Below are 115,343 nucleotides of genomic sequence, written 5' to 3' on the forward strand. Positions count from 1 at the left end.
TCTGCTTCGTACCTCCATGAACGGTGGCTGGCGCAGGATAGTGCAAGCACTTTGGTTGCCACGGGGGCGCTACTGCCTAGCTCGCGCTAATAAAGTGCTTGCTGCTTATTTGGGCTGAGTAGGCCGCATTTGCAGCTCCGAAATCATAACCGTTTGGGGTGCTTCCAGGGCATGCACAATAGCAGCGGCAATGTCTTCGGGTTGCATCTTGTGCGGGTCGGGCTCCTGGCCGGGGGTAGCCCCGTTGAAGTTCGTTTCTACCGAGCCGGGCATTACGCAGGTCACTCGCACACCATCGGGGCGCACTTCCTTAAATAAGGCATCCGAGAAGCCACGCACCGCATATTTGGTAGCGCAGTAGCCGGCCAGGTTGGCACTGCCGGCCGTGCCGGCCAGAGAAGCTACGTTGATGATATGGCCCTGCTTCTGCTTTTTCATTTGCGGTAGTACCGCCTTGGTGCAGTAAAAAACACCGTGCACATTGGTGTCGAACATGGCGTGCCAGTCTTCGGAAGAAAAGCCATCTACCGGCCCAAAGTTGCCGATGCCGGCATTATTGACCAAGATGTGCACTTCGGCGCCGAGTTCCCGCTGGGTATTCATGAAGGCTTCCTGCACGGCAATTTCGTCACGAATGTCACAGTCGAAGAACTGAAACCGCTCATGCGTAAGTCCTTCGGGAGCAGTGCGGCCCCACCCTGCTACTGTGGCTCCGCGAGCTAGCAAGGCCTCCGCCGTGGCATACCCAATTCCTTTGCTGACGCCTGTGATAATGGCTACCTTGCCGCTTAGATCCATAGCTGTCGTGATGTCTAGGTTTGAAATATGGGTGCAAGGTAACGCCCTCCCGCGGCTTTTGTGCGTCGGAATTACGAGTGTGGCAGCCATGCTGTGGCTATCGGCTTGCCAGCAAGACAGCGAAGCGGGATGCTTTACCAGTACGGGGCGCGTGGTGACGGAGCGCCGGGAAGTACTGCCCTTTCGCACTCTTACGGCGTACGACAACGTACGGGTATCCATTGTGCAAGACACGACTACTTACGCAGAGGTAGAAGCTGGTAGAAACTTGCAGGCCGATATTCGGTTGGCTGTGGAAGGAAATGAGCTTACCATTCGCAACACAAGCAGTTGCAACTGGGTGCGCCGCTACGATACACCGCGCGAAGTAACCATCCACACGCCTACCCTTACCGACGTGTTCCTGCGCGGCCAAGCAGACGTCCGTACCATAGGAACATTCCGCGCCGACACCCTATTCGCTCACCTCATTGGGTCCGGCGACTTTCACTTGAATCTGGCTAGCCGCTACTTAAATATGGATCAGTATGAGCTAGGTGATTTGCATCTGGAAGGCGAGACGGATGTCCTCGTGCTGACTATTGGGGGCAATGGTAGTACGTATGCGGCTGGCCTGCCAGCCAACCATATCTACCTCCACACCAACTTCGACAGCAATGGAAATGCGCACTTCACGCCCAAGCAGTTTTTGGGAGGTACGCACGCCGGCACGGGCACCGTACGCTACAGTGGTACCCCAAGCAATGGCCTAAGCTTGCAAATTACCGGCAAGGGCAAAGTAGCACAGGAGTAGGGTATCCCCTACTCCTGCACGTGGGGGGCCTAGGTTGGACCTGCTCTTATAAATCACCTAATTGGGGACGGATAAGCAACTCCTCAACTACTGCATGGGGGGAAAGGCTGAAAGTGCTGAAAATGGCTTCGGCTACGTCTTCGGCTTTCACAAAGCGTTCAGCGGGCAGGTCGGTGCCGGCCCAACTAGCGGTTAGTGTTGCGCCTGGCAGCACCGCCGTTACCCGGATGTTGTGCTCCTTCAATTCCTCGCGCAAGTTTTTGGTCAGGCCCAACAATGCAAACTTAGCAATACCGTATGAGCCCCCGTTAGGGTACGGCATAATGCTGGCGGTGGAGCAAATGGTGAAGATGTGGCCGCCGCGCCGCCCAATGAGGCCCGGCAGCAACGCCAGCGTTACATCATATGCACTGAGCAAGTTTACCGCTAGCATCTGACGCAGTTGGGAGCCATCCTGAGGCTCGTCTTGCAACCGGCCAGGAATAAACGAACCCGTATTATTAATTACTACCTCCACCTCTCCTAGGCCAAGCACAAAGTCGGTGAAACCTCTGGTTTCGGAGGCTTGGCTGAGGTCGGCGGGAAAGGTGTGCAACACGGCACCAGGGTACGTGGCTTGTAAATCGGTGGCTAAGTCGTGCAAATCCTGAGTTGAGCGGGCACACGTAACCACCGGAAACCCAGCCGCCCCAAATCGAAAGACGAGGGCCCGGCCAATTCCCTTGGTACCGCCGGTAATCACTACGAGTTTTTTTTCCATTCCTTTGATTGCTGAATAGGTTTTTACGTACGTCAAATGCATAAGCCCGGCGGTAAAGCCACGACCACCAATTCGGGCACAAGTTTCCGCTTTTCCTTTCCTTGTTTCGCTTTTTATGGTCAAATCCTTCGGCGAATTTCTACTCTTCATTCAAAGCATGCTCTTCCGGAAGGAACGCTTCGGCGTGCTGTGGAAACGCATAGTAGATGAGTGCGTCATCATTGGCGTCGATTCCATTTTCATTGTCGCCATCGTTTCAGCCTTCATTGGTGCTGTTACGTGCGTGCAGATTGCCTACAACCTTACCAACCCGCTCATCCCCAAAAGTACCATCGGCTATATGGTGCGCGAGATGACCATTCTGGAGCTGGCACCTACTATTACGAGTATTGTACTGGCGGGCAAAGTAGGCTCTAGCATTGCGGGGGGCTTGGGCACTATGCGCATTACAGAGCAAGTATCGGCCCTGGAAGTAATGGGCATCAACTCGGCCTCGTACCTAGTGCTGCCTCGCATTATAGCGGCCATGTTTATGTTTCCCCTTCTCGTGATTCTGGCCATGGCGCTGTCCATCATTGGGGGCTACCTAGCCGGTTCACTCACGGGCGCTATTTCGGCGCAGGAATATATTGAAGGCATCCGTACCGACTTTATTCCTTACAACATCCTGTTTGCCCTGATTAAGTCGGTGGTGTTTGCGTTTCTAGTGTCAGCCATTTCTTCGTTTAAAGGGTTTTTCACCCAAGGCGGTGCACTGGAGGTTGGTGCAGCCAGCACCACGGCCGTAAACAATTCCATCATTGCCATTCTGGTAGCTGACTTCGCCTTGGCCGCCATACTGCTGTAAGCAAAACAAGCATCTGCCAGTTACTATCAAGGAAGCCGACTTCACGTAGGTCTTGGCGCATCCAATAACGCTGACAGCAGACACAAGACTTTAAAAGATGATTGAAGTTCATAACGTTCAGAAGTCGTTCGATGGGAACCAAGTGCTGAAAGGCATCAACTGCACCTTCGAAACCGGCAAATGTAACCTACTGCTGGGGGGCTCCGGCACCGGTAAGTCGGTGCTATTGCAGTGCATTGTGGGGCTAATGAAGCCCGACATTGGCAGTATTACGTTTGATGGCACGGTGTTCACTAATAATAAGGTGGACATCAAGCAGGACATCCGGCGTAAGATTGGGATGCTCTTCCAGGGCTCTGCCTTGTTTGACTCCATGACGGTGTACGAAAATGTGGAATTCCCCTTGAAGATGCTCACGTCGGACATGAGCAAGGAGGAGCGCCGCGACCGAGTGGAGTTTTGCCTGAAGCGGGTGGGCCTGGAAAACGCGGGCGCCAAAATGCCCTCCGAAATTTCGGGTGGTATGAAAAAGCGAGTAGGTATTGCCCGGGCTATTGCGCCCAACTGTACCTATCTATTCTGCGACGAGCCTAACTCAGGCCTAGACCCGCTTACCAGCATCAAAATCGACGAGCTCATTCACGAGATTACGCACGAGTATAACATCACCACCGTGGTAGTAACCCACGACATGAACTCCGTAATCGAGATTGGGGACCACATCATTTTCCTCTACAAAGGCCTGAAATTGTGGGATGGCAACAAGGATGAAATCTTGAATGCTCAGGTCCCCGAGCTCAAGGAGTTTATCTTCAGCAGCAGTCTAGTCCGGGCAGCTAAGAAGGTAGATGATGAAACCGAAGGTGGCTTAGCCGCGGCCACAACAGATGAGGCTATTAATATTTAAGCACCTGAGCGCTCCTCTCCTTCTAAAACACATAATGGCCGGCCCTATGTAGGACCGGCCATTATGTGTTTTAGTGCAGCCGTGAGGCGCTTACCACTGCTCGCGCTGACGTAATTCTGTAATGTGCGCTACATGATGCCGACCATGCCAGGCATAGAGTGCAAGGGCCTGGTCGAGAGTGAAGGTACGCTTGCTGCCAGGATGGTAGAAAGTTCGGGCCCACTGCTCGTCAGTCAGATTGCGCAGCAGAATTGTCCAGCGGATGTGCAAAGCTTCCAGCAGAGCCAACGAAACGGCCGTGGGAGTGGCTCCTACATCTGGTAACGCTGCCCATGCTTCCTCATCGTAGGGGCTGATGGTAGGATTGTCTTCCGTTAGGGCCAGCCGGAAGCGGCTGTAGCTGTTAAGGTGTGAGTCGGGCAGATGGTGAATTACCTGGCGCACTGTCCAGCCATCGGGTCGATACGGAGTGTCCAGTTGCGTAGGGGTGAGGCCAGTTACAGCGGCCCGCAGTTGGTCAGGGAGCAGTGAAATTTGCGCGATATACGCCGTGCGGCTCCCCCGTTCCAACGGTTGTTCGGGTAAGGCCGGCCGCCCGATGGGGTAGCGCAAATCTTGTTTAAGGGTTGTTTCCATAGAAGAGCAATCAGAGCAATCAGAGCAATTTACGCCAGCAAAAGTACAACAGGGAAGATATTCTACTACTGAAGCTTCCAATAAGTGCCCGTACGAAGCGTGGGAAGGCAATATGAAAAGCGGCCTCCCCGAAAAGAAAGGCCGCTTTAGTAGGTGTTGATAGAAAGGAACAGCTTATCCGTTGCGTTTGTTTAACTCGTCCCGGATTTTGGCTGCCTTCTCGTAGTCCTCGTTAGCCAAGGCTTGGCTCAACATTTTATTTAGTTCTTCCATTGACACCTGCCCACTTGGCTCGCGGGGCATGGGCTCCGGAGTAGTAGGCCCATCGTTGGTGTCGTCATCATCCTCATCTTCGTCGTCCGAATCCTCTTCAGAGTTTTCATCGAGGTCAGATAAGATAATTCCGGCTTCGCTAAGTACGCTTTCTACGGTGAAGATAGGAACGCCGAAACGCAGTCCGATGGCAATGGCATCGGAAGGGCGCGAGTCTAGCTCGAAGGTAGTGGCTCCATCAGAGCACACAATCTTGGAGTAAAACACGCCTTCTTTCAAATCGGAAATCAGAACTTCCAGCACGGCCACATGTAGTTGCTCCGCAAACGACTTAAACAAGTCGTGCGTGAGCGGCCGATTTGGGTTAATCTTCTCTATCTGGATGGCAATACTTTGTGCCTCAAACATACCGATGATGATCGGCAAACGCCGGTTGCCGGTTTTCTCACCCAGGATAAGGGCGAAAGAACCGGACTGCGACTGGCTGGACGAGAGGCCCAGAATTTCGAGGGGTATCTTCTTCAAGGGAAATCGAAAGTGTTAATGAGAGGGAGGTGAAAAATGTGGCTGCGAATGAGAGCAAGCCTGCTCCCAGCCACAGCCACACATTAATCACATTAACCTAATTCCTTTACTGCTTGGGTTAGTTTAGGCAGTACGTCAAATACGTCGCCTACGATGCCATAATCGGCAGCCTTAAAGAACGGAGCCTCGGGGTCTTTGTTGATTACCACAATTACCTTAGAGGAGTTTACGCCCGCCAAGTGCTGAATTGCGCCGGAAATACCACAAGCAATGTACAGGTTAGGCGATACGGTAATGCCGGTTTGGCCTACGTGTTCGTGGTGAGGGCGCCAATCGACGTCGGACACTGGCTTAGAGCAGGCCGTGGCAGCCCCCAAGGCTTTAGCAAGGTCCTCAATTAGGTTCCAGTTCTCGGGGCCTTTCATGCCGCGGCCACCCGACACAACTTTATCGGCTTCGGGCAGCAGCACGCCGCCGGCCTGGTCCTGCATTACGACCTGCTTAGGAGCATCCGCAAAGTCGGCATCAGTTAATTGCGCCGAGAATGACTCTACTTGAGCCGTCTTGCCAGCCTCGTGTAGGGCCTCAATAGAGTTTTTCTTAACGGCAATGATTTTCCGGTCGCCCGACAGCTTTACATCGGCCAGGGCCTTACCCGAGAAGGCACCGCGCTTCACCGTGAAGGCACCACCATCTACCTTAGGCAGTTCTACTACGTTCGTAGCCAGGCTAGCCTGCAAGCGCACCGAGAGGCGCGAGCCCACGGCAGCACCAATGTTGGAGTTGGCTAGTACCAGCACTTTGGCGTCTTCCTGCTGGGCCGCCGCCGCAATCAGCTTGGTGTACGCACCGTTTACAAAATCCTTCAGACGGGGCTCAGCATCGTAGAGCACTTTCGTAATACCCTGCTCGCCTAGGGCGGCTAAGCTCGCTTCGGTCGCTTCGCCTACGGCCACAGCCGTAGCTGTGGTACCGAGCAGTTGGGCTACCTGGCTTCCGTACGAAGCTACTTCCAGCGAGGACTTCTTTACCTCGCCGCCATCACATTCAACTACAACTAAAACAGACATTTATTTAGACATGAGGAGTGGGAAAAGAGAAGCGCAGTTTGGTGGAGCAGCAACAAATGAAACGCGTGGGGTGCGCTTGTCCTGGGTTTGCTACTGCTCCCGCTTCTTCCTTTAGATAACTTTAGCTTCGTTACGCAGCAGCTTGATCAACTCCCCCGCGCTTTCGGCTGGGATGAGTTTCACGCCTTGCTTCTTGGGAGGCAAGGCATACTCAGCTACTTCCGTACGGGCCGCGTCGCTGGTAGGCTGTACTACTTTCAGGGGCTTGGTGCGGGCCGTCATGATGCCGCGCATGTTGGGGATGCGGGGCTCGCACATGGGCTGCTGGCAGCTGGCAACGAAGGGCGTGTTTACTTCCACAATTTCTTTACCTCCCTCAATTTCGCGCTCCAACGTGGCAGTAGTGCCGCTCATGTCCAGCTTCATGGCTGGCGCTACCGTAGGGATACCGAGCATCTCACCTACCATACCGTGCACCTGGAAGCCGTTGTAGTCGATGCTTTCCTTACCCATCAGAATAACATCGTAGCCGCCTTCCTTGGCAACGCTAGCAATCTGCTGAGCTACGAAGAAGGCATCCGTAGGGGCCGCGTTGACGCGAATCGCGTCGTCGGCACCAATGGCGAGGGCCTTGCGAATGTTGGGCTCGGTGTCAGCCTCTCCTACGTTGAGCACGGTAACGGTGCCACCGCCTTGGGCTTCTTTCAGCTCAATGGCGCGGGTGAGGGCGTATTCATCCCACGGATTGATGACGAACTGCACGCCGGCCTTGTTGAACTCCTTATTATCGGGCGTGAAGGTAATTTTGGTGGTCGTGTCGGGAACGTTGCTGATGCAAACGAGAAACTTCATCTACGGCTGCTTGTAGTGGAGGAGAAACTAAGGGAAAGTCCCAAATTTGGGGCGAAGATACTGAAAACTCCCGCCCAATGGATATGACGCCGAGCCGCCTGCAACAACTCCTGGCCTTCTACGAAGAGGACCCCACCGACCCATTTATCATTTACGCGCTAGCCACGGAATACCGAACTACGGAGCCAGGGCGGGCGATGGAGTATTACCAAAAATTGCTCGAGGAGCACCCGGAGTATGTGGGTACGTACTACCACGCTGGGAAGATGCTTCAGGAATTAGGAAAGCCTGAAGAAGCCGAAAAAGTTTACCGCACGGGCCTCACCGTAGCGCGGCGAGCAGGCCAGATGCACGCAGCCAGCGAAATTCAACAAGCCTTAAACCAACTGCTGGGCTTAGATTACGAGGATGAAGATTAGCAGGCCGTAACCCGCTGTGATTTGGCAACGCTATATTCTCCTCAAACTTTCTCGGTCCCGTAACTGGTCCTGCTACGTTTGCCTTACCGTCTGCATGCTGTGAAAATACTACTAGTTGAGGATGAGCCAAAGGTTTCCGCCTTTATTCGGCGGGGTTTAGAGGAAGAGGGCTTTGAGGTGGAAGTTGCTTACGACGGACGCTTTGGGCGCCAACTAGCCCTCTCCCATTCGTACGACCTCATCATTCTGGATGTGATATTGCCGTACGCCAGTGGCTTGGAGGTGCTCCAAACCCTACGCACCCAGGACCAGCAAACCCCGGTGCTCATGCTCACGGCCCTAGGCACCACCCAAGACAAACTAGATGGCTTCAACGGCGGGGCCGACGACTACTTGCTCAAGCCTTTTGATTTTCCTGAGTTGGTAGCCCGGGTGCATGCTCTTACCCGCCGCCGGGGGCAACAAATCAAGAGTGCGGTGCTTTCTCTCGCCGACCTTACCTTGGATACTGCCGCCAAGACGGTGACTCGTGCCGGGCAGCCTATCAAGCTCACCGCCCGCGAGTTTGGCTTGCTTGAATTGTTCATGCGCCATCCGGGCCGCGTGTTGAGCCGCGCTGAAATAGCCGGCGACGTATGGGAAGAGTCGTTTGACGCGGGTTCGAACGTGGTAGATGTGTACGTAAACTACCTGCGCAATAAAGTGGATAAAGGCTTCTCCCAAAAGCTATTGCATACGGTGGTAGGTATGGGCTACGTATTGCGCGTGGAGAGTTAGGGCATCACCAGCAGGTAGCTGCGTGGCTGTACTCTAACTCTCCGACTCGCATCCTTTACGCATCTTACACCGGCTAATCCTACCTCACATTCTGCTTTGCTTGTCCTATGACCATCCGTAACCGGCTGACGTGGTTATTTCTGGGGCTGGTGGCCGTAATTCTGCTGGCCGTTATGTCGGTGGTGTACATTCTGCAGGCTGATTACACGCACGAAGAATTTCATGTGCGCCTGCGGGACCGGGCCGAAGTAACAGGGTATGTTTTCTTGGAGCAAGACGAGCTGCGGGCCGATGCTTTTCGAGAATTTCAGCGCCGCTACCTCCGCACGCTTACTAACGAGGTGCTGCAGATCTACGACGCGCAGTTGCAGCCCCGCTTTATTGAGCAGGACCGGCGCATCATGATTTCCGAACACCTGCTGGCGCGTATCCTTGCAGAGAAGGAAGTATACTTTCAATTGGGGAGCCGCCAGGCGGTAGGGCTGTTTTACCAAGACAACCAAGGAGAATACATCATTGTGGCGGCCGCCGAGAATCACTCGGGGCGGGCCCGTTTGGAGCATCTGGCTACCATGCTGGCGGGTATCTTCGTCAGCAGCATAGTGGTTATTTATATAGCTGGGCGGGTATTTGCGGGCAAGGCCCTGGCTCCTATTGCCGCCGTTAATGACCAAGTAGACCGCATCACCACCCAAGATTTACACCTACGCGTGAATGAGGGCATTAGCAATGAGCAGGACGAGATAACGCGCCTAGCCCGCACCTTCAACCGCATGCTGGAACGGCTGGAAGATGGCTTCGAAACCCAGCGCACGTTCGTCAGCAATGCCTCGCATGAGCTACGTACGCCGCTTACGGCCACTATTGGGGAGTTGCAGGTGCTCTTGAACCGGGAACGGGAGCCAGCCGCGTACCGCGAGGGCCTTGCCTCGGTGTTGTACGAGCTGCAACAACTCAAACTATTGATTAACAATTTACTGGACCTAACCCAAACTAACTCCGGCAACACTGAAGAAATCAGGCTGGATGAATTGCTGTGGGAGGTACGGGAGGCGCTGGCGCCCGATCAGCGCCTTCGCGTGCACATCACGCTGGGTGAGTTGCCCGAGGAAGCCGACCAGCTGGAAATCAAGGGCAACCGCCAGTTGCTGAGCCGGGCGCTGGTGAACCTGCTCGACAACGCGCTCAAATATTCGCCCGAAAACCAACCGGTGGAGGTGCAGTTCAATTACCGCCACGGGCAGCGGCAAATTCGGGTGCAGGACCACGGCATTGGTATTGGAGAGAAAGAGCTACCCCAGATTTTTCAACCGTTTTTCCGGGCCGATAATGCCCGTGCTGTTACGGGGCACGGCGTAGGGCTGCCGCTGGCCCGCAAGATTGTGCAGCTGCACGGCGGCGAGTTGCGTATCAGCTCCCAGCTAGGCGCGGGCACCTTGGCTGAGGTGGTCTTTTAGCAGGTGTTAAGTGGGATTTGCAGGCAGAAATTCATAGAAACTTCATTTTCTAATCGGTTTCTAATCTACCTCTAACCCGTGGCTAATACCGGGGGCGTAAGCTTGCAACTTACAAGCTACGCCCATGAACCGCCTATTCCATTTCTCCTCTCTCCTGCTGCTGCCTACCAGCTTATGCCTGAGCAGCTGCACCGAAGAAACCACCTACCCCCTACCCCGCCCCGATACCCAGCGGCTACCCGCCGCCACCGTGGCCGCTCTGCAAACTGATAGTGTGCAGCTGGCTCCCATCCAAACGGAATTGCGCCTAGAAGGCCGCATAACGCCCAACGCCGACCGCCTAACGCCCGTGTACGCCTTAGCCGGCGGGGTAGTAGAGCAGGCCCCCGTGGCCCTCGGCGACGTGGTAACGGCGGGGCAGCCGCTAGCCGTGCTTCGCAGCGCCCATATTGCCGGCCTAGCCCAGGAGCGTACCGAGGCCACCGTGAACCTGGGCACGGCCCGCGTGCAGTTGGAAGCCGTGAGTGAGATGCACGCCGACGGTATGGCCTCCGACCAGGACCTGAGTTTGGCCCGCGCCGCCCTGCAAAAAGCCCAGGCCGAGCTAACCCGCCTGCGCAAGCAAACCGACGTGTACGGCACCGCCCCCGACCACTACACCCTGCGCGCCCCCCAGGCGGGCACCGTCGTTGAAAAGCACCTAACGGAGGGGCAACAGTTCGAGCCCGGCCAAGTAGGCAGCCTGTTTACAGTGGCCAACCTCGATGAAGTGTGGGTGCTGGCCGATGTATTTCAGTCGGATATTGAGAAGGTGCAGGCGGGTTTGCCGGTGGAAGTACACACCCTAAGCTACCCCGACCGGCAGTTTGCGGGCCGTGTAGACAAGGTGTTCAACGTGCTGGACCCCGAACGTAAAACGCTCCAGGTCCGGGTGCGGCTCGCCAACCCCGACCACCTGCTAAAGCCCGGCATGTTTGCGCGCATCCACCTCACCCAAACCAGCACCACCCGCCTGCCGGCAGTGCCTTCGACCAGCCTAGTTTTTGCCAACGGCCGCCGCTATGCGTTGGTAGTAAAAAACAATACCGTGGAAACCCGCCCCGTAGCCGTGCAGCACGCCGGCCATGGTGTAAGCTACGTGAGCAGCGGCCTAGCGCCCGGTGAGCAGGTGGTAATCAGCAATGCGTTGCTCTATTACAAAGAACTCAATGACTAGCCCGCACGCCTCCCGGCACTGGGTCCGGCATGCCATGAACACGGCGGAGCGGGAACTACTGGAGCCGTCCTCGGCAGCAATTTCTTTGCCTGCTAACAGCGTCAGAAAGGCGCTTTCGGTAGAAAGGACCACCTTTCTGAAAAAAATATTTCGCTCTAATCCGTTTCTAATTTACCTCTAATTCGCCCCTAATATGGGGGGCGTACTCTTGCATATCTCAACACCGAATTCGGATATGCAACGCCTCCTTTTCCTGCTGCCGCTGACCCTGCTGCTGCACTTCAGCCTCCCTGCTACTGCCGCGCCGCTTGCCGGCGACACCCTGACGCTCACGCTGCCCCAGGCCGAGCAGCAGTTCGTACAAAACAACTTGCTGCTGCTCGCCCAGCGCTACAACGTGTCGGCGGCGGAAGCGCAGATACTACAGGCTCGCCTCTGGGACAACCCTACCATTTCCATCGAGCAGAACACCTATAATCCGCAGACGCGCAAGGTGCTCGACGTAACCAAAACTGGCAACTCCATTGTGCAGGTGCAGCAGCTGTTTGCCATTGCCGGCCGCCGCAAAGCCGCCGCCAACGTGGCCCAGCAGAACGCCCTAGTTGAGCAGTTCACCTTCCAGGACCTTTTGCGCACCCTGCGCTACCAGCTCCGCAGCACCTTCTACGACCTGTATTATAAGCAACAGAGCGTGAGCGTGTACGACCAGGAAGTGGCCAGTTTTCAGCGCACCGTGAGCTTATATCAGGGCCAGTACGAGAAGGGAAATATTGCCCTGAAAGAGGTGATTCGGCTGAAAGCCTTTCTGTTTCAGCTGCGCAACGAGCGGCAGACCTTGCTCAACGACATTGCCGCCGAGCAAGCCGACCTCCGCACGTTGATGCGCGACACCAGCGGCGCCTACTACATGCCCCAGGCCGACGGCAACCGCCTGAAAGCCCTCAGCCTGACCGACCGCACCGAGGCTCAGCTCATTGACTCGGCCCAGGTGAACCGCGCCGACCTGAAAGCCCGCCAGGCCGCCGTGCAGCAGCAAACCCAGAACCTGCGCCTGCAACGCGCCCTGGCCACCCCCGACCTGGCCGTGGGCTACGTGTACGACCGGGCCGGCAACTACATCCAGAACTACAACGCCCTCACGCTAGGCGTGGCCGTGCCCATATTCAACCGCAACCAGGGCAACATCCGCACCGCGCAAAACCAGATTGAAGTCAGCAAGGCGCAGCTCAGCCAGCAGCAGCTTCAAGTGCAGAACGACGTGCAGGAAGCCTGGCGCCTGGCCCGCCAAAACGACCAGCTCTACCAAGGCACCGACCGGGAAACCTCCGACTTCAACCGCCTAATGCGTGGCATTGATGAGAGCTATGCCAAGCGCAACCTCACCATTGTGGAGTTCCTGGATTTCTACGAGAGCTACAAGAACAACCTCGTGCAGCTCAACAACCTACGCGCCAACCGGGTGCGCGCCTTCGAACAACTCAACTACGCCGTGGGCCGCCCGGTGTTCAACGCCGAATAATCATGCTGCCGACTTCAAAATCCTTCGCCACTTCCCTCAAACGCCCTCTTTCCATGCCCCGCTTTGCCACTCTGGCCACCTCGTTGGCCCTCCCGCTTGCCCTGGGACTGGCGAGCTGCTCGAAATCCGAAGAAGCCGACGCACCACAGAAAGCGGAAGCGGGCTTCACCATGTCCAACCAGATGCTGCGCGAGTTGAAGATTGACACGGTGCGCCGGGAGCCGGTGCGCGACGAACTGAGCCTATCGGGCCAGATTGCCACCGACGGCGACAAAACCGTGAAAGTGTACCCACTGGTGGGCGGCGTGGTGGAGCAGCTGAGCGTGGAGTTAGGCGACCATGTAACCAAGGGCCAGGTACTAGCCGTGATTAAGAGCGGCGAAATTGCCGACCTCCAGAACCAAAGCAGCACCGCCGGCACCGACCTCGACATTGCCCGCAAAAACCTCTCGGTGCTGGAAGACCAGTACAAAGCCGGCCTGGCCTCGGAGCGCGACGTAAGCCTGGCCCGCCAGGAGCTGCGCAAAGCCCAAAGCAACGTGGGCAAAAGCCGCAAGCAGCTCGGCGTGTACGGCGTGTCGGCCGATGGCACTTACACGTTGCGGGCGCCTATATCGGGCTTTATTACCGAGAAGAACGTGACCGACCACATGCAGTTCAACGCCGACAACGTGGGCAACCTGTTTACAGTCAGTAACCTCGACGATGTGTGGATTATGGCCAACGTGTTTGAGTCGGACATCAGCAAGGTGCAAGAAGGCTATCAGGCCGACGTCACAACCCTCTCCTACCCCGACAAGCACTTCACCGGCCGCATCGACAAGGTATTCAACGTACTCGACCCCGAAAGTAAGGTGATGAAGGTACGGGTGAAGCTTAACAACCCCGGCTACCTGCTCAAGCCCGAGATGTACGCCCAAATCAAGGTGCTCAATACCGAAAACCAGCAAATGCTGGCCGTGCCCGCCCAGTGCGTGGTGTTTGATAAGGACCGCAACTTCGTGATGGTGTTCAAGGACCGGCACCACGTGGAAACCCGCGAAGTTCAACTCTTTAAAACCGTCGGCGACGTGAGCTACGTGCAAACTGGCCTCAAAGACGGGGAGCACATCATCGCCCAAAACCAGCTGCTAGTCTACGACGAGCTGAACGACTAAAGCTAGAAAGCTAGCTCCCCTCCTCAGATGAGCAGGGGTTGGGGGTGGTTGACCGGAGCGTCAGCCCATCTACTAATACTAGTTCTAGGAACTACCCAAACGACTATCAACCACCCCCAATCCTTCCTCACCTGAGGAGGGGAGCTAGGCTAGCCTTGCCATTTTCTAGCTCTAGTTATTGCCCTCTAGCTTCTTGAAAAGCCATGAATAAATTCATCCAAGGCATTATTGCCTTTTCGCTCAAAAACCGGGGTTTCGTGTTTCTGATGACGTTTGTAGTCATTGTGGCCGGGGTGATGAGCTACCGGAATACACCGATTGAGGCCTTTCCGGACGTTACGAACACCGAAATTACCATCATCACGCAGTGGCCCGGCCGCTCGGCCGAGGAGATTGAGAAGTTCGTGACGGCGCCTATCGAAATTGCGCTGAATCCGGTGCAGAAGAAAACCAGCATCCGGAGCACCACCCTGTTTGGGCTGTCGGTGGTGAAGGTGATTTTCGATGATGGCGTGGACGATGCCTTTGCCCGCGTACAGGTCAACAACCTGCTCAGCCAGGCCGACCTGCCCGAAGGTGCCGACCCCGACGTGCAGCCGCCTTACGGCCCCACCGGCGAAATTTTCCGCTACACGCTGCAAAGCAAGGAAAAGACCACCCGCGAACTGAAAACTTTGCAAGATTGGGTGGTGGAGCGCAACCTGAAAGCCGTGCCCGGCGTGGCCGACGTGAACAGCTTCGGCGGCGAGGTGAAGGACTACGAAATCAGTGTGAACCCCGGCAAGCTCCAGGACCTGGGCCTCACGCCCCTCGACCTCTACAACGCCATCCAGCGCAGCAACATCAACGTGGGCGGCGACGTGATAAACGAGGGCCAGCAGAACTACGTGGTACGCGGCATCGGCCTGCTCAACAACATCGGCGACATCAACAACACGGTTATCAAGAACGTGAACGGCGCCCCGATTCTGGTGAAGGACGTGGCCATCGTGCACGAGTCGGCGCTGCCGCGGCTGGGTCGGGTGGGCCGCGGCCTGAACGACGACGTGCTGGAAGGCATTGTGGTGATGCGCAAGGGCGAAAACCCCTCCGAAGTCATTGCCCGCCTCAAAGACAAAGTAGCCGACCTTAACGACAAGATTCTGCCTTCCGACGTGAAGATCAAAACCTTCTACGACCGGCAGCAGCTCATCGACTTCAGCACCGAAACCGTGATTCACAACTTGCTGGAAGGCATTGTGCTGGTTACGGTGATTGTATTCGTGTTCATGGCCGACTGGCGTACCACGGTGGTCGTGAGCGTGATTATCCCGCTGGCCTTGCTGTTTGCCTTCATCTGTTTGCGGCTCAAGGGCATGTCGGCTAACCTGCTGAGTATGGGCGCCATCGACTTCGGGATTATTATTGATGGGGCCGTGGTGATGGTGGAAGGGCTCTTTGTGGCCCTCGACCACAAGGCGCACAAAATGGGGATGGAACGGTTCAACAAGGTGGCCAAACTGGGCCTTATCAAGAAAACCGGCCGCGACATGGGCAAGGCGATTTTCTTCTCCAAAGCCATCATTATCACGGCGTTGCTACCTATCTTTTCCTTCGAGAAAGTGGAAGGCAAGGTGTTCAGCCCACTGGCCTGGACGCTGGGTTTTGCTTTGCTGGGTGCCCTGATTTTCACCCTCACGCTGGTACCGGTTCTCACCTCCATCCTGCTAAAAAAGAACGTAGTGGAGAAAGACAACTTCTTTGTACGCGGCATCAACCGGGGTGCGCAGCGGTTCTTCTCCTTCACCTACGCCCGCAAAACAGCCAGCTTGCTGGTAGCCACCGTGGCCGTGGTGCTAGGCATGGGCGCCTTCCACTTCCTGGGTTCCGAGTTCTTGCCCGAGCTGAACGAAGGCTCCATCTATGTGCGGGCCCAACTGCCACTGAGCATCAGCCTCGATGAATCGAACAAGCTCTGCAACGAGATGCGCCGGGTGTTTCTGAGCTTCCCCGAAGTAGGCGACGTAGTGAGCCAGACCGGCCGCCCCAACGACGGCACCGACCCCACTGGCTTCTACAACAACGAGTTTCTGGTGCAGCTCAAGCACACCCCCGAGGTGGAAGCCGAAATGAAGCACAAAGACAAGCGCGAGGCCCTGATTGAGCACATGAAGGAAAAGCTGAACCGTTTCCCCGGCGTGGATTTCAACTTCTCCCAGCCCATTACCGACAACGTGGAGGAAGCTGCCTCGGGCGTGAAAGGCTCCATTGCCGTGAAAATCTACGGCCAGGACCTCAAGCTGATGGAGGAAAAAGGCCGTCAGGTCTACGGCATCCTCAAGAACATCAAAGGCATCGACGACCTGGGCGTGCTGCGCAACATCGGCCAACCCGAACTGCACGTGGACCTCGATGAGCAGCGCATGGCCCAGTATGGCGTAAGCAAGGCCGACGCCAACGCAGTGCTGGAAATGGCCGTGGGCGGCAAGCAAGCCTCCCAGATGTACGAAGGCGAGCGGAAATTCCCTATCCGGGTACGCTACCAGGAACAGTTTCGCCAGACGCCTCAAGAAATTGCGGCCCTCATGGTACCCACCCAGAACGGCACCACCATCCCCCTCTCCGAAATTGCCACCATCGGCGACGTGAATGGCCCCTCGCTCATCTACCGCGACGATAACCAGCGTTTTGCTGCTGTGAAGTTCAGCATCCGGGGCCGCGACATGGGCAGCACCATCGAGGAAGCCCAGAAGAAGGTAAACGCTGTGGTGAGCCTGCCCAAAGGCTACACCATGAAGTGGACCGGCGACTTTGAGAACCAGCGCCGCGCCACCCAGCGCCTCATGCAGGTAGTACCGGTATCGTTGGGTCTGATTTTCTTTATCCTGTTCATCTTGTTCGGCAACTTGAAAGATGCCGGCCTAGTGCTCCTGAACGTGCCGTTCGCCATCATCGGCGGCATTGCGGCGCTGCTCATCACCCACACCAACTTCAGCATTTCGGCCGGTATCGGGTTCATTGCTTTGTTCGGTATCTGCATCCAAAACGGGGTGATTCTGATATCGGTATTCAAGCAGAACATGGTGCGCAAAATGAGCCTCGACCGTAGCATCCACGACGGCGTGACCAGCCGGGTGCGCCCCGTAGTTATGACGGCCCTCATGGCTACCATCGGCCTGATGCCCGCCGCCATCAGCACTGGTATTGGTAGTGAAACCTCTAAGCCACTGGCTATTGTAGTTATTGGCGGCCTCATCACCGGCACCATTCTCACCTTGTTCATCTTCCCCTTGATTTTCGAGAAAGCCTACCGAGCCGAGCATACTCACTACGGCGATGATCTTACGCTCCGCCCCGAGCGGCACCAGCTTGGAGTACTGGTGCATTAGGGGTACCTGTTTGGTGAATTAAACAACAGTCGGCTTTTGGCCGGCTGTTGTTTTTTAAAGCCATAGTCTTCTTGCTTGGCGGGTAGCAGCCCTGACAAACAACCATAGCTTTATCTGGCGCATCTGTGCGGAAAAGTTTGCAACTAGCAGTCCTAATTCTTGCTCTTTCATTCATGACAAAAGCTTTCCTGCTGAGCCTCGGCTTATTGGCGGCCGCCCCGGCTTTGGCCCAATCCTCGGCATCCCGCCCCGACTCTGCTGCTACACTCTCCTACCGTGAAACACCCCGCAAAGTCAACGCCCTGGTGCACACCAAGTTGGATGTACACTTCGACTATACTAAGCGCCAACTACTGGGCCGCGAATGGGTAACGCTTCAGCCCGTAGCATACGCCACTGACTCGTTGCGGCTGGATGCGAAGGGTATGGATATTAAGTCGGTGACTATGGTGAATGGCAACGACACCAAGACCCTGCGCTTCGACTACAACCAGGAGCAAATGTTGGTACACCTGGATAAGCTGTACACGCCCGGCCAGCAGTACACGGTATACATCGAGTACGTAGCGAAGCCAGAGGAGCTGAAAGCCAAGGGTAGTGCCGCCATTACCGATGCCAAGGGTCTCTATTTTATAAACCCTGATAGCACTGAGGCGGGCAAGCCCCGGCAGATCTGGACCCAGGGCGAGACGGAAAGCTCTTCGGCCTGGTTTCCCACCATCGACAAGCCCAACCAGAAAACAACGGCGGAAATTAGCATGACGGTGCCCGCCCGCTACGTCACGCTCAGCAACGGCCGCCTGGATTCGCAGAAGCAAAACACCGACGGCACTCGTACTGACACCTGGAAGCAGGAGTTGCCGCACTCGCCCTACCTATTTATGATGGCGGTAGGTGATTTCAAAATTACCAAGGACACGTGGCGCGGCAAGGAAGTAAACTATTATCTGGAGCCGAAGTACGCTCCCTTTGCCAAGCAGATTTTCGGCAACACGCCCGAAATGCTAGAGTTTTTCTCGCGCCGGCTAGGGGTAGACTACGCCTGGAATAAGTACTCCCAGATTGTAGTGCGCGATTACGTGAGCGGGGCCATGGAAAACACCTCGGCCACCCTGCACGGGGAGTTTCTACAGAAGGATGCGCGTGAAATGCTGGACGCCGAGTATGCCAACGGCGAATCGGTAATTGCCCACGAGCTTTTCCACCAGTGGTTTGGCGACCTAGTAACGGCCGAAAGCTGGAGCAACCTAACGGTAAACGAATCTTTCGCCGACTTCTCCGAGGCCTTATGGGCTGAGTACAAGTATGGCCAGGACGCTGGTGACGCCCACGCTTACATGAACATGCGCAACTACCTGCGCAGCCCCCAGGATGCGCAAAAACACCTTGTGCGCTTCCACTACGCCGATAAGGAGGACATGTTTGATTTGGTAAGCTATCAGAAAGGCGGCCAAATCCTTAACATGCTGCGCAACTACCTCACGGACGACGTATTCTTTGCGGGCCTGAAAAAATACCTGACTGATAATAAGTTTGGCAATGGCGAGGCGCACCAGTTGCGTTTGGCTATGGAAGCCGTATCGGGCCAGGACTTGAACTGGTTTTTCAACCAATGGTACTTTGGTGCCGGCCACCCAGTAGTCACCATTGACTACGGCTACGACGCCGGGCGTAAGGAACAGACCGTAACTATCAAGCAAACCCAGCCGGGCAAGGTATTTCAGCTCCCGCTAGCTGTGGATGTATACGTGAACGGTAAGCCGCAGCGCCACCAGGTAGTGCTACGCCAAGCCACCGAAACCTTACGTTTTCCGGCCGCCAGCAAGCCTAACCTCGTGAATGTGGATGCCGATAAGGTGTTGCTGTGGCAAAAAACCGACAACAAGCCATTTGGTGAGTACGCCTATCAGTACAAAAATGCCCCACGTTTCGTGGACCGCCGCGAGGCTGTAGCGGCCGCCGCTCAGTTGCCCCCTACCGATGTGGCAGCCCGCCAGCTTCTCTTCTCTGCCCTGAGCGATAAGTACGCTGGCCTCCGCTTGGCGGCTCTTGCTGGCCTCAAACTAGACAACAAGGCTGTGCAAAAAGCAGCCGCGCCGGTCATCCGTCGTCAGCTGGCTCAGGAGAAGAACACAAACAACCAAGCAGCCCTGCTACTAGCGCTGGGAGAGTTTAAAGACAAGAAAGACCAGAAAGCATTTACCCAGGGCCTCAACAGCCAGTCGTACGCTGTGCAAGGTGCGGCGCTGCAAGGCCTCGCCGCCGTGCAGCCGAAGCAGGCGCTGACGCAAGCTCAGTCTTTACAGAAAAATGCCAATGGCACCCTGGCGGCCTCCGTAGCGGCCGTGTATGCCGAGTACAGCGATGCTAGCACCTGGGCCTACGTGCGCGACCAGTTTGATGCGGCTGGCCCACAAGGCAAGTTTAGTATGCTGGAAAGCATTGTGGGTTTTATGACTCGCCTGAATGATGCCAAGGTACTTGCTGAAGGCGTAGAACGCCTGCAGAAGATGGCTGTGCAATACAAGAAATACGGCCTCGACGAACCCATTTTGGGCATGCTCGACAAAGTGCAGAAAGACAAACCGGCTGACCAAAAAGCAACCGTGCAAGCCGCCATGCAAGCCATTAAGCAAGCTCCTTAGCACTAAAAAATCTTGCTTTTTTATCAAGAGGCCCGCACAATGCGGGCCTCTTTTATTAGGCGTAACCCTATCAGGAACTGTGTTTTTGCATCATATTTAACCATGCCTACGGCTAACGACAAACAGGCGCTTGGGTTACACTGCCTCCATAAAATCGAACTTTTACCGCAGGGGCCTTGTCGCACTACCATGCGAAAGACCACTCTGCTGACCGTTGGCGCCCTGCTACTTGCTGGCCCGGCCCGCACCCTGGCCCAGACCACTGACCCACGGATTGACAACGAAGAATCGCCCTTCGTACGCCTCATTCGCCCCGACCGGCCGGGTCAAACCATCACCACCAACATGCTTTATCCTGGTCAGTTTCAACTAGAAACTGGCCTCACTCGGTATGATGCGAGTAGCAGTGTGGGCTACGCAGGGCGCTCGGCCTGGGGTAGCACCCTACGGGTAGGCTTCTTCAACCACATCGAACTGCGAGCTACCCAAAATTATCTGCTTGCCTCTACGGCCCGCTCTCTTGCCACTGAAGGCGAGGCAGCACCCTACACGGGGCCAGTTGGTTTTGCCCCGCTTAATGTGGGAGCTAAGTTCTTGGCCTCTAGTACCCAAAACGCCCGCTCGCAGGTAGTGGTGCTGCTGGATATGAACCTACGTAATGGTGATGCCACCTTTACCAACAAGCAACTGGAGCCCGGTGCGCGGTTGCTTATTTCCCAACAGCTTGGCCAACGCTTTGGCCTAGAGGGTAACCTTGGTTTTCGGCAACGCGCTTTCACCGCCGAAGGAACCAAGTACGGCCAGTACCTAACCACTCTAGCCCTGAATGGCCCTTTGGGTCCCACTACTCACTTTGGTTTTTTCGCCGAAACGTATGCCACTTGGCAACGCCAGCAAGGGTGGCTACCCGGTTTTACCTCGGGCCTCTATTGGCGTCCTATACCCGGTATGCGCTTTGACGTGACGGGCGGTCACGGGCTGACAAGTCAAGCCGGTGGCCTTACCGTAGGCGGCGGCGTAAGTGTACGCCTAGGCCGATAGTGCCCTACCGGGATTGATGACCCTAAATCTTCGTACTGCCAATACAAACACAAGGCCCTGGCGCTCTAGCGCCAGGGCCTTGTGTTTGTATTGGCAGTACAGCTTGGTATGCCGCATGGCCGAGGGCCCGCTACTTGTTTACCGATTCGGGAGCAATGCGCGTAGGCGTTTGTTGTCCACTCACAATACCCGTGGCGCTTTGCCCGATGGCAGAAATAACTGCTGTCATATTTAGCAAGTCCATGCTTTCTACCTCGTCATTCACAGAGTGGTAGAGCTTATCAGTTGGAATCTGGTCGGTGCTGATGGTATGGGCAGGCACGCCCAAACGGGCTAATGTCGCATTATCAGAACGGTAAAATAGATTCTGCTCTAAATAAGGATCCGGCTCAAAGCGGAACGGAGTGCTTTTGAGATTGGCTTGCAGTAGCGTTCCAAAATCAGACTTATCGAAGCCCGTGATGAATGCGGTATTTGGTCCGAACTTGGCCTGCTTGCCTATCATTTCAATGTTGAACATAGCCACAATCTTAGCGGAGTCTAACTGTTTAGAGAAGTATTGCGAACCGAAGCCCCCTATTTCCTCGGCCGTAAACGCCACAAACACGAGCGTCCGGGCGTTGTCGTTCTTCTTTTTGAAGTACTCGGCCAGTGCTACTACCGCTGTCGTGCCGCTGGCGTCATCGTCGGCACCGTTCGCAATGGAGTCGCCATCAACCGCAGAAATTACTCCTAAGTGGTCGTAATGGCCCGAAAATACTACTTGCTCTGCTGCACGAGCAGGGTCTTTGCCGGGCAATACGCCTACTACATTGCGCAACTCTAGGGTCCGTAAGGTGGTATTGCCTGCTACTCTAAATGTTACCTTGCCAGTTGCGGGCGCTGGCGTAAGGACTACGACACTGGAAAAAGTATTTCCCACCTTATCAAGCCGCATACCTCCGTGGTTGGCGTACCCCTTCACCCGCTCAAATACCGCGGCGTGCACTGGGTCAATAAGAACAACGAGGTTCTCGCGCGGACGGATAATGTCACGCATGTACTGCTGAGGATTGTCGCCGGGGCCCACAACGAGTACTCGGGTAGCAGGCTCATCTTCGTCCGTCCAGTTCAGATGAGGCTGGGTAGATAGTAGTATAGCTTTTTCCTTGGGTATGGAAACGTTGTTTACCGTCACAAACAGCGCTGCCACTTGCGACTCATAGGCGGGGAATACCTGCTCGTAGCTAGTGAGGCCAGGTAATGTGCTCAGTTGGATACGCCGGAACTCGGCCGCTAAGAATTGGGCTGCTTTCAGGCCGCCAGGCTGGCCAGAAGCCCGGCCCATCATATCATCGGCAGCCAAGGTTTTCAATACTCGCTCTACAGTAGCTGGTGCTACACCAGACGTTTTTGGTACTGCTACGCGCTTTTTCTGAGCGAGCGAAAGGTGAGAAAACAGAGCTAAAGACAGAACGAAAGGTAGGAGTTTACGCATAGCGCAAAATAACCTTTTTGTTCTGTTGTATGTGCACCTTCACTGGCGCTGGCTAGTCAAAGTGGTACTATAGAATCCGGCTGCTTTGTTCTTATTCTTAGACAAGCACACCGCTACCCATTAATCCAGAGAGGGCGGTACACTAAACCTAAAGAAAAGATTACCCCACCTGTATGGAGCAAAAATGCTTCACCATACAGGTGGGGGTACAGAAAAAGCTTCGTGGATTATTTCTTATCTACAACAGCCAGCACAGCAGCCCATTCCTTATCTGATTTGGCGGCGGATGCTCCAGAAGCGGCTTTTAGATTGCCGGCTAACTCAGGCGCAGCTGCTTGTAAGGCCTTCATAGTCAGCTTTACAGGCACTACTGTTGCGTCTGGGCGGCGCAAATAATAGGTGGTCTTATCTTCCACAATATCAGAACGCTCGCCACTGCTGTAGGCACCCTGATAGTTCGCTTTCTTTAGTACTTTCTCGTAGCGCTTCAGCAATACGTAGTTTCCCTCATGGATTACCTCTACAAAGTCGGAGCGCAGTTCTGGAGAGGGAGCTTCCGAAAAGCGACGAAAAGTTCGCTGCCGAGCAGGTCCTGCAATACCTGCTGGTTCCTCCAAATCGAAACCAGCTACCAACCGATCATTGAGTTGCAAGGAATCGTTCGGACGATTCACGGGCAACATCAAAAGCCGTCGGTTCAGTACATCGTATTTCAACGGCACAGGCGCCAGCGGGACTTTGTTTGTCATATGCAAGCGTGCTGGTAGCCACCGGTTATCGACGTAGGGTGACCCTACCATTCCATAGGATTCTCCACGTGGCAGCACAGCCGCCGAGCCAGCCGCCAGCGAGTTTAAATTTGTTTGGGCATCAGCTCCGCTTCCAGTATTAGCTTGCTGAGCATAAACTCCTTCTGCCGACAACAGCAATGCGAACAGTATGCAATAACGAATGACCATAATATGTCGGGCTAAGTCTTGGGGTGACTTCAATTTAACTCTTTTGATCCTCTAAGCCAACGTCAGTATCAGGTCGTCGGCGTTTACCAAGGTGCCTTCGGGTAGATTGACGACCTGCACGATGCTGTCGTCGGGGGCAGTGATGGTGGTTTCCATCTTCATGGCTTCAATGATGAAAAGGGGCGCGTTTTTCCGAACTTCTTGTCCATCCTCTACCAGTACCTTTGAAAGCAAGCCTTGTAGAGGAGCACCTACTTGCTTGGTATTCGCCTTGTCCGCCTTAGGGTTCAGCACCCGTTTCACTTCCACCGAATTGTCGCGCACTTCCACGTTACGCGCCTGACCGTTCAAGTTGAAGAAAATGGTTCGGCAACCGTCTTCGTTAACCGGACCTATGCTTTGTAAGCCGACGATGATGCTCTTGCCACGGGCAATTTCGATAATGGTTTCGTCGCCGGGCTGCAGGCCGTAGAAGAAGGCACGGGTAGGCACCACCGACACATCACCGAACTCTTGCACGTGGGCCCAATACTGCTCGAATACCTTGGGGTACAGCAACCACGATAAGACGTCGGTGAACTTGCCGCGCTGCCCAAATTTCTTCTCGAATTTCTGCCATTCCTGGTCAAAATCAATTGGGGCGAGGTGGTCATTGGGCCGGTCGGTAAAGGCGGGTTCCCCCTTCAGAATCACCTGCTGCACCTCTTTCGGCCAGCCGCCTTCCGGCTGGCCAATGTCACCTCGAAACAGTTCTCGTACTGACTCAGGAAAATTCAACCCCGCGCCTTTTTCCAAGACGTCAGCCGTAGTAAGGTTGTTGGAAACAAGGAACAAAGCCATGTCGCCAACTACTTTCGATGAGGGCGTTACTTTGATGATATCACCAAAGAGCAAGTTCACATCGGCGAAGGTGTGCTTGATAGTCTCAAACTTATCGAGGAGGCCAAGTGCCGCGGCCTGAGGCCGCAGGTTAGAGTACTGCCCGCCCGGAATCTCGTGCTGGAATACCTCCGACGTACCCGCTTTCAAGCCCGACTCGAAGGGGTAATACTGCTCGCGTACCGTATCCCAGTAGTTGGAGAAGCTGTTCAGCGACTCTTGGTTGAACTCACGGTGACGCTCCTGGCCCCGCAGCATTTCAACAATAGAGTTGAAATTGGGCTGCGAGGTAAGACCCGACAAGGAACCCAAGGCCACGTCAATCACATCCACGCCGGCTTCTACTGCTTTCAGGTAGGTAGCGGCCTGCAAGCTGCTGGTATCGTGGGTGTGCAGGTGAATGGGAATCTGCACGGTATCGCGCAGTGCTGTAATAAGTTCTTGGGCCGCGTAGGGCTTCAGCAGCCCAGCCATGTCTTTGATGCAGAGGATATGAGCTCCGGCTTCCTCAATCTGCCGCGCCAAGCGCAGATAGTAGTCGAGGGAGTATTTCTGGTTACGCCGCTGGTCGAGTATGTCGCCCGTATAGCAGATGCTGGCCTCGGCCAACCGGTCCGTCTTATTGCGTACAAACCCGATGCAGGCTTCCATACCAGGCATCCAGTTCAGGGAGTCGAAGATGCGGAACACATCGATGCCCGTTTCGGCGGCCTGCTGCACAAAGCGTTCCGTGAGGTTATCAGGGTAAGCTTTGTAGCCTACCCCGTTAGCACCCCGAATCAGCATTTGCAGCAGAATATTGGGTACTGCGCGGCGCAAGCGGGCGAGTCGCTCCCAGGGGTCTTCGTGCAGGAAGCGGAGGGCCACATCAAAGGTGGCCCCACCCCAGCACTCGAGCGAGAAGGTCTGGGGATGCTCGTGGGCGTAGCGCTCAGCTACTTTGAGCATGTCGTAGGTGCGCATGCGCGTAGCCAGTAGGCTCTGGTGGGCGTCGCGCAGAGTAGTATCAGTGTAGTGAACCTGCTTTTCGGCGCGCAGCCACTTGGCAAATTCCTTGGGGCCTAGCTCCGTCAGCTTGTCCTTGGTGCCGGCGGCGGGGGGCCGGGTGGGGTCATATTCGGGTAGCAGGGGTTTACGCAGGTCGCGCGAAATATCCACGTGGCCTTTCACGTCGGGGTTGCCATTCACAATCACCTTGCCCAGGAAGCTGAGCACCTTGGTGGCGCGGTCTTGGCGGGTCTTGAATTTGAATAGTTCCGGGTGGTTTTTGATGAAGTCCACATTCGCCTCGCCCGCCATGAAGATGGGGTGCGCAATGATGTTCTGCAGAAACTGAATGTTAGTGCTTACACCCCGGACCCGGAATTCATCAAGAGTGCGGGCCAACTTGGTTGCGGCTCCTTCCAGAGTAGGCGCCTGCGCCGATACTTTAACCAAAAGCGAGTCGAAGAAGGGCGACACTTTCACGCCTGTATACACGGAACCTTGGTCGAGACGGATGCCGAAGCCCCCGGCAGAGCGGTAGGCAGTAATGGTGCCGTAGTCGGGCTTGAAGTCTTGCTCGGGGTCCTCGGTAGTAATGCGGCACTGAATGGCTACCCCAATTTTGGGTGGCATCTTGTCCTCACTCAATCCAATTTCCGGGTCGCTGAGGCGGCGGCCATCGGCAATGTGGAGCTGGGTCTTGATTAGATCCACGCCCGTAATCATTTCCGTGACAGTGTGCTCTACCTGAATTCGTGGGTTTACCTCAATAAAGTAAATGCGGTCTTGCTCGGGGTTGACCAGAAATTCTACGGTGCCTACGTTGTTGTATTGTACTGCTCGCCCGAGGCGCAGGGCATACTCGTACAAGAGGTGGCGCAAATGGTCCGGCAGGTTCAAGGAAGGCGCTACTTCCACCACTTTCTGGTAGCGCCGCTGCACTGAACAGTCGCGCTCGTACAGGTGCACTAGGTTGCCGTGGTTATCGGCTACTAGTTGTACTTCAATGTGCTTGGGCTGCTCCACAAACTTCTCCAGGAACACCGTGTCGTCGCCGAAGGCCTTCAACGCTTCGTTACGCGCCTCGAAGAAGCCTTTCTCCAACTGCTCGTCGTCCCGAATTACGCGCATACCACGCCCTCCCCCACCAGACGCTGCTTTCAGCATTACGGGGTACCCAATGCGCGCGGCTTCCTCCTTGGCAACGGCAAAGTCGGTGAGGTCCTGCACACTGCTCTCAATAATGGGCACCTGACATTCTACGGCTACTCGCTTGGCGGCTACTTTATCGCCAAGGGCTTCCATTACTTCGGGACGGGGCCCAACGAAGATGATACCTTCCTCGCGGCAGCGGCGGGCTAGCTCGGCGTTTTCGCTCAAGAAACCATACCCCGGATGAATTGCATCCACTCCGTTTTCCTTCGCCACCCGCAACAAGCCTTCAATGTCCAGGTATGGCTTTAGCGGCTCATCGTCGCGCCCAATCTGGTAGGCTTCGTCGGCCTTGTAGCGGTGCAAGGAGTAGCGGTCCTCGTAGGTGTAAATGGCTACCGTGGTAATCCCGAGCTCGGTAGCAGCGCGCATAACGCGAATGGCAATTTCACCTCGGTTGGCAACCAGCAGTTTGCGGATGTTCATCAGGAAATGCGATATATAGTAGCGGAGAAATGCGTGCCCCAAGCTACAGAGAGCCCACAGAAGTTCCAGCGAAAATTCGCTAGAAGTTTTCACAGGCTTCTCTTCAGCTCCGCTAATATATCCGCAGCCGCCGAGTAACTGCGCAGCAAACCATAAAATACAGTACTTTTTTAAGGTTTTTGTGTAAGCGCAAGCCCAGACCGCGTACATCAGGCGCTACATCTGCCTCATAACCAGCGGGCAACAGACCAGCTCACCATACTAGCTGCTGATATTCAATAGAAGTGCTTACGAGAGGCACCTACTCATCTTCGTTGGTTTTCCTTGCTGATTGGGGTGCTCGTTTTACTACTTGGCGCTAACCTTTCTAGATAATGTCGAGTTAGACCTTCATCTTTTCCCTTCTCACTTTGCTTCATGGAATTCGCCGACAAAAATATTCTTCTGGTAGGCGCCTCTTCGGGTATTGGGCTAGCTACTGCTCAGCTTCTGCACAAGCTCCGGGCGAACGTATATACGGCTTCGCGCCATATGTCGCCAGAGTTGGCAGAGCTGGAAACTACGTTTGTGCCACTGGATGTAACCCAGCCGATAGGCGCCGCCCTCGACGGCTTGCCGGAAATATTGCATGGCGTAGTGTACTGCCCCGGCAGCATCCGATTACGGCCCTTTGAGCGCATTGCAGCGGAAGATTTCCGCGCCGATTTTGAGCTAAACGTGTTGGGGGCAATACAGGTGTTGCAAGCCACGGTGAAACGCCTAAAGAAGGCCAACGGTGCTTCGGTAGTGCTCTTTAGCACCGTAGCAGCCGAAACTGGTATGGCTTTTCATACCAGCGTTGCTACTGCCAAAGCCGCCGTAGAGGGCTTGGCACGGGCTCTGGCGGCAGAATACGCAGCTAGTAATATTCGCGTCAATGCCGTAGCTCCTTCGCTAACCAACACGCCCTTGGCTGCCGCTCTACTCAGCACGCCCGAGAAGGTAGAGGCCAGCGCCAAACGCCATCCCCTACAACGCATAGGCGAGCCTCAGGACCTGGCCTACATGACGTCGTTTCTGCTTTCCGACCATAGTGCGTTCATCACGGGGCAAGTAATGCCAGTTGATGGCGGAATGAGCCGGCTGAAATAGGCCCCAGCCCACACTACTAGCCGTTTACCCCACTCCCCAGTAGTGTTCCTACTGATGGGTGGGGTATCGTATTTCCAACTTTCCCAGCACGAGCAAGGACTAGGCAACAGGCATTAGCGGAATTTCCCTTTTTGTACTCCCCTACCGCTACTGCCGAGCAACTTACTGCCTAGGCTAATGGTTATAGCATTATGGAAAAAGACCGGATTAAACAGGCTTACCTAGACCATGTACTGCGCAAAGGCACTCCGCCCGCTTCGGTGTTTAAGCTCACCAAGAAACTAGGATTGCCCGAGCAGGAATTTTACCGTTACTACGCAACCTTCGAGGCCATTGACCGGGAGCTGTGGGCCGATTTTGGTCGTGAAGCACGCGCTACCGCCGCGCAAGAACCTGTGTGGCAGCAGTACGGGGCCCGCGAAAAGCTCTTGGCTTTCTATTACACCTTGCTTGAAATCCTAAAGCGCAACCGCAGCTACGCCCTTCAAAGCTTGCGCCGATCCATGCATCGGATGCCAGGCCTGACGCCACGCGTGCTCGATGATTTTCGCCAGGAATTTGAGGAGTTTGTGGGCGGCATTCTGCGGGATGGTCGTCGTACCGAGGAGGTAGCAAGCCGGCCGCTAGTGCAGGACCAGTATCCGCGGGTTTTCTGGCAGCAGATGCTTTTCGTTCTCGGCTTCTTTGCCAAGGACGATACGGTAGATTTTGCCCGCACCGACGCGGCCGTTGAAAAAGCGGTGACGCTGAGCTTCGACTTGGTAGGCCGCAATACGTTGGATTCGGCTCTCGATTTCGTCCGGTTTCTGGTACAACGCTAGGCAGCCCCAGCTTGCCTGACGCCCAGTTTGTTCTTTCTTATTCCCAGCTCACCGTGCAAGCGGGAGCTTCCTACATGGACGAAACCACCCAACCTTTAGATTCCCTTCCTACCACCAAAGTTGCCCGGGCCGCTCGGTTCGCAAAAACCGGCTTCTCTGTAGGAGCAAATTACGTGAAGCACTACGCTAAGCGCGCTGTAGGAGGCGAAAGCACCACGGAGGACCTGCACGCAGCAAATGCCGCAGAACTGTACGGTGCCCTGAGTGAGATGAAAGGCTCAGTACTTAAAGTAGCGCAGATGCTGGCAATGGAAAAAAACATCCTGCCGGCTGCCTACGCCAACCAGTTTGCGCAAGCACAGTACCAGACGCCCCCACTATCAGGGCCACTGGTGGTGAAGGCTTTTCGGGATGCGTTCGGCAAATCCCCATTCGACTTATTCGATGAGTTCGACCTTACAGCGCGGCAGGCCGCCAGCATCGGGCAGGTCCACTTCGCGCGAAAGGGCAGCCATACATTCGCCGTGAAGGTGCAGTACCCGGGAGTAGCCGACAGCATCCGCTCCGACATTCGGTTGGTGAAGCCCATTGCACTGCGAGTATTGGGCCTAAGTGAGGAGACGGTGCGTCCTTACTTGCAGGAAGTGGAAACCCGCCTGGTAGAAGAAACAGACTATGCGCTGGAGCTGCGGCGCGGCCAGAAAATAGCTGGCTTATGCGCAAGTTTGCCCCACGTAGAGTTCCCGACGTACTACCCCGAGCTTTCTTCCGCCCGCATCCTCACCATGGATTGGCTACCGGGGCAGCACCTACGTGAATTTCTGGCTACTAGCCCCAGTCAGGAAGTTCGTAACCAACTCGGGCAGGCACTCTGGGATTTCTACATGCACCAGTTGCACACGCTCCGCCAAGTACACGCCGATCCTCACCCCGGCAACTTCCTCCTACGCTCCCATAACGGTGGTACTCTCGGAGTGCTAGACTTTGGCTGTGTCAAAGAAATACCGGCCGAAGTACACCGACTGTTTACGGCTCTGCTGGCGCCCGAAACGCTGGCGGAAAGCACCCTGCTCAGTGCATTGCTCACGGAAGCTGGAGTAATCCGCCCCGAAGATGCCCCTGCGAAGCAGGCCTTCTACGTCACAACCATGCAGGCGTCGCTGGAATTAGTGGGCCGACCGTTCCGTCAAGCTACGTTCGACTTCGGTGACCCGGCATTTCTGCAGAGCCTTTACGCCCTCGGCGACGACTTGCTGCAGCAGCCTGAACTTCGGCAGCAACGTGAGCCCCGGGGCTCCGAGCACTTCATTTATCTGAACCGGACCTATGTAGGTTTATATGCCCTACTCACCGAACTAGGTGCCTTTATCCGTACGGGGGCTGCCTAGCGGGTAGTACCGAGTCGCTACTAGCTACGGAAGGCACAAACTAAATCCGACGCTTTGAGTTTATGCTGCCAGTTGAGTTGCCTGCTTAGGTAGCTCAACTGGCTTTTTCGTCATCTTCTCACCCCTACTTATGAAAAAACTCTGGACCCTCTGTGTTACCCTACTGAGTGTGGTAACAATGGCCTCAGCGCAAACGATGAGCTGCTGTGCTAAGCCAGCTGCCGCCCCCAATGCAACGGAAGCATTTGCTATGTTAGCTTCCAACGAAGACTTCTCGGGTGGTCATGATGCCCCTTTGCCTTTTACCTATCAGGGCAACGGCGAAATGATAGAGTTTAAGACTACGGATGGGCAAACTAGTCGTGCTTTCGCAATCAAGAGCAACATCCGCTCCGATAAGTACCTGCTAATCATTCATGAGTGGTGGGGACTCAATGACTACATCAAACAAGAAGCGGCTCGCTTCGCCAAGGAATTACCAGGTGTAAATGTGCTGGCCCTAGACCTGTATGATGGTCAGGTAGCTGCCGATGCCGACCAAGCAGGTAAGCTAATGCAAGGTGTGAAAACCGACCGGGCCCAGGCCATCATTAAGGGGGCACTTTTGTATGCTGGTCCTCAAGCGCAAATTGCCAGCATTGGCTGGTGCTTTGGTGGAGGCTGGAGCATCCAAACCGCACTGCTAGCTGGTTCAAAAGCCAAAGCGTGCGTAGCCTACTACGGCATGCCTGAGAAAGACGTGACCAAGCTCAAGACATTGAACACCGACGTGCTTTTTGTTTTTGCTAAGCAAGATAAATGGATCAATGAGCAGGTAGTTGAGCAGTTCAAAAAGGACATGGCCACCGCGAAAAAGAGTCTAACCGTAAAATCCTACGACGCGGATCATGCTTTTGCCAATCCGTCAAACCCCAAGTATAATAAGGCCTACGCGGAAGAAGCACATGCTGCTTCGTTAGCTTACTTGAAGAAGGGTCTCAAGCTTAAGTAACTATCCCACGCGCCCTCCCTAGGATGGTCACCACAACTAGAAAGCAGAAAGGCTACCCGGTGGGTAGCCTTTCTGCTTTTGAATAATTAGGTAGTACAGCGCGTAACACATTAAAAGTAACCGATAGTGCAGAAACCCATTCGCGCACCGCAAAACGGCACTTTGTAGCGGTAGTAGTAACGGCAGTTGGTATCCCACCCCCACCTACTGGCACATATACCGCAGCCCAAAGCTCACAAGCGGGTTCCTACACTACGGTTTTCTGACAATTATCTCTATTCCAGCACTTTCAATTGCCAATCGGCAGCCAGCAATGCTGCTAGTTCCGCTACGCTTTCGGTGAGCTGCTCCCAGTTGGTCAACACGAAATACTGCTCCTGAAAGCGCACCTCTGTGAAGCCAGTATTCAGTACAGTTGCCAGATCAAAGGCGTGACGCGTTGTCTCATCATGCACGCAATGATGAACCTCTCCTGCCGATGACAACAGCCCTGCTCCGTAGAGGCGGGGTTTGCCATCTTCCAGCACCAAGCCAAATTCTACCGTAAACCAGTACAAAGCCCGCAGCCGCTGCAGTGCCTGTGCATCGTGCGGGTGCTGGCGGGCTACCTGGCCCAAAAACTGGAGGAAGTTGGCAAATGCTGCATCTGTCAGCAGGGGTACATGCCCGAATACATCATGAAACAGGTCTGGCTCCGCAATAAAGTCGAATTGCTGCATGCTGCGCAGCCAGGTAGTGGCCGGAAATTTCTTCTCAGCCAGCAAGGCAAAAAACGTAGCGTCATCCACTATCCCAGCTACTGGCACCAGCGACCAGCCCGTGTATTGGCGTAGCCGTCCGCTTACCTCCGCAAAATCGGGGATGGCATTGCGGTGGAACCCAATACGCTGCAGCCCCTGCGTAAAGGCAGTGCAAGCGCGCTTGTGCAGCAGGGCCGTTTGGCGGTCGAACAATACTTTCCAAACCAATTGGTCTTGGGGCGTGTACCGATCGTAATGTTGCTGTAACATGGGTAGTAAGCAGAAAAAAAGCCCGGCTCCTAGCGGAGTCGGGCTTATTTGAAGATTCAGAGGTGAAGATGCATGTTGCGCTTCTAGCTTCCGTATCGGCAAAGTAGCCCGACTCCGTCCCACATGGGGCGAATATTGGATAGGCACTTTTTCTTTGCGACTTGGTTCAACATGATATTGCAAATATATACTATTGCAGCAATAGGTTGTATAACACATGACCATGTTTTTTTAGGCCCAATTATTAGTCAATACACCTTGCTACGGCCTACACCCCTTCATTTATAGGGTGGTTATGGTCCATACAGTGGTTAATATAGAAAATACCCCTTAAAAATGACAGGCGTTTATCGATAATATTTATATATAAATGCAGTATGGTAGTAAAGTTCATCACCTCGTTAATATTTAATGAATCATTATAACCCTAACGATACCGTAGTGAAGTCATCCTATTGAAGTAACTAGTGTCCTCATACTAGTAAATGCTTGTTTGTTAGCATTTTATTATATCGATAGTACCTAGATATGCCGCTGATGCTGCCTATAGCAAGGGAAGCTCACGGTTCCGCACTATCTCGGCTCGCTCAGTTTTGCAATCCATAGAAAAGCCTGCTTCCTTACACGAGGAAGCAGGCTTTTCTATGGATTACTGGCTGGATATACCCTAACAGACGAAATGCAACCCAGCTACAGCTTACTGAACAGGAACGTTAGTTAGCGTACCACTCAGAGTAGCACCACCAGCAAAAGTGCTGGTAAAACTTCCTGATACTGTTCTAAGTGAAGCGTTGCGCGTAGTACGACCGCTAGCAGTCTTGGCATCTCCCAACTTATCAGAATATACCTCTACCACATCAGTTACGTTGGCTCCAGCCGCCGTCGGGCTGCTTTGACTGAATGTCAAACGTACTTGGTCTCCACTAGTGAGTTTGCCGCTTATGGTGAGATTCGCAGTGGATCCTTGATAAGTAGCAGATCCTATCTGTGCTTGTGGCAGAACATATGGCGGAGCTCCATTTTCGCTTACAGAAACCTCCGTTATGTACATACCTGTATTGGTATTAGAATTTGGATTATCGTCATCATCACACCCAGATAGAATAGTGCCAAGAGCAAATACAGCAACAAGTAATCGTTTCATAGGATTTGTGAGTAGGCAAGAAGTTGGTTTAAGCCGCAATTTACACCATTGGCAGTAATTGAACGTGCAAGACCAAACTAGGCTAACTATTCTAATAGCTATTGGCCACTTACAAAAGCACCCGCCACTGTTAGAAGTAGCGGGTGCTTTTGTAAGTAGCCAATAGCTATTCGCTACTCTAGCTCTTGTCGGAGGGCATATACCTTACGCAAATTGCGAATCAGGCGCGACGATTCCTGGAAGTTCAGAGTTTGCGCTCCATCGGAGGCAGCTTCTTCCGGCTTCTCATGAGCTTCGTAGATAATACCATCAGCACCAGCCATAACTCCCGCTAGGGCCATCGTGGGCACGTATTCGCGGATGCCAATACCGTGGGAGGGGTCTACGATGACAGGCAAGTGCGTCTTTTCTTTGAGGATAGGTACTGCGTTCAAGTCCAAGGTATTGCGCGAAGCAGTTTCGAAAGTTCGAATTCCTCGCTCGCAGAGGATGAGTTTCTCGTTGCCACCGGAGAATACGTATTCGGCTGAAGACAGCAACTCCTCTAGAGTTCCAGAAATGCCCCGTTTGATCATCACGGGCTTATCTACTCCACCCAAGGCATCAAGCAGATTGAAGTTTTGCGTATTGCGCGCTCCTACTTGAAACACATCCACATAGTCGTGCATTTCCTCTACCTGCGATACCTGCATTACCTCCGTAATGATTTTGATACCGCGGGCACGGGCCATCTGGTGAAATAGCTTCAACCCATCCATGCCAAGGCCGCGGAACGAATAGGGAGAGGAACGAGGCTTGAACACGCCCCCCCGCATGATGCGCACGTTGTTGTCCAGAAGGTGCTGCATAATAAGCTCCATCTGGGCCTCGCTTTCGATGCTGCATGGTCCAGCAGCCAGCGTGAGAGCTCCCTCTCCTACCCGCACGCCGTCGCCGAGGTCGAGTACGGTAGGGCGCACGCGCCATTTGCGGCTTACTAGTTTGTATTCGTCTGAAACGCGGTGAATATCCACAATACCGGGTAGCTGGCCAATGGCCCGCAGGTCGATATCGGCTTTACCGATGGCTACGAGGTAGTGCGCCCGCTGGGTTTTTACCTCCGTAGTTTTGTATTTAAGATCTGCAATGCGGGCTACAATAGCCTCCTTAGCGGCTTCCGCAATAGTAGGTTCGAGTTGGATTATCACAGAGCTACGCTGATGTCAGCGTCGATTTTGGAGAATGAGAGAAACAGGAGCATGGGGTGCTACTTGCTAGGCTAGCACGGACTGCACAAAACGCTGGGCTGCAGCTGGGGCATCATCTACCCCATCTAGCGCCCGAATGAGGGCAGAACCAATGATGGCACCCTCGGCATATTGGCAGGCATGTTGAAAGGAGGCTTTATCGCCGATACCAAAACCGATAAGGCGGGGATTACGGAGCTGCATCTCCTCAATGCGCTGAAAGTACGCTTCTTGTACTCCTTCTGCCTGCGTATTGGCACCACCCGTTGTGCCGGGGCCCGATACCAGGTAGAGAAAGGAATCCGTCAGCTCATCAATGCGCCGGATGCGTTCGGGAGCCGTTTGGGGAGTAATCAGAAATACCGGCCGCAAATTGTGTCGCTTGAAGATATCCTGGTACTCGGCCACGTAATCATCCAAGGGCAGGTCGGGTAGGATAACGCCATCTACGCCGGCAGCGGCAGCTTCGCGGCAGAAGTTTTCCATGCCGAACTGCATCACTGGATTGAGGTAGCCCATCAGCAGCACCGGTGTATCGGGCACTGTGCTGCGCAGGTCCTGCAACTGCGTGAATAACACGCGCAGATTCATACCGTTTTGAAGCGCTACCGTACTGCTTTGCTGAATTACCGGACCATCGGCTAGGGGGTCGGAGAATGGCATTCCTATTTCAATGAGGTCGGCCCCGGCCTTGGTCAGCGCCTGCAGCACGGGCACCGTAGACTCTAGGCGGGGGTAACCAGCCGTAAAGTACACGTTGAGCAGGTTTTTGCCTTTCTTCTCAAAGGCTTGTTGGATTCGATTAGCCATGGGAATTATGCGAGCGTTTCAGCGTGCTTCAAATACGTTTCCAGGTCTTTGTCGCCGCGGCCAGAGAGGTTTATTACTACCACATCATCGGGCCCGGCCCCTAGTTGTTGCAGCGCGGCCAGAGCATGTGCCGTTTCCAGCGCCGGAATGATACCTTCCAAACGACTCAATTCAGCCACCGCTCGCAATGCCTGTTCGTCTTCGATGCTGATAAAGCGCGCCCGGCCCGAATCGGCCAGGAAGGCATGCAATGGACCGATACCGGGATAGTCGAGGCCCGCCGAAATAGAATAGGGTTCGGTAATCTGGCCTTCTTCGTCTTGCATGAGCAGGGTGCGCGAACCATGGATAATGCCCGGTTTACCCAGCACCGATGTGGCAGCCGAATGGCCCGAGTTGACGCCGTGACCAGCTGCCTCTACGGCTACTAGCTGCACCGCCGGCTCTTCCAGAAAATGGTAGAAAGCCCCGGCCGCATTCGACCCGCCGCCCACGCAGGCTACTACGTAGTTCGGCAGCTCAGAGCCCGTTTTTTCTAGGAGCTGCTTGCGCATCTCCTCACTAATAACCGCCTGCAACCGGGCTACTAAATCGGGATACGGGTGAGGGCCTACCACCGAGCCGATGATGTAGTGCGTATCAACGGGGTTGCTGATCCAGTCACGGATGGCTTCGTTTGTAGCATCCTTGAGGGTGCGGCTACCGCTCAAGGCCGCGCGCACCTCTGCTCCTAGCAAGCGCATGCGATACACGTTGGGCTTTTGGCGCTCCATGTCAATCTCGCCCATGTATACAATGCACTGCATCCCCATGAGCGCGCACACCGTGGCAGTAGCTACTCCGTGCTGGCCGGCCCCGGTTTCGGCAATGATGCGCGTCTTGCCCAAGCGCTTGGCTAGCAAAATCTGCCCCACGGTATTATTCACCTTGTGGGCGCCGGTGTGACAGAGGTCTTCCCGCTTCAGGTAAATCCGCGTGTTATATTTTTCCGACAGGCGCTTGGCTTCGAACAAAGGAGTAGGCCGGCCTACGTAGTCGCGTAACAGCTGCTGGTACTCCGCTTGGAACTCGGGTTCGGCGAGAATATCGAGGTAGCGTTGGCGCAACTCTTCTACATTAGGGTAGAGCATTTCGGGAATGAATGCTCCGCCAAACTGGCCGTAGTAACCGCGCTCGGTGGGTTGTTGGTAGGTTGTCGTCATGAGTTCAAGGTTTCAGGCTGTTGGTCGTAGCGCGGCAAACATCTGCCGCAGCCGTTCGGGGTCTTTTACGCCCGGTGCCGTTTCAAAGCGGCTATTCAGATCCAAGGCAAACAAGCCTGGCAGGCGCAGGTTCCGTAATGCCTCAGCCTGGGCAAGTTCCAGCCCCCCGGCCAGAAAATACGGCACTGGCAGGTTGTAGTCGGCTAGCAAGTCCCAATTGAATGCGGTGCCGTTGCCACCGGGCTGGCCCCCTTTCGTGTCAAAGAGAAAGTAGTCGCAGCTACCCACATAAGGCAAGAGGACTGCTACATCTAGCGTATCTCCCACTGGGAAGGCCTTGATAACTGGCACGCCAGCTGCCCGTAAGGCTTGGCAGTCGGCGGGGGGTTCGTGGCCGTGCAGTTGCACCAGGTTCAGCCCTAGTTCTGTTACTCGGGCCTGCACTTCAGCTACCGGAGCATCTACGAACACCCCCACCTTCTGGATATGGGGAGGTAACTGCTCCAGCGTGGCCCGCACAAGCTGCTCGCCCACGTAGCGGCTTGAATGGGGGTAGAAGATAAAGCCTAGGAAATCGGGGTGCAGGGCTGCTATGGCCGCCATATTCTCGGGCTCCCGCATGCCGCACACTTTCAGGTAGGGGGCGGGAGTAGCAGCTAGCGCGGGCGGTACCATGGGGCAGAAGCTTAGAGTAGCGTAATGGCCTCGGTGGCGCGCAGCTGCTGTACCAAAGCGGCACACGCTTTCTCAGGCCGCGAATGGCGCATAAATGTTTCTCCAATCAGGAATCCCCGGTAGCCTACTGCGCGCAGGGCCTCAATATCGGCGGCCGACGTCAGGCCGCTTTCCGTCACCTTCACGTACTCATCGGGGATGCGCTGCGCTAGTTCACCGGAGGTATCGAGGCTCACGGAGAAGTCGTGCAGGTTGCGGTTGTTTACCCCTACCAAGTTGACGGCATCGGGGTGCAAGGTTTTCTCTAATTCCTCGGCATTATGAATTTCGAGTAATACTTCCAGGCCCAGGCTCTTAGCTAGGCGGCCCAGGCGCAGCACTTCCTCACCCGTCAGTACCGCCGCAATGAGCAGTACGGCATCGGCCCCAATGCTCTTGGCCTCCAAAATTTGGTACTCATCTACCACAAAATCTTTGCGGAGGATGGGGCAGAAATTGTAGCGCCGCGCCGTGGTCAGGTCTTCGTTTTTGCCGCCGAAGAATTCTGTATCCGTCAGCACCGACAGTGCCGAAGCGCCGGCTTGCATGTAGCCTAGGGTGGTGCGCTCTACCGGGGCGTGGGGGTTGATGAAGCCCTTGCTTGGCGATTTGCGCTTGAACTCGGCAATGATACCACTGAGGTCGTCGCGCAGTAGGTAGCGGCGCAGGCTCAGCGGCTGAGCGTTCATGTAGAGGCTTTTTTCCAGCAGCTTTGCTGGCACCAAGCTTTGGCGGTCGGCTACTTCCTGGCGCTTGTGGGCAACAATTGTATCGAGAATGGTGGGCATGGCAAAAGAGTAGAATACGGGCGGCGTAGCACCCCGCATTGGTAAAATAGATTCAAACGATTGTGCTTCCGGGCTAGACCATCCGAAATTAACGGCGCAGGCTAGCTCAGCATGGCATTACACTACCAAGCACTTACACAGCCACAGCCTGACTCTGCGTAGCCGTAAGCAAGTTGCGCAGCGCCTGCCGGGCTCGCCCCGAGTCCAATGACTCTTGGGCTGCCGCAAGTGCATCTGCGAAGCTAAACGTGGGCTCCAGGCAACCAATGGCTAGGGCGGCGTTGGCTGTTACTACGTCGCGTTGGGCGCGGGTGGCACGGCCCTCCAGCACATCTACAAACAACCGGGCCGACTCCTGGGGGGTACGCCCGCCGGCCAGCTCTGCCGGAGTGGTTGTGGTCAGCCCCAGCTCAGCGGCCGATACTAGTTGCTCGCCAGCAGGTGTAGCCAGCTTGGCCATACCCGTCAGCGACAACTCATCGTATCCATCCAGCGCGTGCACTACTGCGTAGCGGGCATCGGTTTGCTGCAATAGGTAGTGATACAAACGCAGCAGCTCCAGACTGAAGGTGCCCGCTACCTGGAATTTGGGTCGGGCAGGATTCACGAGCGGCCCTAGTATATTGAAGAAGGTGCGCACACCCAGTTCGCGGCGCACAGGCCCAGCGTAACGCATGGCCGGGTGAAACGATGGCGCATGCAAAAAGCAGATATTGGCTTGCTCTAGCTGGCGCTTCAGTACGTCATTACCCACACCAAACTCTACCCCCAACTGCGCCAGCACATCCGACGAGCCGCACACCGAGGATACGCCAATGTTGCCGTGCTTCGTGACCTTGTAGCCGGCCCCTGCTACTACAAAACAAGCCAGGGTACTAATATTGAGGGTATCCTTGCCGTCGCCCCCTGTGCCTACGATGTCTACGGTATCGTGGGTACCTAGCTCCGGGTCGCGAGAAAGACTGAGCAGCGCATCCCGGAACCCCGCTAGCTCCGGCACTGAAATAGGACGCATCCGGTACACAGCCATAAAGGCCGCCATTTCGGCCGGATTGGCCTCATTCTGCCCGATACGCAGCATCGCCTCCTGAGCCTCTACGTGAGTCAGGAGCTGCTGCTCGAACAATTGATTAAGAAGATGTTTCATCGACGACGCCAAGCGCAAGCTGGGCGGTTGGTAAGGTAACGGTGGGATTAGGTGGCCGCATAGCAGTTGGCTACTTCTGCTGCCTTAGGCAAGTAGGTAGTGCTAGGCGAGCCAGTTACGCAGCATCTGAGTTCCGTGCTCAGTTAAGATAGACTCGGGGTGAAACTGCACGCCGCGCACATCATACTCGCGGTGGCGAAAGGCTAGCACTTCCCCATCGGCGTCGCGGGCGGTTACTTCCAGCTCGCTTGGCACCGACTCCGGCCGGATGCTCCACGAGTGGTAGCGCCCCACGCGAAATTGGGTAGGTAGCCCAGCAAACAGCCGATCCTCCGCGGTTACTTCTGCATCGGTAGCAATACCGTGCAGCACGGCAGGTAAGTTGTAAAGTTCTCCACCAAAGCTTTCCGCCAAACCCTGATGGCCCAGGCACACGCCCAAAATGCGCTTAGTGGGTGCGTACCGCTTGATAATTTCGGGCATCAGGCCCGCTTCCGTAGGCACCCCTGGGCCCGGAGACAGTAGCAATGCGTCGTATTTATCTACGTCTTCCAGGGTCAGCTTGTCGTTGCGAATCACGTCGAGGTTCTCTCCGTGGCCCAACTCGCGCAGCAAGTGCACCAAGTTGTAAGTGAAAGAATCGTAGTTGTCGAGAACGAGGATTTTCATGGTTTTGCGCCAGTTGGAAGGTGGCCTTTTAATGCACTATGGGATGTTCTACTTGCCGCACTTTATACTGCTTCTGCCTCTTTGAGCGCCTTGCGTAGGGCAGCCAGCTTATGGTGCACCTCTTGCAACTCAGAGTTGATATTGGAGGCTGCTACGACTCCGGCACCCGCCTGGAAGTACAACTGTCCTTGCGCGCTCAGGAAGGAGCGAATCATAATGGCGTGATTGAAGTCGCCGTTGAAGCCCAGGTGGCCAATGGCGCCGCCGTAGTAGCCGCGGGCGGTGGGCTCCAAGCCATCAATGAGCTGCATGGCGCGATGCTTGGGCGCCCCAGAAAGGGTACCGGCGGGGAAAGTATCGGCTACCACTTGCAAGGGGCTAGCTGACGCCGCCAGCACGGATGTTACCTCGCTAACCAAATGAATAACGTGGGAGTAGAACTGAATTTCGCGGAACACTTTCACTTGTACGTTGTCGCCGTGACGAGCTAGGTCGTTGCGGGCCAAATCTACCAGCATGGTGTGCTCGGCATTCTCCTTAGGATCATCGGCCAGCTTCTGGGCCAGGGCTGCATCTTCAGCATCGTGGCCCGTGCGGCGGAAAGTACCCGCAATCGGATACAAGCTGGCCTGCCGACCTTTGATAAGCAACTGTGTTTCGGGCGAAGAGCCAAAAATCTTGAATGAACCGTAATCGAAGTAAAACAGGTAGGGCGAAGGATTGATTGAACGCAATGCCCGATACACGTTGAACTCATCACCGGTGAAGCCCTGCTGAAAACGGCGCGACAGGACAATTTGGAATACGTCGCCGCGGCGGCAGTGCTGCTGGCCCTGGGCTAGCACGCGCAGAAACTCCTCATCGGTTTGGTTGGTCTGCTCCTCTCCCACTGTCTGAAACTTGAAGTCGGGTAACGACGGGTTCCGAATCAGGTTTACCAATCGTTGCAGCCCTTCTTCTTCTACCTCTTGCCCCGCCAACGTGTGCTCAAACACATACAGTTCGTTGCGGAAGTGATTTACTGCAATAACGTAGCGGTACGTGCCGTACAAAATATCAGGCACATTGCCCGCCGCCTGCTTTGCCTCATGTAGCGTTAAGTCCTCGAAGTACTGTACTCCTTCATAGCCAATGTAGCCAAACAGCCCCCCCGTAATAAAGTCAAACCCCGTTTCCTCGGTTTGAAAGCAGTTGGCAAACTCTTGCAGGCGCGTTAGGGCGGTGCGGGGCTCGTCTAGCGTTTCCGTAACCGTGCTATCATCTGGGAAGCTTAGCGTAAGCTCACCGCTACGTAGCTCAAAGCGGGCCAGTGGATCAAAAGCCAAGTAACTAAACGCATTCTGCTGACCGTGGTAGTCCGAGCTTTCCAGCAGCAAGCAGTTGGGGTACCGGTCGCGCAGGCGCAGGTAAAGGCCTACTGGCGTTACCGTATCGGCTAATACGCGAAGATGGCGGGTATGGAGTTGAAACTGTTTCATGAATCGGGGCTGGTGAGGGAGGAGTGGTTCCAGCGCCGGGCGGCAAGAAAAAAGCCCGGCGGGTGGCCGGGCTTTCTGTTTATCGAAGCAAAATCACTTGACTTTACTACATGCACAGGCTGTCCCGTCCGGAGTTTCCGAGGGGCCACCACCAAGCTTGCAGGGTCATATGAGAAGTCATTAGCAACTGAAATAGGATGCGTTTGCGGCACAAAGGTACAGTACGCCTTTTACTGCACAAGCATTTTTTAGGTTTTCTGCTTACGGACTTTTCAATACTACCCCTTTAAATTTTTAGATGTTGCAACCACCATCAGCAACCTACTCGAGTAGTAAGCCCTGCTCTCCTGTTTGCTGCTTGCTTGCTAGCCGAAGGACGTAGCTCCCTTTCGGCAAACGACGAACGTCTACTTGGCTGCCCGAGTGTACACGCTGCCGAATAACTCGCTGGCCTTGTATCGAGCGTACTTCCAATCTAGCCCGCGCGCCAGTAGCCGGTAATTGCACCGTCAAATACCCGGCTGTTTTTCCACGATATACGCTGTAAGCTAGAGCATCTGCCGTGGCGCTAGTGTATAGCCACTGATAAGCGGCCGGAAACTCTCGCTGCCAGAACCACTCGGCATGCTTGCCATCGGTTGCTGTTGTAAGATGCAAATCGTTTCCTGTCAGCTTGCCTACTCGAGACAACGAGTCACGCACGGCCTGCATCAGTGGCACCATGGTTTCACTCTCGGTAGTACCGCTTACGAAGTAAAAGCGCGTATCTAGCTGGGGCGGATGCTGTTGCAAGTAGTTGAACAAGGAATCTTTGGCAAACCAAAATGCCGGTGAGAGCACACCCACCTTGCTGTATACCGCCGGATACCGCAGGGCAGCATAGGTAGAAATGAGACCTCCCATACTACTCCCGGCCATGCCCGTAAATTCTCGGCCCGAGAGAGTTCGGTAAGTAGCGTCGATATAGGGCTTCAGTGTGCGGGCCATAAAATCCACGTAGGCGGCGCCTTGGCCCCCACCATACTCTGGATTTCGCCACGGCGAGAGTTCATTTAGCCGTTCGGCACCACCATTATCAACTGCTACTACAATACTGCCGCGCGCGTCTAGTCCTTGTTGCTGCAGCTTATTCAGGGCTTCGTCTACTTCCCATTCGCCGGAAAAGCTCGTGCACGCATCGAACACATTTTGCCCATCGTGCATGTACAGGACCGGGTAGCGTTTGGTCGGGGCAGTTTCGTAATCGGGAGGTAGGTATACCCAAACCCGACGCGTGCGGTTCAATTGCGGCATCGCAAAACGGGTGCTTATTACTCGCACATTAGCCTGACGAGTACTCTGGCACTCCACCTTCCCCTTTCCCGAATCTTTCCAATTTTCAACCGTCACTTCTACTACCGCCGCAGTACCAGTAACTACGTATTGTCGGTTGCTTAAATCGTTGTTTTGGTTATCGGTTTCAACAGTACCCCATGTCCCCCGGGTGAACTTGAATTCGATGGGTCCCTGAACCGATGCTGGCAGTGTAATCTGGTACCTACCATCTTGGTTGAGAGTAAGTGCATAAGCACTATCAGCTGGGTTCCACTTATTAAAGCCTCCTACCATGTACAAGGTACTTTTAGCCGGTGTAGAAGCCGGTAATGTTGTTATGCGGAAGGTCGTTTGGGCACCACCACGTACAGCAATAAATCCTAGTATTAGAATGAGAAGACAACGAGTCATAAGGGAGCAACGAGGCACACTAAAAGAGAGGAAAGACTATTACTAACTCCAAGGAGCTAGATACGACGTTATTATCCAGGAAACTAGCTGAAAACGCCCAAAAAAACCGTTTTTATGATTTGTATTTTTCTCATAAACTGCAATCTAACTACACCTATAATTCCTTTTCATTATGGGGCCTAGACGAGAGTTTCGTAGTTTTTTTACTAAAAATAAATTTAGGGATTTAACGAGCCATGTTCTTTCCCAAGAGCAATCTTCTACTGCTCAGTAGACAGCCCGAACCACTCATCAAATCACCCTAAAAACCTAGGCCAGACCCCGCCTCTATTGACATAAAGCTAAAATGCGCTGAGTGTGCGATTACTTTTTTAGCAACTACTTTTTTCAACAACCATCACTTTAAGAGCCTTCCCCCCTCTTGTATGTGGGGCTTTTTTTCTTATTCGCTACCATTACAGTGATCCACCTATCAAAAACCAACTCTTATTGAGCTTCATACATAGTTCCTTTCACACTATCCCTAGCAAAAGCAATACAGCATCATCAAAATCTACCATACAATATCAATTATCATACTTCACTATCCGAGTTGACTTGAGTCACTCGCTGGGTTTAACTATAGTTTGAGAGTACTCACTCATCCTATCCGCTAAGCTGTTAGGCTGAATGTATGGGGCAAGATCTGAGGCTGCTGCTCCTTGATCTGATTTTTCGTGGCAAACCTCAATTATTGCTATTCTCAGACGCGTGTTTGGCACGTTGTTTTTGTGCCTAGACAGGCTTTAACTTGCATTGTTTCTTAACGATTTGGTGACATTTCACATCAAAAAAATCGTTTTGAAGATGGCAGCCATGAGCGTCATTTTTTCTGGTGTATCCCCCTCTGGCGGCAAACAAATTCCCACTCCGGCAACACCGGAAAAATCCATTTTAACCCCTAACATTTTTTCAATGAAACACCCCTATCTAGCGAAATTGGCGTTTCCGCTGCTGACTGCAGCCGTGAGCGTCAGCAGCGCATACGCACAGGGTACTGGCACTGTGAGTGGCCGCGTTCTAGACGAAAAGAACGAAGGAATTCCTGGTGTTACGGTTCTAATTGAAGGCACTACCCTCGGGGGGTCTACCAACTCCGATGGTACCTTCTCTATTCAGGGAGTGCCAAGTGGGCAGCATACGCTGGTAACGTCTTTTGTAGGCTATACAACCAAGCGTCAAACCATTACGGTAACAGCTGGCCAAAATACGACGGTAGCCAACGTTTCTTTAGCTGAAAACACCACGTTGCTGAATGAGGCAGTCGTAATAGGCTACGGTACGCAACGTCGTCAAGACCTGACAGGTGCCGTAGAACAAATCAGCGAGAAGCAGTTCGTAAAGGGTCAAGTAACTAACCCCGAGCAGTTGGTGCAAGGCAAGGTTGCAGGTGTACAAATTACGACAGGTGGCGGTGCCCCAGGCTCTAATTCTCAGATCCTGATTCGTGGCGGCTCATCTTTGAGTGCATCTAATAGCCCACTCATTATTATTGATGGAGTACCTGTTGATAATACAGGTCTGGCAGGTGCTACCAACCCATTGTCATTGATTAACCCGAATGACATCGAAAGTATTTCCGTATTGAAAGATGCTTCTTCGACGGCCATCTACGGGGTGCGAGCTTCCAACGGGGTAATTATTGTTACTACTAAAAAAGGAGTGCAGGGCGACGCGTTCCATGTGAACGTGTCAACTCAACAGTCGTTGGCAACGGTAGCTAAATATGCTGATGTACTCAATGCTGACGAGTTCCGCACATTGGTACGGGAGCGTGGTACGACTAGCCAACTAGCTACGTTGGGCACGGCCAACACCGATTGGCAGCGCGAGATATACCGCACGGCGTACACCGCTGACAATAACGTGAGCATCAGCGGTTCTGCTGGTCCAGTTCCTTATCGCGTATCTGGAGGCTACTTGTCGCAACAAGGTTTGCTAAAGAACAATGATCTGAAGCGCTATAGCGGTGCGATCAGCTTGACACCTGTTCTGCTCGATGGTAATCTGCGCGCTACTATCAACTTAAAAGGCTCCTGGATTGACAACAGCTTCTCTGACCAAGGAGCAGTAGGAGCTGCTGTGGCTTTCGACCCAACTCAGTCTGTCACTTCCAACGAAGACCGTTTTGCACAGTACGGCGGCTACTTTGAGTTCCTAGATCCAAGTGGCAATGGCAACCCCAACACGTTGGCGGTCCGCAACCCAGTTAGCCTCATCAATCAGCGCCGCGACCGGAGTACCGTAAAGCGGAGCATCGGCAACGTACAACTCGACTATAAGCTGCCGTTCTTGACGGGCCTAAGCGCCAATCTGAACCTAGGCTACGATATCCAGCGCGGCAACGGAACCATTTTCGTACCTCTTACGGCGGCGTCTACCTTCAACCGCCGGGGTATCAACAATAATTACAAGCAGGACCTGAACAACTCACTGCTTGAAGCCTACGCCAAGTACGAGCGGACTCTAGGCATCGGCCGCTTGGAGCTGCTGGCGGGTTACTCGTATCAGAAGTTTGAGAACCGCAGCTACGTGTTTGATGACTTCAGCGCCGATGAGAACCGTACCGTTTTTGCGCCGGTTTCGCTAAGCTATAATGGCCAGAATACGTACTTGAACACCAATGTGCTAGTTGGCTTCTATGGTCGCCTGAACTATAACATCGCCGACAAGTACCTATTCACGGGTACGTTCCGGGCTGATGGAACTTCCCGCTTTAACCCCGACCACTTCGGCTACTTCCCTTCCGGCGCCTTTGCTTGGCGTATTAAAGGCGAAGACTTCCTGAAGAACTCTGAGGCTGTTTCGGAATTGAAGTTACGCTTAGGCTATGGTCAGACGGGTCAGCAAGATCTGGGCGGTAACTACTATCCCTTCCTAGCGAACTTGTCACTGAGCTCCCTGACGGCGCAATACCAGCTCGGTAATACTTTTTATCGTACGCTCCGCCCCGACCAGTACAACCCCAATATCACCTGGGAGACTACCACCACTTACAACGCAGGTATTGACTACGGCTTCTTCGGAGGCCGCTTCTACGGCTCCGTAGACGTGTACAAGCGGGATACCCGCGACCTGCTGAATTTCGTCAACATCCCCGCGCTTTCGGGCCTATCGAACGCCGGCACTTTCAACGTTGGATCACTAACCAACAAAGGTGTTGAATTCATAGCCAACCTGGATGCCGTTAAAGGCAACGACCTAAACGTAACAGTAAACGGCAACCTGACCTATAATCAGAACCGCATTACTAAGCTTAACTCGACAAGCTCGTCCAACGACGTTGGTAACCTAACTGGCGGCATTTCGGGCGGCGCGGGTAATACTATTCAGGTGAATAGTGTGGATTACCCAGCCCAATCATTCTACGTGAACCAGCAGGTTTACGGAGCCAATGGTAGCCCACTGGAAGGTGTTTACGTGGATCGGAATGGCGACGGCGCAATTAACAGCTCGGACCGGTACCGGTATAAGTCAGCGCGCCCAGACTACATCATTGGTGGTGGGGCCAACATATCCTACCACGGGGCGAACTTGGCTTTCACGCTACGTTCCAACCTGAACAACTACGTATATAATAACCGCCGCTCGGAAAGCTTCTACGATCAGAGCACTAACGGCTTTGTGGTAAACCGCAACCGGGAGGTACTAAGCTCAGGTTTCGGCACAGCTCAGTACTTCTCAGATTACTATGTGGAGAATGGCTCGTTCCTGCGAATGGAAAACGTTACACTGGGGTATAACTTCGGTGAGATGGTCCGCAAAGGCACGAACTTAAGCCTGTCGTTTGCAGTTCAGAACGTGTTCCTGATTACAAAATACAAAGGCATTGACCCGGAAGTAATCGGCGGCATCGACAACACTATTTACCCACGTCCTCGCACCTTCACTCTGGGCTTGAACCTCGGTATTTAACCCCTCCCACCCCTAGCATTATGTACAAAAAATTCACTCGCACCCTAGGAATGCTGGCTATGGCTGGCGGGTTACTTTCCCTGGTTTCCTCGTGCACGGACGACTTAGATCAGATTCCGGATTACTCGGCTAACGCTGAAATAGTATATAGGGACCCAGCCCAGATTCAGCAGGTACTTGCCCGCTTGTACGCCACGTTTGCCATTAGTGGTCAGTCGGGTCCTTCTGGTAGCCCCGACATTACGGGCATCGACGAAGGCTTCTCTAATTACTTGCGCGCTTACTGGCAGTTGCAGGAAATCACGACGGATGAAGCAGTTCTTGGCTGGAACGACGGCAACTTGCCCAGCGTGAATACAATTCAATGGAACGCAGACAACGAGTTTATACGGGCTACCTACGACCGTATCTACTACGAAATTGCGCTCTGCAACGAATTTATCCGTCAAACTTCTGATGCCAGGCTCTCGGAGCGTGGTATCACTGGGACGGAAGCCGGTAACATACGTACGTACCGTGCGGAAGCCCGCTTCCTCCGTGCCCTCTGCTATTGGCATGCGGTTGATATGTTTGGCGGCGGTCCTTTCGCTACCGAAGAGGCTACTATTGGTTCGAATCCAGAGTACAAAACTCGGGCAGAAATTTTTGCCTACATCGATTCGGAGCTAAAGGCGCTGGATGCCGAAGGCGCTATGCTGGCTCCCCGGGCAGTATACGCTCGCGCTGACCAGGGTACTCTTTGGACCTTGATGACCAAGCTGTATCTGAATGCGCAAGTATACACGGGTACGGCTCGCTACAATGATGCCGTTACGTATGCCAATAAAGTACTTGCTGCTGGGTATACGCTCAGCCCCAGCTACGCTAATCTGTTTTTGGCTGATAACGACAAGACAGCTGCTCGCAACGAAATCATTTTCCCCATCACTTTTGATGGCACTCGTACTAAAGGTTACGGAGGAATGACCTTCTTAGTACACGCGGCAGTAGGTCGTGCTGTAACGCCCGCCAGTGCTGGTATCAATGGTGGTTGGGGCGGCACTCGTGCTAAGCAGAACCTGCCGGCGCTGTTTACTTCTACCACGGATACACGCAGAAATCTGTTCTTCACGAGAGCACAGAATCCAAATGTGGACACGTTAAGCGCGTTTAGCAGCGGTACCCTAGTTACCAAATATCGTAACGTAACCTCGGGCGGTGTAGCCGGCTCTGATGTGGAAGGCAACTTCCCCGATACGGATTACCCCATGTTCCGCCTAGCCGATGTGCAACTCATGTATGCCGAAGCGCTTTTGCGTGGTGGTACGGGTGGCACGGCAGGTTCAGCTCTAGCACAGGTAAATGCAGTACGAGCACGTTCAGGCGCTTCAGCTTTAACGTCCGTGTCGTTGGACAATATTCTGGATGAGCGGGGCCGTGAGCTGTTTTGGGAAGGTCACCGTCGTACCGACTTGATCCGCTTCGGGAAATACACTACTGGCTACAACTGGCCTTTCAAAGGTGGTGTGCGGGCAGGCCGAGATGTAGAAGCTACGCGCGTTTTATTCCCTATTCCCAACACGGATATCGTGGCAAACCCCAACCTGGCAGGTCATCAGAACCCCGGTTACTAAGCATCTTGATTCGCACCGGGAACTAGCGTTAGCTGGTTCCTGGTTTGCGTACAAATTCACCTAAAAAATTCCCTAACCATGAAGAGTTTTTTTACCAAGCTCACCGGGGCAGCCTTGGCGGCGACTGTTTTCCTCGCTTCGTGTGAGAAGGATGAGACACAGGCTAAGCTTAACATAGCTGCTACTCCTCAACTGACCTCAAGTGCCACTACTGCCACACTGAGCAGCGCTACTTCAGCTAACAACGCTGTTACATATACATGGACTCCGGCTGACTTTGGGTACCAAGCAGCTACTACATATATGCTACAGTTCGCTAAGCAAGGCTCCAATTTTGCTAGTAATGTATATGAAGTGAATGTAGGCAATGCGCTGACCAAAACGTTTACTGTAGGCGAACTAAACTCCGTTTATGAGGGCGTTGATTGCAACTCAGCTAATACTGCAACTAAGCTAGATGTTCGTGTAATAGCTACCGTCGGTACGGCAGCATCAACGGCCACTTCTACCACTAGCTCAATTCAAGCCACTCCATACGCTGGTCAAACTGCACCCGCCGACAAATGGGGCATCATTGGTTCTGCTACTCCTGGTGGGTGGGATACGGATACGGATATGACGTATGACTTCTGCACTCGCACCTTCAAGGCAACGCTGCCACTCACAGCGGGAGCATTCAAGTTCCGCGCTAATGACGCCTGGACATTAAATTATGGCGACGATGCTAATGACAAGGCATTAGAAGCAGGTGGTGCTGACATTGCAATGACTGCTACTGGCACGTACGAAGTGACGCTTAATTTGAACGCAACTCCTAAGCCTACCTATACTATCACGAAGAAGTAATCATCACTTCCCGGATAAAAGAAAAGCTCCGCCTAGATAGGCGGAGCTTTTCTTTTATCCGGGAAGTGATGATTATCCAGCTTACCGCTTACTATTTATATGCAAGCGAATAGCTATTCTACTACTACCTTTTGACTAGTAAACTGTGTTCCTACCCGTAGTTTCACGAAATAAGCACCAGCAGCTAGGTTGTCGAACGAATACAGTTGTGCACCAGCCTGCTTGCCAGCTGCCAAGCTACGTACCCGTTGGCCTAGTGCATTGAACACTTCCAGGGCCACTTCCTGCTGGCCTCCTGGAACTACGTAACTAACCTGCGCCGCACCGGCACTAGGGTTCGGGTACACCCCAAACTTCAGGGCACTAGCCACGGCCTCACGAGTAGCCATGACAGTGGCTGTATAAGTGATAAATTGAGTGCCGGCCAGAGTGACAAAATTCGGGTTGGTTGCCAGATTACCACTATTCGTTGTGCTGGTATTGCCGGTTACTTCCGGAAGTACATCAGAGGAGAAGTAACCACCGTCACCGTTATTTTGGGCAGCAAATAGTTGCAGCGTTGCGCCATCGGCAATGCCGAGGTCGGCTTTGTCCAGTTCAATTTCCCAGCCTTGGGCACCCGTGTGCGCCGTGAGCAAATTGACATTCAGAAATGCCATGCGAGTTTTATTTAAGCCACCTGTTAGCGTAGTAGGTGCTGTCACAAGCGTACCAGCAATGGGAAGATTACCAATCTGCTGATCAGCCGCTTTGCCACCTGTTACGCTAGTATAGTCAATGATGCTACTAGCAGAAGTAGTGGCTCCACCCTTCACTCCAAATCCATAATCGACCTCCATTTCCATAATGGGAGCCGCTTTTTCGAACGAGGTACCTGTAATGCTGCTTACCGGCAATGCAGTACCAGACGCAACTCCTGTTTTACCCGGAATATTCAAGTAAATCTGGAAGGAGTTTCCATTCGTCTCTAATGCTCCAGTCAGGGCAATGTATACTTTAGTGGCCGTAGTTTTGGCGTAAAGCGCCACCAAGCCGTGGTCACCAAAGCCACGCACTGTGCTAGTATACTGACTTAGACGAGTATAGCCTTCCGATGCTTGCACTTGACCATCAAGAGTTTGGGCGTGCATGGGCACAGCCGCAGCGAAGAGCCCAAGGGCTACCAGAGTAAAAGGTTTTTTCATGAGGCAAATTGGTATGAAGAATATATTGACCGGCTAGTATAAATGAGGGATTACTCACTTAAATAGCTCGTCATTAAAAATACTATTTTATTCTTCCTTTCAAAGCCCTAACCAATACTATATACTTACTTTCCTATACCCGCAATTGTAACGGGCGAAAAAGATGCTACAGCAAGCGTATACAGCTGTATTTTAGAGCGTCGAAATTATGCTATCTGTGAGTTACCAGCGTATTTTTCGTTGCGTAGGTGACCAGAACGTACGACCTTTGGACAAATGCCTGTCAGTTGTATAGTAGGCGCCTTTCCTTCCCATTTCCCTACAGACTATGATTCTAATTGCCGACGGTGGCTCGACCAAGAGCAGTTGGTGCCAGCTCGATAAAACTGGCAACCGTGTATACTTCAATACTGAAGGATATAATCCGGATTTTATGACCACCCCAGCCGTAGAGGCTTCGTTGGAGAAGAACTTACCGGATACGCTCCCCCGCGAGGAAGTTACGGAGGTCCACTACTATGGTGCGGGCGTTTCTTCCGCCAAAAAAGCGGAAATAATTGCCAAGGCGATGCGGCAAGTATTCCCCCAAGCCAAGGTTATCGTCGACCACGACCTGTTGGCCTCGGCACGGGCACTGCTGGGGCGCAAGCCTGGCTTTGCGGCTATCTTGGGCACCGGTACAAACTCATGTTTGTACGACGGCACTAAAATCACTTATAACGTTGATTCCCTGGGCTACTTCCTCGGCGACGAGGGCAGCGGCTCCTTCATTGGCAAGCGTCTGCTACGTGACTATCTGCGCGGCCTGCTACCAGATGGCTTGCAGGACATTTTCCGCGAGGAGTTCAACCTCACGCGTGATGATATTTTGGACCGCCTGTATAACCAGCCGCTGCCGAACCGCTTCCTGGCTAGCTTTGCCAAGTTCACGTACGACCACAATAACATCAGCTACTGCCGCGAAATTGTGCTGCAAGGCTTCGAGACGTTCTTCGCGAATATTGTAAGCCACTACCCCCGTTACCAGGACTACACCTTCAACTGCATCGGTTCAGTTGGCTACAACTTCCGCGACGCACTCTCGCAAGTAGCTCGCGACCACCATATGGAGGTTGGCAAAATCATTCGCTCTCCCATCGACGACCTAGTTTCTTTCCACGAAGAAGCCCTCTAGCATATAGTAGGTAAGCTGTCAAGAACGAGCGTATCAGAACCAAAAAAGCGGCCGATCCACCAGTGGATCGGCCGCTTTTTTGTGCCTTACAAGTATTGGGGTGGCTGCTAGTGCTGCACGGAGAGGCGCACCGTTTGCTGCTGGCTGCCAGTGCTCAGACGCACCATGTAAATACCGTTGGCTAGTTGCTGCACCGGCACTTGTACTTCATGGCCCCCTACACCCTGCCGGCCGGTCGGTGCAATAGTACGGACGGTAGCGCCCAGCATGTTCGTAATAGTAACCGTGACGGGCGCTGCTTGGGTCAGTTCATAGCGTAGCGTGGCGGTAGTACCGGCGGGGTTAGGCAGAGCTACCAGTTGCAGAGCGGCCTCACGCTGGCGCTTGGTGCCCAGCACGGTAGTAGGCTGCGCAATTTTGCGCGAGGTATACACGGCGTACTCGCCGGGCTGAAGCGTAAGAGGAGCCGTAGCGTTGGCTATGGTGATGCTGTCGCCAGTTAGGTAGTTATACCATTTGCCCGTACGCTGAAACTCTGGGTTTACGCTGGTAGGTACCACATCGAAGTTGCCAACAACCGTGACGCTGAGGTTAGCTCCAGTAAGGTGAATAGTCTTGCCGGCACCCGATAGGTTCTGGGTATAGGCGGTTGGGTTCTCAAAGGCGGGCTCAGTTTTCTTGAGGCCAATGAGGTAGCGGTATACGTCGTAGAGCTTGCGGCGGGCGGCTACTTGCTGATAGTTCCAGCGGATGGGCTTATTGCCTACACGGCCGTTCTCGTCGATGCTGACATCATACCCTAGCTCACCAAACTGCCACACCATTTTGGGGCCGGGTACGGTGAAGAAGAAAGCCGCCGCCATTTCCTGACGGGCTAGGGCAGTCGTCAAGTTCTTGACGCTGTACGAACCGGAAACATTACCAAAGCTCAGGTTCTTGAACATCAGGCGTTCTTCATCGTGGCTTTCCATGTACGTTACCAGGTTGGGCCGGGTCCAGGTGCGTGCTCCGTAGTAGCCGCCGCTGAAGTCCCACTGGTCATTGTAGCCCATGGTGGCTTGGTTGTACTGGTGATTCATGTTTCCCCACAGCATAAAGCCCATGTTTGACAGCACAATCTCCTCTGAGTTGTCGGCGAAATGCTCAAGGATAGGATATACTGTAGGGTCTACACTCACCATGTAGCTGTAGTAATCCTGCCAGATGTTGATGCGCGACTGGTCGTAAGCACCCCAGGCTGTTACGTTCGTGGGCGTATTGCGCTGAGTAAAGCCTTTGCTCAGGTCAAACCGGTAGCCATCTATATGGTATTCGCGCAGCCAGTGCTCTATTACACGCTTGGAGTAGTAGCGCGTGTCGGCGCTTTCGTGGTTGAAGTCGTACCCCACGTTGAAGGGGTGGGTAGCGTCGGCATTGAACCAGGGGGAGTTAGCAGCCGGTTTTTCCGCCGCCGCATCGAAATACATCTGCACCATAGGATTCTGCCCAAAGGCATGGTTGAGCACCATGTCGAGAACCACAGCAATACCGCGGCGGTGGGCATCGTCAATAAAGCGCTTCAGTTCATTCTTGGGCCCGTAATACTTATCAGGAGCGAAGTGGAACGAGGTGTTGTAGCCCCACGACTCGTTGCCCTCGAACTCGTTCACGGGCATCAGCTCAATGCAGTTGATGCCCAGGCGCTGAATGTAGGCCAAGGTGTCACGTAGGGTCTGGTAGTCGTGGCGGGCAATGAAGTCGCGCAGGTGCAACTCATATATTACCAAGTCGGAGCGGCTAGGCTTGCTGAAGTTGTTGATCTGCCATTGGTAGGCGGTTTGGTTGGTTTGCAGCACTGAAACGATACCCGTGGTCTGCCCCGTAGGATAAGCTTTCAGGTTGGGGTAGGTGATGGCGGGAATGAAGGAGTCATTGCCGGGGTCCAGCACTTTTTCCGTGTACGGGTCAGCTACGCGCAACGAGCCATCTACCAAGTACTGGTAGGCATACTCCTGGCCGGGCGTGAGGTTATTGATTTGCACCCACCAGTTTTTGCCGTCGGGCGTGCGGTTCATGTAGGCGTTTTCGCGGGCCTGCCAGTTGTTGAACTCGCCAATGGCATAGACAAACTGCTTGCCCGGAGCAGTTAAGTTCAGAATCACAGACGTCCCGCCATTTATGTACGTGACCCCATCCTTAGCACCAGCCGGCAACGCGGCAACCGTTACGGCAGGACGCACTACATACACCAACGAGTCGGAGGCAGTAGTAGCGCCGCTAGTAGCCGTGAAACGCAGCACATTGCGCCCCGTCTGGTTGATAGTGACGGTACTGGTGAGCGTAGTAGCTGCTGCTTGCTGAGCTACCTGAGTACCATTGAGCAGGAATTTCAGATCGGCACTAGCGGAAGCCTGCCCTGTAACGCTGATAGCGGTACCAGCCGCTACAAACTGCGTTCCGGATACGGCGGGAGAGGTGATACGGGCAGTAAGAGACCCTTGGGCTACATCTACAAAAATATCGCCCCCGCCAGTAGCTCGGCCCACAAGGGAACCCGTAGCATTGCGGAATACCATAGCCAGCTTCAGGATCTGCTCTCCGGCTGGTACGTTGTACCACGCCCGCACGCTAGGGGTAAGGCTGATGGTATACAGGTTGGGATTGGTAGTGCTGCGGGTAAGCTTGATGGATGGATCAGGCGCGTTGAAATTGGTAAACTTCACATACTTCCAGTCGGAAGGAGTAGTGCTTCGGTTGGTGATAACGCCCGTGTGCACGTACACATCACCCGTAAAATTGGCTAGTGCTCTATTGCCCTGAGAGGCATCAAAGGTGAGAGTCACGGCGTCCGTATCGCGGAAGAACGTTGGCTGCGTGGTGACAACCTGAGCCCAGGCAACCGGCATTCCAGCCAGTAGAGCCATAAAACTCAGTAATAGTCGAAGTACTTTCATACGAAACAGGATTGGGGAATTTGGAAAATGGGAAGGAATAAGTAATGCTGTATTGCTTTACAGCAACTTGCCATTGATCTTATACTGTGCAAGGTAGCATTAAAGGTACGTACTCACTCTCAGTCTAAGCAAGCAGCAAATAGTATTTTCTGTAGCTTTGATCTGTTTTATTTTCTGTTCCGTTCTCCTTGGCAGTGCTTTCCACTCGGTTTGTTTTCTCGGCTCACCCTACTACGTACCGGAGGCGGTGTGAAAGGCTACTACTGGGTATAGCACTCAGTTTTTCGTCTGTGTCTGCCTTGGCCCAAGTTCCGGCGCTACCCCCAACGGAACCGATATCGGCTATAGGGCCAGCTAGCCAGCCAACAGCCTCCTTAACACCACGTAACACGGCCGACACGTTGCTGCTGAGCCGGCGCTTACCAGTGCTGGCGGGCGGGTTGGTAGTAGCCTACTCCAGCACGCTGTATCTGCTGAGCAAAGGCTGGTACACGGGTGAGCGGACGCGGCTCCACTGGTTCAACGACCTGCCGGAATGGAAACAGATGGACAAAGTCGGTCACTTTTGGGGCGCCTTCCACGAAAGCCGGGGGGCAGTAGATATGCTCCGTTGGGCGGGCGTACCGGAGCGCCCCGCCACGTGGTACGGCGGCTTCGTAGGGTTTCTCCTGCAAAGCCCCATTGAGTTGCTAGATGGGCGCGACCCGCAGTATGGGGCTTCTGCTACTGACCTGGCGGCCAACTTTTTGGGCTCAGCCGGCCTGATAGCTCAGCAGCTAGCTTGGGGCGACGTGCGCCTTATGCCCAAGTACTCGTTTCATACCACCCGCTACGCCAAGCTGCGCCCCAACGTGCTAGGTAGCAGCCTGGGCGAACAGTACCTTAAAGATTATAATGGCCAGACTTACTGGCTTTGTGCCGATGTAGGGGCGTGGCTGCCCGCTACCTCGCGCTGGCCCCGCTGGTTGCAGCCAGCCGTGGGCTATGGAGCCCAGCAGATGGTGTACAATGATCAGGACGCCAACGCGGCGCTGGGCCTTCGCCCCTACCGCCAGTACTACCTCAGCTTTGACGTAGACCTGCGGCGCATTCCTACGCGTAGTAAACTCCTGCGCCGGATTTTCTACGTGGCAAGCATTTTTCATTTGCCGGCGCCCGCTTTGGAATGGAATCAACGCCGGGGCTTAGTAGCTCACGGGTTGTACTACTAACCATGCGGCACACCCGGCCCGATGAAGCCTTGCTGCTGTACAGCAGCAGGCCGTAACCACGATGCTTCACCAGTTAAAGGATTCTGCTTCACCATAGGTTTTCGCCTCTACAGTAGTGCTTTAGCGCGACTCTTTCGGCGCGAAAAAGCAAGCAGGATAGAATAGTTACTATATCCGACGGCCGCGGGCGTGTTTTGCCCGTTACTTTTGTTATCCCTTTCCACCTGACCTCCCTTTTGACTTTTGATATGAACGTAGGAGATAGAGTGCGCCTGCTCACAGGGCGCGAAGAAGGCATCATTACCCGCTTGCTTAGCGACGAATTGGTAGAGGTAGCCATCGATAATGATTTTACAATTCCGGTGCTGCGCCGCGAGGTAGTGGTAGTGGCCGCCGAAGAAACGAAGGCTTTTGGGCAGAGTGCCGCCTCTGTGGCAGCTGAGAAGAAAGCTGCTTCCTCAGGGGCTGCCCGGGCGGCCAAAGCGGCCGGAGTAGCTCCTGCAGCCCCTAGCGCCCCCCTCAAAACGGAAGGCCCGGCCCCAGTGCCCGCCGCCAAAAACGCTCCCGTAACGGTGCAAAAGGGGTTGTACCTGGCTCTTACGCACCAGTCGCCGGAGTTGCTCGCCCTGCACATCGTAAACCACACCGACCGGGACGTGCTGTTTACTTATGGTGAGGAGCGTAACGGGCAGTACCGGGGGCTGCGGGCCGAGAAGCTGGCGGCCAAGTCGGCTAGCCCGGCGCTGGGTCACTGGCACCTCAAGGACTTCGATCAGTGGGCTGCGCCCGTGGTACAGCTCCTACCCTTCCAACTCAATGGCAACACGGCCTATGAGTTGCTAACCAAGCGCCTACAGTTTAAGGCGGCTAGTTTCTACACCAGCCGCCAGCCCAACGTGCCCGTCCTCCAGCGGGAAGCCTACCTGTTTCAGCTCGACGAGAAGCCCGCTGCTCCCGTAGCGGTTGCACCCGAGAAGCTAGCCGAAACGCTTAAGGCCCAGCTAACCGGAAATGCGCCCGCTAAGCCGGCGGCCATTGCTCCTACCCCGGAACCCGCCAAAGCCATAGTGGCACCACCCCACGAGGTAGACCTGCACCTAGAAGCCTTACGCCCCGAAGGCGGCACGGAAGGCCTCACCAACACGGCCATCCTGAAGCTGCAGCTCGATGCGTTTGAGGATGCACTGAGCCGCGCCTTGGCTACCAACATGCACGAAATCGTCTTTATTCACGGCTCCGGCAACGGCACGCTACGCAAGGAATTGCACAAGCTGCTTAGCCGCAACCGCGACATTAAGTTCTTCGAAGATTCGCAGAAGGAAAAGTTTGGTTACGGTGCTACTTTGGTTCGCCTAAAGTAGATAGCCTTGCCTCATAAAAGGGACTGTCATCCTGCGGCTAGCAGGATAACAGTCCCTTTTTCAATTATCATTGCGGCTTATGTACGACCTCATTGGTGATATTCACGGTCATGCTACCGAACTGCGGCAGCTACTCACGAAGCTTGGCTACGCGGAACAGCACGGCATCTACCGCCACCCCACGCGGCAAGTCATTTTCCTGGGCGACTTTGTGGACCGGGGGCCGCACATTCGGGAAACACTGTGCCTAGTGCGCGCTATGGTAGATGCGGGGACTGCGCTAGCCGTAATGGGCAACCACGAGTACAACGCCATCTGTTTTCACGAACTTCATCCTGCGGGCGGGCACCTGCGCCCCCACATTCCGCGTAATATCTTCCAGCACGTACGCACCTTAGAAGAGTTCAGCAGTCGGGAAGGCTGGGCGGAATGGCAGGGCTACATTCAGTGGTTTAAGACGCTGCCCCTCTTCTTGGACCTACCGGGGTTGCGCGTGGTGCACGCCTGCTGGGACCCACGCCACATTGCGTTTCTGCAAGCCCAACTGCCCACTGGCCGGCTCACCTCTGACTTTCTTTTGCGGTGCGCTGAACGCGGTACCCCAGAGTATGTGGCGGTTGAAGAAACGCTTAAGGGCAAGGAAGTCCACTTACCTACCGGGGTACAATTTCACGATAAGGACGGGAACCCCCGCACCAAAATGCGCACCCGCTGGTGGACCGATCCGCACATCTGCACCTACCAAGACTACTACTTGGAATCCATTGATTCCCTGAATTCGCTGCCGGTTGCGGTAGATGAGCTAGCCGACATGTGGCACTACCAGGATGCGGTGCCCGTGTTCTTCGGCCACTACTGGCTCCGGGGCAGGCCCCAACTGCTGAGCCCGCACGCCGTGTGCCTGGATTATAGCGTAGCCAAAGGTGGCGAGCTGGTAGCCTACCGCTGGCAGGGTGAAACCGACCTAACGCCAGCCGGCCTGGTAAGTGCCCAAGGAGGTAGTACCCTGCTTGCAGAAGAGTAGCAGATATTGTCTCGGGGCCTACTCCCAGGCAACCGTCGGTGCGTATCCGTTACTTTGCGGCAGAACTACTTTTGCCGCATGAAACTTCCCGCGCTACTCGCCGCTACCCTCCTTTCCCTACCCCTCCTAGCCCAGCAGCCCCTGCCGGTGCCCCGCAACTTGCAGGCTACGTACGCCAAAGGCACCCGCTCAGAATCGGGCCAGCCCGGCCCTAACTACTGGCAAAATTCGGCCGACTACACGCTCAAAGTAAATTTCGACCCTGCTAGTCGGCGCGTGGCGGGCACCGTGGCTATTGCCTACCACAACCAAAGCCCCGATTCGTTGCGGCAGATCTTGTTCAAGCTCTATCCCAACCTGTATCAAAAAGGCGCAGCCCGCGCTTCCTCCATTAGCCCGGAAGACGTGAGCGAAGGGGTGCAGATTACGCAGCTAACCGTCAATGGGCGGAATATCGACGTAGCTACCTTGCGCCCCGACGCCACCAACCTATCGGTACCCCTGCAGCGCGCTATTGGGTCCAAGCAAACCGCCCAGGTATCGGTTACCTACTCCTACGTTCTCAACAAAGGCTCGCACACCCGCACTGGTGAAGTAGAACCCAACGCCGACTTCGTGGCCTACTTCTTTCCGCGCATTGCGGTGTACGATGATATTGACGGCTGGAACCGCAACCCCTACCTCGGCTCCCAGGAGTTCTACAACGACTTCGCCAACTTCTCGGCCGACATTACCGTGCCCAAGGGCTTTGTGGTGTGGGCCACCGGCGACCTGACCAATGCCAGCAAAGTCCTCACAAAAAAATACGCTAAACGCTTGCAGGATGCGGAGAAAAAGGACGGCATCACCAGCATCATCACCGAGGAAGACCTTACCCGCCACGATATTACCGCTTCAAGCCCCCAAAACACTTGGCACTTCGAAGCCAAGAACGTAACCGACTTTGTATTTGCTACTACTGACCACTACGTGTGGCAAGCCAGCAGCCTGGTAGTAGACCCGGCCACCAAGCGCCGCACTCGCGTAGATGCCGTGTACAACACCAACCACAAGGACTACGAGGAAGTGATTCAGTTCGCCCGCAAAACGGTGGAAGCTATGTCCTACACCTTTCCTAAGTGGCCCTTTCCCTACTCCCACGAGACGATCTTCGATGGTCTCGACCAGATGGAGTATCCCATGATGGTGAACGACAACCCCGTTTCGTCGCGCCAGGATGCTATTACCCTCACCGACCACGAGATATTTCACACGATGTTCCCGTTTTATATGGGCATCAACGAAACCAAGTACGGCTGGATGGATGAAGGCTGGGCGACTATTGGTGAGTGGCTGATTTCGGGTATCATCGACCCCAAGCTAGACGACGACTACGGCATTGCACCCTACGCCGCCGCGGCCGCTACCGAAGTAGACTTGCCCATTATCACGCTTAGCACCCAGCAAACCGGCACGGCTTTCTTTCTCAACTCCTACCCCAAGCCGGGCCTGGGCTACCTCTACGTGAAGGATATGCTGGGCGACGAGCTGTTCACCAAGGCCTTACATACCTACATCCGCAACTGGAATGGTAAGCACCCCATGCCCTTTGACTTCTTCAACTCCATGAACGCCGGGGCGGGCCGCAACCTTAACTGGTTCTGGCAGCGCTGGTTTTTCGACAGCGGCTACCCCGACCTCGCCATTCAAGCCGTCACGAAGACCGGCGCTGGCTACGATGTGGTAGTCGAATCCAAAGGCACTAAACCTGTTCCCGTGGACGTGACGGTAACCTTCGCCGACAACTCTACGGAGAAACTGCACCGCACTATTGCCGTTTGGGAATCTGGGGCCCACACCGTTACGATGCCCATAGCTACTACCAAAGCCGTAAAGCAAGTGAAGCTCGGTGCTACCCTCGTACCCGACAGCTACCCCAAAGACAACGTGTGGGAGGCGAAGTAGCCGCAGCGGTGCGCTCCCATCATTCAGGAGAATAGCTAACGCTCAGTGTTGGTATGCGGAGTACCCATGTGAGACTGATAAAGATCAACACGTGTTAGCTTGTGGCTTTACCCCTCCTGTACTACACCCGAAAATATCTAGATATATAACTGAACACAGAAAAGGCCCGCCTATATAGGCGGGCCTTTCTATTGGCTAAATCTATCAGCTTACAGGTGGGCGATGGGGTCGGCGTTGCCGTCTGGGTCGCTTTTCACAGTACCGCTGGTGGTGAAGCTCTTGCCCTTGATAAGCAGAACACCGGCCATGTGCGGAGTAGCCATAGAAGTACCGCTGATGGTGTTGTAGCCCCCGTTCAGCCAGGTAGACTGAATGCTAACGCCGGGCATGCAGTAGTCCACGGGTGGGTTGCCGTAGTTAGAGAACGAAGCCCACGTATCGGTGCTATTCATGGCCGAGATAGTGTAGATGTTGGCCCCGTTCACGCGAGCTGGCGAGTGGTTGTTGGCGTTGTCAGTTTCGTTGCCAGCCGCCAGCGCGAAAAGCACTCCACCTGCCGAAGCACGCAGCACGGCATCATCCAGCGCCTGCGAAACCCCGCCGCCAAGGCTCATGTTGGCTACGTCGCCGGCTTTGCCATTGGCGCCTACGTAGTCAACCCCCGCAATAACACCGGAATTGGAGCCGCTGCCCCGAGAGTCGAGCACCCGGACGGCTACTACCGTGGCGTTGGCTGCCACACCTACTACCCCAATGGTGTTGTTCTTGGCGCCAATGGTGCCCGCTACGTGGGTACCGTGGCCATTACCGTCGTCTGGCGAGGCATAATTGGCGCCGCTGGTCAGGAATGACTTGGAGCGGGTTACGTCCACGTTTAGGTCGGGGTGGTCTAGGTCAATGCCTGTGTCGATAACCCAAGCCGTTTTGCCAGTACCGTCGGCCGTACCCACGCGGGTGATACCGTACGGAGTTGTTTGGGCGGGCTGCGTAGTGCCACCACCGGCTGGCTTACCCAGCGAGATTACTCGGTCTTGCTCCACATAAGCTACCCGCTCGTCGGCGCGCAGCTGATTGGCTTCGGCGGCGCTCAGGGCAGCCGAGAAGCCTTTCAGGGCATGCCCATAGGCATAGCCCAGGGCTTGCGCGTTGGCCCCGCGGGCTTTCAAAATGCCTTGCCCTACTTCTTTTACTTTTCTTACTTTTTCCGAGTACGATTCACTTCCACTAAGCCCAACAGCACCATCTTTCAGCACCACAATGTACTGACCTGCAATCACGTCACCCTCACTTTTGGCTTCACTGCTGCTTTGCGCTACGGTGCTTTCGGCAGGCTGAACTGCATCTTCTGAGCAGGCAGTAAAGGTAGCGCTGGCAGCAATTGCGGAGGCGCTCAGGAGCCAAGCTAGACGGGCATTACGTTGATTCTTCTGCATTCTACTAGGGTAAAAAGTGGAAAGAAGGGAACGGAACTGACACGAGCAGTACGCCGGAGTTTGGTGTGCAGGACGCTAGTAAGTCCTATTAGGTAGCTCCGGCTACTCCTTATGAATTTGTTTAGCCAAAGTAGAAATTTCATGAAACAATCATCTCCATCTACTACAAGTATTCGCAAGTATAGCTCATCATTACTATCAAAATAACAGATAAAACAGCCATATTCTGCTACAATGACATATTATAGCATCATTAATAAAATTATGATAATCTATAAATTACTATATAATTCCTCGTTTCACTTCATTACCAAAGCACTATTTATCATCAGATAAATCATATTTTTTCAACACTACTCTGTCTGTTGTATAATTCACGGTATCTGAAGGAATACATCAGTATTTGAGCACGAAGCGTATATCTTTGCGCCGTGATGAGTCGCCCCACCGCGGCGCTGCAAAGCGACGAGGAAAGTCCGGGCAACACAGAGCACCCTGCTTCCTAACGGGAAGGACTGGTGCGCGTAAAGCAATCCAGGACAGCTAGTACCACAGAAAACTACCGCCTACGTCGCCTTCGGGTGGCCGGTAAGGGTGAAAAGGTGCGGTAAGAGCGCACCAGCGGCTGGGCAACCACGCCGGCTGGGTAAACCTCAGGGGTTGAAAGACCAAATAAGCTGGCATGTAGCTCTTCGGAACTGCACCGGGCGGCTCGTTCGGCGCCAGCGGGTAGGTTGATAGAGCCTTTCCGTGAGGACTGGCCTAGATAAATGGTGGGGCCGCGGCAACGCGGACAAAACCCGGCTTACAGACTCGTCACCCGTATTAAGCGGCCGCTGCACCTTCGAGCGAGGTGCGGCGGCCGTTTTCAGTTATTGTACCAAGCCTCTTTTCCACACTTGCTGCATGTTTCACTTACTACCAACTACTTCCTCCAAAACCCTTGCCCGAAGCTTCTGGGGGTTTCTTCTATTGCTGGGGCTTTTCTCGCATTCGTCAGTAGCCCAAACCACCCCACCTGCCGCCGATGTGTACGTGGACCCCGCCGGCGTACTGCGCTGGCAAGGTAGCCGCCAAGAGGTAGCCTTGTTTGGGGTAAACTACACTACCCCCTTTGCCTATTCATACCGGGCGCACAGCCAGGTGGGCAGCAATCTAGAACAGGCCATCAGGCAGGATGTATACCACCTGTCGCGGCTGGGCATTGATGCCTTCCGCCTCCACGTGTGGGACGTAGAAATTACTGACACGGCGGGCAATCTGCTGCAGAACGAGCACCTGCGCCTGCTCGACTTTCTGATTCAACAGCTCAAGCAGCGGCACATCAAAATTCTGCTGACGCCCATTGCGTACTGGGGCAATGGCTACCCCGAGCCGGACGTGAACATGACGGGCTTTTCCTCTATCTACTCCAAGGATCAAGCGTACCGCAACCCGCGCGCCATTCGGGCCCAGGAAAACTATCTGGCCCAGTTCCTGAACCACCGCAACGCATACACGGGCCTTCTCAACCGCGAGGACCCCGACATTATTGCGTATGAAGTATGCAACGAGCCCCGCTACGTGCAGCCAGAAGCGGAAGTAGCCAGCTTTGTACGGCGCATGGTAACGGCTATGCGGAGCACCGGCTACCGCAAGCCCATCTTCTACAACATTGCGGAAAGCCCAGTGGTAGCCAACGCCATTCTGGACAGCCCCGTGGACGGCTTCACCTTTCAGTGGTACCCTTCGGGGTTAGTGAACGGGCACAGCCTGCGCGGCAACCCGCTGCCCTTCGTAGACCAGTACCCCACTCCTTACCGCCAAGACCCGCGCTTCACCCGCAAGCCGCACCTGGTGTATGAGTTTGAGTCGGGCGACATTCTGCAACCCCTCATGTACCCAGTGATGGCCCGCAGCTTCCGCAGTGCGGGCTTCCAGTGGGCCACCCAGTTTGCGTACGACCCGCTGGCTCTTGCCTTTGCCAATACCGAGTACCAAACGCACTACCTGAACCTGGCTTACACGCCCGCAAAGGCTCTTAGTCTGCTCATTGCGGGTCGCGTGTTTCGCCAAACCTCGCGTGGCCAGCAGTTTCCGGCTTACCCCCAGGATTCCTCGTTTAACAACGTGCGAGTGAGCTACCGGAATGGACTGAGCGAGTTGAATACAACGGAAGAGTTCTTGTACACAGGCTCTACAACGACTACCCCGCGCAAGCCCGCCTCCCTCCAACGCATAGCTGGCACGGGTTCTTCTGCCGTGGCTACCTACGAGGGTACGGGCGCCTACTTCCTCGACCGGCTAGCGGCGGGCGTGTGGCGGCTGGAAGTAATGCCCGACGTCGTAGCCCTACACGACCCGTTTGCGACTACCTCGCTACGGCAACCCGTGACGCGCATAGTCTGGAATACGCAGCCGCTACGCCTAGCCTTACCGGGGCTAGGTACCGATTATACAGTGCGGGGTCTGAACGAAGGCAACACTTTTCAGGCACAAGCCACCAATGGCACTGTGCGCCTGCAGCCGGGCGTGTACCTAGTAGCGGCGCGGGGCAAGAAAACGTCCTCATTCACTGCCCAAACCAAGCTGGGCTCCATTCAGCTAGGCGAGTTTGTGGCCCCACCAGCTACTACTTTGCCAGCCCAGGTAGTGCACACCTCCCCCGGGCAGGTGGTAGCCGGGCAGCCAACCACACTCCGGGCTACCGTTGCGGGGGCTACCGCCACCGACTCCCTGCTGCTGATAGCACAGCATTTCTACGGCCAAACGCGCACCATTCCTATGCGCCGCCCCACGCTTACTACCGCCGAGGCTACCGTGCCAGCCGACTTGCTGTATCCTGGTTTGCTGCGCTACTGGATTGTAGTACAACACGAAGGAAAGCACACCACTTTCCCGGGTGCTTTCCCGGGTAATCCGCGCCAGTGGGACTACTCGCCCCAGGACCATTGGGAAGCACCCATTGTAGCAGCTGGTGCGGCCTTACCCCTCTTTCGGGCTCAGGCCGACCAACGCCGAGTAGAAGCCGGGGGCATCAACGGGGGCGGCTGGTCTGACTATGTTACCACACCTGTTGGTCAGCTTGCCTTGCGTCTTCTGCAGGCACCTCCTGCCCCAGCGCCTACCACGCCCGCCGTGGCACCCGTGGCTTTTCTGCGCGCCTATTTCGCCGACCGCCTCGCTGACCGCAGCGCCCATGTGGGAGCATTCCGGGAAGTGGTGCTGCGCGGGCGCCGGGGCGCGGGCGCCGGACCAGTTGAGGTAGTATTCACCACCCGCGACGCGGCCGCCTACGTAGCTACAGTAGAGCTAGGAAACGAGATGCAAGAGGTACGCATTCCCCTGACGGCGTTCCGGCCCGGTGCCCAGCTCCTACTGCCACGACCCTACCCCAGCTTTTTGCCCCTCACCTTCCAAGCGTCTGGCCCGGCTACTCTCCCGCTGGCACAGGCCGAGGTGCTGCAAGTACTGCTCCATGCAGCCCCGGCCGCAGCGGGCACCAGCCGGCCTTTCCTTGATATTGAATCCATTGAGTTGCGCTAGCCTGTAATCTGCACACGGCGGAGAGCCGCTGCCCCAGAGCAAACCGAGCGCATTGCGTAGCAATTGCACGCGGCAACACACCAACCCGACGACCGTTTTCGTTACTTTCGCTGCCAACTCCTGTTCTTAGCTCATGCCTCGCATTCTAATTATTGACGACGAAAAAGCCATTCGGCACACGCTGAAGGAAATCCTGGAATATGAAAGCTACCAGGTAGACCAGGCCGAGGACGGTCCTACGGGCCTCGACATGCTCATCCGCGACAAATACGATGTGGTGCTATGCGACATCAAAATGCCCAAAATGGATGGCATTGAGGTACTGGAGCGGGCCCGTATTGTGGCGCCCGATGCCGCCTTCATTATGGTGTCGGCGCATGGCAATGTAGAAATGGCCGTAGATGCCACCAAGAAAGGCGCCTATGACTTTCTGCAGAAGCCCCCAGATCTGAACCGGCTGTTGGTAACAGTGCGCAATGCCTTAGACCGCACAAAGCTGGTAACGGAAACCAAAACGCTCAAAAAGAAGATTGCTAAGAGTTCGGAAATGGTGGGCGATTCTGCTGCACTAGGAGCCGTTCGTAAGGCCATCGAAAAGGTAGCCCCTACTGATGCCCGCGTTCTTATTACTGGCCCCAATGGTGCGGGTAAGGAAATGGTGGCCCGTCAACTCCACGAGCAAAGCAACCGCGCCAGCGGACCCATGGTGGAAGTAAACTGCGCTGCCATTCCCTCGGAGCTGATTGAATCGGAGCTGTTCGGCCACGAGAAAGGTTCCTTTACCTCAGCGGTAAAGCAGCGCATTGGCAAGTTTGAGCAAGCCGACGGTGGCACGCTGTTCCTAGACGAAATAGGCGACATGAGCCTTTCGGCCCAGGCCAAGGTGCTGCGTGCCTTGCAGGAAAACAAGATAACCCGCGTAGGTGGCGAAAAGGAAATTTCGGTAAACGTGCGCGTGCTGGCAGCAACCAACAAAGACTTGCTGCAGGAAATTGCAGACAAGAACTTCCGCGAGGATCTGTACCACCGCCTCTCCGTTATCCTGATTCAGGTTCCGGCCCTGAATGACCGGCGCGAGGATATTCCAGCCCTTATTGAGAAGTTCCTGCAAGATATTGCCAACGACTACGGTAACAAAGCCAAGAAAGTAGATGCTGCGGCCCTCAAATACCTGCAAAGCCTCGACTGGCGCGGCAATATTCGGGAACTGCGTAACGTGGTAGAGCGCCTCGTCATCATGAGCGACGCTACCATTACGGAAGCTGATGCCCGCGCCTTTGCCGGCAAGTAGTCCTGTTACGGCTCCTTCGCCGGCTTTGAGTGCAAAAGGCTTGACTGCCTTATCTAGCTCTAGCTTCCGGAGGTAGGCGCCAGCTACCAAGCAAACCCGCCCTGCTACTTAGCTCATATTGATGAGTTGGGTGGCAGGGCGGTCTGTTTTAGGAGGGGCGCTTGTATTAGTTAAGTAGCCATCTGGTTACAGCCGCGCACATCTGAGTTATCGAGGCGGCCAAGGACTTCAAAGGAGCCATCGAGATGACGGCGGGCTAGGTCCTTGGTTTCAATGAAAGCACAACTGTCGATGTTGGCTAAGTCAATAACGTTGAGCGCTCCGGCCGCTAAGCTTTCTGATACGGAGAAAGGATCTGACGGGTCGCGAAGTAGTATTTGCAGATGAGGGGGCGCGTGGAATCGACCGTCACCAAAGCTGTAGGCTTGGCCTAGCATTTCTGTCATACCATACTCCGAGTGAATTCCGGCGGGCCCAAACCCCTGCTGTAGTTCGTGGTGCAACTCTTCGCGGATCATTTCGCGGCGGCGGCCCTTCATGCCACCCGTTTCGAGCACCGTAAGGTCCAGCAGCTCGGGTTGGCCGGCATAGGCGGCAGCAAAATCGAGCAGGGCGTAGCTTACCCCAATGAGTAGCACCTTGCGGTTTGCTTCTCTCTTTGCCTCGCCCAAGGCTTGCACCAGGGCGGCATGATCGTGCAGGAAAAAGGCCGGTTGGCGCTGCCCTGACTCGCGGGCGAAGTGCTCAACCATGGCCACCAACGACGAATTGCCTTGTTCTAAATACGAAGGTAACAAGGCTAGGATAGTCCAGCCAGTGAGTGGGCCATAGTAGCGCTCAAAAATGCGCGCCGCGTGGTGGCGGTACAGTTCAGGCTCGCGCACGAAGTGGTGGCTGCGCTGCTGCTGGGTGGTGCCACTACTCAGGAAGGTTTCCTGGGGCTCCCACTCATTGGCGGCGGTGCGCACGGCGTGGGTTTTAAAGAACTCAATGGGCAGAAATGGAATATCGGCTAGGTTCTCCACTTGCCGCAAGTCACGGCCCAGGGCGGTTAGGTACTCTTGGTAGGGTAGGCAGTTTTGAGCCTGGTAGCGAAATAGCGCCAGCGCCGCGGCGGGGGCAGTAGCGGCCGTGAGCTGGGGCAGAGCACTTAGGTAATCTTGACGGAAACTCATTCGGAAGCGTCGGGGTTAGCGAAACGACATAACAATGGAAGCAGCAATTCGTTTGGTAGGAAGTTGTACCTTCCCACCGCGGCAGGCTCGCTTTTGCCACTCGCTTGAACGGTCTATTTCTATGAGCATACTACGTACTCTCAGTTTTACGGCTTTGCTAGCGTTAGCGAGCTTTGGCGTTTCTTCTTGCCTGAACCCACCTGACTATCCTGAAACACCTTCTATTGAGTTTAAAAGCATCACCCAGAAGGCTTTTGATGACCCTAATAACGGCGTAGGTGATACCATCAGAATCACGGTGAGCTTTAAGGATGGTGATGGTGACTTAGGCGTGGGTGCCGACGATAACGTAGGAACCAACAACTACTTCTGCACGCTTCAGCTCCGCAACGCCAGCAACGTCTTCGAGGACTACAAGTTTTCGGCCAACGACCCCGGCTATAACGGCCGGTACCCCGTACTAACCCCCGCCTCGCAGGGCGACAAAAAGGCTCCGTTGCGCGGCGACCTGACCTTCCGCTTGCTGATTTATCAAGGTTCGTTTCCTCGCAACTCTGTTGTCCGATTCCGGGTTCGGATTGCTGACCGCGCTCTGAATGAAAGCAACGAGGTATTTACCGACGCTATTACGCTTCGGTAAAGAACTGATCGTCCTTAAAGGCTTATGAAAAGGCCGGCCGTGTAACACTCGGCCGGCCTTTGTAGTTACTACGCGGTGCCGGTGGCACCTAGTAAATAGCCGGGAAGCGCTGCGGATCGGCCTCTTGCATTAGCTCGTATACGGCATCAAATACGTCCTCAGCGTTGGGCTTCGAGAAGTAGTCACCGTCGGAGCCGTAGGGCGGCCGGTGGGCTTGCGCGGAGAGGCAGCGCGGCTGAGAGTCAAGGAAACGGTAGGCCTGCTGTTCATCGAGCACCTGCTGCATCATGTAGGCTGTGGCTCCTCCGGGCACGTCTTCATCGGCAAACAAGACCCGACCCGTGCGTTGAATGCTGTCAGTGATGAGGTGCTGCACATCAAAAGGCAGCAGGCTCTGCACGTCAATTACTTCCACCTGAATGCCCACCTCTGCTAGCTGCTTAGCCGCATCTAGCACAATGCGGCACATAGAACCGTAGGTGACGATGGTCACGTCGTCGCCGGCCAGCAGGGTTTCGGGCACGCCCAGGGGCAGTGTAAACTCGCCTACGTTCTGCGGAATGCGCTCTTTCAGGCGGTAGCCGTTAAGACATTCAATAACAATAGCGGGCTCGTCGCTACGTAGCAGCGTGTTATAGAATCCTGCCGCCTGGGTCATGTTGCGCGGTACTAGCAGGTGCATACCCCGAATGGCGCCTAGCACCATTTGAATAGGCGAGCCTGAATGCCAAATACCCTCTAAGCGGTGGCCACGGGTGCGCACAATCAGGGGAGCTTTTTGGCCGCCCTTGGTACGGTACTGCAGGCAGGCCACATCATCGCTCAAGATCTGAATGGCGTAGAGCAAGTAGTCGAGGTACTGAATCTCGGTAATAGGACGCAGTCCGCGCAGCGCGGCGCCGATACCTTGCCCAATAATAGTGCACTCCCGGATGCCAGTGTCTGTAACGCGCAGTTCCCCGAATTTTTCCTGCAATCCAGCAAAGGCTTGGTTTACGTCGCCAATGCGTCCCACGTCTTCGCCAATAGCAAAAATGCGCGGGTCCCGGCGGAAGTTGGCCTCGAAGCAGGCTTGCAACACCTCTCGGCCGTCTACCTGCGGGGCGTTTTCGGCAAACTCCACCGGCACTTCTTCAATGTTGAGGGCGGCGGCTTCACTTTGGCTATAGAGGTAGGAGTTGTAGCGGTCGGCGTTTTCTGCCAGGGCTTGCTCCAGCCAGTTTTGTAGGCTGCGGCGGGCCCCACTCCGTAGGCCCCGCACCTGGCGCAAGGCCCGACGTACGGCACGTACAAGGTCGGCACGAATGGGCGCGGGGTTTTGCTGCAGAGGTTCTACTAGTCCCTGCAGCGTATTTTCAGTTCCAGTTTGCGCTACTAGTTTGGTGAGCATTTCTACTACCTCGGCGCGCTCCTGCTTAATGGGCGAGAAGAAATCCTCCCAAGCTGCTACACGCGCTTGTTTTACCGTTTCGCGGGCGGCGTTTTCAATGGTGCTAAGCTCCTCTTCCGACGCATGGCCTTCCTCTAGCAACCAAAGGCGCATTTTGCGAAGGCAGTCGTGCTCCTCTTCCCACGAGAGGCGGTCCTTGCTCTTGTAGCGCTCATGCGAGCCCGAGGTACTGTGACCCTGAGGCTGAGTTACTTCCGTAACGTGAATGAGAACCGGCACGTGCTGGGTTCGGCATAGCTCGGCGGCGCGCTGGTAGGTATCCACCAAAGCAGCATAATCCCATCCTTTCACCACAAAAATTTCAAAGCCCGGCTGGCCCTCACCTTCCCGCTGAAAACCCTTCAGGATTTCGCTGATGCTCTGCTTGGTCGTCTGGTATTCGGCAGGCACTGAAATGCCGTAGTGGTCATCCCACACGCTCACTAGCATTGGAATCTGCAACACCCCAGCTGCATTGATGGCCTCGAAGAACATTCCTTCCGAGGTGCTGGCATTACCGATGGTCCCAAACGCCACCTCATTGCCTTGCACTGAAAACTGGTTGAACTGGTGCAGCTCGGGGTTTTGGCGGTACAGCTTGGAAGCGTAGGCCAGGCCCACCAGGCGCGGCATTTGAGCACCGGTGGGCGAAATGTCGGCCGAGGAGTTTTTGCGCTGGGCCAGGTTCTTGAACTGTCCGTCTTCGTCGAGTAGGCGGGTACCGAAGTGGCCATTCATGGCCCGGCCCGCGGTAGAAGGCTCGGCCTCCACGTCGGGGTGGGCGTAGAGCTGAGCAAAGTACTGCTGCAGCGTCAGCTCCTCAATGGCCAGCATGAAGGTCTGGTCGCGGTAGTAGCCGGAGCGCCAGTCGCCGGGGCGGAAGGCGCGGGCCATAGCTAGTTGTGGCACTTCCTTGCCGTCACCGAAGATGCCAAATTTGGCCTTACCCATGAATACCTCCTTGCGGCCCGCTAAGGACGCATGCCGGCTTTCCCAGCCGAGACGGTAGTCACGCAGTAATTCTTCTTTGCGGAGGATAGCAGCAGGAGCCAGTAGGTCGGCGGCAGTTTCGGCAGGTGACATAAACGGCAGATGGGTGGAACTAGGAGCAGGAAAGATGGGTGGGGCCTGCTTCTGGAAGAAACAGGCCCCCAAAAGTACGGATTTGCCGCCGAACCAATGCTGACCCAGTACGCCGGCCTCCGGGCTAGAGGGCGGTGTTTTCTGTTTATATTTGCCAGGCTAGCGTGCAGGCAAGACAAGATGTGCGCGCTGTGGCTTACTAGCACCCTGCACTTGGCAGATGCTGGCGTGCGGAGGCTTGCGCAGGCAAGGTATTTTTACTATTTCTTTGCGTCAATTTCCTCTTGTACCAAGTTTGCTTCGCTTACTACTACTGACACTATGAAACAGCTATTCTCATTAGTGGCCGCCTTGCTCATGGCTGCCGTGGCCCAAGCGCAAGGGGTAATTCAGTTTGAAAAGGAACTCCATGACTTTGGCAACGTGCCCGAAGGCACCATGGCTACCCACGAGTTCCGGTTTAAAAACACCGGCAACCAGCCCATCATCATCGCCAACGTACAGGCCAGCTGCGGCTGCACCACACCCGACTGGACCAAGACGCCCGTGCTGCCCGGCAAGACGGGCATCGTGAAGGCGGTGTACAGCAGTGCGGGACGCCCCGGCATCTTTAACAAAACCGTAACGGTAACCAGCAACGCCGCCACGCCAAGCGAGGTACTCACCATCAAGGGCAACGTACTGAACAAAGACCAGATGAAGTCTTCGCTGACGCCGGCCCAACTGGCCCAGTCGCCGCGCATGGTGCTAGACCGAGCAGTGCATGATTTTGGCAAGTTTGAGGCTGGCCAAACACCCTCGGCCAAGTTCACCGTGAAAAATACCGGCAAGCAGGACCTTGTTCTGAGCGCTATTCTGTCGCAGTGCTATTGCGTGGGGTATAAGAATGTGCCCTCTCCTATCAAGCCCGGACAAAGTGCCGTTATTGAACTGGTATATGGACAACGCAAGCTGGGCGCACAACAGGAGCAGGTCACCATCACGAGCAACGACCTTTCGGGCGACGCGAAAGTGACGCTGAAAGCCAACGTTGTGAAAGACTTAAATGCCGGGAGCATGGTGAAGGAAAGCGACTCCTCGGTGCCATTCAAATAGCCTCGTTCCTTGGGTAGCGGTGCCTTACACTTGCTACCGGCCAATCCCTACCGAAGCCCCTGCTGCCGCTGCTGGCGTAGGGGCTTTTTTATTTTCAGGTGGACCATTCAGGGAAAGAGCGGATTGCTGTCGGCTTCGTCCTCACAATGCCAGCGGCATGTCTTATCTTTGTCCCGCCTTTTCAGGCATTCCTTATCCACCCCATTTTCACTCTCTGCCTCGAGCCATGATCATCGGCGTACCGAAAGAAATCAAGAATAACGAAAACCGCGTGGGTCTGACACCCGCTGGCGTAGCTGAATTCCGCAAGCACGGGCACGAGGTGTACGTGCAGGCTTCGGCTGGCACGGGCAGCGGCTTCTCCGACGCGGAGTACCAGCAGGCAGGTGCCATCATCCTACCTACCATTGAGGAGGTGTACGCTAAGGCCGAGATGATTGTGAAAGTAAAGGAGCCCATTGCCTTGGAGTATCCGCTCATCAAGGAAAATCAACTGCTGTTTACCTACTTCCACTTTGCCTCCGGCGAGGAACTCACCCACGCCATGATTGAGCGCAAAGCAGTATGCTTGGCCTACGAAACGGTAGAGCTACCCACCCGCGCCCTCCCTCTGCTCATTCCTATGAGCGAAGTAGCGGGCCGTATGGCGCCCCAGGAAGGTGCTAAGTACTTGGAGAAACCCCTGAAAGGCCGGGGCATTCTGCTGGGTGGCGTGCCCGGTGTGAAGCCTGCCAACGTGCTGGTACTTGGTGCCGGTATTGTAGGTACGCAAGCCGCCAAAATTGCCGCTGGTCTGGGCGCTCAGGTAACCGTTATGGACATTAACCTGAACCGTCTGCGCGAGCTAGATGACTTTATGCCCAAGAACGTGGTAACGCAGTACTCCAACGAGTACAACATCCGCGAAGCCATCAAAACAGCTGACCTGATCATTGGTGCCGTGCTGATTCCGGGTGCGAAGGCTCCCCACCTTATCACCCGCGACATGCTCAAGACCATGAAGCCCGGCACCGTGCTGGTTGACGTGGCCGTGGACCAGGGTGGCTGCATCGAAACCTGCGAGCCCACCACCCATGAGAACCCTACCTTCATCATCGACGACATTGTGCACTACTGCGTGGCCAACATGCCGGGTGCCGTGCCGTATACCTCTACCCTGGCGCTGACCAATGCTACTCTGCCCTACGCAGTGAAGCTGGCCAACCTGGGCTGGCAGGAAGCTTGCCGCCGCGATGAGGCCCTGCGCCTCGGCCTGAACGTGGTGAACGGCGAGGTAGTATACAAAGGCGTAGCCGACGCCTGGAACCTGCCCCTCGTGGAGGTGAGCAGCGTGCTGGAAGGCGCCGTAGCTTAAGCCCCAGTAGAGAATACGTAGATAGGAAAGCCTTTCCGGCCGGTTGGTCGGAAAGGCTTTTTCTGTAGCGCCAAGCTCCAGCTTGGCGTTCGTTTGCACAAACCCCACGAGCACGGCATTTAGCGGCCGTTCTGCATTGCCCACGGCTGGAGCTACGGGCCACTTCTTATGAAAGGCATCCTATATACCGGCGGCGAACTAACGGACTTAGTGAGCTTTGCGCGTCTTCCCTCCTACCTACAAGCTTTCCTGCGCGACCAGAATGGGGTGGTGGCCTACTTCGGAGGCCTCCATATTCGCGGCTGCGTGCAGGAGCCGGGCTGGCACTCCCTGGCCGATGTGTGGCAGGGTGAGGCCGCCTTTTGGCGCACGTATGCTACCGTACTGGAAACCGATATCCCCTTCGCGCAAGACTGCGTGGGCAACCAGTTTCTGCTGCGCGGCGACGCCGTGTTTTTTCTCGACACCGAAACTGGTGAGTTGGCCGATTTGGAGGTTGACTTCAAGCACTTCTTATTTGGGGCCGAGAAGTTTCCGTTGGATGCCCTGGGCATGGAGCCCTTACGAGGCTTTCAGCAGAAAGGCGGCATGCTACCTCCCGGTCAGCTACTCAGTTTATACCCGCCGGCCTGTATTGCTACGCCCAGTAAGCAGCCTGCTACGGTGAAGCCCGTTCCGGTGGCCGAGCGCCTGGCTTGGCTGGCCGATTTCTACCGTCAGATCAAGGACTTGCCGGATGGGCAGTCTATCCGGCTGAAACCAACGGAGTAACGTAGCCGCCACCTCATGCCTTCCGTATTTTTCCGCCTGCTGCTGCGCCGGTTTGCGTTACTACTGGGTCTGTATGTACTGCTTCGGCTAGGGTTTTACCTGGCTAATTATGCTGTATTTCAGGAGGCTAGCGCGGGGGAAGTACTGCTAGCATTCTGGCACGGCTTCCGGTTCGATATTTCGGGTCTGCTGTTGCTGAACGTGCCGTTTCTGCTGCTTTCCCTAGTGCCCAATTTGGGCCAGCGGTGGCAGGCCTTCGTACGCGGCGTATACCTCACACTGAATGCCATCGGCATCTCTCTTAACCTGATTGACACCCAATATTTCAAGTTTATTGGGCGCCGTACCAGCAATGAGCTGTTTACCATCACCGATGACATTCAGCGGCAGGCAGGCCAACTTGCCGGGCACTACTGGTTTCTGCTGATACCTTTTGTGGTTCTCTTCGGCCTGCTCTGGTACTGCTACCCTATGCCCAGCCCCGCAGCCGTGCCCGCGCGCCCAACTGGCCCGCGCGGGTGGATACGGCCCGGCCTAGAGTTTATTCTAGTAGCTGGCCTGACTGTACTGGGCATTCGGGGAGGCTTGCAGTTGAAGCCTTTGCGCACTGGGCACGCGTTTGTGCAAAGCCCGCCTATTCTGGGCCACGTAGCATTAAACAGTACCTTTACCTTCCTGAAAAGCCTGGGCTACCAACCCGCCGAGCGACGCCAGTATTTCGCTTCGGCCGCGGCGTTGCAACCCGCACTAGCCCGCCGTGCACCCGCCATCCCGCCCCACGACACTACCAGCCGCCGGCGCGACAACGTGGTTATTCTGCTAGTGGAAAGCTTTGCTTCGGAATACAACGGCATCGAAAACGGCGGGCAGGGCTACACTCCCTTCTTTGACTCGTTGGCTACGAAAGGCCTGTTTTTTCGTAACCACTACGCCAATGGGCGCCGCTCCATTGAGTCGTTGCCGGCAGTACTGGCGGGGCTGCCTTCCCTCATGGAAAGCTCGTTTATCACCTCCAATTTTCAGACCGATGAACTACACGGCCTGGGCGAACTGCTGGGGCGGGCGGGCTACACCACCTCGGTTTTTCATGGAGCGCAAAACGGCACCATGGGCTTCAACACCTTTGCGGGTATTGCGGGCATGCAGCAGTACTACGGCCTGAACGAGTACCCCGGTGGGGCCCAAAGTCCCGATTTTGATGGGCACTGGGGCATCTTCGATGAACCTTACTTGCAGTATTTTGCTCGGCAGCTAGGCCAACAACCACAGCCATTTTTCTCCCTGGTATTTACACTGACTTCGCACGAGCCCTTCCCCGTACCAGCCCAATACCAGGGCCGGTTTGCCCCGGGTGAGCTGCCCATTCATGCCTCTATTGGGTACACCGATTTTGCTTTACGCCAGTTTTTTAAGGCCGCGGCGCGCCAACCCTGGTATCAGAACACCCTGTTTATTCTGCTAGCTGACCACACCTCTCAAACGCTGCGGCCCGATTACCAGAACACGCTCGGCTCTTACAAGACACCCCTGCTACTTTTCCATCCGGTCCGCCAGCTACCCTCGGCCAATGTAGAGCGCATCACCCAGCAGGCCGATTTGCCAGCTACGGTACTTGACTACCTGGGCGTCTCTGCCCCGGGCAAGCTACTCCCCTTCGGCTACTCCGTATTCGATGCAGGCACTACGGGGCGGGCTCTGTTTTTGAGTGGCGGCAGCTACTTTCTTGTTCACCAAGACTTTGTTACGGAACTGACGGCTGACAACCAAGTACGGCTGTATTCCTACCGTACCCACCAACTACCTGCCGCGCCCTTATCAAACCCCGATCCGCAGAAAGTACTTCAGTACGGCAATGAGCTGAAGGCATGCGTGCAGTTCTTCCTGAACGGCCTAGCCGACAATAGTTTGTACAAGCACCAGTAGCAGCGCAGCCGCGCTGCTACTGGTTGATTTACGGTTGTTGAACTTCCCCGTAGCTGGGCACCTCCAGTAGCCGCTCGTTGGTACGATGCACAAAGTCGACGCGCCAGCAGAAGTGGTGCAGCCCATTTGTAAGTAGCAGCAAAGGGGCACCTATCGTTTGGTTGTAGGTAGCCGCTTGCAAGGCCACATCGGCCGTGATGGGCACGCTAGGGGCTTTGCATTCCACTAGTAACAAAGGGCGGCCGTAGGCATCAAGGGCGCAGAGGTCGGTGCGCTTCTGGCGCTGGTTGTACGTATGGCCGCGCTCCAAGCTCAACAGTCCTTTGGGATAGCCCCGATGATTGATCAGGTAGTGGACCACGTGTTGGCGCACCCACTCCTCGGGAGTAAGTACTATATTACGCCGACGCAATACATCCCAGATTAGCAAATTTTCGCTGGATTTTGTAACTTTGTACTCGAAAGGCGGCAGGTTCAACTCTTGCATCACCTCCAAAGGTACGGCCCTGGGCTCCAAACTCCCGCTTTTCGTCCCGTACCGTCGCACCCCTCGGGTTCCGACGGTTTTTTTGTACCTCTATTTTCCGGCTGTGCAAAGCTGGTGGCGGCCCCAAGCCGCGACTGACCTTGTCGCAGCCTTTTGTAAAGACACTTTAATTCCCTTCTATATGAAAACCAAAGCCGACATTGTTGAGAACTGGCTCCCCCGCTACACTGGCGTGCCCCTGAACGAGTTCGGGCAGTATATTTTGCTGACCAACTTTATCAACTACGTATCCATGTTTGCCGAGCAGTTTGGGGTGGAGATTCGCGGCATCGACAAGCCCATGCAAACGGCTACGGCCAACGGCATCACCATTATCAACTTCGGTATGGGCTCTCCCATGGCAGCTACCGTGATGGACCTGCTTTCAGCCATCAAGCCTAAGGCGGCGCTGTTCTTGGGTAAGTGCGGGGGCTTGAAGAACAAGACCAAGCTCGGCGACCTGATTTTGCCTATTGCCGCCATCCGGGGTGAGGGTACCTCCGATGACTACCTGCCAGCTGAAATTCCCGCCCTGCCTTCGTTCCGCTTGCAGCGTGCCGTGTCTTCCATGATCAAGAAGCACGAGAAGGATTACTGGACCGGCACGGTATACACTACCAACCGCCGCGTGTGGGAGCACGATGAAAACTTCAAAGAATACCTGCGGCAGATTCGGGCCATGGCCGTGGACATGGAAACTGCTACCATCTTCACCGTGGGCTTCGTGAATGAAATTCCTCACGGCGCCCTCCTGCTGGTGAGCGACAACCCCATGACGCCCGAAGGCGTGAAAACCTCGGAGAGCGATAAAAAGGTAACTGCTGACTTCGTGACGGCCCACCTGCAAATCGGAATTGAGTCGCTGCTGGAACTCAAGAACTCCGGGGAGTCGGTGAAGCACATGCGCTTCGAGTAGAGCACCAGAACCTAGGTAGCTAGGATCCTTTCAAGCCCGAACCAATGACTTGGTTCGGGCTTTTTGTTGGGGGTAGTTCAGCGCTTATGCCTCCTTTTTGTAATATTTATGGGTAGAAGAAGTAGGCTGGGCGCGAGTAATTAGTACTTTTAGCCAGCAAGCCTGCATAAATAGCGTCGGTATCAGCCAACGCTGTGTTAGTTGAACTGAGCTTCATTGCGTTGCTCCAACCCATTGTCTTTATGAGTTCGTTCAGCTCCAATTATCTCACTATCCATTATAGCACCGAGCAAAACTTGCTGGTAGCCCGCTGGCAGCGTTCGGTGATGCCGTTTGAAATGCACCGCGGCTATGGGGCTTTGTTAGATGAGGCAGCGGCGCAAGATTGCCGTTTTTGGCTGGTAGATACCCGGCGGCGAACCAGCGTAGATGCTGCCGATGTGCACTGGATGCTAGACGAGTTTTACCCTAAGCTCCACCCGCGCCTTGGCCGGACTACCTTCCTAGCTTTCTTGATGGCACCCAATCAGCTTGCGGGCATCCTTGCCGACCCCAGTGTGCCGGCTTTGAACGTGCTTGATGGGCGTCCCTACGTGATTCAGCGCTTCACAGAAGAGGCCAACGCCCTGACCTGGTTACAGCAAATGCAGGAGCACGAAACACTAGTAGAGCGGAAGTAGCAGGCACGGGCGTTGGTTGTGTACCTTCGCAACATGACCCGACTTCGACTCCTATCTTTTCTGGCTGCCCCGGCTTTACTAGCGGGTTGTGCCAACACTACTCGTACGCCCGCCGATGTACTAGTGTACAATGCTACGGTATACACCGTCGACTCCACCTTTAGCACGGCCCAAGCCTTCGCCATTCAGGATGGTAAATTTGTAGCAGTAGGTTCGGCCGAGGAGCTGCGGGGGAAGTTTCAGGCCAAACAAGAGGTAGATGCCAGAGGCCAGTTTGTGTACCCGGGCTTTTACGATGCGCACTGCCACTTCTACCGTTACGCTTTGGGCCTGCGCGACGCCGACCTGGTAGGTACCAGTTCGTGGCAAGAGGTAGTGCAGAAGCTACAGCAGCAGCGTAAGCAATATCCGCAGGCCGCCTGGATTACGGGTCGGGGCTGGGACCAAAACGACTGGCCCGGCAAGCAGTTCCCAACCAAAGACACCCTGGACGCCCTATTTCCCAACACGCCGGTATTTATAACCCGGGTAGATGGTCACGCTGCCCTCGTGAATCAGAAAGCGTTGGAGCTGGCTGGCATTACGGCGCGCACGCCCATCAGCGGTGGTACTATTACCAAAGACGCTAGTGGTAAGCTCACCGGCTTGCTCGTGGACAATGCGGTGCGCTTGGTATCAGGCAAGATTCCGGAGCCAACGGCAGCCGAGGCTGAAGCGGCCGTACTGGAAGCCCAGCAGCGTTGCGTAGCCGTAGGGCTAACCAGCCTGGCCGACGCGGGCCTTGAAAAAGCCAACATCGACCGACTAGCCGATTTGCAGGATCAGGGCAAGCTCAAGCTGCGCCTATACGCTATGCTGGCTCCTACTAAAGAAAACAAGCAGTACTACCTTAAAAATGGCCCCGTGTTCAAGGACCGGCTGACGGTGTGCTCGTTTAAGGTGTACGCCGATGGCGCCCTGGGCTCCCGTGGCGCCTGCCTGATTCATTCCTACGCCGACCGCCCCCAGGAAACCGGGTTCTTGCTTTCGTCGGTGGCCGACTTTCGCAGCTTGGCCAAGGAACTAGCCGCCAGTAAGTTTCAGATGAATACGCACGCCATCGGCGACTCGAGCAACCGCCTCCTACTTGATATATACGGCGCTGCTCTACACGGCCAAAAAGACCGGCGCTGGCGCATCGAACACGCCCAGATTGTAAGTAAGACCGATGTACCCAAGTTTGGGCAGTTTGGTATTGTGCCCTCGGTGCAGCCAACCCACGCTACGTCCGACATGTACTGGGCCGGTGAGCGACTAGGGCCCGACCGTCTAAAGACGGCCTATGCCTTCAATGACTTGCGTAAGCAGTACGGACAGGTAGCTCTCGGCTCGGATTTTCCCGTGGAAGATATTAACCCGCTTTTCGGGTTTCACTCGGCCGTAGCCCGGCAGGATGCCAAGAACTACCCCGCCAGTGGCTTCCAGATGGAAAACGCCTTGAGCCGCCCCGATGCCTTACGCGGCATGACAACGTGGGCCGCCCACGCAGCCTTCCAGGAAAAGCAAAAAGGCAGCATCCGGCCCGGTATGGCCGCCGACTTCGTTATTCTGGATACTGACCTGTTGCAAGCACCGAAAGAGAAGCTTCGCAGCGCTAAGGTGCAGCAAACCTGGATTGCTGGCGAACAAGTATTTGCGGCTAAGTAGGCTTCCAGACTCGCTAAACGCAACCTCGTACATATAACAAGGGGGGCCTATCCGCATGGATAGGTCCCCCTTGTTATATGTACATCAACTGAAAGGAAGTTGACCGGTGTACGGTTTACCGCTGGGGAGCTTCGTCGGCTGAGCCGCCGTAGATGGCGGGCACCGGAATATCAAGCAGGCGCAGATACACAGAAAGCTGTCCGCGGTGGTGAATGAGATGGTTGAGTACTAACATACGAGCCACGGCAGCGCGGGGCATCGTGAACAGTACTTGCTCTCCACGGCGCAGGCTCCAGCTGTCATGGAAGGTAGCATCGTCTACCTGCTCCAGCGCTTTGTGAATGTTTTCCCCGTTCACATCGAAGCGGCGTAGCACCTCGTCCGTCGTTGTCGGCGAGTCAGGAAATTTCACCGTTAGCACGTCGGTTTCTGCACCCTGCAACGACATTTCCAGGAACCCCACCAAGTTTGCCATGTGCGAGGCCAGCGTCCCAACCTTCATAGATTTAGGATGGGGCTGCCATTCAAACTTGTCGGAAGGTACGCGCTCTAACAGGCGGCGCGTGAGGGCAAGTTCATGTTTCAATTCTTGGCCGAGGGCAGCCTGAATGGAGGGTTGGGTGTTGGTCATGTAAGAGAAAGAAATGGTATGCAATGGGCCTTTCAACCACTCAGGCCCCGAATAGTTATGCACCTATTATACTACACAAAGAGTCCTATCAGCTAAGCCAATGGGACTCTTTGCGTGATGCAATAATACATCTGGTGTTAAGATCGGGTTGCTGGCATACCCACGTTAGGGGTGGCTGGGGGAGGTCCGGGGGCGGCTACATCCGCCTCGTTGATGTCGCGCAGCTTCTTGCCCCGGAGGGTAAGCAGGAAAAGTAGGCCCAAGATGAAAAACACGATGAGCGACAGAATGCTGTTGCGCATAGAACCCGTTATTTGTGCGATAACGCCAAAAACGGCCGTACCAATCACGATACTGAGCTTTTCTGTTACGTCGAAGAAGCTAAAGAAAGCGGCTGTATTGGGCGTATTTTCAGGGATAATCTTAGAGTAGGTACTGCGCGAGAGGCTTTGAATGGCGCCCATGGTGAGACCAATGACGGCGGCTAGTGCGTAGAACGACCACCCTGCCTGCACGAAATAGCCGGCTACGCAAATGCACATCCAGATGAACACAGACCAACTCAAGGCGCGGGTGTTACCAATGCGCTCCGACAGTTTAGCAAATAGATAAGCACCCAGAATGCCTACAATTTGCAGCAGCAGAATAGTAACAATTAGAGCGGTGCTTTCCAGGTGTAGCTCTTTGTCGCCGAAAATGGTAGCCACGTACATCACCGTCTGCACACCCATGTTGTAGGTGAAGTAGGCTAACAGAAACCGCTTTAGGTTGGGTAGCCCTTTAAGCTGATCGACTACCTTACCCAGCTCCCGGAACCCGTTGAGCAACCAGCCCGAATCTGAAACGGCTCCGGCGGGTCGGCCGGGGTCGGCGGGTAGGGTAAAGAATGGTATCTGAGCGAAGCCAGCCCACCAAATACCCGTCAGGAGGAAAGCCAAGCGGGTAGCGTGGCTTTCCTCCAAGCCGATTTTGTCGTGCCCCATAATCAGGCCCAAGCAAATAACCAGCAGCAGCACCGAGCCGATATACCCCATAGAAAAACCACGCGCCGACAAGGAGTCGTACTGCTCCTCGCTCGAAATCAGCGGCAGGTAGGAGTTGTAGAACACAATGGAGCCGGAAAAGCCAATGGTAGCCGAAATAAAGACGAACGTACTGGCTGTAAGCGTACTAGGCGTAAAGAAGTAAAGCGCCGCGCAGGACGCCGCCCCGAGGTAGCAGAAAATCTGCATAAATAGCTTCTTCCGCCCCGAGAAGTCAGCCAACGACGTCAGGAAAGGGCTTACCAGCGCAATGACGAGGAAGGCTGCCGAAATAGCATACGTCAGCAGCGAGGAGCCCGGAACCTTGAACCCTAGAAAGCTGACAATATCCGTTTCAGGGCTTAGCTGCTTGGTGATGGCGCCCCAGTAAATCGGGAAGATGGAACTGGTGATAACCAGTGGGTACACTGAGTTGGCCCAGTCGTAGAAAGTCCAACCGCGGGTGATGCGCTTATCATCTTTTGGAATGGCATCAAAGGCGGTGTCCGGCGCAGGGGCCGAGGCAGTAGTCATAAGACAATAGTTGAGGTTGTAGGGCCCGACAAGATAACGGGAATTCCGGGTTGCGGTTGTCGGTTTGGGCCCATACCTAGCTGGAGCAAGGGTGCGTACTAGCTCGTCCCCATGGCCTCCACCGCTATTCGTTACCGGGCGATGCCACAGGTGCTGGGATGGCCAGCAACTCGGCGTACTGGGCCTCCGTGTCTACATCAATAACTCCCGCGGGAAACGGCACGGTGGCTACCAAGTCGGGTCGGTGCTTTAGGAGCTGCCCTGCCCCGGCGGCATTGGGCAGTTGCAGTAGCAAGGGCAGCGCTTCCCGCCCAAACAGGGCAGGCACTCCGGTAGTACTACTATACTGGCTTGCGGCAATTGGTAAGCCAGTAGCGGCCCGAACAACAGAGAACTGCTTGAGTAGATCTGGCGTCACGTGGGGCTGGTCACAGAGCAGCACCAACACTTCCGTCCATGCCGGCTGAAGCTTTTCCAGCTCCGCCAGGCCACATTTCATTGAGGCTCCCATACCCTCTGCCCAGGCGGGGCAGTGCACCGTTGTTACGGGTAAGCCGGCTAGTTCCGGTAATAGTTCTTGGTGCAAAGCCCCCGTTACTACTACTACGGGTAGCCCCGCTGCGGCCATTACGCTGGTTTCAGCGGCGCGGCGGAGTAAGGTGTTGCCCTGGAACCGCAGCAGTTGCTTGGGGCGCCCCAGCCGAGACGAAGATCCGGCCGCAAGAAGTAGGATGGTAGGCATACAGGTATTCTAAGCTCAAACGAAGCTGGCGAAGGATGATTAGTAATTGGCTTCGGCAAGCGCCTACGTTAGCTCTGTTGCTTCCCTTACGCAAGCCCTATAGGCCGCACACGGCGTCTACCCTTCCTTCGGCTACGAGAGGAGCATCCGTACGCAAAGGCGGGTGAATGGGGTGCGGCGAGTCGCGCAAAAAGCCAGCAGGGCGCCCGGTTAGCACGGCCTGAATTTCGGCTATGATGGAAAGCGCAATTTCCTCAGGGGTTTCGGCCCCTAGGTTCAGGCCAATGGGGCTGTGAATACGCCCCCGCAACTGTTCGGCTGCATCGGGCACATCCTTACGCAAGTCGTCTAACAGACGCTCGTATTTCTTCCGCGGGCCGAGCAACCCAATATAGCGCGCATTAGCAGCGGGCAGTAAATGCTGCAGCACGGCCAAGTCATAATAGTAATTGTGGGTCATGAGCAGGGCGAAACTGCCGTCGTAGGGTTCGTCAGCTACCTGTGCCAAGGGCAACACCCGCACCTCGTCCGCATCGGGGAAGCGCGTGGGTTGCGCCTGGGCGGGTCGGCCGTCTACTACCTGCACACGCCAGCCAAGGCTGGCAGCTAACCGCACGAGGGGTTGCACATCGTTGCCGGCACCATATACCGTGAGGCGTACGGGAGGGCGCAATATTTCCAGACTAACCCTTGTGGTACCGGCTTCTGCTGGATAATGACGGGTAGCGGGCTGACCGGCAGCCAGCGCACCACGCGCATCGGCCAATATGTGCGGGTACAAGTTGGCATGGGTAGGCAAGGTTCCTTGAATACCGGCCGAGGTCAGCAGCAACCGTTGCCCCACGTGCAGGTCCTGGCCCCCGCCTGCCACCCCAAACACGGTGGCTATTACGGCTAGTTCTTCTACTCCGCTGGCCCAACGGCGCAGCAGCTCCACGGGGTTGTTAGGGTCGGTAAAGTCGAGAGGTTCTAGCAAAATCTGTACAATGCCCTGGCAGCCCAGGGCAGCGCCAAACTGCAAGTCATCGTCGGGGTCAGTAGAATCGTAGGTGACAACGGTGGGACGCCCTTGCTGAATAGTACGCCGGGCGCGCTGACGGGCGTCGCCTTCAAGGCACCCTCCGCTGATGGCGCCCGTTAGCTGCCCCTCATCCGTTACGAGCATGCGGGCACCGGGCCGTCGATAAGCCGAGCCAGCTACATCCACTACCGATGCCAATGCACAAGCCCGGCCCGCAGTACGGTGGTCATCGTAAGCACGCAAAAGACGTTCAAGTTCAGTCATGGCAAGAAACCAGCAACCAACCCGGTATGTTGGGCCAGCCCGAAAACAGATAGGAGGAACAAGACAGACTATCCTAAAACGGCCTGCCAGCACTACGTACGCAGGTTGATGGCGTGAGGTTGAATACCGTGGAGCTTGCCGTATTTCAAAACGGTAAAGTATTGCTATTTAGTATTTTACTTATAATACTTTATAAACATTCAATAATGCTGTAAACTGACCTATAGAAAATATCATATGTTGAATGTGCATAATTTTATGATTTAGGCAATTAAATCCTTGTTTTATAACAAATCACTCTGAACTTAGGGGGCATATACTTAACCATCCTTTTCATGATAAAATCAACATTTACAGCTCGTTCATTCTCTCTTATGACCCTTGGCTTGGCTCTGATGACGGGCTGCAGCAAGGAAGAAATTCAAGTATCGGATGTGGCTGCGCAGGCTAGCCGCTCCAACCTGGCCGAAGCCACTGCCCAAGGGGTTGTGCGCCGGAGCCACGAGTACATTATCCTGTCGGCCACGGACGCCTTGCCCGCCGACCTGGCCAGCAAAACTGCCGCCGCCAATGGTAAGCTAACAACGGAACTACCCGGAACTGGTCTTGCCATTGCTACCTCCACTGACCCCGATTTCGCGGCTAAAGCCTCCCGGATTAGCGGCGTGCGTTCGGTTATTCACGACTTCTCCTATCAGGGCTACAACCCCGTCTCGGCCCGCGAAACGCCGGCTCTGAACGAGTCTGATAACACCAACCCAGCCAGCACCGGCGACAACGACCGGTTCTTCCCCTTGCAGTGGGGTCATACCGCTATTCAAGCGCCCGAAGCCTGGAACGCGGGTGCCCGTGGCAGAGGAGCCCTGGTAGCTGTGCTAGACGGCGGCTTCGACCTGACCCACCCCGACCTGCAGGCTAACATTCAAGAATCTGTATCGTACGTTCCCGGCGAGCCGGCTCAGTTCGCCTCCACGGCATTTAGCCACGGCACCCACACCGCCGGTACTATTGCTGCCGTCGACAACACTATTGGGGTAGTTGGAGTAGCCCCCGACGCCAAGCTGCTGCTGGTGAAGGTACTGGCTGATGGTGGCAGAGGCTCCTTCTCGTGGATGATTCAGGGCATTTACTACGCCGTGGCGCACAACGCCGACGTTATCAACATGAGCTTGGGCGCGGCTATTCCACGCAACAGCAAGTACCTCGACGATAACGGCACACCCGATGATCCGTCGGATGATAAGGTGGTAAACGAAACCAAGGAAATTCAGGAACTGCTGGTAGCTATTGGCAAGGCGACAACTTACGCCAACAAGAAAGGCACCACGGTTATTGCCTCGGCCGGCAACGACGCCAACAACGGGCAGCGCGACCAGGACCTAGTACACATTCCTTCTGGTGCTACCGGCGTGATTTCGATTTCGGCTACCGGTCCTATTGGCTGGGCCCTGAACCCGCTCACCGCTGATCTTGACCGCGTAGCTTCTTACACCAACTACGGCACCTCAGACGTAGACTTCGCTGCTCCCGGTGGCGACGCCGAGTATCCTGGCAACGAGATTGTAACGGTTGCGGGCGTTCGTCAGTATGCCTTTGCGTTTGACATGGTGTTTAGCTGCACAAGTGCAGGCCGCTACAGCTGGTCGGCTGGCACGAGCATGGCTGGTCCTCACGCTGCAGGTGTTGCCGCTCTGATTGTAGGCAAAAACGGTGGTCAAATGGCTCCCGCTCAGGTGCGGGCCGTGCTGCGTGCTTCCGCCGACGACCTGGGCAAAACCGGTCGTGACCCATACTACGGCTACGGCCGCGTAAACGCCTACCGCGCCGTAACCACGGGCTTCCAAGCTCAGTAAGCTACTGCTCTACGCGTTGCGTACATACAAAAGGCCCGTTTCCACTTGGAAACGGGCCTTTTGCTTTTTGTGCGGTCACGAACAGGCAGTACTCTATACCTGCACCATCTTGGTTTCAAGCACTTTGTCCGGCGTGATGGGTAGGCTGCGGATGCGCTTACCTGTAGCGTGAAACACCGCATTAGCAACGGCGGCGGCTACCCCTACCATCGAAATCTCGCCAATGCCCTTCACCCCCATCGCGTTGATATATGGGTCATGCTCGTTCACAAATTCCACCGTCATTTCCGGAATGTCGGCACTAACGGGAATGTGATAGTCGGCCAGGGTAGCGTTGGTGTAGCGAGCAAAGTTCTGGTCGCGCTTGGTGGCTTCCATCAGCGCGCATCCAATGCCAAAGATGCTGCCGCCAATAATCTGGCTGCGGGCCGTTTTGGCGTTGAGAATGCGGCCCGCGGCGTGCACACTTACCCAGCGGGTAACGCGCACGGTACCCAAATCGGGGTCTACCTTCACCTCGCAGAAGTGGGCGCCAAAGGAGTGCATGGAGTGGCCCGCCATGTCGTCTTGGTGGCCGGAGTCGGCCGGGCCAGCCGCTAGTCCCGACTCGTAGCCGGCGCCGTACTTACCGTTGCCGCTTCCTTCCACATCGCTCATTTCGTTGCGCTTCATCAGCGTCGCGAAGTCTTCACCCTTGGTCTTATCTGACTTGAGCACCATCCGGCCTTTTTCCACCACCACATCGGCGGGTTTGGCTCGGAACAGTGGCGACTTCTTATCCTGCGTGGCTTGCTTGATAAGCTTCTGCCACACGTCTTGCGCAGCCATGTAGATAGACGACGACACCGTGCCCGCCGCCACCGACCCCCCGGAGTTAGGCGCGGTAGGCAGTTTGGTATCTCCTAGTTCAAAGCGCACTTTGTCGGGAGTTATCCATAGCGCATCGGCCGCTACTTGGGTCATTACGGTATAGGTACCCGTGCCCAGGTCGGTAGCGCCGGTTTGCACTAAGGCATGCCCATCGGCGTAGAGCCGCACGCGGGCCGTGCCTTGGTTGTTATGCACGGGGTAGCTAGCCGTAGCCATGCCCCAGCCCACCAGCAGGCGGCCGTCGTGGGTGGCACCGGCTTTGGGGTTGCGCTTGCTCCAGCCAAACAACTCGGCACCGCGGGCATAGCACTGTTTTAAGCTCTTGCTACTCCACGGTTTACCGTTGCTGGGGTCCTTCTCAGCGTAGTTGCGCAACCGAATTTCCAGCGGATCAATGCCCAATTGATACGCCAGGTCATCCATGGAGCATTCAATGGCAAACGAGCCGGGAGCCTCGCCGGGGGCACGCATAAACGTAGACGTCATCACATTGGCCCGCGCCAACTGGTAAGATGATTCAAACGTTGGGCACGCGTACAGCAGGTTTATTATGCGGCTGTTTGGCTCAGCGTAGTCGTCCCACGGTGAGGTGGTAGAGGTTTTCTCGTGAATGAGAGCCGTCAACTTGCCATCCTTCGTCGCCCCTATTTTCAGCGTCTGAGTTTGGTCTTCGCGGTGGCCCATGCTGGTAAACATCTGCGGCCGTGTGAGGGAAAGCTTCACTGGGCGGCCCACAGCCTTGGCCGTTTGCACCGTAAGAACAGTGTGGGGCCAGCTAGAGCCCTTGCAGCCAAAGCCGCCACCAATGTACTTCGTGACTACGCGTACCTGCTCAGCGGCTAGCCCTAGCATGGTGCTCAGCGCTTTTTGGGTGCGGGTTACGCCCTGTGTTGCCTCGTACACGGTTAGGCGGTCCGCAGCTTCCCAATGAGCGGTAGTAGCCCCAGGCTCCATGGGGTTGTGGTGGTTGATGGCGTGCACGTAGGTATGCGTGAGCTGCACTGGCGACGCCGCAAACGCAGCCTTCGGGTTGCCCCGCACGGTGTGGCCCGGCGTTTTACCATCCTGCACCTTCTGCGGATCAAATAGCTCGGCTTTGGGATCTTCGTAGGAGGCAGCCGGTTTTTCGGCGGCAATGTTCACGCGTACGAGTGCAGCCGCGTGCTGAGCCCGCTCCAAGGTATCGGCCACTACCACGGCCACGGCCTGCCCAGCGTAGTGAATCTGGTCGGAGGTTAGGGGCAGGAAACCCATGGGGGCGCCAATAGCTTTTTTGCTTTGGGCATCATTGGGGGTTTTGGCCAGCTTGGGCAGATTTTGATGGGTAAGAATAGCTAGTACCCCCGGCTCTTTCAGGGCCGCGCTAGTATCAATGCTTTGGATGCGGCCTTTGGCCACGTCACTGGTTTTGAGCACCGCGTGCACCAGCCCAGGCAGGTTGTTGAACTCAGCCGAGTAGCGGGCCTGCCCTGTCACCTTGGCGCGGCCATCTACCCGATCGAGAGGCTGCCCCACGGAGCCGCTCTGGGGGTTGGTTTCAAAGAATTTTGGTTCGGTATCCATAAGGAAAGTATTCCAGGAAGTGTAGAAACGCTATCTGTTGCGCTTCAATCAGTAGGGGCCAGAAGGGTGGCAACGCGCCGGCTTCCCGGGTTGCGCCTTAGACGTTAGGTGCGAGTTTTCCCTAACCGTTCTTAGCCAGCAACCTTCTGCAAGGCCTGCACCAGCGTATTTTGAGCTAGCTCCACCTTATAGCGGTTTTCGCTACGTGGTTGCGCCCCACGGAGGGCTGCGGCCGCGGCAGCCCGAAAAGTTGCTTCGGTAGCTGGGGCGCCCGTCAAGATTTTTTCGGCTTCGCGGGAGCGCCAGGGCTGAGCTCCTACCCCACCCAGTGCCACGCGGGCCGAGCGAATGGTGCCTCCTTGCACATCAAGGCCAACGGCAGCCGACGCCAGGGCGTAGGCGTAGCTGGCTCGCTCACGTACTTTTAGGTAGGTGGAGCGGCGAGCATGGACGGCCGCCGGAATTGTGACAGCCACAATCAGCTCGCCAGGTTCCAGCATGGTTTCCTTCTGGGGCGTTTTTCCGGGTAATAAGTAGAACTCGGTGACGGGCACGCGGCGCTGCTTGCCCTTCTGGTTTTCCAGGGTCAGCACGGCATCCAAGGCCGCCAGGGCTACCGATAAGTCGCCGGGGTAGGAGGTAGCAATGCAGGCATCGGAGGTACCCAGAATGGCGAGGTTGTGGTTGTCGCCTTGCAAAGCGGGGCAGCCCGAGCCGGGTACGCGCTTGTTGCAGGGGAAGGCCGCGTCGCGGAAGTAGCCGCAGCGGGTACGCTGTAGAATGTTGCCGCCAATGCTAGCCATGTTGCGCAACTGGGGCGAGGCGGCCAACAAGAGCGACTCCGATATGGCTGGGTATTGCTGCAATACGAGCGGGTTTTCGCCCACATCGCTCATACGCTCCATAGCGCCAATGCGCAAGCCGTCCGGCGTTTGCTCAATGCCTCTGAAGGGTAGCATGTTGATGTCAACCAACTGAGGATGTTCCTCTAGGTTAGCCTTCATCAGGTCCAGCAAGGTAGTGCCACCGGCGATGTAAGCGGCCTGCGGATTAGCCTTGCGGATGGCGGTAGCCTCCTTGGCAGAGCCCGCTTGCGTATAGCTAAAATTATTCATGGGAATAGAAGTGAAATGGTGGGGTAGTGAACTGGTAACCTGAGGTGGTGGTGAAGTAGGCCGCCGCCGCTGCCACGTTGGCAAACAGCATGGGTAGCAGCCTATTCACCAAGGCACCACGCTACACCTTCCCTTTTCCGGCCACCTCCCGCACAGCCGCTACAATGTTGGGGTAGGCCCCGCAGCGGCAGAGGTTACCGCTCATGTACTCCCGAATTTCTGCTTCAGAGTTGGCATGGCCTTCACGCACGCACGCCACACCCGACATAATCTGGCCAGGCGTGCAGTAGCCGCACTGGAAACCATCGTGCTTGATGAAGGCTTCCTGCATAGGGTGCAAGTCTTCGCCTTTGGCTAGACCTTCGATGGTTGTAATTTCCTTGCCTTGGTTCATAACCGCCAGGGTAAGGCAGCTATTAACCCGGCGGCCATCGATGTGCACGGTGCAAGCCCCGCACTGGCCATGGTCGCAGCCTTTCTTGGTGCCCGTCAGGTCCAGGTATTCCCGCAGGGCATCAAGCAAAGTCACCCGGGGTTCGGCCTGAATGGTGCGGACGGTGCCGTTTACGTTCAGCCGCATGGCCGATACACCTTCTACCGTTTTTGAAAAGGCCGTAAGACGCTCTGCCTGGCTGATGAAAGGCGGTGCAAGCGCCAAGCCTAGAATGCCACCGGCCTGCTTCATAAAGGAGCGGCGCGAGCCGTCGTCCGGCCGCAGCTCCGAAGCTCCGCTGGTAGGTTCGGAATGATTGGACATGGAAATAAGAACTGGAGGTGATTGGAAAGACGGGCGCACAACCTGCCATACTGCAAGCGCCACGATGTATTCAACCCGACTATGATCCGATGGTTGTGCTTGGTCTTACAGTACGGCTTAGCCCAGGCATAGTTCAGCCACCTGCCGCTTAGCCCTCGGCACATCCCAAACTCGTTTGCCCTGGCACCGCTAACACCTTCGAACAAAACCGCTTACGCTAGACTGAGCGGCCTACCGCGCTGGCAAAAACGGGCCTGATATCCCCCGCCAAAGCAGCAACCCATAGTCACGCTGCAACCTGATAATCATAATATTACACATCTAATCAAGCCTATATTCAGACGCTCAGACGAGCTATTTCCCGCAGGTGATGCGATAAGGTAAGTAGCCCATGTTACTCAAAGCCTCTTATTTCATATCAGGACCCGAAGCCGCGGTGGATACCTTGTGTCAAGTGCAAGCTACGTTAGTGTCTTAGCTCCTCATAACCTGCTTCTGGGATAGCCTACAGACTCTGCAAAACATGAAAGGCCCGTTTCAGCATGCTGAAACGGGCCTTTCATATGTACCTCTAGATAGAGGAAAGATGCTTAGCGAGTGGTACCGCCGGTAGTCGTACCGCTGGTGGTGCCGCTGGTAGTAGTACCCGAAGTGGTGCCGGAGGTAGTGCCAGTAGTGGTAGTACCCGAAGTAGTACCGCTGGTAGTGCCGCCCGAAGTAGAGGTACCGCTGGTGGTGCCATACGTGGTAGAGCCACTAGTAGTGCCGGAGGTAGTACCTGATGTTGTTCCCGACGTGGTGCCATCGGTGGAGCCGCTGGTAGAGCCGGCGGGAGCATCAGTGCTCGTGCTAGAGCAAGAGCTGAGGGCGGCGCCTACGCAGAACGCGAGGCCGAGGGTGCGAATAGCCAGGGCTGATTTAACTACCTTTTTCATAGGAGTAGGTTGGTTGACGTGGTGAATGAGTCAGATCAAAAATGTTGTTTAACAACGATTGTATTGTACGGTCTCAAACGCTGCGCCGCCTAAAAAATTTATACGAACAAATACGTATTTTGCCTCTTTTTATCAGTATAAATACCGACAAATCAGCTGTTTGCAAGTATTTCGGCACACTCACCGCCCATCAAAACACCGTTTTGCAAGCCTCGTACGGCAACCTCTTCCTATCCTAGAGTGATACTTTATTTCACCGTTCCAGCCAGCGAAGCATACGTAAGCGCGTCAAACGTAACGCCATTTTTGGCCCGAATTTTCAGCGTGGTTAGCGGTTGAGAAACGAAGAATATTTCCGTCATAGTGGTGAGCCCATCATCAGCAAATACTTCCACAGAAGCGGCATCAAACAAGAGCGTGAGGGCGGCAGCGGGGCCCGTAGCTAAGCGGGGCCCGGGGTGGCGACCCGCAAACTTGTTGCTGAAGCCCGTGGCACCGGCCTTGCTCCGGTCGATGTAGTACTGGTTAGCTATTTTGTTGTAACCGATGGCCAGCTCCTCCCCTTTTGCATTCGACAATACGAGGGCAAACTCTTGTAGCTGCTTGGTCGTGAGCTTGAGCTGAAACTGCGGGCTGCTGGGCTTAATCTTATCTGACAGGTCTAGCTCAGACTTCACCGCCACGTTTTTTAGCGTTTGGCTGGGCTGGGCAAGCTTGCTTACTTCCTTGGCAGGCTCCGAAGTGAGGTAGATTTCCGGACCTACTTGCCGCAACGCGAGGTCTCGCGGTGTGGTCATGGCGCTACGCCAGGGCGAGGTAGGCACTTCGTTGGCGTATTCCCAGTTGCTCATCCAACCCAGGAACAGCTTGCGCGCCCCGGTGTTGTTCCACGTCACGCCGGCGTAGTTGTCTTTGCCCCAATCAACCCACTTTTGGGTGGTAGTGGTAGGCGTGAAGGTTTTGCCATCGAACTGCCCCACAAAGTACTGGGTTGCCGAGCCCCCATTGGGCCCGCCGGGGTTAATGCTCACCAGCAGCACCCAGTGGGTTTTGCCGTTCAGGACCAGCGGAAACAGGTCGGGGCATTCCCACACGCCGCCGTGGGCACCCAGTTTCTCGCCAAACTCGCTCAGCTTGGTCCAGCTTTTCAGATTGGGCGAGCCGTAGAATGTAATGCGGTCCTTGGTTGCCAGGGTCATTACCCACTGCTTTGCCACCACGTTCCAGCTCACCTTGGGGTCGCGGAAGTCCTGGATGCCCGGATTGGGCAGTACCGGGTTGCCCTCGTACTTCTTCCAGGTTTTGCCTTCGTCGAGGCTGTAGGCGAGGCTCTGGTATTGGTGCTTGTTGGTTTTCTTCTTTTCCTCGTCGGCGTTGTGGTGGGTAAAAATGGCTACCAGCGCGTTTTTGCCGAACCCGGCGGTGTTGTTTTCATCTACCACGGCGCTGCCCGAGAAGATCATGCCCAGCTTGTCAGGAAACAAGGCAATGGCTTCCTCCTTCCAGCTTACCAGGTCTTTGCTGGTAGCATGGCCCCAGTGCATGGGCCCCCAGGTCATGCCCTCGGGGTAGTGCTGAAAGAACAAGTGATACGTACCGTTCAGGTACACCATCCCATTGGGGTCGTTCATCCAGTGTGCCGAGGGTGTGAAGTGGTAGGCAGGGCGGTATTGGGGGGTAACCGGGGGTACGGGGGCAGGCGTTTGGGCCTGTACTACGGGCGCGGCAGCTAGAAGCGAAAGGGCCAGAAACAGGGTCTTTTTCATGCGGGTGGGAAGAGTGCAGGTAGTAACGAAATCGGACAAGAGTAGCTTAAGCCAGCACAGATGCCAGCAGACACCATATAATAAGGAGTGCGGCGCTACACGGCGCGCGGCTCCAGCAGTTCCAGCACATCGGCTTCCCGAATGGCGGGAGTAGCGCCCAAGTGCGTAGCTACCAGTGCCCCCGTGGCGCAGGCAAAGCGTAGGGCTTCGCCAGGCTCCTGCCCGTTCAGCCAGCCTTTTAGCAGAGCGGCCAGGAAGGAGTCGCCGCTGCCAATGGTGTCTTTAACCTCTACCGCTACGCCGGGGGCCCGGTACAGCTGCCCATTGGTACAGAGCAGGGCACCATCGGCCCCACAGGTTACGCACACGGCCTGCAAATCAAACCGCTCGGCTAGCCATTGCATAGCCGTGGGGCGGTCGGTTTCCAAGCCAAACCAAGTCATGATTTCGGCCAGCTCGTGGTGATTCATCTTTACTAGGTTTGCCTTTTCCAGCAAATACTTGGTTACCTCCTTAGTGTAGTGTGGGGGCCGCATGTTCACGTCGAACACCTTGAATCGGGCGTGTTCCAGCAGGCGGTACAGGGTTTCGCGGGTGCCGGCCTGGCGGGCAGCCAAGCTACCGAACACAAACACCTCGGCCTGCTCCACAAGCTGCTCTAGCGCGGCATCGTACTGAATATAGTCCCAGGCTACGGGCTGCACAATCTTGTAGGTCACCTCGTTGGCGTCATCCACGTTGGCTTTCACTACGCCGGTAAGGTGGGTTTTGCCGCGCTGCACATAGTCGGTGCGGAGGCCCTTGGATTCAATAAACTCGAGCAGCTCGGTACCCAGCTCATCATCGCCAACACGGCTAATCAACTCTACGGGCAAGCCCAACTGGTGTAGGTGCACGGCCACGTTGAAAGGCGCACCGCCGGGCTGCTTGCCGGTGGGCAGCACGTCCCACAGCACTTCCCCAAAGCAGACTATTTTCTTTTCAGACATAGGAATACGGGAGTTTAATTGAGAAGAGGAACCAAGCAGCTCAGTGCCGGAGGGCGGCGTACTGCTTTAGTGGCACTAGTGAATTACCAAGGTTTTTTCTAGCTGTTCCAGCGAAGTACCCTTGGTTTCGGGCATGAGGCGCCACACAAACAGCAGCTGCAACACCATCATGGCGCAGAAGAACGCAAACGTGTGGCCGCCGCCCAACTGCTCGGCGAAGTAAGGAAAGGTAAACGCAATAATGGCGGCCATTACCCAGTGCGTGGACGACCCCAGGGCCTGCCCTTTGGCCCGCACCGTGTTGGGGAAGATTTCGGAGATGAACACCCAAATGACGGCTCCCTGCGAGAAAGCAAAAAAAGCAATGTACACGAACAGCAGCACCGGCACTAGCATGCCGCCCAGAGCGCTGAAATCTTGGGTGTAGAAGGCATATGACACCAAGCCCAGAGTAGCAATCAGCCCAAATGAGCCAATGAACATGAGCTTGCGGCGCCCAAACCGGTCGATGAACTGGCGGGCCAGCAGCGTGAAGGCAAAGTTTACTAGCCCCAGCCCGGCTGAGGAGAGTAGCGCCGAGCCTTTGCCCAGGCCCGTCATTTCAAAGATGCGGGGCGCGAAGTAGATAATGGCATTGATGCCCGACACTTGGTTGAACACGGCAAACAGCACGGCCAGCATAACGGGCCCGCGGTACTGGCGGGCAAACAACGAGCGGCCACCTTCTATGGCGGCGTCAGTGGCATTAGTGGTCAGGATGCTGGTCACGTCTTGGTCGGCGGTGGTGGGGTTGATGAGCTGCATCACCTGCCGCCCTTCCTCTACCCGGCCCTGTCCAATCAGCCAGCGGGGGCTCTCCGGTACCCGAAACAGCAGCAGGAAGAACACGGCCGCGGGTACTACCTGTACGCCCAGCATCCAGCGCCAGTCCTGCTCGCCAGTGCCCGTGAGCAAGTAGTTGGAGAGGTAGGCCACCAGAATGCCCAGCACGATGTTAAATTGAAACATGCTCACCATGCGCCCCCGCGACTCGCGCGGCGACACCTCCGAGATGTAAAGCGGTGCCGTGACGGATGAGGCACCCACGCCGAGCCCTCCCAAGAAGCGGAACACTAGAAAAGCAACCCAGCTTTGCGTAAGGGCCGCCCCCAGGGCCGACACGAAATACAGCACCGCAATCCAGATCAGGGTTTGGCGGCGGCCTAGCTTATCGGACGGAATGCCGCCGAAGATGGCGCCGAATACGGTACCAATCAGGGCAATGGAAATCGTGAAGCCGTGCTCTACCGGGGTCAGGTGCCATACTTGCTGAATGGCCTTTTCAGCCCCGGAAATAACGGCCGTATCGAAGCCGAACAGAAAGCCGCCCAGCGCTACCACCAGGGACCAGAAGAAAACGTTGCTATTTTTCACAGCGGAAAATTCAAGGGTGAAGGCAAGAAAAGCAGCCCATCATGCTGAGCGCAGCCGAAGCACTTGGCGTGTTACTAGCTGGTTTGAGCGAGATGCCCCAACTAGCTCAACAAGATGGGCTTGGGTATTCGGGGTTACCAGCCGGGGTTCTGCTTGTAGAGGCCTTTGCTGAAGTTAATCTGGTTTAGCGGAATCGGGAGGTACTCGTCGCGGCCGGCTGTAAACCGGGCCGTTTGCAAGTACTGGCGCTTGGTTTTTTCCCGGTCGAAGTAGGTATTCAGGTAGTTGGCCGCAATGCCCCAGCGCACCAGATCAAAGAAGCGGTAGCCCTCCATGGCAAACTCCAGGCGCCGCTCGAAGCGCAGAGCCTCGCGGGCGTACTGCTGGTTCCACGCCGCCATTGGGTAGAGGCCAATATTGTAGTTGGAGATGGTGGTGCCGGTAGCAGTTTTCAGCTTGGCGGTGCTGTTTTGGGCCCGCCGCCGGATTTGGTTGATAATGGGCAGTGCCTCCGGGGCCCGGTTCAACTCAATAAGGGCTTCGGCCTTCCACAGCAGTACATCGGCGTAGCGGATAAGGGTCCAGTTCTTCGAGGAGCTCATGAAAGGAGGCGTTTTCTGAAAACTAGGATCCGAGGGCAGCACATTTTCCTTCATCGACATATAGACCCCGTAGGTATTCTGGTCGCGCAGCCAGGAGGTCTCAAAGATGAACGTAGGCGCATACTTATACGGGTGCGAGGGAATCCCGACGGTATGATCGAGGCGCGGGTCTACGGTATTGGTTTGAAAATCAGCCGGCTTAGCCAAGTCGGAGTTGTTGAAGGTGGTAAACAGGGGCAGTCCCTGCGCATCCGTCTTAAAGGAGTTTACTAAGTTCTGGCTGGGCTGGTGAAAGCCGCAGCAGCCGTAGTCGGGGTTCATGGGGTAATTCAGCTGGTTGCCCCGGTCGGTGCGGCCCTTGGGCGTACCATCGTTGCGCGAAAACTGAATGGCAAACACCGACTCAGGCCCGTTGTCGCCCACGGTCAGGAAGTTGGTGGCGAAATCGGGGTGCAGAGAGTACTTGCCCGAGGCAATGACTTGGTCGGTCAGGGTTACTACCTCTTGCAGCTTGGCTTGGTCAACTGACGTCACGGCGTGGGCATCGTTCTGCACGTAGGCCTGATAGAGCAGCGTTTTGGCTAGGTAGGCCTGGGCCGCCGACTTGTTGGCCCGCCCCGTTTCCGGCTGGGTTTCGGGGAGGTTGGCTACCGCAAAGCGGAAGTCGTCGGCAATCTTGGTCCACAGCTCGTCGTTGCTCAGGGCCACGTTCGATACCTCGGCGTACTGCGCCGTGGGCACCGTTTCGTCGATGTAGGGTACGCGCTTAAATAGCTCTTTCAGCAGGAAGTAGAAGTGCCCGCGCAGGAAGCGCACCTCTCCCTGGCGCACCTTCTTGCTAGGCATGGCCGCCGCATCAATGGCGTCAAGGCGGCGCAGAGCATCATTGGCGCGCGAAATACCAATGTAAATCAAGAACCACAGCTCATCGGTGTTGCCCACATCCACGCGGTTGAACGTGAAGGTTTCGTAGAAGTGGAAGGCGTCCACGTCGGCCGTGCCGTTGCCGCCCTTGTAGGCGTCGCCGCCGCGCACGTTGCCGTAGGGCCACATGGAGGTGTAAGGCGCCCGGTACACATCGTTGCCGAGCTGGGAGTAGGTGGCTATTACCTGCTTCTCCACGTTGGCTACGGTGTTCAGCTGCTCATCGGTGAGGGCACCCGTGGGCTGCACATCAAGGAATTTTTGATCGTTGCAGCCAACGGAAACGGCTAGCAGGGAAAGCGCCAGCACGCTGGATTTTAGGATATTCATGGGTAGGAGTGCTAGCGGGTGGTTAGAAGGATACGTTGAGGCCGGTGCTGAAAATCCGAGGAATGGGGTACTGGTAGTTGGTCACCTCGGGGTCCGGACCGGTGTATTCTTTACTCTTGATAGTGAACAGGTTCTGCCCTTGCACATACAAGCGCACCCCTTTTAGCCGCACCTTGCTCACCACGTCGGCGGGCAGTGAATAGCCTAGCTGCAGGTTGCGCAGCTTTAAGTAAGAAGCGTTTTCAACGAAGTAAGTAGACGCGCGGCCCTCGTTGTTGCTGTTGATGAGCGTAGCGGCCGGAATGCTGGAGCCGGTGTTGGTGGGCGTCCAGGCATCGAGCAGGCGCTGACCCCAGTTTTCCCCCGAAGCCAAGGACGAGAAGTCGGTTCGGAATTTTGCGTTGTTGTAGGCGTAGAGGCCCTGCACCCCTTGTAAGAAGATCTGCAAATCGAACCCCTTGAAGGCCGCGCCCAGGTTGAGGCCGTAGTTGAAGTCTGGTACGCCCTCTGTAATCCAGGTTTGGTCGAAGTTGTCCACCTTGCCGTCGCCATTCAGGTCTTTATAGCGGATGCGGCCGGGGGCGGCGCCTACCTGGGTAGGGCCTTGGCTTACTTCGGCCGTGGTTTGGTAAAGCCCATCGGCCACGTACCCATACACCGCATTGATGGAGTGCCCCAAGCGAGTTACGTCCTGGCCGTTGCCGCCGTAAGCATTAATCACCTCCGCCGGCAGGTAGGTGAGCGTATTGCGGTAGGTAGAAAGGTTGCCCGTGATGTTGTAGGTCAGCCCATTCGCAAGCTCGTTCTGGTAATTGAGCAGGAACTCCCATCCTTTATTTTCAATGGAGGCCCCGTTGACAAACTGGTCGCCGCCCTCGCCTACTACGGCCAGATACGGCAGGTTCACGAGGATATCTTCGCTCTTCTTCACGAAGTAGTCTACCGAGCCCGACACCTTATTTTGCAGGAAGCCGAAGTCAACCCCCACGTTAGTTTGGGTGGTGGTTTCCCACTTCAGGTTGGGGTTGGCCCGCTGCACGCGGCGGTAGCCCGAGGGCAGGTTGGTGTCGTTGCCGTAGATGTCGTAGGCTGTGCCGTGGTCGTAGTCGAAGTTGGGGTCCAGGGTGCCCAGCAAAGACTGGTAGAGGCCGCGGGCCGCGAAGTTGGCAATATCCTGGTTGCCGGTTTGCCCCCAGCCGGCGCGCAGCTTCAAGTCGGAAAGGAAGCCCACGTTGTCTTTCAGGAAGCCTTCCTCACTTAAGCGCCAGCCCACCGACAGAGCCGGAAATACCCCAAACTGGTTGTCGGTACCGAAGCGGGAGGAACCGTCGCGGCGTACCGTTACGGAGCCCAGGTACTTGTCGGCAAAGGAGTAGTTTACTTTGCCGAAGTAGGACGCCAAGCGGTAAGCCGTGCCGGAGCCGCCGTTGTCCTTGTTGGCCGAGCCCGCATCGAGGTAGGTGTAGTTGGGGTCTTCGCTGGCGAAGTTGGTGCGCGAGGCATAGGTGCTTTCGGCGTAGTAGCTGATGCGCTCCGTGCCAGCCAGGAAATCAAGCTGGTGCTTGCCGCCGAGGGAGAGGTTGTAGTTCAGCGTGTTCTGCCACACCCAGTTGCCGAAGAAGCTTTCGTTGTCCGTCACCCGGTTGTTGGCCTCCGACAGGAAGCCCGCGGTGTAGGTTTTGTAGATCTGGCGGTACTTGTAGAGGCTATAGTCGATGCCGAAGCTGGAGCGCAGGTGCAGACCCTTCAGGATTTCAGCGTCGGCAAACACGTTACCAAATACCCGTCCCGTATTCGAGCGGTTCTGCTTGTTGTCGGTGAGCAGGCGCAGCGGATTGTCCCGGTCGCTCATGCCAGCTACTGGCCCGCCCCAGCCTAACCCGTCTGCGGTGCGCACGGGTACAATAGAAGGCAGCTGGCTGGTCCGGTCGCGCACGTTGAAAATGTCTACTTCCGCCCGCTGCGACTTCACAATGGTCAAGTTTTCTCCCACCTTCACCTTGCCTTCCAGAAAGTTGTAGTCGGAGTTGAGGCGGGCCGTGTACCGGTTGAAGCCCGTGTACTTCAGGGTACCGCTGTTGTCGTAGTAGTTCACCGAAAACAAGGCCCCGCCCCGCTCACTGCCACTGCTCACGCTTAGGTCGTAGCTCTGAATGAGGGCATTCTGCTGCGTTTCCTTAAACCAGTCGGTGTCGGCGGAGCGCTGGGTTTTATTGGCGTCGATAAACTCCGGCACGACCACCTGGTCTAGCACCGGCCGGCCATCGGGCCCCGTGTGCGACTGGAAGGTGTAGTACGGCAAGCTGGGCGTCGAGCCGTCATTGGTAGCGGCCTGCCAGTACACCCGGCCGTAGTCCTGGGTGTTGAGCATCTTAATGTGCGGACCCGGCTTCTGCACCGTGAAGAAGGTAGAGAAGTTTACCTGCGTGGCGCCCTTCTTGGCCTTCTTCGTGGTGATGATGATAACGCCATTGCCCGCCCGCGAACCGTAAATGCTGGCCGCCGAGGCATCCTTCAGCACCTGAATCGACTCGATGTCGTTCTGGTTGATCTGGTTGATGCCTTCCTTGGTGGGAATGCCGTCAATAACGTAGAGCGGGTCATTGTTGCCCAGCGTACCGATGCCGCGGATGCGCACCGAAGCAGCACTGCCCGGCGCCCCATCCGTTGTGACCTGCACGCCCGGCACGCGGCCCTGCAGGTTACGGGTTACGTCGTTGGAGGCCATGCTCTTAATTTCGTCGGTTTTCACCACGGCCACGGCCCCGGTCAAATCGGCCTTGCGCTGGGTCTGGTAGCCGGTTACTACTACTTCATCCAGGGCGGCCGCGTCGGGGGTCAGCGTCACGGAAAAGGTGGTCCGACCACTCACGGCCGCCTCCTGGCTTTTATAGCCGATAAAGGAAAAGAGCAGGGTGGTAGCGTTGTCGGGCACCGACAGGGTAAACTCGCCATCGGGACCGGTAGAGGTGCCCAGGGCCGTGCCCTTCACTACTACCGTTACGCCGGGCATGCCAGCGCCTTTTTCATCCAGCACGCGCCCACTCACGGGCACATCAACGGCGAAAGAAGCGGCAAAATGGGAGGCGCTGTTTGCGGCAGCGGTGGCTGGCAACGTGGCCGCCAGCGGTGCAGCAGTAAGCAGCGTAAGGCCGAGAGCCCGCCGCAGGGGTACAGGGTGTTTCATGTGGGAATTGGAAAGGAATGGGAGGTACCGAGATGGGCCGAACCGGAGAAGTTGGCCGCCGAAAAACGCTTGGTTTCTGGGTAGCACTCTCTGTCACCAGCTAAGTGCTACGCTGTATTCGACTGCTGCCGGAAGCTCTGCTGGCCTGTTAGAAGGCCCGAACAACCCGCCGCTTTGGGGAGCGGCCAGCCCAATACTTGACCCAAATGTCAGCCGCTAGCAAGGCAAGGGCTTGCTCGATTCACTCAAACTCTTTCACAATTTGCTCAACCACGTTCATCAATTACAAATCACTCACACACAATTATTTATACTTAAATCACAACTTGTATTTAGGCATATAGTATCACTTTTGATACTTGATTTCAAAAATTGATACATCTTTTCAACCCGCAATTGGCACCAAAACGAAAGCGCCAGCTTCGGCCCCGCTGCACAGGAAACCCGAAGCTGGCGCCAAGGCCGCGCAACGTACTGAGCGCCTACCCCGCCGTGGTGTGCATGGCCCGGAACTCGGAGGGCGACACTTGGTAGCGGGCTTTGAAAGAGGTAGAGAAATACGAGGGCGAGGAGAAGCCTAACTGGTAGGCCACCTCTGCAATCGTCAGGTCGTCGTCGAGCAGAAGCTGGCGGGCTTTCGTGAGGCGGATACCCTGGATAAAGTCGGTAACGCCGGTGCCCAGTACGGCCTTCACCTTGCGGTAGAGCTGCACCCGCGAAATGCCCATGCTACGGGCCACGTCCTCCACGCTCAAGTCCGAACGGGTCAGGTTGGCTTCCACAATAGCCGTGAGGTCGGCCAGGAATTTTTGGTCTACCCGCTGGGGCGCTACCGTAGCCGTATCTACCGATAGTTCCCGGCGGAAATGCTCGCGCTGCTTCTCGCGGTTGCTGAGCAAGGTGCGCACGCTTTCCAGCAGAAAAGCGGGGTTAAAGGGTTTGGTCAGGTACAAGTCGGCACCAGCCTGCACGCCTTCTACCTGCTGCTCGGGGGCGTTGCGGGCCGTGAGCAAGATTACCGGAATGTGGGAAGTGCGCCAGTCGCCCTTGAGCTGGGCTACCACTTCCAAGCCGCTTAGCTCGGGCAGCATCACGTCGCACACAATCACGTCAGGAATGGTTTCGGCGGCCAGGCGCAGGCCCGTTGCTCCGTCGAAGGCAGTTGTAAGTTGAAAATGAGGCTGGAGCTTCTGGGCCAGGAAGGCATTGACGTCGGGGTTGTCCTCAATCACCAGCACCAGGGCTTCACTACTTGCGCTGCTCACCACCTGGGGCAATGGGGCAGCCACGGCCGACGACATGGCCAGGCCCTCATCGAGGGCAAAGATGGGGGTAGCCAGGGTAGGCGCCACCACCGATTTCATGGCCGCCGGTAGCACCAGCGGCAACGTCACCACAAACGTACTTCCCTGCCCCGGCCGGCTGGTAAAGCTGAGTTGGCCTAAGTGTAGGCGCGTGAGCCCCAGGGCGAGAGCGAGACCCATGCCCGAGCCCTTGGCCGTGGACTGCTGGCCTTGGTAAAACCACTCGAAGATGTGGGCGCGGTCTTGCTCTGATATGCCGCGGCCCGTGTCTTCCACGCTCACGCGCACGTTGCCTTCGGCCGGTACTCGCTGGATGCTTACCGTTATCTGTCCGCGCTCGGGCGTGAACTTCAGGGCGTTGCTGAGCAGGTTGAAGAACACTTTATCCAGCACGTTCACATCAAACCAGAGCGGAATAACTGGCTCGGCCGGCAGAAAGCGTAGGGTAATGCCACGCTGACGGGCAGGCTTCTCGAACACATCCATGATTTCCCGCACGAAAGCCACCAAATTGCCTTCCGTGGCACGCACCGGCATCTTACCCACATCAATCTTGCGGAAATCCATGAGTTGGTTGACCAGTTGCAGCAGGCGCTGGGCGTTGCGCCGCACAAGGCTTAGGTCGTGGCGTTGGGCGGCGGGTAGCTCGGGGCCGCTGGTTAGCATTTCTTCTACCGGCCCTAGAATAAGCGTAAGCGGAGTACGCAGCTCGTGGGAGAAGTTGGTGAAGAAGCGCAGCTTGGCTTCGGTTTCTACCTTAGCGCGCTCTGCAAACTCTTGTAACTGATTGCGTTGAGAGCGTATTTCTTCATTTTGCTGCCCAAGCTGCTGGTTGATGCGGCGGTTGGCCCGGAAGGCTCGCCACACCAGCAAGCCCAGGAGGGCCGACCCCACCAGGGCTGCCGCTAACACGTACAGCACGGTTTGCTGGCTGGCGTAGGTATCGCGCTGCTGCTGCAAGAGGCGCTGCTGGCGCTGAATATCCTGCTGCTGGCTGGTGAGCTTCTCGGTTTGCAGCTTCATCGTCAGCACGTTGGTAGAATCAATAACCATCGTACCCAGGATATTCTCCTTGTCGTAGGGCTGCTGGCGCAAGACGCGCATGGCCGTCCGAATGGCTTCCTCCCCACCCGGCGAGTAGAGCAGTGTAGCCTTCAGGATGTCATCTTGCACCAGTTGAATTCCCCCGTGTGCTCCCGGTAGCCCATCTACTCCTACTATACGAATGCGCTGATCTAGCTGTAGCTGCTTGCATACTTGGTAGGCACCCAGCGCCAACCGGTCGTTATGGGCAAAGATGAGGTCTACCTCCGGGTGGGCACGCAGGACAGCCGGCAGCCGCTCGAGCACCGAAGGACGCTCCCAATTGCTGTTCACCTGGGCCGTGAGCTGAATGCCGGGGTAAGTAGCCAGGGTTTGCGCAAAGCCCCGGTGCCGGTCGACGGCAGGAGAGGTGCCCGGCGCGCCCAGCACTTCCAGAACCTGCCCCCGTCGTCCCAGCAAGCTAGCTACGTAGTTGCCCGCTATCTGCCCCACTTCCTCGTTGTTGCCGCCCACGTAGGCCGTATACAGCTTGGAAGTGATTCGCCGGTCGAGGATAACCACCGGAATGCCCCGGTTGTACACCTCTTCCACAATGGGAGTTATGGGCTCCGTTTCGTTGGCCGAAACAATCAGCAGGTCAATCCCTTCGCGAAGAAACTCCTTGATTTGCTGCTCCTGCAAGGCACTGTTGTACTTCGCATCCTTGATCTGAAACTTGACCTCGGGGTAGAAGCTCAGCTCTTTCTTCATGCCAGCCAGCATGGCCTGCCGCCAGGCGTCGCCATTGGTGCACTGCGAGAAGCCGATGGTATAGGTGGGCGGCTCCGGCGAACGGGAACAGCTACCCACGGCCAGCAGCCCGCCCAGCACCCAGATGGCGCGTACCAACAGCACAGAGTAGGCAGTAGATAGGAGACGCATTGCACCGAAGGTAGCAAGAAATAGGAACACCCAACGGCGCTCTATTTCTGGCAAACCTAGCGGCTGGCGGCGGCTATTCTTTGCTAAACCTAGGTAAGCTGAAGGGTAAGGCCAGCACCTTATGATACTGGTCCTTCGTCGATGCGGCTCTCCAGTACCTGCTGCACTGCGGCTGGCACGGCCGATAGCACATCGTAGCCGGTAGCCGCTTCAATAGCATCCACGGTGGTTCGGTACTGGCCCCAGTTGGTACCCAGGGAGGTGTCGTTGGGCGTATCAACGGCAATGACGCGGGTGCTGGTGGTTACGCGCGAAGCGTCGTTGTCACCAACCGGCAGAATGACAACTACTTTCCAGCACCGGGCCGGCACGGTCACGCGGCCCTGGTCGATGGTGGTTTTGAAGCCGTTGGAGCCAGTTCCGCCCTTGCCGTAGCTTCCGCAGATGACATATACTTCTTGGCCTTTGCTAAGGAAGGTGCGGGTATAGTCCTCCAGGTTGGCCCAGGTTTGCTGGTTGTTGCGCGGCGCCTGGGGCATCATATTAGTCATTAAGAAGGTAGCCGAGTTGTCGGCTGCCGTCTTGGTACGGTCGGCGGAGGGGCAGTTATGGCCCCGGTCGAACCCCGAGCCGGTGTAGCTGCTGGCCTGTACTTGGTACCACCCTGCGGGGAGGGAGGGGTCGGGCGTGAAGTTGTCTTGGCGGGTGGCAGAGCCGCGCCAACTGGCGTCCAAGTGCCAGCTTACCCAGTTGGGCTTGCCTTGGTCGCGGTGGTAGCTAAGAGCGTACTGGCGCTTGCTGAGCAGGTAATTAGTGGGTTGTTTGCTATCGGTGATGGCCCCGCTGGGATTACCTAGGGTGAGATGCTCGGGAAGGTTGGCAGTGGGTGTGGGGTCGGAGGAAGAACAGGCGCTTACGCCTGCCAGGGCAACAAGGCTAGCCCAGCGGCTCCATTCCTTCAAAAGTGCGTTCATGCCACGAAAGTATTAAACCAGGTTCATATGGAACTCGCTGCACCTAGGTACGAAACCCAGCCTAGGACAGACGATTCGCTACCCTGATTGAACTCCGACCCGAAAAACTGGTTGGAAAAGCCACGAGTACTCGGTAACTCGCTGTCCGTCTTTGAGCGGGGCAGCATCCTTTTTGACGCTCTACGTAAGCTCCGCTACCCGCTGCTACTCCCTTTCTCCAACCAGTTTTTCCCCTCCACCCTCCCGCTATGAAATTGCTTCTCTGTCTTTCCCTGCTTGCAACGCCCACCCTACCGGCCGCGCTTGCCCAAACCTCAAAGGTTACTACCGCTGTCAAGATGTCCAGCAACCAGGTAAAAACCACGAATGGCCTGCTGGAGGGCACTACCACCGCTACTGGCATCCGCTCGTTTAAGGGTGTGCCCTTCGCCACTCCGCCCGTAGGTGAGTTGCGCTGGCAAGCCCCTCAGCCGGCAAAGAACTGGACCGGAGTGCGGCAGGCTAAGCAGTTTGGCCCCCGGGCCATGCAGCTCCCCGTGTTTGGCGACATGAACTTTCGCTCCAATGGAGTTAGCGAAGATTGCTTGTATCTAAACGTGTGGACACCCGCCAAAACCAGCCAAGAGCGACTACCGGTACTCGTTTACTTCTACGGTGGCGGCTTTATTGCCGGCGACGGCTCGGAGCCGCGCTACGATGGGGAGAGCATGGCCCGCCGCGGCATTGTGGCCGTAACTGTCAACTACCGCCTCGGGGTTTTCGGATTCATGGCTCATCCAGAGCTTACCAAGGAGTCGCCCAACCACGCCGCTGGCAACTACGGTTTCCTAGACCAGAGCGCCGCCCTGCGCTGGGTACAACAAAACATTGCCGCTTTCGGCGGCGACCCGCAGCAAGTCACTATTGCGGGAGAGTCGGCGGGATCTATGTCGGTGAGTGCCCAAATGGCTTCCCCCCTATCCAAAGGACTATTTGCACAGGCTATTGGGGAAAGTGGCTCCATGCTCAACACTGGCTTCGGACCAGTGCCCCTCACCGATGGCGAGCAAGCTGGGGTAGCTTTTGCTAAGAGCCTTGGGGTTACCTCCCTAGCCGCTTTGCGGGCCTTACCGGCCCAACAGTTGCTGGAGGCGGCTGGCAAACCAGGAGTACCTCGCTTCGCCCCTACCCTCGATAATTACTTTTTCACCCAGATGCCCACGGCTACCTTTGCCGCTGGTCAGCAGGCGCGCGTGCCATTGCTGGTGGGCTGGAATTCGCAGGAGATGGGGTACCAGGCGCTGCTAGGCGCCGAAGCGCCTACTCCCGAAAGCTTCCGTAACGCCGTACAAAAACTCTACGGTAGCCGGGCCGAGGAAATACTCAAGCTATACCCCGCTACCACGCCCGCGCAAGCCGAGCAATCGGCGACCGACTTGGCCGGCGACCGGTTTATTGCCTATAGCACTTGGAAGTGGGCCGATGCGCACACGCAAACCAGCGCTCAACCCGTGTATCGCTATATCTACGCCCGGCCCCGGCCAGCAATGGTGCCCGAAATGGGAAATGCTACCACGGGCTTGGCTGGTGGCGTAGTAAAGCAAGCTACCACGGCTCCGAAAGCCCCGCCCGCCCGCGGCGCCGTACACTCAGCCGAAATAGAATATGCCTTAGGCAATTTACCTGGCAATAAGGTTTTTGCTTGGACTCCTGATGACTATAAGGTGTCGCAAACTATGCAAACTTACTTTGCCAATTTCATCAAAACCGGAAACCCTAACGGCAAGGGCTTACCTACTTGGCCCGCTGCTTCCGCTACCAACAGTGGCCCGCTCATGCACATCGACGTAACCACCCGATCGGAGCCGGAAGTCAACCGTGCGCGCTACCTGTTTCTCGATCAGCAAGCCGCCAAGTAGTAATTCACGTTTCTTCCTCAACGCCAACGGCGGTACCAGCTACTTGTAATCAGGTAGCTGGTACCGCCGTTGGCGTTGAGGGCACTTGCACAACAGAAGTGCACTAGCTGGGTATATGAGCCAAGTTACTGTACCGAGGTACCTATAGTTATCCTGCTGTCAGAATGAGAAGCAAAATTATGGCTGTCACCGGGCTGATTTGAGCTTAATGACTCATGTAAGTCTCTTCTTGACTAGCAATTAGTTACATAAATACAAAAAGTCATATATACTATTCATGTCTAGTAACGCTGTTTTGCTTGTTAGACGCTTGGTAACTCACTATACTTTTTGCCCGCACCACTATACTCGCTTGCGCCTGATTTGCGCTGTAGACAGCATATAGCGTCAAAGCAAGGCCTACAGCCTGGTGCGATGAACAAATAGGCACAGATGAGAGCTGAGTATTCAGCTGTTAGGCTTAAGTGCAAAAACCGGTCATAGTGACTGATCTAATTTTGTTATACAATTTTTATAAAATTTATCATTTAATATTATAATTTAGCCGAATGATTCTTGAAACAGTACTATGAATAAGCACTTACTCTTTTCTTCGCTACTACTGCTCATAGGGTTGTCTCACGCTGCCAGAGCCACAACATACTATGTTAGCCCAACCGGCAACGATGCGAATCTGGGTACTGCACCAGCTACTGCGTGGCGAAGCATTGACCACGTTAACAGCGTGGTATTTCGCCCTGGGGACAAGATATTGTTCGAGGCCACGCAAACCTTTGCAGGTACGCTTAAACCGCAGGGCAGCGGCACTGCTACACTGCCAATCATCTTTAGCTCCTATGGCCCCACATCTGCTATTATAAACAGTGGTGTGGAGCCTGGCTTTATAGCCTACAATACCGATGGTATAGAGCTACGACGACTAACGTTTGTAGGCGCTGGCCGGACCGTTAACGCGGAAAATGGTGTTCTATTCTACCGCGACGCTGGCAATGCTAGCAGCCCTCAGTTCAGTCATATTACACTTGACAGCCTGGATGTTAGCGGCTATCAGCAGTACGGCATCACCATCGGCAGCCACAACACCAGTGTTGATTTCTGGGGTGAGGCCTACGGCTATGATGACGTACGCATTACCAATACGCTTGTGCACGACAACGGCGACACGGGAATCTTCTCTTATGGGGCAACGCTCCACGCTAACCGTAACTGGTATGTAGCCAATTGCAAATCGTATAACAACTCCGGCAGAACTGACATCACGGACCGAAACACGGGTAGCGGCATTGTACTAGCGAATATTGATAAAGGGCTTGTTACCCACTGCGAAACCTACAACAACGGCCGGCTAAGCTCGCACATATACACCGGTCCGGCGGGTATGTGGGCCTATAGCTGCAACAACTTAGTCGTAGAGTATTCCGAGTCGCACCACAACCATTCAGGCACGCTGGACGGTGGCGGGTTTGATTTGGACGGTGGGTGCACAAACTCTGTATTGCAGTACAACTACTCGCACGACAACGACGGCCCTGGCTTCATGCTGGCTCAGTTTGATGGGGCGCCTGTTACGCTGCAGGATGTAGCTATCCGTTACAACGTCAGTGAGAACGATGCCCGGCGTTATGGGGGAGCCATTCTGCTATGGTCGTCGGGGGCTAGCGGCGGCATTAACCGAGCTAACGTGCACAACAACACCATTTACGTTACGCCAACCGCCAGTGGCTACGTTCCGCAAGCAGTTTACCTTGCCAGTCCGCACATGCACTCCACGGCTGTTCGCAACAATATTTTCCAGACCACTGGGGGCGTACCATTCCTGCTCGATTATGGCCGAAGCAGCGTGTTATTTCAAGGCAATTGCTATTGGAACACCGGAGCCAACGCCTCGTGGAAGCAGGGCGGCGCTACACACTACAGCCTTAATGCATGGCGTAACGCTACTGGCGCCGAAAGGGTTGGCACTACCAACAGCGGCTTGGAAGTAGACCCGCTCCTGAACGCGCCTGGTAGCGGTGGCACCAACCCCATGACTCTGGGTAAGTCAATGAGCGCCTGGATGCCCTACCAATTGCAAGCCAACTCCCCCCTCATCGGGGCCGGGCTGGATTTGCAAACCTTATTTGACATGTCATTAGGCGCCCACGACCTGTATAACTTACCCACCCCAACGGCAGGTACGGCAGGTAACATTGGTGCCAACGAGCGACGGGCCGTTAGCCCGCTGCCCGTAGAGCTGGTCAAATTTACCGCTGAGAACAAGGAGAACCTCGTTTCTCTAGGCTGGACTACCGCCATGGAAGTAGGCAGTGCTTTTTTCGAAGTTCAGCGCTCCACTGATGGCAGAACGTTTACCTCAGTGGCAAACGTTGCGGCGGCTGGCACCAGCACTAGTACCCGGCTATACACGTGGAACGATCCGCAGCTTATTGAACAAGTCACGTACTACCGCCTGCGTCAGGTAGACGTAGATGGCACTTCCCACCATAGTTCCGTGGCCGTTGTCTCGCCACGCCTAACTGGCCGCCAGGAACTGAGCGTATTCCCAAATCCTATTGCTAAAGGCGAAGCTCTATCGGTAAACATGGCCGCATTCACCGGACGAGCCGTGCGGGTAAGCATCACGAGCCTAACGGGACAAGTGGCTTTTGCAAAGCAGTTTGCTGGGCAGCCTACCTCTGCTGTGTTGCTACAACTACCCGCTTCCGTAGCTCCTGGCACGTACCTACTATCTGTAAGCGACGGGCAAAAGCGGGAGTACACTCGCTTAGTAATCGAGTAATGCGGGGCTGCACGAGTGCATACTAGGCACCGCGTAGTATGCATTCGGCCAACACGTATACACACGGTCCTAGGGCACCTACTCTTGAGTAGATGCCCTAGGACCGTAGCTTTTTTTAACGCTACCCCATGCACTTTTCATAACTGGCGCTGCTAGTTACTTGAGTGCATAAGGTGGGCCTAGTGCACTCTTTTTTCTTTAGTGAGGCTACCTTCATCTATCTTCCGCATCTGATTTCTATACTGGTTCTATGCTGGCAGTATTTCTGATGCTTTATCCTTAGTCTATAGCCTTCAAAGTGCCGGCTGGCGGAGCAGGTTGGTCATGATTATGTCCAGAATAGCTTTACTGCTGAATGCGCCTTTACATAACACAACACCTGCCTAATAATTATATATTTACGCAGCTTCATTATTTTCTATGCAGATTTCTACTCGTGTTGTGCAGTGGCTTACACTGGCCCTGATGGTATGCTACTCTTCCTCAAGCGTTCAGGCACAGAGCCCAGTTGCTCCTACCTGGGGCTGGGCGCAACAGGCTACTGGCACCGGTACCGCTTGGCCTTACGATATGGTAGTGGACAAGCTAGGCAACTCATACGTAGTAGGCTCTTTTTATAGCACTCTAACTCTCAGCCCTACTTTACAGCTGTCTACTTCGGCTTTCAACGATTCGGACGGTTTCCTAGTCAAGTTTACCTCAACGGGTGCGGTAGCCTGGGCCCGTCAGCTAGGCTCTGCCGCGGGCTTTGATGCGGCCAACGGGGTAGCCCTCGATGCGGATGGCAATGTATATGTAACTGGCGCTTTCTCGGGTCAGTTGGCCTTGGGTGGTATCAGTCTTACTACCCCCCGGCAGGCTACCTACCTAGCCAAATACGATCCGCAAGGGGTGGCGCAGTGGGCCCAGCAGAGCGTTGGCCCCAACATCGGAGACTCCGCCACTGGCCACGATGTGGAAGTGGACGCGGCCGGCAACATTTACATTACCGGCACGGTAGGATGGGGCAGCGTGTCCTTCGGTGGGAGTAGCATCAGCCCAGCCCCTGGGTCGGCGTACGCTCACTTTGTGGTGAAGTACAACAGGAGCGGCACCGTGCAGTGGGCTCGGGTAGACGGTTCGACTATGGCGAATCAGAGCTACCCTTCTTACTTGGCGCTTGGGCCTGCGGGAGAGGTATATATGAGTTGCAGCGTGCAGCAAGCTCCTCTATTTGCTAATATTTCCTATCCCAGCCGCGGCGGCATAGATGCCTACGTAGTAAAATACGATGAGCTAGGTAATCGGCAGTGGGTGCAGCAGCTAGGAGGCCCCGGCAACGATGAAGTGCGGCTTGGCGCTGTGGACGCGCAAGGAAGCCTGTATCTGCCTCTGAGCTTTTCAGACCAAGCCGGGGTTGGCACAACGGTCCTATCCTCGGCAGGCTCTTCTGATCAGGCGCTTATTAAGCTTAACAGCCAAGGCGCCCCGCTGTGGACGCGTACCGTGGGGGGCCGCAACTATGACATTGCCCAGCAAGCCGCTCTCGACGCATTTGGCAATGTGTATCTACTAGGCTGGTTTATGGACCAAGTAACACCTGCCCCCGGACTAAGCTTCAGCAGCGCCGGGCATTACGATGCCCTGTTGCTCAGCTACACGTCGCAAGGTACGCTCCGCTGGGGCACCGCCTCCGGTGGTCTCAACCCGGACGATTTTGTGCGGATGGGCTTTAGTCAGACGGGGGAGGCGCGGGTAGCGGGTCGTTTTTCTACTACCTTGCCACTGGGCAGCACCACTCTTATAGGCTCTACCACCACGTCAAACTGGTTTGTAGCCTCCTTAACAGATAACTTACCTACGCTAGCCAGCATTGCCGCGCTGGTGCCCAGCAGCGGAGCCCCAGGGCAAGAGGTAACCGTAAGCGGTACCGGATTTGTGGGAGTTACGCAGGTACTGTTCAACGGCAGCCCGGCGGCCCGTTTCGCGGTGCAGTCGGCTACCCAGTTGAGAGCAACGGTTCCACAGGGCGCTACTGCCGGACCGGTTCAGGTTCAGACCCTAGCAGGTACTACAGCTTCAGTCACTCTTTTTCAACCTAGCGTCCTGACCAGCATAACACCCACCGAAACAGCTACGGTGCTGGCTTGGCCGAATCCGGTTGCGCCCGGTCAGGTACTGCAAGTGCAGCTTCCGATGGCAGCATCCGGCGCCCGTGTGGAGGTGCGTAACCTGTTGGGGCAAGTAGTGCGGCAGAAGCCATTCGACGGGCGCAACACTACTCTATCTCTGCAAAGCCTGCCTCCAGGTGTGTATCAACTTACGGTGCAGCGCCCTAGTCAGCCAGCACTTCAGCAGCGGATAGTTCTTGGTAACTAATTTTACCTAAACCGTCCGGCACACGCTGCACGCACAAGCAGGATTCGTTATTTAGCCATAACCAGCACAAACTAACGTCCATAGCTCCGTGCTCTACCAGCCGCTGGATTATACTTTCGCAGCTCTTAGTCTGTTCCGTAAAACGTGAGCAAGAGCTGTATGGCGTAACCATATACCGGTCATCAGCCCTGCAACGCTTCTGTTGGCCCCCTTTCCTCCCGCCCCTTTTTGCGCTTGCTACTGGTCATACCGGTGCTTACCTCGATTTTGACCCTGCAAGGGAATGTGAGCCCACGCTCTGATCTGGCAACACTAGGGCGCGGAACCGCGCTTAAAGCAATTCCGCGCCCCGACGTAACGCTCTGGTGTAGCTTGGGTAAGTGCTATCCTTTGGGTAGGCTTCAGCCTGACGGCGGGGTAGCAAGCAATACTTTTAGACAGCTTTGAAGCGGTACTTCAACCATACCACGTCGTTATCGAGCTGTTGCACCTCGGCTAGGTACAAGCGCGTGGCGGGTCCCTTACGGAGGTAGTCGCTCACTTCAAACGTAGTCGGCGACTGGGGCGTACCGTCGGCAATAGGTAGCAACAATAAGCTCAATTCGTCAATCAGCCCGGCATTGAGTAGGGAGCCGTTTAAGTGGCCGCCGCCTTCCAGCATCAGCGTCTGAATAGGAAACAGCGTAGCCAACTGCTCTAGGGCCAAAGTGAAATCTACCTCGGTACGGCCAGCGAACAAGTAAGAAATGTGCTGACGCTGCAAGTAGTAGAGGTATTCGTCGCTTACCTGCTCCGTCAGCACCTCCACGATATGGTCGCCGCCGGTGGTGCTAGCGTCCCAGCCGAGCCGACCGTGCGCGTCTACTGCTATGGCAAAGGAAGTTGCGTGGGCGTCCCCAATGAAAGGCTTCCGGGCGATAGGGTGTGGGGCAGGCTGCAAATCGGGCTGCACACCGCCGGAAAAGTCGCGCTCCATTGTTACGCGCCCGCATATCCAGGCCTGCGCAGTAAAGGTTTCATGGTACTTCTCGAAGTAACCGGAAAAGGTTTCGGTTAGCTCTTCGTCCTTCCAGTTAGCAGACAGAATCTTTCCGTCCACCGAGGACATCATATGGCAGATTACGTGGGGTCGTTTCATACTAGGCCTTAAACGGAAGTTGTGCCTTCGTGGCTTAATTAGCAGCTAGGTTAGCAACCAACCTATGGCATAGGTAAAGCCGAAAAAAGCTTGCAATGCTCACAACACAGGCCAGATATAGCTCTTGGCTCTACCCCGCGAAAAAAGCTAAACCCTGTCTCTATAAGTAGAAACAGGGTTTAGTGCAGAGAGGAAGGGATTCGAACCCTCGATGAGCTTGAGACCCATACACACTTTCCAGGCGTGCTCCTTCGACCACTCGGACACCTCTCTAAGATGCGGGGAAGTGGCGCAAAATAACACCCGATTTTCGGGATACGCAAGCCCCGACGGTGGTTTAGGTTAGATTAGCGTGATTTCGCCGCGTAGGTCCTGAGTGAGCAGGCGGCGGGTTACGGTATGGTTCTGATTGAGCCCCAGCACAAACATGAGTTTCGCTACGGCCGCTTCCACTGTAATATCATCACCGCCCAGCACGCCTATCTCCGAGAGGTGGGCGCTGGTTTCGTAGCGTCCTTGCATCACGCGGCCCTCCTCGCATTGGCTAACATTGAGTAGATGCACCCCGCGCTGGGTGGCGTCGCGCAAGCACTGTAGAAACCACGGGGCCGTAGGGGCATTGCCCGAACCGTAGGTTTCCAGCACGCATCCACGGAGGTCGTCTACCTCTAGTTGGGCGCGTACCATTCGCTCCGTGATGCCAGGAAAGAGGCGCAGTACGCTTACCCCATCATCGAGGTGAGTATGAACCCGAAGCGGAGCAGCGGGCAGCAACCGAATCTGCTCGTCATTGAAGATCAGTTCAATGCCAGCACGGGCCAGCGGCGGATAGTTTTCACTGCGGAAGGCATCGTACTGCTGGCTTTCCACTTTCTTGGCCCGATTGCCCCGGATGAGCAGGTCGTTAAAGAAAATACACACCTCGGGCACGCGCACCGTACCAGCCACGGGGTGACGGGCGGCAGCCAGCTCCATTGCCGTTACGATGTTGCGGCGAGCATCCGTGCGAATACGGCCTACGGGTACTTGGGCGCCCGTAAATACCACCGTTTTACTTAAGTTTTCGAGTAGAAAGCTCATGGCCGCTGCTGAGTAGGCCATAGTATCGGTACCATGAAGCACCACAAACCCATCGTAGCGGGTGTAGCTCTCCTGAATGTAGGCAGCCAGCGCCAGCCAGTCGGCCACAGTGATGTTGCTAGAGTCAATGGGCGGCCCCAGGCTTACTACCTCTACCTCCATGTTCAGCTGCCGCAGTTCGGGCATTCGTTTCCGAATCTGCTCGAAGTTCATGGGTATCAGTTCGCCCCGCTTGTTGTAGGCCATACCGGCCGTACCACCAGTATAAATTATGAGAACGGACGACTTGGCATTGGGAGCAGGTGGCGTAGGCAAGGGGTGGGTAGTTTGAGTAGCGAAAGAAGAGGGTTGTACCGTAGGTGGGCGGCAAGATAAACCCAACTCCTCTGTCAAGCGCACATCCCAAGATGATTTACCTCCTCACAGGATTGCAGACTGACCGTTGCAGGCAACCCTTACCCAATTGCCTTCCTACTCCCACTGAGTAGCAGGTGGGGCCAGCCTGAACTCGCGCGGCCCCACCTACTCCTTAGCACAATACGGCTACGTACGGGGTTAGCGTGTAGGCGCCTCCCCAAACAACGCCAAGGTGTTGCGCGTGGTGGCCTCGGCTACTTCCTCCACGTCTTTGCCTAGGATTTCGGCCACCCGGCGCGCCACTAGGGGTAGGTAGGCTGGCTCGTTCCGCTTGCCCCGGTGAGGCACCGGCGCCAAGTAAGGGCAGTCGGTTTCTAGCAGCAGGTGCTCCAGATCCAAACCGGGCAGCACTTTATCGAGGCCGCCGTTTTTGAAAGTGGCTACGCCCCCAATGCCCAGCTTGAATCCCAAGTGGATAACTTCTTCGGCTTCTGCGCGCGTACCGGAAAAGCAGTGAAATACTCCGCGCAGAGAGCCATCCTGAGCAGCCGTAATAATATCGGCGGCTTCGCGGAAGGCCTCGCGGGTGTGCAGCACCAAAGGCAAGTTGTGCTTTTTGGCTAGGCCTACTTGAATGCGCAGGGCCTCTTGCTGCTCAGCCAAGTGCGTTTTGTCCCAGTATAAATCAATGCCGCACTCCCCTACTGCCGCAAAGGGGCGACGGTTTAGCCAGGTTTCTACTTCGTACAGCTCCTTTTCAAACTGACGGGTGACGTGGCAGGGGTGCAGGCCCATTTGGGCAAAACACTGGGTTGGATAGTTGGCTTCCACTTCCAGCATAGCGTCAATGCTGGTGTGGTCAATGTTGGGCATGAAGATAGTGCGCACCCCGGCCTCAAAGGCGCGGAGCAGCATGTCGTCTCGGTCGGGCTTGAATTGCTCGGAATAAACGTGGGCGTG

82 protein-coding genes, 1 tRNA gene and 1 other RNA gene (1 of these 84 cut by a window edge) are annotated in these 115,343 nt (G+C 55.6%); 39 read left to right on the forward strand and 45 right to left on the reverse strand.

Annotated elements, in window-relative coordinates; genetic code table 11:
- Nucleotides 1-105: 105 nt before the first annotated feature.
- Complete coding sequence (locus CHB83_RS03155) at nt 106-798, reverse strand: SDR family oxidoreductase (RefSeq protein WP_045686923.1); 693 nt, start codon at nt 796-798, stop codon at nt 106-108.
- Between the two features lie 88 nt (nt 799-886).
- On the opposite strand from CHB83_RS03155, the gene CHB83_RS03160 reads away from it, so the two are divergent.
- The gene (locus tag CHB83_RS03160; RefSeq protein ID WP_245855278.1) at nt 887-1,591 is read left to right on the forward strand and encodes a GIN domain-containing protein; all 705 of its coding nucleotides are present in this window, start codon (nt 887-889) and stop codon (nt 1,589-1,591) included.
- A gap of 46 nt (nt 1,592-1,637) precedes the next feature.
- Here CHB83_RS03160 and CHB83_RS03165 read toward each other — a convergent pair whose 3' ends face one another.
- A complete protein-coding gene (locus tag CHB83_RS03165; RefSeq protein WP_045686922.1) occupies nt 1,638-2,351 on the reverse strand; it encodes an SDR family oxidoreductase in 714 nt (237 codons plus the stop codon).
- Between the two features lie 115 nt (nt 2,352-2,466).
- On the opposite strand from CHB83_RS03165, the gene CHB83_RS03170 reads away from it, so the two are divergent.
- Together CHB83_RS03170 and CHB83_RS03175 are read left to right on the forward strand one after the other, a co-directional pair.
- Entirely contained in the window at nt 2,467-3,198 is a 732-nt protein-coding gene (locus CHB83_RS03170; protein ID WP_089331620.1) for an MlaE family ABC transporter permease, read from the forward strand.
- A gap of 97 nt (nt 3,199-3,295) precedes the next feature.
- Nucleotides 3,296-4,105: an ABC transporter ATP-binding protein gene (locus CHB83_RS03175; RefSeq protein ID WP_089331621.1), complete on the forward strand. Its 810-nt coding sequence runs from the start codon at nt 3,296-3,298 to the stop codon at nt 4,103-4,105.
- A gap of 90 nt (nt 4,106-4,195) precedes the next feature.
- Here CHB83_RS03175 and CHB83_RS03180 read toward each other — a convergent pair whose 3' ends face one another.
- The 4 genes from CHB83_RS03180 to CHB83_RS03195 form a co-directional block, all read right to left on the reverse strand.
- A complete protein-coding gene (locus CHB83_RS03180; RefSeq protein ID WP_089331622.1) occupies nt 4,196-4,741 on the reverse strand; it encodes a YfiT family bacillithiol transferase in 546 nt (181 codons plus the stop codon).
- A gap of 174 nt (nt 4,742-4,915) precedes the next feature.
- A complete protein-coding gene (locus tag CHB83_RS03185; protein ID WP_045686902.1) occupies nt 4,916-5,539 on the reverse strand; it encodes a bifunctional nuclease family protein in 624 nt (207 codons plus the stop codon).
- A 92-nt stretch (nt 5,540-5,631) separates the two neighbouring features.
- The gene (locus CHB83_RS03190) at nt 5,632-6,609 is read right to left on the reverse strand and encodes an electron transfer flavoprotein subunit alpha/FixB family protein (protein ID WP_089331623.1); all 978 of its coding nucleotides are present in this window, start codon (nt 6,607-6,609) and stop codon (nt 5,632-5,634) included.
- Nucleotides 6,610-6,720: 111 nt separating this feature from the next.
- A complete protein-coding gene (locus CHB83_RS03195; protein WP_089331624.1) occupies nt 6,721-7,461 on the reverse strand; it encodes an electron transfer flavoprotein subunit beta/FixA family protein in 741 nt (246 codons plus the stop codon).
- A 77-nt stretch (nt 7,462-7,538) separates the two neighbouring features.
- Between CHB83_RS03195 and CHB83_RS03200 the strand changes: the two genes are divergently transcribed.
- From CHB83_RS03200 to CHB83_RS03240, 9 genes are all read left to right on the forward strand, one after another.
- Complete coding sequence (locus CHB83_RS03200; protein WP_089331625.1) at nt 7,539-7,880, forward strand: tetratricopeptide repeat protein; 342 nt, start codon at nt 7,539-7,541, stop codon at nt 7,878-7,880.
- Nucleotides 7,881-7,979: 99 nt separating this feature from the next.
- Complete coding sequence (locus CHB83_RS03205; protein WP_045686921.1) at nt 7,980-8,657, forward strand: response regulator; 678 nt, start codon at nt 7,980-7,982, stop codon at nt 8,655-8,657.
- A 107-nt stretch (nt 8,658-8,764) separates the two neighbouring features.
- Nucleotides 8,765-10,114, forward strand: coding sequence for a sensor histidine kinase (locus CHB83_RS03210; protein WP_089331626.1), 1,350 nt, complete (start codon nt 8,765-8,767; stop codon nt 10,112-10,114).
- Nucleotides 10,115-10,238: 124 nt separating this feature from the next.
- Nucleotides 10,239-11,330 (forward strand): efflux RND transporter periplasmic adaptor subunit, encoded by a 1,092-nt coding sequence (locus CHB83_RS03215; protein WP_089331627.1) that lies wholly within the window; start codon nt 10,239-10,241, stop codon nt 11,328-11,330.
- A gap of 235 nt (nt 11,331-11,565) precedes the next feature.
- Entirely contained in the window at nt 11,566-12,849 is a 1,284-nt protein-coding gene (locus tag CHB83_RS03220) for a TolC family protein (RefSeq protein ID WP_179225440.1), read from the forward strand.
- A 53-nt stretch (nt 12,850-12,902) separates the two neighbouring features.
- The gene (locus CHB83_RS03225; RefSeq protein WP_089331629.1) at nt 12,903-14,006 is read left to right on the forward strand and encodes an efflux RND transporter periplasmic adaptor subunit; all 1,104 of its coding nucleotides are present in this window, start codon (nt 12,903-12,905) and stop codon (nt 14,004-14,006) included.
- 203 nt (nt 14,007-14,209) lie between these two features.
- Nucleotides 14,210-17,374, forward strand: a complete 3,165-nt coding sequence (locus CHB83_RS03230; RefSeq protein WP_089331630.1) for an efflux RND transporter permease subunit — start codon at nt 14,210-14,212, stop codon at nt 17,372-17,374.
- Between the two features lie 173 nt (nt 17,375-17,547).
- The gene (locus CHB83_RS03235; protein WP_089331631.1) at nt 17,548-20,019 is read left to right on the forward strand and encodes a M1 family aminopeptidase; all 2,472 of its coding nucleotides are present in this window, start codon (nt 17,548-17,550) and stop codon (nt 20,017-20,019) included.
- Between the two features lie 189 nt (nt 20,020-20,208).
- Nucleotides 20,209-21,060 carry a transporter gene (locus CHB83_RS03240; protein WP_089331632.1) on the forward strand — a complete coding sequence of 284 codons (852 nt, stop codon included), beginning with the start codon at nt 20,209-20,211 and terminating at the stop codon, nt 21,058-21,060.
- Nucleotides 21,061-21,190: 130 nt separating this feature from the next.
- Here the strand turns inward: CHB83_RS03240 and CHB83_RS03245 are convergent, their stop codons facing one another.
- From CHB83_RS03245 to CHB83_RS03255, 3 genes are all read right to left on the reverse strand, one after another.
- Nucleotides 21,191-22,537, reverse strand: a complete 1,347-nt coding sequence (locus CHB83_RS03245) for a M20/M25/M40 family metallo-hydrolase (protein ID WP_089331633.1) — start codon at nt 22,535-22,537, stop codon at nt 21,191-21,193.
- 227 nt (nt 22,538-22,764) lie between these two features.
- On the reverse strand, nt 22,765-23,286 hold the full coding sequence (locus CHB83_RS03250) for a hypothetical protein (RefSeq protein WP_089331634.1): 522 nt from the start codon (nt 23,284-23,286) through the stop codon (nt 22,765-22,767).
- Between the two features lie 261 nt (nt 23,287-23,547).
- Nucleotides 23,548-26,997 carry a pyruvate carboxylase gene (locus CHB83_RS03255; RefSeq protein ID WP_089331754.1) on the reverse strand — a complete coding sequence of 1,150 codons (3,450 nt, stop codon included), beginning with the start codon at nt 26,995-26,997 and terminating at the stop codon, nt 23,548-23,550.
- A gap of 417 nt (nt 26,998-27,414) precedes the next feature.
- Between CHB83_RS03255 and CHB83_RS03260 the strand changes: the two genes are divergently transcribed.
- From CHB83_RS03260 to CHB83_RS03275, 4 genes are all read left to right on the forward strand, one after another.
- Nucleotides 27,415-28,128: an SDR family NAD(P)-dependent oxidoreductase gene (locus tag CHB83_RS03260; protein WP_089331635.1), complete on the forward strand. Its 714-nt coding sequence runs from the start codon at nt 27,415-27,417 to the stop codon at nt 28,126-28,128.
- Between the two features lie 191 nt (nt 28,129-28,319).
- Nucleotides 28,320-28,949: a TetR/AcrR family transcriptional regulator gene (locus CHB83_RS03265; protein ID WP_045687164.1), complete on the forward strand. Its 630-nt coding sequence runs from the start codon at nt 28,320-28,322 to the stop codon at nt 28,947-28,949.
- Between the two features lie 74 nt (nt 28,950-29,023).
- The gene (locus CHB83_RS03270; RefSeq protein WP_089331755.1) at nt 29,024-30,337 is read left to right on the forward strand and encodes an ABC1 kinase family protein; all 1,314 of its coding nucleotides are present in this window, start codon (nt 29,024-29,026) and stop codon (nt 30,335-30,337) included.
- A gap of 130 nt (nt 30,338-30,467) precedes the next feature.
- Nucleotides 30,468-31,328, forward strand: coding sequence for a dienelactone hydrolase family protein (locus CHB83_RS03275; protein WP_045687163.1), 861 nt, complete (start codon nt 30,468-30,470; stop codon nt 31,326-31,328).
- A 275-nt stretch (nt 31,329-31,603) separates the two neighbouring features.
- Here the strand turns inward: CHB83_RS03275 and CHB83_RS03280 are convergent, their stop codons facing one another.
- From CHB83_RS03280 to CHB83_RS03325, 11 genes are all read right to left on the reverse strand, one after another.
- A complete protein-coding gene (locus CHB83_RS03280; RefSeq protein WP_089331636.1) occupies nt 31,604-32,338 on the reverse strand; it encodes a phenylalanine 4-monooxygenase in 735 nt (244 codons plus the stop codon).
- 697 nt (nt 32,339-33,035) lie between these two features.
- Entirely contained in the window at nt 33,036-33,482 is a 447-nt protein-coding gene (locus CHB83_RS23470; protein WP_143436979.1) for a hypothetical protein, read from the reverse strand.
- Nucleotides 33,483-33,655: 173 nt separating this feature from the next.
- Entirely contained in the window at nt 33,656-34,669 is a 1,014-nt protein-coding gene (aroF, locus tag CHB83_RS03285; RefSeq protein WP_045687161.1) for a 3-deoxy-7-phosphoheptulonate synthase, read from the reverse strand.
- A gap of 66 nt (nt 34,670-34,735) precedes the next feature.
- Entirely contained in the window at nt 34,736-35,518 is a 783-nt protein-coding gene (gene trpA / locus CHB83_RS03290; RefSeq protein WP_089331637.1) for a tryptophan synthase subunit alpha, read from the reverse strand.
- A 5-nt stretch (nt 35,519-35,523) separates the two neighbouring features.
- Nucleotides 35,524-36,720, reverse strand: a complete 1,197-nt coding sequence (gene trpB, locus CHB83_RS03295; RefSeq protein ID WP_089331638.1) for a tryptophan synthase subunit beta — start codon at nt 36,718-36,720, stop codon at nt 35,524-35,526.
- Nucleotides 36,721-36,732: 12 nt separating this feature from the next.
- Nucleotides 36,733-37,395 (reverse strand): phosphoribosylanthranilate isomerase, encoded by a 663-nt coding sequence (locus tag CHB83_RS03300; protein WP_089331639.1) that lies wholly within the window; start codon nt 37,393-37,395, stop codon nt 36,733-36,735.
- Between the two features lie 11 nt (nt 37,396-37,406).
- Nucleotides 37,407-38,222, reverse strand: a complete 816-nt coding sequence (gene trpC, locus CHB83_RS03305) for an indole-3-glycerol phosphate synthase TrpC (RefSeq protein WP_045687170.1) — start codon at nt 38,220-38,222, stop codon at nt 37,407-37,409.
- Nucleotides 38,223-38,355: 133 nt separating this feature from the next.
- Nucleotides 38,356-39,369, reverse strand: coding sequence for an anthranilate phosphoribosyltransferase (gene trpD / locus CHB83_RS03310; RefSeq protein WP_089331640.1), 1,014 nt, complete (start codon nt 39,367-39,369; stop codon nt 38,356-38,358).
- 102 nt (nt 39,370-39,471) lie between these two features.
- Nucleotides 39,472-40,038: an anthranilate synthase component II gene (locus tag CHB83_RS03315; RefSeq protein WP_045687157.1), complete on the reverse strand. Its 567-nt coding sequence runs from the start codon at nt 40,036-40,038 to the stop codon at nt 39,472-39,474.
- Nucleotides 40,039-40,100: 62 nt separating this feature from the next.
- Nucleotides 40,101-41,516, reverse strand: coding sequence for an anthranilate synthase component I family protein (locus CHB83_RS03320; protein ID WP_089331641.1), 1,416 nt, complete (start codon nt 41,514-41,516; stop codon nt 40,101-40,103).
- A 321-nt stretch (nt 41,517-41,837) separates the two neighbouring features.
- Nucleotides 41,838-43,241, reverse strand: coding sequence for an alpha/beta hydrolase-fold protein (locus CHB83_RS03325; protein ID WP_089331642.1), 1,404 nt, complete (start codon nt 43,239-43,241; stop codon nt 41,838-41,840).
- 954 nt (nt 43,242-44,195) lie between these two features.
- On the opposite strand from CHB83_RS03325, the gene CHB83_RS03330 reads away from it, so the two are divergent.
- The 3 genes from CHB83_RS03330 to CHB83_RS03340 all read left to right on the forward strand — a co-directional run bounded on the left by CHB83_RS03330 (nt 44,196) and on the right by CHB83_RS03340 (nt 49,654).
- Entirely contained in the window at nt 44,196-47,195 is a 3,000-nt protein-coding gene (locus tag CHB83_RS03330; protein WP_045687168.1) for a SusC/RagA family TonB-linked outer membrane protein, read from the forward strand.
- Between the two features lie 20 nt (nt 47,196-47,215).
- On the forward strand, nt 47,216-48,808 hold the full coding sequence (locus CHB83_RS03335) for a RagB/SusD family nutrient uptake outer membrane protein (RefSeq protein ID WP_045687154.1): 1,593 nt from the start codon (nt 47,216-47,218) through the stop codon (nt 48,806-48,808).
- Nucleotides 48,809-48,886: 78 nt separating this feature from the next.
- Nucleotides 48,887-49,654 (forward strand): SusE domain-containing protein, encoded by a 768-nt coding sequence (locus tag CHB83_RS03340; RefSeq protein WP_055562356.1) that lies wholly within the window; start codon nt 48,887-48,889, stop codon nt 49,652-49,654.
- 113 nt (nt 49,655-49,767) lie between these two features.
- Here the strand turns inward: CHB83_RS03340 and CHB83_RS03345 are convergent, their stop codons facing one another.
- On the reverse strand, nt 49,768-50,838 hold the full coding sequence (locus tag CHB83_RS03345) for a T9SS type A sorting domain-containing protein (RefSeq protein WP_089331643.1): 1,071 nt from the start codon (nt 50,836-50,838) through the stop codon (nt 49,768-49,770).
- Between the two features lie 328 nt (nt 50,839-51,166).
- Between CHB83_RS03345 and CHB83_RS03350 the strand changes: the two genes are divergently transcribed.
- Entirely contained in the window at nt 51,167-52,012 is an 846-nt protein-coding gene (locus CHB83_RS03350) for an N-acetylglucosamine kinase (RefSeq protein WP_045687151.1), read from the forward strand.
- A gap of 107 nt (nt 52,013-52,119) precedes the next feature.
- Here CHB83_RS03350 and CHB83_RS03355 read toward each other — a convergent pair whose 3' ends face one another.
- Nucleotides 52,120-54,945: an alpha-amylase family glycosyl hydrolase gene (locus tag CHB83_RS03355; protein ID WP_245855264.1), complete on the reverse strand. Its 2,826-nt coding sequence runs from the start codon at nt 54,943-54,945 to the stop codon at nt 52,120-52,122.
- A gap of 290 nt (nt 54,946-55,235) precedes the next feature.
- On the opposite strand from CHB83_RS03355, the gene CHB83_RS03360 reads away from it, so the two are divergent.
- The 4 genes from CHB83_RS03360 (at nt 55,236) to CHB83_RS03375 (ending at nt 60,485) form a co-directional block, all read left to right on the forward strand.
- Nucleotides 55,236-56,156: a DUF2279 domain-containing protein gene (locus CHB83_RS03360; protein WP_143436980.1), complete on the forward strand. Its 921-nt coding sequence runs from the start codon at nt 55,236-55,238 to the stop codon at nt 56,154-56,156.
- A 248-nt stretch (nt 56,157-56,404) separates the two neighbouring features.
- A complete protein-coding gene (locus CHB83_RS03365; protein WP_089331645.1) occupies nt 56,405-57,517 on the forward strand; it encodes a Smr/MutS family protein in 1,113 nt (370 codons plus the stop codon).
- Nucleotides 57,518-57,596: 79 nt separating this feature from the next.
- Nucleotides 57,597-58,541, forward strand: a complete 945-nt coding sequence (locus tag CHB83_RS03370; RefSeq protein WP_089331646.1) for a metallophosphoesterase — start codon at nt 57,597-57,599, stop codon at nt 58,539-58,541.
- 78 nt (nt 58,542-58,619) lie between these two features.
- A complete protein-coding gene (locus CHB83_RS03375) occupies nt 58,620-60,485 on the forward strand; it encodes a M1 family metallopeptidase (protein ID WP_089331647.1) in 1,866 nt (621 codons plus the stop codon).
- A gap of 209 nt (nt 60,486-60,694) precedes the next feature.
- Here the strand turns inward: CHB83_RS03375 and CHB83_RS03380 are convergent, their stop codons facing one another.
- Complete coding sequence (locus CHB83_RS03380) at nt 60,695-61,918, reverse strand: S8 family serine peptidase (RefSeq protein WP_089331648.1); 1,224 nt, start codon at nt 61,916-61,918, stop codon at nt 60,695-60,697.
- A gap of 431 nt (nt 61,919-62,349) precedes the next feature.
- Here CHB83_RS03380 and rnpB point away from each other — a divergent pair.
- From rnpB to CHB83_RS03395, 3 genes are all read left to right on the forward strand, one after another.
- Nucleotides 62,350-62,742: RNase P RNA component class A (gene rnpB, locus CHB83_RS03385), an RNA gene on the forward strand.
- A gap of 82 nt (nt 62,743-62,824) precedes the next feature.
- The gene (locus CHB83_RS03390; protein ID WP_089331649.1) at nt 62,825-65,443 is read left to right on the forward strand and encodes a hypothetical protein; all 2,619 of its coding nucleotides are present in this window, start codon (nt 62,825-62,827) and stop codon (nt 65,441-65,443) included.
- Between the two features lie 133 nt (nt 65,444-65,576).
- Nucleotides 65,577-66,734 (forward strand): sigma-54-dependent transcriptional regulator, encoded by a 1,158-nt coding sequence (locus CHB83_RS03395; protein WP_045689601.1) that lies wholly within the window; start codon nt 65,577-65,579, stop codon nt 66,732-66,734.
- Between the two features lie 170 nt (nt 66,735-66,904).
- Here the strand turns inward: CHB83_RS03395 and CHB83_RS03400 are convergent, their stop codons facing one another.
- Nucleotides 66,905-67,909, reverse strand: coding sequence for an acyl transferase (locus CHB83_RS03400; RefSeq protein WP_089331650.1), 1,005 nt, complete (start codon nt 67,907-67,909; stop codon nt 66,905-66,907).
- Between the two features lie 121 nt (nt 67,910-68,030).
- Here CHB83_RS03400 and CHB83_RS03405 point away from each other — a divergent pair, with 121 nt between their 5' ends.
- Nucleotides 68,031-68,549, forward strand: a complete 519-nt coding sequence (locus CHB83_RS03405) for a hypothetical protein (protein ID WP_045689603.1) — start codon at nt 68,031-68,033, stop codon at nt 68,547-68,549.
- A gap of 88 nt (nt 68,550-68,637) precedes the next feature.
- Here the strand turns inward: CHB83_RS03405 and CHB83_RS03410 are convergent, their stop codons facing one another.
- Complete coding sequence (locus CHB83_RS03410) at nt 68,638-71,061, reverse strand: alpha-ketoacid dehydrogenase subunit alpha/beta (protein WP_089331651.1); 2,424 nt, start codon at nt 71,059-71,061, stop codon at nt 68,638-68,640.
- 321 nt (nt 71,062-71,382) lie between these two features.
- On the opposite strand from CHB83_RS03410, the gene CHB83_RS03415 reads away from it, so the two are divergent.
- From CHB83_RS03415 to CHB83_RS03430, 4 genes are all read left to right on the forward strand, one after another.
- A complete protein-coding gene (locus CHB83_RS03415; protein ID WP_089331757.1) occupies nt 71,383-72,156 on the forward strand; it encodes a DUF1573 domain-containing protein in 774 nt (257 codons plus the stop codon).
- A 226-nt stretch (nt 72,157-72,382) separates the two neighbouring features.
- The gene (gene ald, locus CHB83_RS03420; RefSeq protein WP_089331652.1) at nt 72,383-73,510 is read left to right on the forward strand and encodes an alanine dehydrogenase; all 1,128 of its coding nucleotides are present in this window, start codon (nt 72,383-72,385) and stop codon (nt 73,508-73,510) included.
- A gap of 168 nt (nt 73,511-73,678) precedes the next feature.
- On the forward strand, nt 73,679-74,281 hold the full coding sequence (locus tag CHB83_RS03425) for an SMI1/KNR4 family protein (protein WP_089331653.1): 603 nt from the start codon (nt 73,679-73,681) through the stop codon (nt 74,279-74,281).
- A 15-nt stretch (nt 74,282-74,296) separates the two neighbouring features.
- Complete coding sequence (locus CHB83_RS03430; RefSeq protein ID WP_089331654.1) at nt 74,297-76,204, forward strand: LTA synthase family protein; 1,908 nt, start codon at nt 74,297-74,299, stop codon at nt 76,202-76,204.
- A gap of 28 nt (nt 76,205-76,232) precedes the next feature.
- Here the strand turns inward: CHB83_RS03430 and CHB83_RS03435 are convergent, their stop codons facing one another.
- Entirely contained in the window at nt 76,233-76,691 is a 459-nt protein-coding gene (locus tag CHB83_RS03435) for a type I restriction enzyme HsdR N-terminal domain-containing protein (RefSeq protein WP_055562677.1), read from the reverse strand.
- Between the two features lie 181 nt (nt 76,692-76,872).
- On the opposite strand from CHB83_RS03435, the gene CHB83_RS03440 reads away from it, so the two are divergent.
- The 3 genes from CHB83_RS03440 to CHB83_RS03450 all read left to right on the forward strand — a co-directional run bounded on the left by CHB83_RS03440 (nt 76,873) and on the right by CHB83_RS03450 (nt 80,012).
- Complete coding sequence (locus CHB83_RS03440) at nt 76,873-77,646, forward strand: AMP nucleosidase (RefSeq protein WP_045689606.1); 774 nt, start codon at nt 76,873-76,875, stop codon at nt 77,644-77,646.
- Between the two features lie 242 nt (nt 77,647-77,888).
- A complete protein-coding gene (locus CHB83_RS03445; RefSeq protein ID WP_089331655.1) occupies nt 77,889-78,326 on the forward strand; it encodes a hypothetical protein in 438 nt (145 codons plus the stop codon).
- A 33-nt stretch (nt 78,327-78,359) separates the two neighbouring features.
- Complete coding sequence (locus CHB83_RS03450) at nt 78,360-80,012, forward strand: amidohydrolase (RefSeq protein ID WP_089331656.1); 1,653 nt, start codon at nt 78,360-78,362, stop codon at nt 80,010-80,012.
- A 115-nt stretch (nt 80,013-80,127) separates the two neighbouring features.
- Here the strand turns inward: CHB83_RS03450 and CHB83_RS03455 are convergent, their stop codons facing one another.
- The 4 genes from CHB83_RS03455 to CHB83_RS03470 form a co-directional block, all read right to left on the reverse strand.
- Nucleotides 80,128-80,643, reverse strand: a complete 516-nt coding sequence (locus CHB83_RS03455) for a DinB family protein (RefSeq protein WP_045689609.1) — start codon at nt 80,641-80,643, stop codon at nt 80,128-80,130.
- 137 nt (nt 80,644-80,780) lie between these two features.
- Complete coding sequence (locus tag CHB83_RS03460) at nt 80,781-82,199, reverse strand: MFS transporter (RefSeq protein ID WP_089331657.1); 1,419 nt, start codon at nt 82,197-82,199, stop codon at nt 80,781-80,783.
- A gap of 124 nt (nt 82,200-82,323) precedes the next feature.
- A complete protein-coding gene (locus CHB83_RS03465; RefSeq protein ID WP_089331658.1) occupies nt 82,324-82,941 on the reverse strand; it encodes a nucleotidyltransferase family protein in 618 nt (205 codons plus the stop codon).
- 97 nt (nt 82,942-83,038) lie between these two features.
- The gene (locus tag CHB83_RS03470) at nt 83,039-84,226 is read right to left on the reverse strand and encodes an XdhC family protein (RefSeq protein ID WP_089331659.1); all 1,188 of its coding nucleotides are present in this window, start codon (nt 84,224-84,226) and stop codon (nt 83,039-83,041) included.
- Between the two features lie 335 nt (nt 84,227-84,561).
- Here CHB83_RS03470 and CHB83_RS03475 point away from each other — a divergent pair, with 335 nt between their 5' ends.
- Nucleotides 84,562-86,079, forward strand: a complete 1,518-nt coding sequence (locus CHB83_RS03475; RefSeq protein WP_089331660.1) for a S8 family peptidase — start codon at nt 84,562-84,564, stop codon at nt 86,077-86,079.
- 93 nt (nt 86,080-86,172) lie between these two features.
- Here CHB83_RS03475 and CHB83_RS03480 read toward each other — a convergent pair whose 3' ends face one another.
- The 11 genes from CHB83_RS03480 to CHB83_RS03530 all read right to left on the reverse strand — a co-directional run bounded on the left by CHB83_RS03480 (nt 86,173) and on the right by CHB83_RS03530 (nt 104,773).
- Nucleotides 86,173-88,512 carry a xanthine dehydrogenase family protein molybdopterin-binding subunit gene (locus tag CHB83_RS03480; protein WP_089331661.1) on the reverse strand — a complete coding sequence of 780 codons (2,340 nt, stop codon included), beginning with the start codon at nt 88,510-88,512 and terminating at the stop codon, nt 86,173-86,175.
- Between the two features lie 131 nt (nt 88,513-88,643).
- Nucleotides 88,644-89,627, reverse strand: coding sequence for an FAD binding domain-containing protein (locus tag CHB83_RS03485; RefSeq protein ID WP_089331662.1), 984 nt, complete (start codon nt 89,625-89,627; stop codon nt 88,644-88,646).
- A gap of 121 nt (nt 89,628-89,748) precedes the next feature.
- Nucleotides 89,749-90,384 (reverse strand): (2Fe-2S)-binding protein, encoded by a 636-nt coding sequence (locus CHB83_RS03490; protein ID WP_089331663.1) that lies wholly within the window; start codon nt 90,382-90,384, stop codon nt 89,749-89,751.
- A gap of 590 nt (nt 90,385-90,974) precedes the next feature.
- The gene (locus CHB83_RS03495; RefSeq protein ID WP_179225441.1) at nt 90,975-91,319 is read right to left on the reverse strand and encodes a hypothetical protein; all 345 of its coding nucleotides are present in this window, start codon (nt 91,317-91,319) and stop codon (nt 90,975-90,977) included.
- 248 nt (nt 91,320-91,567) lie between these two features.
- The gene (locus CHB83_RS03500) at nt 91,568-93,085 is read right to left on the reverse strand and encodes a glycoside hydrolase family 32 protein (RefSeq protein ID WP_089331664.1); all 1,518 of its coding nucleotides are present in this window, start codon (nt 93,083-93,085) and stop codon (nt 91,568-91,570) included.
- 95 nt (nt 93,086-93,180) lie between these two features.
- Nucleotides 93,181-94,074, reverse strand: a complete 894-nt coding sequence (locus tag CHB83_RS03505; RefSeq protein ID WP_089331665.1) for a carbohydrate kinase family protein — start codon at nt 94,072-94,074, stop codon at nt 93,181-93,183.
- A 75-nt stretch (nt 94,075-94,149) separates the two neighbouring features.
- Nucleotides 94,150-95,487, reverse strand: a complete 1,338-nt coding sequence (locus tag CHB83_RS03510; protein ID WP_089331666.1) for a sugar porter family MFS transporter — start codon at nt 95,485-95,487, stop codon at nt 94,150-94,152.
- Between the two features lie 134 nt (nt 95,488-95,621).
- The gene (locus CHB83_RS03515; protein ID WP_089331667.1) at nt 95,622-97,343 is read right to left on the reverse strand and encodes a RagB/SusD family nutrient uptake outer membrane protein; all 1,722 of its coding nucleotides are present in this window, start codon (nt 97,341-97,343) and stop codon (nt 95,622-95,624) included.
- A gap of 22 nt (nt 97,344-97,365) precedes the next feature.
- On the reverse strand, nt 97,366-100,530 hold the full coding sequence (locus tag CHB83_RS03520) for a SusC/RagA family TonB-linked outer membrane protein (RefSeq protein WP_089331668.1): 3,165 nt from the start codon (nt 100,528-100,530) through the stop codon (nt 97,366-97,368).
- Between the two features lie 482 nt (nt 100,531-101,012).
- Nucleotides 101,013-103,799 (reverse strand): substrate-binding domain-containing protein, encoded by a 2,787-nt coding sequence (locus CHB83_RS03525; RefSeq protein ID WP_089331669.1) that lies wholly within the window; start codon nt 103,797-103,799, stop codon nt 101,013-101,015.
- A gap of 119 nt (nt 103,800-103,918) precedes the next feature.
- Complete coding sequence (locus CHB83_RS03530) at nt 103,919-104,773, reverse strand: DNA/RNA non-specific endonuclease (protein WP_089331670.1); 855 nt, start codon at nt 104,771-104,773, stop codon at nt 103,919-103,921.
- Between the two features lie 248 nt (nt 104,774-105,021).
- On the opposite strand from CHB83_RS03530, the gene CHB83_RS03535 reads away from it, so the two are divergent.
- From CHB83_RS03535 to CHB83_RS03545, 3 genes are all read left to right on the forward strand, one after another.
- Nucleotides 105,022-106,671: a carboxylesterase/lipase family protein gene (locus tag CHB83_RS03535; RefSeq protein WP_045686985.1), complete on the forward strand. Its 1,650-nt coding sequence runs from the start codon at nt 105,022-105,024 to the stop codon at nt 106,669-106,671.
- Nucleotides 106,672-107,239: 568 nt separating this feature from the next.
- Nucleotides 107,240-109,450, forward strand: a complete 2,211-nt coding sequence (locus tag CHB83_RS03540; RefSeq protein ID WP_089331671.1) for a right-handed parallel beta-helix repeat-containing protein — start codon at nt 107,240-107,242, stop codon at nt 109,448-109,450.
- Between the two features lie 420 nt (nt 109,451-109,870).
- On the forward strand, nt 109,871-111,808 hold the full coding sequence (locus CHB83_RS03545; RefSeq protein ID WP_089331672.1) for an SBBP repeat-containing protein: 1,938 nt from the start codon (nt 109,871-109,873) through the stop codon (nt 111,806-111,808).
- Between the two features lie 433 nt (nt 111,809-112,241).
- On the opposite strand, the gene CHB83_RS03550 is transcribed toward CHB83_RS03545, so the two are convergent.
- The 4 genes from CHB83_RS03550 to CHB83_RS03565 all read right to left on the reverse strand — a co-directional run.
- Nucleotides 112,242-112,946 carry a dihydrofolate reductase family protein gene (locus tag CHB83_RS03550; protein ID WP_089331673.1) on the reverse strand — a complete coding sequence of 235 codons (705 nt, stop codon included), beginning with the start codon at nt 112,944-112,946 and terminating at the stop codon, nt 112,242-112,244.
- A 185-nt stretch (nt 112,947-113,131) separates the two neighbouring features.
- A tRNA-Ser gene (locus CHB83_RS03555) sits at nt 113,132-113,219 on the reverse strand.
- Between the two features lie 69 nt (nt 113,220-113,288).
- Complete coding sequence (locus CHB83_RS03560) at nt 113,289-114,341, reverse strand: asparaginase (protein ID WP_245855265.1); 1,053 nt, start codon at nt 114,339-114,341, stop codon at nt 113,289-113,291.
- Between the two features lie 240 nt (nt 114,342-114,581).
- Nucleotides 114,582-115,343 carry the 3' portion of a TatD family hydrolase gene (locus tag CHB83_RS03565; protein WP_089331759.1) on the reverse strand. The gene runs 18 nt beyond the window's last position, so the window shows 762 of its 780 coding nt (coding positions 19-780); its start codon lies off the right edge, out of view; the stop codon is at nt 114,582-114,584.

Origin of the sequence: Hymenobacter mucosus (genome assembly GCF_900188255.1) — a bacterium.
GTDB lineage: Bacteria > Bacteroidota > Bacteroidia > Cytophagales > Hymenobacteraceae > Hymenobacter > Hymenobacter mucosus.

Bases quoted from the DNA above. Each gene is read 5' to 3' on its own strand.
- CHB83_RS03155 (WP_045686923.1), bottom strand. From the start codon at position 798: ATGGATCTAAGCGGCAAGGTAGCCATTATCACAGGCGTCAGCAAAGGA.
- CHB83_RS03160 (WP_245855278.1), top strand. From the start codon at position 887: ATGCTGTGGCTATCGGCTTGCCAGCAAGACAGCGAAGCGGGATGCTTT.
- CHB83_RS03165 (WP_045686922.1), bottom strand. From the start codon at position 2,351: ATGGAAAAAAAACTCGTAGTGATTACCGGCGGTACCAAGGGAATTGGC.
- CHB83_RS03170 (WP_089331620.1), top strand. From the start codon at position 2,467: ATGGTCAAATCCTTCGGCGAATTTCTACTCTTCATTCAAAGCATGCTC.
- CHB83_RS03175 (WP_089331621.1), top strand. From the start codon at position 3,296: ATGATTGAAGTTCATAACGTTCAGAAGTCGTTCGATGGGAACCAAGTG.
- CHB83_RS03180 (WP_089331622.1), bottom strand. From the start codon at position 4,741: ATGGAAACAACCCTTAAACAAGATTTGCGCTACCCCATCGGGCGGCCG.
- CHB83_RS03190 (WP_089331623.1), bottom strand. From the start codon at position 6,609: ATGTCTGTTTTAGTTGTAGTTGAATGTGATGGCGGCGAGGTAAAGAAG.
- CHB83_RS03195 (WP_089331624.1), bottom strand. From the start codon at position 7,461: ATGAAGTTTCTCGTTTGCATCAGCAACGTTCCCGACACGACCACCAAA.
- CHB83_RS03200 (WP_089331625.1), top strand. From the start codon at position 7,539: ATGGATATGACGCCGAGCCGCCTGCAACAACTCCTGGCCTTCTACGAA.
- CHB83_RS03210 (WP_089331626.1), top strand. From the start codon at position 8,765: ATGACCATCCGTAACCGGCTGACGTGGTTATTTCTGGGGCTGGTGGCC.
- CHB83_RS03215 (WP_089331627.1), top strand. From the start codon at position 10,239: ATGAACCGCCTATTCCATTTCTCCTCTCTCCTGCTGCTGCCTACCAGC.
- CHB83_RS03220 (WP_179225440.1), top strand. From the start codon at position 11,566: ATGCAACGCCTCCTTTTCCTGCTGCCGCTGACCCTGCTGCTGCACTTC.
- CHB83_RS03225 (WP_089331629.1), top strand. From the start codon at position 12,903: ATGCCCCGCTTTGCCACTCTGGCCACCTCGTTGGCCCTCCCGCTTGCC.
- CHB83_RS03230 (WP_089331630.1), top strand. From the start codon at position 14,210: ATGAATAAATTCATCCAAGGCATTATTGCCTTTTCGCTCAAAAACCGG.
- CHB83_RS03235 (WP_089331631.1), top strand. From the start codon at position 17,548: ATGACAAAAGCTTTCCTGCTGAGCCTCGGCTTATTGGCGGCCGCCCCG.
- CHB83_RS03240 (WP_089331632.1), top strand. From the start codon at position 20,209: ATGCGAAAGACCACTCTGCTGACCGTTGGCGCCCTGCTACTTGCTGGC.
- CHB83_RS03245 (WP_089331633.1), bottom strand. From the start codon at position 22,537: ATGCGTAAACTCCTACCTTTCGTTCTGTCTTTAGCTCTGTTTTCTCAC.
- CHB83_RS03250 (WP_089331634.1), bottom strand. From the start codon at position 23,286: ATGACAAACAAAGTCCCGCTGGCGCCTGTGCCGTTGAAATACGATGTA.
- CHB83_RS03255 (WP_089331754.1), bottom strand. From the start codon at position 26,997: ATGAACATCCGCAAACTGCTGGTTGCCAACCGAGGTGAAATTGCCATT.
- CHB83_RS03260 (WP_089331635.1), top strand. From the start codon at position 27,415: ATGGAATTCGCCGACAAAAATATTCTTCTGGTAGGCGCCTCTTCGGGT.
- CHB83_RS03265 (WP_045687164.1), top strand. From the start codon at position 28,320: ATGGAAAAAGACCGGATTAAACAGGCTTACCTAGACCATGTACTGCGC.
- CHB83_RS03270 (WP_089331755.1), top strand. From the start codon at position 29,024: ATGGACGAAACCACCCAACCTTTAGATTCCCTTCCTACCACCAAAGTT.
- CHB83_RS03275 (WP_045687163.1), top strand. From the start codon at position 30,468: ATGAAAAAACTCTGGACCCTCTGTGTTACCCTACTGAGTGTGGTAACA.
- CHB83_RS03280 (WP_089331636.1), bottom strand. From the start codon at position 32,338: ATGTTACAGCAACATTACGATCGGTACACGCCCCAAGACCAATTGGTT.
- CHB83_RS23470 (WP_143436979.1), bottom strand. From the start codon at position 33,482: ATGAAACGATTACTTGTTGCTGTATTTGCTCTTGGCACTATTCTATCT.
- trpA (WP_089331637.1), bottom strand. From the start codon at position 35,518: ATGGCTAATCGAATCCAACAAGCCTTTGAGAAGAAAGGCAAAAACCTG.
- trpB (WP_089331638.1), bottom strand. From the start codon at position 36,720: ATGACGACAACCTACCAACAACCCACCGAGCGCGGTTACTACGGCCAG.
- CHB83_RS03300 (WP_089331639.1), bottom strand. From the start codon at position 37,395: ATGGTACCGCCCGCGCTAGCTGCTACTCCCGCCCCCTACCTGAAAGTG.
- trpC (WP_045687170.1), bottom strand. From the start codon at position 38,222: ATGCCCACCATTCTCGATACAATTGTTGCCCACAAGCGCCAGGAAGTA.
- trpD (WP_089331640.1), bottom strand. From the start codon at position 39,369: ATGAAACATCTTCTTAATCAATTGTTCGAGCAGCAGCTCCTGACTCAC.
- CHB83_RS03315 (WP_045687157.1), bottom strand. From the start codon at position 40,038: ATGAAAATCCTCGTTCTCGACAACTACGATTCTTTCACTTACAACTTG.
- CHB83_RS03320 (WP_089331641.1), bottom strand. From the start codon at position 41,516: ATGAAACAGTTTCAACTCCATACCCGCCATCTTCGCGTATTAGCCGAT.
- CHB83_RS03325 (WP_089331642.1), bottom strand. From the start codon at position 43,241: ATGACTCGTTGTCTTCTCATTCTAATACTAGGATTTATTGCTGTACGT.
- CHB83_RS03330 (WP_045687168.1), top strand. From the start codon at position 44,196: ATGAAACACCCCTATCTAGCGAAATTGGCGTTTCCGCTGCTGACTGCA.
- CHB83_RS03335 (WP_045687154.1), top strand. From the start codon at position 47,216: ATGTACAAAAAATTCACTCGCACCCTAGGAATGCTGGCTATGGCTGGC.
- CHB83_RS03340 (WP_055562356.1), top strand. From the start codon at position 48,887: ATGAAGAGTTTTTTTACCAAGCTCACCGGGGCAGCCTTGGCGGCGACT.
- CHB83_RS03345 (WP_089331643.1), bottom strand. From the start codon at position 50,838: ATGAAAAAACCTTTTACTCTGGTAGCCCTTGGGCTCTTCGCTGCGGCT.
- CHB83_RS03350 (WP_045687151.1), top strand. From the start codon at position 51,167: ATGATTCTAATTGCCGACGGTGGCTCGACCAAGAGCAGTTGGTGCCAG.
- CHB83_RS03355 (WP_245855264.1), bottom strand. From the start codon at position 54,945: ATGAAAGTACTTCGACTATTACTGAGTTTTATGGCTCTACTGGCTGGA.
- CHB83_RS03365 (WP_089331645.1), top strand. From the start codon at position 56,405: ATGAACGTAGGAGATAGAGTGCGCCTGCTCACAGGGCGCGAAGAAGGC.
- CHB83_RS03370 (WP_089331646.1), top strand. From the start codon at position 57,597: ATGTACGACCTCATTGGTGATATTCACGGTCATGCTACCGAACTGCGG.
- CHB83_RS03375 (WP_089331647.1), top strand. From the start codon at position 58,620: ATGAAACTTCCCGCGCTACTCGCCGCTACCCTCCTTTCCCTACCCCTC.
- CHB83_RS03380 (WP_089331648.1), bottom strand. From the start codon at position 61,918: ATGCAGAAGAATCAACGTAATGCCCGTCTAGCTTGGCTCCTGAGCGCC.
- CHB83_RS03390 (WP_089331649.1), top strand. From the start codon at position 62,825: ATGTTTCACTTACTACCAACTACTTCCTCCAAAACCCTTGCCCGAAGC.
- CHB83_RS03395 (WP_045689601.1), top strand. From the start codon at position 65,577: ATGCCTCGCATTCTAATTATTGACGACGAAAAAGCCATTCGGCACACG.
- CHB83_RS03400 (WP_089331650.1), bottom strand. From the start codon at position 67,909: ATGAGTTTCCGTCAAGATTACCTAAGTGCTCTGCCCCAGCTCACGGCC.
- CHB83_RS03405 (WP_045689603.1), top strand. From the start codon at position 68,031: ATGAGCATACTACGTACTCTCAGTTTTACGGCTTTGCTAGCGTTAGCG.
- CHB83_RS03410 (WP_089331651.1), bottom strand. From the start codon at position 71,061: ATGTCACCTGCCGAAACTGCCGCCGACCTACTGGCTCCTGCTGCTATC.
- CHB83_RS03415 (WP_089331757.1), top strand. From the start codon at position 71,383: ATGAAACAGCTATTCTCATTAGTGGCCGCCTTGCTCATGGCTGCCGTG.
- ald (WP_089331652.1), top strand. From the start codon at position 72,383: ATGATCATCGGCGTACCGAAAGAAATCAAGAATAACGAAAACCGCGTG.
- CHB83_RS03425 (WP_089331653.1), top strand. From the start codon at position 73,679: ATGAAAGGCATCCTATATACCGGCGGCGAACTAACGGACTTAGTGAGC.
- CHB83_RS03430 (WP_089331654.1), top strand. From the start codon at position 74,297: ATGCCTTCCGTATTTTTCCGCCTGCTGCTGCGCCGGTTTGCGTTACTA.
- CHB83_RS03435 (WP_055562677.1), bottom strand. From the start codon at position 76,691: ATGCAAGAGTTGAACCTGCCGCCTTTCGAGTACAAAGTTACAAAATCC.
- CHB83_RS03440 (WP_045689606.1), top strand. From the start codon at position 76,873: ATGAAAACCAAAGCCGACATTGTTGAGAACTGGCTCCCCCGCTACACT.
- CHB83_RS03445 (WP_089331655.1), top strand. From the start codon at position 77,889: ATGAGTTCGTTCAGCTCCAATTATCTCACTATCCATTATAGCACCGAG.
- CHB83_RS03450 (WP_089331656.1), top strand. From the start codon at position 78,360: ATGACCCGACTTCGACTCCTATCTTTTCTGGCTGCCCCGGCTTTACTA.
- CHB83_RS03455 (WP_045689609.1), bottom strand. From the start codon at position 80,643: ATGACCAACACCCAACCCTCCATTCAGGCTGCCCTCGGCCAAGAATTG.
- CHB83_RS03460 (WP_089331657.1), bottom strand. From the start codon at position 82,199: ATGACTACTGCCTCGGCCCCTGCGCCGGACACCGCCTTTGATGCCATT.
- CHB83_RS03465 (WP_089331658.1), bottom strand. From the start codon at position 82,941: ATGCCTACCATCCTACTTCTTGCGGCCGGATCTTCGTCTCGGCTGGGG.
- CHB83_RS03470 (WP_089331659.1), bottom strand. From the start codon at position 84,226: ATGACTGAACTTGAACGTCTTTTGCGTGCTTACGATGACCACCGTACT.
- CHB83_RS03475 (WP_089331660.1), top strand. From the start codon at position 84,562: ATGATAAAATCAACATTTACAGCTCGTTCATTCTCTCTTATGACCCTT.
- CHB83_RS03480 (WP_089331661.1), bottom strand. From the start codon at position 88,512: ATGGATACCGAACCAAAATTCTTTGAAACCAACCCCCAGAGCGGCTCC.
- CHB83_RS03485 (WP_089331662.1), bottom strand. From the start codon at position 89,627: ATGAATAATTTTAGCTATACGCAAGCGGGCTCTGCCAAGGAGGCTACC.
- CHB83_RS03490 (WP_089331663.1), bottom strand. From the start codon at position 90,384: ATGTCCAATCATTCCGAACCTACCAGCGGAGCTTCGGAGCTGCGGCCG.
- CHB83_RS03495 (WP_179225441.1), bottom strand. From the start codon at position 91,319: ATGAAAAAGGTAGTTAAATCAGCCCTGGCTATTCGCACCCTCGGCCTC.
- CHB83_RS03500 (WP_089331664.1), bottom strand. From the start codon at position 93,085: ATGAAAAAGACCCTGTTTCTGGCCCTTTCGCTTCTAGCTGCCGCGCCC.
- CHB83_RS03505 (WP_089331665.1), bottom strand. From the start codon at position 94,074: ATGTCTGAAAAGAAAATAGTCTGCTTTGGGGAAGTGCTGTGGGACGTG.
- CHB83_RS03515 (WP_089331667.1), bottom strand. From the start codon at position 97,343: ATGAATATCCTAAAATCCAGCGTGCTGGCGCTTTCCCTGCTAGCCGTT.
- CHB83_RS03520 (WP_089331668.1), bottom strand. From the start codon at position 100,530: ATGAAACACCCTGTACCCCTGCGGCGGGCTCTCGGCCTTACGCTGCTT.
- CHB83_RS03525 (WP_089331669.1), bottom strand. From the start codon at position 103,799: ATGCGTCTCCTATCTACTGCCTACTCTGTGCTGTTGGTACGCGCCATC.
- CHB83_RS03530 (WP_089331670.1), bottom strand. From the start codon at position 104,773: ATGAACGCACTTTTGAAGGAATGGAGCCGCTGGGCTAGCCTTGTTGCC.
- CHB83_RS03535 (WP_045686985.1), top strand. From the start codon at position 105,022: ATGAAATTGCTTCTCTGTCTTTCCCTGCTTGCAACGCCCACCCTACCG.
- CHB83_RS03540 (WP_089331671.1), top strand. From the start codon at position 107,240: ATGAATAAGCACTTACTCTTTTCTTCGCTACTACTGCTCATAGGGTTG.
- CHB83_RS03545 (WP_089331672.1), top strand. From the start codon at position 109,871: ATGCAGATTTCTACTCGTGTTGTGCAGTGGCTTACACTGGCCCTGATG.
- CHB83_RS03550 (WP_089331673.1), bottom strand. From the start codon at position 112,946: ATGAAACGACCCCACGTAATCTGCCATATGATGTCCTCGGTGGACGGA.